Below are 111689 nucleotides of genomic sequence, written 5' to 3' on the forward strand. Positions count from 1 at the left end.
ACGCCCCACGCCCCGCAGCCGGCCGCCCACGCAAGGGGACGTGCCGGTATGTCCGCCCGGAGCACAGCTCCCAACACTCCGGCGCCGCAGCACCCCCACGGCCACCGGACGATAACGAGGACGCACATACCGGCACGGCCCCGCACCCACCAACAGACCGACCCCGCAGCACGCCCCACGCCCCGCAGCCGGCCGCCCACGCAAGGGGACGTGCCGGTATGTCCGCCCGGAGCACAGCTCCCAACACTCCGGCGCCGCAGCACCCAAGCGGCCACCGGACGATAGCGAGGACGGACATACCGGCACGGCACCGACCCCCCAGCCGGACCGGGACCGCAGCACGCCCCCACGACCCGCAGGCGGCAGCGCGACACAAGGGGACGGGCCGGTATGTCCGCCCGGAGCACGGCACCCAACACTCCGGACCCGAAGCACCCAAGCGGCCACCGGACGATAGCGAGGACGGACATACCGGCACGGCCCCGCACCCACCAGCCGGACCGGGACCGCAGCACGCCCCCACGACCCGCAGGCGGCAGCGCGACGCAAGAGGACGCGCCGGTATGTCCGCCCGGAGCACAGCTCCCAGCACTCCGGCGCCGCAGCACCCAAGCGGCCACCGGACGATAGCGAGGACGGACATACCGGCACGGCCCCGCACCCGAGGCGGACCCTCACCGCAGAGCCGCCCCCGCGCCCGCCCCCGCGTCCGCCGTAGCCCAAGAGGGCGGATCTCGGCGTCAGGTAACAGCAAGCGGGCCCCGCCGGGGGACATCACCCCTCATGAGCCGCGCCGCGCCACCCCGCCCCGCGTGGCTCCGCGCTGCCCTCGTCCTCCTCGCCCTCCTCGGCACCGTCCTGGCCCCCGCGTCCCCCACCGAAGCCGCCCCCGCCCCACCCGCGGCCGTCTCCACCGAGCCCACCGGCGAGGCCCACCAGGACACCGCCGACAGCGCACTCCGCGTCACCACCAGACGCCCCGCCCCCGCCGCGCGCCCCCGCAGTCCCCGCAACCCCCACCGAAGCCGCCCCCACCCCCTCCCCACCCGCGCCCGCAACCACCGCCCCGCCCCACGCTCCGTCGTCCTCCGCTGCTGACAGGCCCGCCCACCCGGCGGCCCCCACCACCACCAGCGAACCGAGGACAGGACAGACACCCATGCCCATCGACCCGTACGCGGCCCTGCACGCCCTCCTCCGCGCCGAAGCCGTACGCAACGCGCCCCCCGCCCCCAACCCGCCTCAGGCCCAGGCCCAGACCGACGAAGACGGCCAGCAGGAAGAGCGTCCCGAGCCGAACGACCGCTGACCCCGCCGGCGCAGACGCAGACGCTACGCAGCCGCCGGCCTCAGCGTCTGCGCCGAGCCGTCCCGAACACCGACCGCGAGATCTCCCGCCCGATCTGCGTCCCCAGCGACCGCGCAAGCGACTTGAAGATCCCGCTCCCCACCACCTGGTCCACCACGGAACCAGAACCAGGACCCTTCGCCGCCGGCTTCTCCACCTCAGCGGCAGCCGCCTCCACCTCCACCCGCCGCGCAGCCAACTTCTCGTAAGCCGACTCCCGATCCACCGCCTCCGCATACCGCCCGTACAGCAACGACCCCTTCACCGTCCCCTCCAGCGCCCCCGCCTCCACCGGCCCCATCAACGACTCCGGCGCCCGCAACCGCGTCACCGCCACCGGCGTGGGCGCGCCCTTCTCGCTCAGTACGGTGATCACCGCCTCGCCGGTGCCGATCGCGGTCAGCGTCTCCTCGAGGTCGTACGCCGAGTTGGGGAACGTCCGGACCGTCGCCTTCAGCGCTTTCTGGTCGTCCGGCGTGAAGGCGCGCAACGCGTGCTGGACCCGGTTGCCCAGCTGGGCCAGGACATCGCCGGGTACGTCCTTGGGCGTCTGCGTCACGAAGAAGACGCCGACCCCCTTCGAGCGGATCAGCCGCACGGTCTGGGTGATCGCCTCCAGGAACGCCTTCGACGCCCCGTTGAAGAGCAGATGCGCCTCGTCGAAGAAGAAGACCAGCTTCGGCTTCTCCAGGTCGCCCACCTCGGGCAGGTCGTTGTAGAGATCCGCCAGCAGCCACATCAGGAACGTCGAGAAGAGCTGTGGCTTGTCCTGCACGGCGGGCAGTTCGAGCACCGACACGAGCCCCCGCCCGTCCGGCGCCGCCCGCATGAACTCGCTCGTGTCGAACTCCGGCTCCCCGAAGAAGTCCCCCATGCCCTGCGCCTCGAAGGCGGTAAGGGCCCGCAGGATGACGCCCGCGGTGACCGTGGAGAGACCGCCGATCCCCTTCAGCTCGGACTTTCCCTCGTCCGACGTCAGGAACGTCACCACGGCCCGCAGATCCTTCAGATCGACCAGTTCCAGCCCTTTTTGGTCGGCGTAATGGAAGATCAGGCCGAGCGACTGCTCCTGGGTCTGGTTCAGCTGCAGCACCTTCGAGAGCAGCACCGGGCCGAAGCTCGTGATCGTGGCCCGCACGGGAATCCCGGTCCCGATGCCGCCCAGTGCGTAGAACTCGCTGGGGAAGCCCCGCGCCTCCCACGTCTGCCCGACCTCCCGCGCCCGCTCGGCGACCTTCTCGCCGCTCTCCCCCGGCACCGAGATCCCGGAGACGTCCCCCTTGATGTCCGCGAGGAACACCGGCACGCCCTGCGCGGCCAGCTGCTCGGCGACGAGCTGGAGGGTCTTCGTCTTTCCGGTGCCGGTCGCGCCCGCGACGAGCCCGTGCCGGTTGAGCATGGCCAGCGGAATGCGGATCTGGGCGTCGGGCAGACACCGCCCGTCCCACAGGAGCGCCCCGAGATCCAGCGCGGGCCCGGCGAAGGCGTACCCGGCGACGATCTCCATCGCTCTTTGAGGCAACGCACCGCCCCCGCTGCCGACCTCACCAGAGACGGCCTCCCCGGAACCCGCCCCTCCGCTCGTCACCCCCGCGACCGGCGAAGACTCGTTAGAGGGGTTCGCGCCTTCCGTCGTGGACGGCATCGGCTGGCTCTCGCTCACTTCTGCCCCTGTTCCCGGCTTGAGTGTTCCCGTTTTGCCCCGATTTCCGGCGTCATTTCCCAGAGTCGCACTCCGTCGCCATGGCTGCGCCCGGAGAGCCTTGCCCGGTAGGCTTTCCGTGTGATCTTCAAGCGCATCGGAAACGGCCGGCCGTACCCCGACCACGGCCGGGAAAGCACCCGGCAGTGGGCGGACGTCGCGCCGCGCCCGGTCCGCCTCGATCAGCTCGTGACGACCAAGGGCCAGCTGGACCTAGAGACGCTCCTCGCGGAGGACTCGACGTTCTACGGCGACCTTTTCGCGCACGTGGTGAAGTGGCAGGGCGACCTCTACCTGGAAGACGGGCTGCACCGCGCGGTCCGCGCCGCGCTCCAGCAGCGCCAGGTGCTGCACGCCCGCGTCCTCGAACTGGGCTGACGGCGGCAGAACGCGGCTGCCGGCAGCGGCCCGCCCCGGCAGCGGCCCGCCACGGCACCGGGCGCCCACTCCCTCATTGGCCCTTTCGGGTTGGACTGAGCCCGAGTCAATGATCATTTAGTAGGCATCACGGCGTCGTCGCACTACGCTGCGCCCATGAGCATGCTCACTCCCCCCGGCATGGGCGGCAAGTACCGCATCACGGGGGCCAAATATCCGCGTATGCGCCGAACCCGTGGCCGCCGCAGGATCGTGCTCGCGGTGGTCGCGTCCGTCGTCGCGGTCGGCCTGATCGGCTGGGGAACCCTGCAGCTCATCGACGTCTTCACGGGCGGCAGCAAGGCCACGGCCGCGGGCTCGCGCAGCGACTGCGCGGCCAAGCCGGGGCCCTCCGCAAAACCGCCCGCCCCCAAGGCGCTGCCCAAGCCGGGGCAGATCAAGGTGAACGTCTTCAACGCGACGCCCCGCGGCGGCCTCGCCAAGGACGTCGCGGCCGAGCTCAAGAAGCGCGGCTTCACCGTCGGCAAGGTCGACAACGCCCCGAAGGCGTACGACAAGAAGGTCAAGGGCACCGGGATACTGCTCGGCGCCAAGTCCGCCACGGACACCGCGGTACCGGTGCTCGGCACGCAGCTCGCGGGCGCCGAGAGCCGGACGGACGCCCGCAAGGGCGGCGAGGTGGACCTCATCCTGGGCTCGAAGTTCAAGGATCTGGCAAAGAAAGAGGACGCCGACAAGGCTCTGGCGGTACTCGCCAAACCCAAGCCGGCGCCCTCGACGTCCAGCGGCAAGAAAGACTGCTGAGCGCTGCGCCCGACGATCGCTGAGCGCTACTCCGCGGTGCCGTACATCCGGTCCCCCGCGTCGCCCAGACCCGGCACGATGTAGCCGCTCTCGTTGAGCCGCTCGTCGACCGAGGCCGTCACGACCGTCACCGGCGTGCCCGCGAGCTCGCGCTCCATGACCTCGACGCCCTCGGGCGCGGCCAGGAGCACCACGGCGGTGACGTCGTCCGCGCCGCGCTTGATCAGTTCCTGGATGGCCGCGACGAGCGTGCCGCCGGTGGCCAGCATCGGGTCCAGGACGTACACCTGGCGCCCGGAGAGGTCCTCCGGCATGCGCGTCGCGTACGTCGACGCCTGGAGCGTCTCCTCGTCGCGGATCATCCCGAGGAAGCCCACCTCGGCGGTCGGCAGGAGCCGCACCATGCCGTCCAGCATGCCGAGCCCGGCGCGCAGGATCGGTACGACCAGGGGCCGCGGGTAGGACAGCTTGACGCCCGTGGTCGGGGTGACCGGGGTCTCGATGTCGACCTGCTCGGTGCGCACGTCCCGGGTGGCCTCGTACGCGAGCAGGGTGACCAGCTCGTCGGCGAGGCGCCGGAAGGTAGGGGAGTCGGTGCGCTTGTCGCGCAGCGTGGTGAGTTTGTGCGCCACCAGCGGGTGGTCGACGACGTGGATCCGCATGCCGTCAACAGTAACCGCGCCCGGACCACCCGGGCTCCCCCGCGACGACCGGTGCCTTTCACGCCCCGGACCACCCGGAACCCTGCGCGCTGGCATCAAACCCGCCGTACGGGGGAAAGTGGACGTACGACCTGGGGTGGTGATGCCCATGCCGGACAGAGAGCCGGGCGGCCGAGAGCCGGACCGCGAGACCGAAGCCGAGCGCCGGCGCCGACGCGCCCAGTTCCTCCACGAGCGGGCCGAGGCCATCGAGCTCCGCGACCGCGTGAAGCCGCGCCGCGCCCGGGCGGCACGGATGCGTCAGCAGATGCGTATGCGCACGTTCCGCTGGTAGCGGGCACCTCTCACACAGGCATCGGGAAGGCGTCCGGGAAACGCGACGCGGAACACAGCGGGCGGAAGACCTCTCCTCGGGCCGTGGTTTCTGCCACGATTCCGAGTGGGCGGGGCTTGGAACAGCAACTCCCCCGCTCCCCGAACTCGCCGGGGGGACACCCAAACCGTCAACCGGCACTGTCTATGACCAGTGGGAGAGTCACGGTGTACTTCGCCGCACTGCTCGCGCGCACCGAAGACGGGTGGGAAGCGAGCGACACGGAGCTCGACGATGTGGAGACCCTGTCGGATCTGACCGACCTGGCCCGCGAGGCCACGGCCGGCAGCGCTGAGGACGACACCGTCCTCGTCTTCATCGAACAGGAGGACGCCTGGTTCGGCGTCGTCCGCGTCGACGGGGAGGAGGACCCTCGTATCTACGTCTCGGACGCGGCCGCGGCCGCCCGGAGTTCGTACGGCGAGATCCTGCTCACCGACGAGATGCTCGGCCGTGAGCCGGGCACCGAAGACCCGGGTGTCGACCTGGACGCCCTGGACCTGGACGGCACGGAGGACGGCGAACCCGCCGAGTCCGGGGCCGCCCCCGATTCCGCCGCCGACGACGAACCGGGGGAGACCGCGGGCGACGCGGTGCCCGCGGGGCCGCTGGGCGACTCGGAGCTCCTGACCGATCTCGGCGTGCCCGAGAAGGATCTGCTCGGTCTGGAGCCCGGTGACGCGCTCAGCGACATCGCCGAGATCCTCGGGGCGGCGGAGGTGCTGGAGACCGTCCGCTAGGTTCCCGGTGTGACCGACCGGAACACCCCCATCACCCCACCCGAACCCGACCGAGAAGCCGATCCCGTACGCGACCGCTGGCGGGCCCCCATGCGGCTCGCCCTGGCCCAGGCCGAACTAGCCGTCCAGGGCGGCGATGTGCCCGTCGGCGCCGTCGTGCTGTCCCCGGACGGCACGACGGTCCTCGCGGCGGGCCACAACGAACGCGAGGCGACCGGCGACCCGACCGCGCACGCGGAGGTGCTCGCCGTCCGCCGGGCCGCCGCCGCGCTCGGCGAGTGGCGCCTGGCCGGCTGCACGCTGGTGGTGACCCTGGAGCCCTGCACGATGTGCGCGGGCGCCCTCGTCCAGTCCCGGGTCGACCGGGTCGTCTACGGAGCGCGTGACGAGAAGGCGGGCGCCGCGGGCTCCGTCTGGGACGTCGTACGCGACAGAAGGCTCAACCACCGACCCGAGGTGATCGAGGGCGTCCTCGCGCAGGAGGCCGCGGCCCTGCTCACCCGCTTCTTCCGCGGGCGCTGAGCGGCTGCCGGGGCGCTGCCGGGCGGCTTCGGCCAAACGGATTTCTGACCACGGGGCACTTTGGGCTAGAGTTCCTCTCGGTAGCGTGTCCGAGCGGCCGAAGGAGCTCGCCTCGAAAGCGAGTGTGGGGAAACTCACCGTGGGTTCAAATCCCACCGCTACCGCTCTTGATACGAAGGCCCCGTCCGCGAGGACGGGGCCTTCGTCGTTCCCGGGACCGGCGTACGCACTTCCCGGGACCGGCGGACGCACGAGAGCCCCGGCGCCTTCACGGCACCGGGGCTCTCTCCCGCACAGGCCGGGGGAAGCGGCATCGGGGGGACAAGCCGCTTCCCCCGATGAGGACCGGAACCCTTGGCCGGCGCCGTCGTTCGGGGGAAGCAGACGGCGCGCGACCCCGCAGTGGGGCCAGTCCCGTGCCCTGCGGATTCCTGCCAGATCCGCCGGGGCACACACCAATCCTGCGTCCCGCGCCGCGGGGAACGGCCCGGCAAAGGGCCCCTGCTGCCAGGCCGTTGGTCCTTAAAGGCCCCGTGAGGACGTGCCGGGTTAGACTCACGCCCGTCACAGGGGTCACAGGCGCAGCAGGTAAGGGGAGGCCGGGAGCGTGGCGGTGCAGTGGAAGAAAATCGGGCTCTTCGCGGTCGTCGTCTTCATGCTCTACGTGATCATCACTGACCCCGCCAAGGCCGCGGACTATGTGCAGATAGGCTTCGAGGCGGTTTCGGACGCCGCTCAGAGCATCGGCGACTTCATGACGTGGGTCGCCAACGGAGGCAAGGACTGAGCGGTTCGTTCCGCCGTCCCCCCTCCTCTCCCCGCCCTTCCCAGGAGTGCGCATGATCCGCCATCTGGTCCTCTTCAAGCTCAACGACGGTGTGGAGCGCGACGAGCCGCGCGTCGTCGAGGGCGTCAAGGCCTTCCGCGCGCTCGGCGACCAGATCCCGGAGCTCTCGTTCTGGGAGTGCGACTGGAACATCACCGACCGGCCCATCGCGTACGACTTCGCCATCAACTCGGCGGTCGAGGACACCGATGCGCTGAAGCGGTACATCGAGCACCCCGCGCACCAGGCCGGTGTCGCGCTGTGGCGTGAGTTCGCCACGTGGGTGATCGCGGACTACGAGTTCTGAGCCGAGCGGCTCAGCGGCCCCGCGCGAAGCGGCCCCTCACCGGAACGGTGAGGGGCTTTTCTGCGTCTTTACGGCTCAACTTGCCCCTCAACACGTAGTTATCGGGTGCTTGCACACAGTGCACATGTCTTGTGATGCTATGACCGCTTTTGACGGATGAGTTGACCAGGGTCGGCTGATCTTGACTGAGCTCGACAGGACTTGACTGGGCTTGACCGAGAAGGGGTGGCGTTGACCGTGCCGGCCAGTACTGCGCCCGAAGCACCACCCGTGACCCCGCAAGCGAGCAGCAGCCCCACCACGCAGAGCGCACCGAGCTCACCGAGCACATCGAGCGCGCCGGGCCCACAGGGCGTGCAGCAGGGCGCGCAGGGCGCCCCCATCAGCGAGAGGGCCCCCAGCAGCAGGGGAGCCGACACCCGGGCCCTGACGCAGGTCCTCTTCGGCGAGCTCAAGGAGCTCGAACCGGGCAGCCCCGAGCACGGCCGCGTCCGCGGCGCGCTCATCGAGGCCAATCTGCCGCTGGTGCGGTACGCCGCCGCCCGCTTCCGCAGCCGCAACGAGCCGATGGAGGACGTCGTCCAGGTCGGCACGATCGGTCTGATCAACGCGATCGACCGCTTCGACCCCGAGCGCGGCGTGCAGTTCCCGACCTTCGCGATGCCCACCGTGGTCGGCGAGATCAAGCGGTACTTCCGCGACAACGTACGAACGGTCCATGTGCCGCGCCGTCTTCACGAGCTGTGGGTGCAGGTGACCGGGGCGACCGAGGACCTCACCACGGCGTTCGGGCGCTCGCCCACGACCGCGGAGATCGCCGAGCGCCTCCGGATCACCGAGGAGGAGGTCCTGGCCTGCATCGAGGCCGGACGTTCGTACCACGCAACGTCGTTGGAGGCGGCCCAGGAGGGCGACGGGCTCCCCGGTCTGCTCGACCGGCTCGGCTACGAGGACCCCGCACTCGACGGCGTCGAGCACCGCGACCTCGTCCGCCATCTCCTCGTCCAACTGCCCGAGCGCGAACAACGCATCCTGCTGCTGCGCTACTACAGCAATCTGACGCAATCACAGATCAGCGCCGAATTGGGCGTTTCTCAGATGCATGTGTCAAGACTGCTGGCCAGAAGCTTCGCGCGACTTCGATCCGCAAATCGGATCGAGGCGTAACCGTAACGAGTGGACTGCTCTCACGAGGGTTCCCGACGTTCTCGTGAGCAGAAATGCCCCAGACCCCCTCTTTCCTGCATCGATGTCACCCTTCTTTGTCGACATGTAACTACAGCGTGTTGCCGACATGTGACATTCTGCTGGAACCGCGTTTGCCGCAGCCCCACGTCCGGTATTCAGGTGGAGGCTGCGTTCCTCCGACGGGAGCGTCCGCCGTGACCGTCCGCGACCTCAAGGGGGTGGCATGTCCGCAGACCAGGGCAGCTCGAAGGTGCTCACGCTCACGAAGAGCGAATCAGCGCCCGCCGCGCTTCCGAGCCCGGTGGTTTCCGGGGCTTCCGGAGCCATCGACACCCGCACCCTGTCCCGCTCCCTGTTCCTGCGGCTCGCCGCACTCGACAAGGACAGCCCGGAGCGTGTCTACGTAAGGGACACGCTGATCGAGCTCAACCTCCCTCTCGTCCGGTACGCGGCGGCACGTTTCCGCAGCCGCAACGAACCGATGGAGGACATCGTCCAGGTCGGCACGATCGGCCTGATCAAGGCGATCGACCGATTCGACTGCGAACGGGGCGTGGAATTCCCGACGTTCGCGATGCCGACGGTCGTCGGTGAGATCAAGCGCTTCTTCCGCGACACGAGTTGGTCGGTGCGCGTGCCGCGCCGCCTTCAGGAACTGCGGCTCGCGCTGACGAAGACGAGCGACGAACTGGCCCAGAAGCTGGACCGCTCGCCGACCGTGCCCGAACTCGCCAAGGCGCTCGGGGTGTCCGAGGAGGACGTGGTCGACGGCCTGGCCGTCGGGAACGCGTACACGGCCTCGTCGCTCGACTCGCCCGCCCTGGAGGACGACGGCGGCGAGGGCTCCCTCGCGGACCGTCTGGGGTACGAGGACAGCGCCCTGGAAGGCGTCGAGTACCGCGAGTCGCTCAAGCCGCTGCTCGCCAAGCTGCCGCCGCGCGAGCGCCGCATCATCATGCTGCGCTTCTTCGCGAACATGACGCAGTCGCAGATCGGCGAGGAGGTCGGCATCTCGCAGATGCACGTCTCGCGCCTGCTCACGCGCACGCTCTCGCAGCTGCGGGAAGGGCTCATCGCGGACTGAGGGCACTCCCCCTGTGGCCGAACGAGCCGCAGGGGGACGGAAGTTGCTGACGGGGTTCCTAATTGACGGCCCGTCAGACACACTGACGCGATGCGACGTGGCATGCGGAACGTACTGGGTGCGTCCACGGCTGTCCTATGCCTGGGCGGTCTCCTCGCGGCTTGCGGCGGCGGGGACGGCGACGGCTATGTGGCCACGGGTCCGGCTGCCGCGGGGCCTGAGCGGGCGCCTGGCGCCGGCGTGGCCCCCACCGGCGACGTGGAGCTCGTGCCGCTGGACGAGGCCGAGAAGGCGCCTGGCGGCAAGGGGGGCTCCGAGCGTGAGGGCGGTGGCCCCGGGTCCTCATCGGAGCCCGGACCGGACGCCTCCGGCGGTAAGTCCCCTGACGGCAAGTCCGGTTCGGGGCCCTCGGGCACCCCGGACGGCGGCGAATCCTCCACCGGCTCGACCGACGGCGCCAAGCCCGGTCGTACGGAAGGGAGTTCGGGCAGCAGTCCGGACACGACGCCCTCGAACCCCGGCGGCGGCTCCAGCGCCCCTCCCAGCGGCCCCGCGAAGCTCAGCGTCGGCGAACCGCAGCGGAAGCCCGCGGACGACCGCTGGTGCGAGAAAGTGACCGTCTCCTTCAAGAACACCGGCGGATCGCCGGTGCGGTCGGGCACGGTCACCTTCGGTACGCACATCATCGGTGCCCTCGGCGTGGACTGGGCCACGATCGACTCCACGCGGGAGCTGCCCGCGCCCATCGGCGCGGGGGAGACCGTGAAGAAGACCTGGCCCGTGTGTGTCGAGGCCTGGCGGGTGCCGCTGGGGATGCATGTGGAGACGCGGGACGTCTCCGTCGACTGGAAGTAGTCGACTGGAAGTAGGGGTTCTTCTCCGCCTGCGGCTCCGCCGTGGCCGAGCGCGCAGTTCCCCGCGCCCCTAGAGGGGCGTTCTCCCTGCTTGAACTACTTGAGGGCCAGCCACGCCACTCCCGCCACCACCACGATCGCGAGTACGACGCCGATGATCAGGCCGATGCGCGGGCCCGCGGGCGCCGCCGCCGGCTGCTGTGCTCGGCCCTGCGGGGACTCGTCGACGAAGGCGCGGAACATCTGCGTGCTGCCGGCGGGGTCGGGGGTGTTCTGGGGGCCCTGGGGGTTGTGTGCCATAGCGCAGGACCCTAGCGAACCATCGGGGGTCGGCCCAACCCCCGCTGACCACCGACTTTACGAGCGCGGCGGCAGACCTTTGCCGACTCTTTAGGGCGTTGGTCCAGTTTTAGTTTGCCTGCGGCAACCAACTGTCTCTATCGTTGCCCTAAGCAACAACATAGGAGGTGCCGTGGCCGCGCAGCGTCATTACGAGGAGCTGGCCCGACAGCTCAGCGCCATCGGTGCCGTGAAGCGTGGCCTCGGAAGAGGGCTGCCGCACGACTGCCCGGGCGGGTCCGCCGCCGTACTCATCCTGCTCGACCGGCACGGAGAGATGCGGATGAGCAGACTCGCCGAGCTGCTCGCCGTGGACATGTCGGTGACGAGTCGCCACGTGGCCCATGTCGCCGAGAAGGAGTGGATCCACCGGGATCCCGACCCCGCCGACAAGCGCTCCCGCATCCTGCGCCTCACCCCCGAGGGCAGGACCAAGGTCGATGAGCTGTCCGAGCTGTCCATCAGGACGCTCACCCACTACTTGCATGACTGGTCAGACGACGAGGTCGTCCAGCTCAGCACGCTGCTCGCGCGACTGCGCGACAGCTTCGGGGACTGCCGTGCGGCTTCGGCCCGGCTCCCCTTCGAAGAGACCACCCGTACACCCGCGTAACGAAGAGGAAGCCCATGGCAACAACCACACCATCCGGTGTGCGGGGCAGCCACGCCAAGCACGGAGCGTCGCACGACGAGAACGCCCCGATGACGCACCGCCAGATCATGGAGGCCCTTTCCGGCCTGCTGCTCGGCATGTTCGTCGCGATCCTGTCGTCGACGATCGTCTCCAACGCCCTGCCTGAAATCATCGGCGACCTGGGCGGCGGCCAGTCCGCCTACACCTGGGTCGTCACCGCCTCGCTCCTGGCGATGACGGCGACCACGCCCCTGTGGGGCAAGCTGTCGGACCTCTTCAGCAAGAAGGCCCTGGTCCAGATAGCACTGATCATCTACGTGCTCGGCTCGGTCGTCGCCGGTCTCTCGCAGAACGCCGGGATGCTGATCGCCTGCCGCGTCGTCCAGGGCATCGGCGTGGGCGGTCTCTCCGCCCTCGCGCAGATCGTGATGGCCGCGATGATCGCCCCGCGCGAGCGCGGCCGTTACTCCGGCTACCTCGGTGCCACCTTCGCCGTCGCCACCGTCGGCGGCCCGCTGCTCGGCGGCGTCATCACCGACACCGACTGGCTCGGCTGGCGCTGGTGCTTCTACGTCGGCGTGCCCTTCGCGATCATCGCCCTGATCGTGCTCCAGAAGACCCTGAAGCTCCCCGTCGTGAAGCGGGACGTCAAGGTCGACTGGAGCGGCGCCTTCTTCATCTCGGCGGCCGTCTCCCTGCTCCTGGTCTGGGTGACCTTCGCGGGCGACAAGTACGACTGGATGTCCTGGCAGACCGGCGCGATGGTCGGCGGTTCGATCGTCCTCGGCCTGATCTTCCTGCTCGTCGAGTCCAAGGCGAGCGAGCCGATCATCCCGCTGCGGCTCTTCCGCAACCGCACGATCACCCTCGCCTCCATCGCCTCGCTCTTCGTGGGTGTCGGGATGTTCGCGGGCACCGTGTTCTTCAGCCAGTACTTCCAGCTGGCGCGCGACAAGTCGCCGACGATGTCCGGCGTCATGACGATCCCGATGATCGCCGGTCTGTTCGTCTCCTCGACGGTCTCCGGCCAGGTCATCACCAAGACCGGCAAGTGGAAGGCCTGGCTGGTCTCCGGCGGCGTGCTCCTGACCGCGGGCCTCGGCCTGCTCGGCACGATCCGCTACGACACCGAGTACTGGCACATCGCGATCTTCATGGCCCTCATGGGTCTGGGCATCGGCATGATGATGCAGAACCTCGTGCTCGCCACGCAGAACCAGGTCGCTCCCGAGGACCTCGGCTCCGCGAGCTCGGTCGTCACCTTCTTCCGTTCCCTCGGTGGCGCCATGGGCGTCTCGGCGCTCGGCGCCGTGATGTCGACGCGCATCACCCACTACGTGAAGGACGGTCTGGAGGACCTCGGTCCCAAGGCCGCCGGCATGGGCCACGGCGGCACCGGCGGCGGTGGCATCCCCGACCTGGACGCCCTTCCGGCGCCGTTCCGCACGGTCATGGAGAGCGCCTACGGGCACGGCATCGCCGACGTCTTCCTGATCGCCGCGCCGCTGGCCCTCATCGCGCTCCTGATCACGCTCTTCATCAAGGAGGTCCCGTTGCGTACGTCGGGTGGGCTCGCCCAGGCCGCTGAGGCGTCCCAGGCTCCGGCCGACGCTCCCGCCACCCCGGCGGCGTCCGCCCCGGTCGCCGACGAGCAGCCGGTCCTCGCCGCTGTCGGCGCGCACACCGAAGTGGGTCCCGACGGCACGCAGAAGCTCGCCGCCGTGGCCTCGTCGGCCACCGGTGACGCGCTCCCGCAGACCACCGGCGGCGGCACTCCGGTCCACGGCTTCGTCCGCGGCGCGGAGAGCGCCCCGGTCCCGCGGGCCGCGGTCACGCTGATCTCCCTCGGGGGTCGGCAGCTGGGCCGTGCGGTCGCGCAGGGCGACGGGTCCTACGCGGTCGACGCCCCCGGCGCCGGTTCGTACGTACTGATCGCGTCGGCCGACGGCTTCCAGCCGCAGGCCTCCACGATCGTCGTCTCCGACGAGGCCCTGAACTACGACATCCTGCTGAGCGGCACGAGCGGCCTCAGCGGTGTGGTGCGGGCCTCCGACGGCAAGCTGCCGGTCTCCGGCGCGATGGTCATCGTGACCGACGTGCGCGGCGACGTCCTGGCCACCGGGCTCACCGGTGAGCAGGGCGAGTTCACCTTCGCCGAGCTGGTGCCCGGACAGGTCACCATCGCGGTGAACGCCGCGGGACACCGCCCGATGGCGCTGCCCGTCGAGGTGGGCGCGGTCGGCGTCACCCGGGTCGAGGTCGAGCTCAGGGCCGGTTCGCAGGTGCTGGGCACCGTGCGCGCCAAGGGCGGACCGCTGAACGACGCGCGGGTCACGCTGGTGGACGCGGCGGGCAACGTCGTCGCCACCGCCACCACCGGGTCGGACGGCGCGTACGCCTTCACCGACCTGGACAGCGGCGAGTACACGGTCATCGCGACCGGCTACCCGCCGGTGGCGACGGGCCTGACGGTCTCCGGTGAAGGTGTCGGTGACCACGACATCGAACTCGCCCACCCGGGCGAGTAATTGACCCCGGCCCGTGCGCGCGCTTCGAGCGGATGCGCGCGCACGGGCCGGTTGGGGAAAGGGCCCCCGAGTTGGTGGTGACGCACACGGCAGGGGACGGCCGTGTCACCGCCACCGGGGGCCACACTCTTTTGTGAGCTCGGCAAGGAGAAGGAACGGGATGGGACTCAGCGCTCGGATTCGGACGCGTGACGGGTGGGCGGTGTCGCACGCCGTCGTCACCCTGACGGACATGACCGGTACGCAGGTGCTGCGGGCGGCGGCGGACGCGGAGGGTGCCGTGCGCGACGCCACGGAGCTGCCGCCGGGCCCGTACACCGTGATCGTCACCGCGGTCGGCTACGCGCCCGTGGCCTCGACCGCGCTCGTCACGGCGAGCGGCCGTGCCGAGGTGGGCAACATCGTCCTGGCCCGGCAGGGCGGCACGGAGCTGCCGCCGCCCGGCCCCTGGACCATCGACCCGGCGCACTCGACGGTGGGCGCGGTCGCCCAGCACCTGGGGATCACCAGCGTGCACGGCCGGTTCACGGAGTTCGGGGGCCGCGTGGAGATCGCCGAGGACGTGGAGAAGTCGCGCGTCGAGGCGGTCATCAGCTCGGCGTCCATCGACACGGGCAACGGCATGCGGGACGGCCACCTGAAGTCGCCGGACTTCCTGGACGTGGAGCGGTACCCGGAGCTGACGTACCGGTCCACGGGCCTGACGCCCGCGGGCCCGGACCGCTGGACGGTTCAGGGCGATCTGCAGATGCACGGCGTCGTACGCCCGGTGGAACTGGACCTGAGCTACCTCGGTACGGGGGCGGACCCCTGGGGCGGCACGCGTGCGGCGTTCCGGGCGACGGCGGAGCTGCGCCGCGAGGACTTCGCGATGAACTACAACCAAGTGGTGCAGGCGGGGATCTCGGCGATCGGCACGACGCTGCGGGTGGAACTGGACATCCAGGCGGTCCAGGGGGAAGCGTTGCCGCAGGTCTAGCGGGGCTGGCGGGGCTGGCGGGAGCGGTTCTGCTCCGTGGTGGGGCGGGGCCGCGCCGGTATGTCCGTCCTCGCTGTCGTCCGGTAGCCGCGGGGCTACTTTGCCCCCGGAGCGCCAGGAGCCGTGCTCCGGGCGGACAAACCGGCACGCCCCCTCACGCGCGTCGCCGACTGCGGGGCAATCGGACGGGCGGGCGAGAAAGGCCTGTTCGTCGCGGGGCAAGGCTGCGGGGCAATCGGGCGGGTGGGCGGGAAAGGCCTGTTCGTCCAGGGTCGGATGCAGGGTGAACGGGTGGGTGGGCGGGAGAGGCACGGCCCCCCGCGCCGCCCCCGGCGTATCGTGCGGGGCATGGCTCCGAACATCGCTACCAACACCACCGTGTCCCTCGCGGAGTTGCTGGACTTCGTCCGCCCCCGGCATCGGGCGATCCTGCTCACCGCCCGCGCGGACGGCGCCCCGCAGGGGTCCCCCCTGACCTGCGGGGTCGACGACGCCGGACGGATCGTGGTGTCCACCTACCCCGAGCGGGCCAAGACGCGGAACGCCAAGCGGAACGCGAAGGTCAGCGTCATCGTGCTCAGCGACGAGTGGAACGGTCCCTGGGTCCAGATCGACGGCACGGCCGAGGTCATCGACTCCCCGGAGTCGGTCGAGCCCCTCGTCGAGTACTTCCGGAACATCTCCGGTGAGCACCCCGACTGGGACGAGTACCGCGAGGCGATGGTGAAGCAGGGCAAGTCCATCATCCGGATCACCCCGGAGCGGTGGGGCCCGGTCGCCACCGGGGGTTTCCCCGCAGCGAAGGCCTAGTCGGCGCCCAAGGCCCAGGGGCCCGTCACAGCGTGGCCTCGATGCCCGCCACCAGCAGGTCCAGCGCCACCTTGAAGTCCAGCTCCCACATCTCCTCGACCGTGGACCCGCCCCGCGCCTCCATCATGTCGGCGGAGCTGTGCAGGGTCTCCTCCAGACCGGGATGCGCGCTGACCGCGCCCATCGCCTCCTTGAAGTACTCCCCGGGAGTGAGCCCCGCCGCCGTACAGCGCGCGATGTAGTGGCCCTGGACCGTGCCGAATCCGTACACGAACTGGAAGACCGCGGCGATCGCGCCGGCCTGCTTCTCCGTGGGCAGGCCGGTCTTGCGCACCACTTCCTGCACGGTCAGCGCGAATTTGATCCAGTTCGGGCCGATGTTGAGGAAGTTGCCGACGAGCGGCGACACCCAGGCGTGCCGGACCAGCAACCCCCGGTACTCCTCGGCCAGTTCGCGCAGCGTCTCGCGCCACCGCTCGGGCGTGATCGACTCCGGGTCGGGCAGGGCCATCTCCCCGGCGGCCGCGTCCAGGGCCAGTTCGAGGAGGTCGTCCTTGGTGTCGACGTACCAGTACACGGACATCGCCGTGACGTTCAGGTCCGCCGCCAGGCGCCGCATGGAGAACTTGGCGAGGCCCTCCTCGTCCAGGAGGCGGACCGTGGCCTCGGTGATGCGGTCCCGGTCGAGACCGGAAGGCTGGTCACTCCTGCGGCTGCCCGCGCCGTTCCGGGGGGCCTTGCCCTCCAGCCAGACGCTGGTCCGCGCGGGGCGCTTCGCGCGGTCGGCTGCCTTCGCCATGGCGCACCTTCCTGGTCCTGAGCTGTTGTACCGGTACCGGTACCGGTCCTACGAGTCCTGCGAGGCGGACGGCAGACCGGAATCGGCCAGTCCGTCGCCCACCCGTCGATGCTATGCGGACGCCGTGGCCGCGCCCGCCTTCGCAGAGTCTGCCCTCTCGGCCCGCTTCAGCAACGCGGCCGCCAGCAGGCCACCGAGGAGCACGGCCACCGCGCCCACCAGCTGACTGGTCTGAAGACCCGAGGAGAACGCGTCGGCGATCCTCGTGCGTTCGGCGTCCGACCCCGCCGCGGCAAGCGCCGCGGGCAGCGAGACCGCGGAGACGGTCACGAGCGAGGCGAAGCGTGAGTTCAGGACAGCGCCGAGCACGGCGACGCCCAGACCGTTGCCGAACTCAGCGAGCGTGCCGTTGACGCCCGCGCCCACACCGGCCTTCTCCGGCGGGATCGCGCTCATGATCGCGTTGGCCATGGCGGGCATGGCGAGCGCGATGCCCGCGCCCATCACGATGAGGCCGGTCAGCATCCCCGCGTAGTTGTCGCCGCCGAGCACGGCGATCGCGGCGAGGCCCGCGGAGAGCAGGGTCATGCCGATCGCGATCGTCGCGGGGGTGCTGGTCTTCTTCAGGAGGCGTGCGCCCAGGCCGGTGAGGTTGAGCGCGACGACGGTGACCGCGAGCGGCGCCGTGCGCAGGCCCGCCTCCAACGGCTCGTATCCGAGGACGAATTGGAGGTGCTGGGTCAGCAGGAACAGCGAACCGCCCATGCCGAAGGCGACCAGGATGGCGCCCGCGACGGCGCCGATGAAGCGCTGGTTGCGGAAGAAGTGCATGTCCAGCATGGGGTACGGGATGCGCAGCTCCCAGACGACGAAGACGCCGAGGACGGCCACGCCCACCGCGGCGGCCACCAGGACCTGCGTCGACGTCCAGCCGTGTTCGGGGCCGGAGATGATCGCGTACACGACCGAGGCCATGCCGATGGTGGAGAGCAGCGCGCCGAGCAGGTCGGGGCGGTCGCCCTGCGGGTTCTTGGACTCGGGGACCAGCTTGATCACCGCGGCGAGCGCGACGAGCACCACGGGGATGTTGATCAGGAAGATCGCGCCCCACCAGAAGTGGTTGAGCATGACCCCGCCCATCAGCGGGCCGAGCGCGAAGCCGAGGGAGTTGACGGTCGACCAGAGGCCGATCGCCTTCATCCGCTCGCTGTCGTCGAAGATCTGCACGACCACGGCGAGCGTGGTGGTGATCAGGAGCGCACCGCCGATGCCCATGCCGGCGCGCGCCGCGATGAGCTGCGCGGAGGACTGGGCAAGGCCCGCCACCAGCGAACCGACGCCGAAGAGGGCGAGGCCCGCGGTCAGCATCTTCTTGCGGCCGTAGCGGTCGGACGCGCTGCCCGCGGTGAGCAGGAGGCCGGACTGGACGAGCGAGTAGGCGTTGATCATCCACTGGATGTCGGCCGTGGACGCGTCCAGTTCCTCGGTGAGGGAGGGGATGGCGACGTTCAGGACGGTGTTGTCCAACAGGACGGTGAGCTGGGCGAGGCAGATGACGCCCAGGATCAGCCAGCGCTGGGGGTGCCCTTGGGGGGTGCTGGGGGTCTCGGCGGTCGTCGTTGCCGTCATGCCTCCCTCTCCTTCTGCTTATACGGTGTACGTGTGGTCAGCGACGTACACCGTAAGGCATGTCCCGTACGGCGTACAAGACGGTTTCCCCGCGGACATTTGCCCCGCGGACAGCACGACGGGGCCGACCGCAGGCTGCGGCCGGCCCCGAACCCGAAGACGTACGGGCTGTGAGCTTTTGGGTTACGTCAGCTCTTCGGCCGGGTCAGGTCGTAGAAGGTCGCGCTGCCGACCGTGACCTTCTCGAACGTGTCCTCCACCCAGGACGTGATCTTGGAGGAGGTGCCGCTGTCGCCGCCCATGCCGCCTCCCATGCCACCGCCCGAGATGAAGTAGTGGATCCTTCCGTCCTCGACGTACTGCTTGAACTGGGCGAGGGTCGGGGACGGGTCGCTGCCGTTGAAGCCGCCGATGGCCATCACCGGGTCGCCGGTCGCGAGTTGGTAGCTGGCCGCGTTCTGCGAGCCGATGGCCGCCGCCGACCAGGTGTAGTCCCCGGCATTCGCCGCCAGGAGCTTCTTCGCCTTGGCGCTGACCTGGGCGCCGTCGAGGAGGCCGCCCATGCCGCCGCCTCCGCCCATGCCGCCGCGCTCGGCGGTGCCGCCGCCGGGCATGGCGCCCTGCTGCTTGCCCTGGGAGTTGGTGCCCTGCTTGCCGTTCTGGCCCGGAGGACGGCCCGTGCCGCCGCCGTTCTGGCCGCCGGTCGGGGGCTGCATGGCGTTGCCGCCCTGCTGGCCGTTCTGACCCTGCTGCGCCTGGCCGTTCTGCCCGTTCTGGCCGGGCGGCTGCATCGCGCCGCCCCCGCCACGACCGCCGCCCCCGCCGGGACCGCCACCGCCAGGGCCGCCGCCCATCCCGCCCGCGGAAGCGGGCCCCGCGGTCACGATCGACCCGGTGTGCGCGCTGTTCACGGTGGAGAGGGTGTACGCGACCGGGCCCGCCAGGGACGCCGCGAAGCTCAGCCCCACTGCCGCGACGGCGAGTTGGCGCCCGATCCGGGCCGCGACCAGCAGGCCCACCGCGCCCACGAGGCCGCCGACCAGCACCGCCCAGCGCAGCCACGGCACGTAGTCCGGGGTCCGGCCGAGCAGGGTGTACCCCCACCAGGCCGTGCCCGCGACGCTCACGCCGAGCAGGGCGCCCGCCCACCACTTGGCGCGCTCCTCCCACAGGACCGTGGCGCCCATGCCGATCAGCGCCGCGATGTAGGGGGCGAGGGCGATCGTGTAGTACTGGTGGAAGATCCCCGCCATGAAGCTGAAGACGGCCGCCGTCATCAGGAGCGCACTGCCCCACGCCACGAACGCCGAGCGCACGGTGTCGGTCCTGCGGGCCTTCCAGGTGAGGACGATGCCGCCGACGAGCAGGATCAGCGCGGCCGGGATCAGCCAGGAGATCTGGCCGCCGACCTCGGAGTTGAACATCCGCCCGAGCCCGGTCTCGCCCCACTGGCCACCGCCGCCACCGCCACCGCCACCGCCGCCTCCGACGCTGCCGGTCTCCTCGCCGTTGATGCGGCCGAGGCCGTTGTAGCCGAAGGTCAGCTCCAGGAAGGAGTTGTTCTGCGATCCTCCGATGTACGGGCGCGAGGACGCGGGCCACAGCTCCACGATCGCCACCCACCAGCCGCCGGCCACGATCATCGCGAGCCCGGAGAGGGCGAGCTGGCCGAAGCGCCTGCGCAGCCGCACGGGTGCGCACACCGCGTACAGGACCGCGAGCGGCGGCAGGATCAGGAACGCCTGGAGCGTCTTGGCCAGGAAGGCGACGCCGACCGCGACGCCCGCCCACACCAGCCACTTGGTGCTGCCCTTCTCCAGGGCACGCAGCACGCAGTACACGGTGACGGTCATCAGGAGCGCGAGCACCGCGTCCGGGTTGTTGAACCGGAACATCAGCGCGGCGACCGGCGTGAGCGCGAGCACCGCCCCCGCGATGAGCCCCGCCGCCGGGCTGAAGCGGCGGCGCACGGCGGCGTACAGGACACCGACCGTCGCGACGCCCATGAGCACCTGCGGGGCAAGGACCGCCCAGGAGTTGAGCCCGAAGAGGCGTACGGACAGGGCCATCGGCCAGAGCGCGGCCGGGGGCTTGTCGACGGTGATCGCGTTGCCCGCGTCGAGCGAGCCGAAGAACATCGCCTTCCAGCTCTGGCTGCCCGCCTGGACGGCCGCGGAGTAGAAGGAGTTGGCGTAGCCGGACGCGCTGAGGTTCCAGAAGTAGAGGACCGCGGTCGCGAGCAGCAGGCCCAGGAAGGCGGGGCGCGCCCAGCGCGGGTCGTCGGGACGGCCGCGCCAGAGCCGCGCTGGCAGGGCGCGCGGGCCCCGGTGGGCGCGCTCGCCCGGCGCCGCGTGCAGCGGCGCGGGCGGATGGGAAGTCGTCGTCATCGTGCGTTCCTCGGGTCGTGTGCGTAGGTGAGCTCGTACGAGGACGGGGCGTCGCCGGGCTGCGGCGCCGCGTCGGAGCGGCGGTCCGGGAAGACCCAGGCCCGCAGCAGCAGGAACCGCAGCACCGTCGCCGCGAGGTTGGCGGCTATCAGGACCGCCAGTTCCGTGCCGTGCGACGCGTCGCTCGACGCCGCGTCCAGGGCGGCCAGCGAGCCGCTGGTCAGGGCGAGGCCGATGGCGAAGACCACCAGGCCCTGCGCCTGGTGGCGCATCGCGCGGTCGCGGCCGCGCACCCCGAAGGTGAGGCGGCGGTTGGCGGCCGTGTTGGCGACCGCCGACACCAGGAGGGCGAGCGCGTTGGCCACCTGCGACCCCGAGAACGTACGGAAGCCTGAGTACAGGAGCAGATAGAAGAGCGTGGAGAGCGCGCCGACCACGCAGAAGCCGACCAGCTGGCGGGCCAGACCGCCCGGCACTCCGGTCAGCTGCCGGTCGCGCGGGTCGTCCCCGAAGGGACGCGCGAGGCGGTCCAGCGGGAGCGCGCCGACCGCGAGGGCGCGCCCGACCCGCCACACCCCCTTGAGGTCGTCGGTGGCCGTCTTGACCAGGTGGACCGTGGAGTTCGGGTCGTCGACCCAGTCGACCGGCACCTCGTGGATGCGCAGGCCCGCGCGCTCGGCGAGCACCAGCATCTCGGTGTCGAAGAACCACCCGGTGTCCTCGACCAGCGGAAGCAGCACGCCCGCCACGTCACCCCTGATCGCCTTGAACCCGCACTGGGCGTCGGAGAAGCGGGCGTGCAGGGAGCTGCGCAGGATGAGGTTGTAGCCGCGCGAGATGAATTCACGCTTGGGGCCGCGCACCACCCGCGAGCTGCGCGCGAGCCGGGAGCCGATCGCCAGGTCCGAGTGGCCGGAGATCAGCGGCGCGACCAGCGGGAGCAGCGCGTTGAGGTCGGTGGACAGGTCCACGTCCATGTAGGCGAGGACGGGGGCGTCCGACGCGGACCACACGGCGCGCAGGGCACGCCCACGCCCCTTCTGTTCCAGGCGCGTGTAGCGGACCTCTTCGCTCGACGCCGCGAGCCGCGCCGCCACCTCGGGGGTGCGGTCCGTGGACGCGTTGTCCGCGATCGTGATCCGGAAGGGATAGGGGAAGGTGCGGACGAGGTGGTCGTGCAGGCGCAGCACGCACGGCCCCAGATCCTTCTCCTCGTTGTAGACGGGGATCACGATGTCCAGGACGGGCACATCGCGCCATCCGGCGGGGAGGTGGGCCCGCGCCGGCAGAGGGACCGAGCAAGCGCCGCCCGGAGAAGAGTCGGTTTGCATGACACCGACATTCGCCAAGTGGTCTGTCAGGCCTGTGTGGTGAGCCTGTGGCCCGCCTGTGAGTCCCGTCCGGCGCCGCTGACCTGGGGCGACACCTCGTCCGACACCGCGTCCGACACGGCGTCAGACACCTCGTCCGACACGGCGGGCAGCAGCACCGTGAACACCGTCCGTCCCGGCACGCTGTCCACCGTCACACGACCGCCGTGGGCCGCGACTATGGCCTGTACGAGGGCGAGGCCGAGCCCGGTGGACCCGGCGTTGCGGGAGCGGGACGCGTCACCGCGGGCGAACCGTTCGAAGACGTGGGGGAGGAGGGCGGGGGCGATGCCGGGGCCGTCGTCCTCGACCTCCAGTCGGACGCCGGGTCCGGCCCGCCGCACGCGTGCGGTGACCTTCGTGCCCGGTGGCGTGTGCGTGCGCGCGTTGGCGAGGAGGTTGACGACAACCTGCTGGAGGCGGGCCGCGTCGGCGAGGACGAGCGCGGGCTCGTCCGGCAGCTCCAGGGCCCAGAAGTGCCCGGGGCCCGCGGCCCGCGCGTCGCTCACGGTGTCCACGACCAGCGGTGAGAGATCAGTGCTCTGATACGAGAGCGCCAGTCGGGCACCGGGCCCACCCCCTCCCGCACGCCCGCCGTCACGCCCCTCGTCCAGGCGGGCGAGCAGCAGCAGGTCCTCCACGAGGCCCGTCATCCGTTGAGCCTCGGACTCGATGCGGCCCAGCGCGTGCCGCGTGTCGGGACCCGTCGACTCCCGCCCCCGGCGCGTCAGTTCGGCGTAGCCGCGGATCGAGGCCAGCGGCGTACGCAGCTCGTGGCTGGCGTCCGCGACGAACTGGCGTACCCGCGTCTCGCTCTCCTGGCGCGCGTGCAGCGCGGAGTGCACGTGGTCGAGCATGCGGTTGAGCGCGGCGCCCACCTGCCCGACCTCGGTGTTCGGCTCCGTGTCGGGGACGCGTTCGTACAGCGTCACCTCGCCGCTGTGCAGCGGGAGTTCGGAGACGCGGGTGGCGGTCGCCGCGACCCGGCGCAGCGGGCGCAGCGCGACGCCGACCATGGCCGCACCGGCGAGCGAGGCGGCCACCAGACCCGCGGCGGTGACGCTGACCTCGACGATGACCAACGTCTCCAGGGTGTTCCGCACCTTGGCGGTGGGGATGCCGACGAGGAAGTCGCCGGCCGGCCCGGTCGCGTACTCCACGCGGTATCCGCCGAGGCCGGGGATGTCGACGTCGTGCGGATGCCCGTCGCGCGGCACGGAGGCGAGCGCGGCGGACTGTGCCGCGTCGAGCTGATCGGTCCCGGGCTCGAAGGTTCCGCTGTCCGGCTCGTTGCTGACGAGGGCCTGGCCGACCGAGCCGTCGTCCTCGACGACGGCACCGATGGTGCCGACCTCCTGCGGACCCTTGGAGACGAACCGCAGCGGATCGCCCTGATCCGCGGACGGGGCGCCGGGACCCTCGTCCCCCGGCTTGGGCTGCGGACCCTTCGCCCGCATCGCGACCGTGCCGAGCGAGGTGTCCAGCTGGTCGTACAGGTGCGAGCTCAGCGCGATGGTCGTCACCGTGCCGATCACCGCGCAGACGACGGCGATCAAAGCCACCGCCGAGACGACGAGCCGCGTCCGCAGCGACCGCGGCGACCGCAGCGACCGCAGCGACCGCAGCGACCGCGGCGACCGCGGCGACCGCGGCTGCCGCGGCTGCCGCCCGAGCCTCATGAAGCCGCAGCCGCCTCGGTCGACGGCGCGGGCTTGATCAGATACCCGGCACCGCGCCGCGTGTGGATCATCGGCTCACGGCCGGCGTCTATCTTCCTGCGCAGATACGAGATGTAGAGCTCGACGACGTTGGCCTGGCCCCCGAAGTCGTAGTTCCACACGCGGTCGAGGATCTGCGCCTTGCTGAGCACGCGGCGCGGATTGCGCATCAGATAGCGAAGCAGCTCGAACTCGGTGGCGGTGAGGTGGATGGAGTCCCCGCCCCGCGTCACCTCGTGGCTGTCCTCGTCGAGGGTGAGATCCCCGACGGCGAGCACGGACTCGCTGCGCCGGTCGGATGCCCCGGCCCGGCGGATGAGCCCGCGAAGCCGCGCCACGACCTCCTCCAGGCTGAAGGGTTTGGTGACGTAGTCGTCGCCCCCGGCGGTGAGCCCGGCGATCCGGTCCTCCACGGCGTCCTTGGCCGTGAGGAACAGCACCGGCACGTCGGGCAGCTCGCGCCGCAGCTGGCCGAGCACGGCGAGGCCGTCCATGTCCGGCAGCATCATGTCGAGCACCACGGCGTCGGGCCGGAAGGCACGGGCGGTGCGCACCGCGCCGGCACCGTCGCCCGCGCTGCGGATCTGCCAGCCCTCGTAGCGCAGGGCCATGGAGAGCAGCTCCGTCAGCGACACCTCGTCGTCGACGACGAGCACGCGGACGGGGCTCCCGTCCGCCCTGAGCAGTTCTGTACGCCCCTGGGGCGAGGTCGTAGTCATGGCACACAGCCTGCGCCGCGGCCCTGAGAGTGCTCTTGCCAGAACCTGTGAATTCCCTGAGAAACGCCCTCGCGCTAGGCGCTGCCGCCGCCCGGCAGCCCAAAAAGCCGGGCCGCGTTCCCGTGACAGACCGCGCGCAGCCAGTCGTCCCCCAGACCGAGCCGCTCCAGGGCGTGCAGCTGATGAGCGTACGTGTGCGGGGTGTTGGGGAAGTCCGAGCCCAGCAGAATCCGGTCACCCAGATCGGCGAGCCGCGGCAGCTCGGCGCGCGGGAACGGCGAGAGCTCCTCGCAGAAGTCGGTGAACGCCAGGGTCGTGTCCAGCCTGACCTCGCCGTACCGCTCGGCGAGGTCGAGGAAGTCGACGTACTCCGGCATCCCCATGTGCGCCACCACGAGCCGCAGCCGGGGATGGCGCGCGAGCAGCCGCCCGATCGGCTCGGGCCCGGTGTGCTTGCCCGGCGCGGGCCCCGACCCGCAGTGCACGACGACGGGGACACCGGCCTCGGCGAGCAGCCCCCAGACGGGGACGAGCGCGGGATCGTTCGGGTCGTAACCTCCCACCTGCACATGGGACTTGAAGATCCGCGCACCGGCGTCGACGGCGTCCCGCACATACGCCTCGGCTCCCGGCTCGGGAAAGAAGGTGGCCGTCTGCAGACAGTCTTCGGTCCGGCGGGCGAAATCGACGGCCCACCCATTGAGCCACTGCGCCATGCCGGCCTTGTGCGGATAGATCATCGACGTGAAGGCGAGGACCCCGAACTCACGGAGCAGGGCAAGGCGTTGCTCCTCCTCGTGCCGGTAGACGATGGGCCACCGCACGCCGGTCAGCGGTCCGGCGGCATCGAAGTAGTCCCACACCTTGGCCAGCACGCGCTCGGGCATGAAGTGCGTGTGTACGTCGATGAGGCCGGGCAGCCCGAGCCGCTCCCAGAAGTCGCGGACGGCCTGGGCCTCGCCGTCGTGCTCGGCGGCCCCGCCGTCGTACTCGGCGGCCCCGCCGCCCTCATGCCCGCTCAAAACCGTAGCTCCGCTCCACCTTGGCGACATGGACGACGTACTTCTCGTACCACTCGTCGCGCCCGCGCTTCTGTGCCGTGCGGTGCTCGGCGTCGGCGCGCCACCGCTTGATCGCTTCCTCGTCGCGGAAGTAGCCGACGGTGATGCCGAGACCGCCGGGCGTCCGCGCGGATTCGACGCCGAGGAAGCCGGGCACGGAGGCGACGAGCTCGTCCATGCGGGCGCCGGTCTCGTCGTACCCGGCGTCGGCGCCGGTCTCGCCACCGGAATCGGAGTCGGCACCGGACGCGCCGCCGGATGCGCCACCGGATGCGCCACCGGTATCGGCCAGCACGGAGGTGAACACGACGGTGTAGTAGGGCGGTTCGAAGGGAGGTACAGGTGCGACGGGCTGATCACTCATGGCCTCAGACTCGGCCGCGCCCCACCCGCCTGTCCACCCTCTCCCCGCCTTCATTGCCGTACGGGCAGCCAGACTTGACCATCCGGTCAGCTTCGGCGCCCCAGGGCTCAGAAAAGCCCGCCCTGAACAGCGGGAACCTCCCGCACGGGAACATTCGTATGCTCCGCCCCCCGCGCCCCTTCGAGCCGCCACCCCCGCAGCAGACGGCTGTCGAGCACGACGAGACGCCCACCGTCATCGAGATAGACATCGGGCCCGGCGACGGCGACGAGGCTCCCCAGCACCACTCCCCCGTCGACGAGCTCGGTGACGGCGAGCCCGCCGAGCCCCGCAAGCCGCTCCACCCCGAAGGCCGCCCCGTGATCCACCACACCGCACTCCCCGGGCTCCCCGGGCTCCCCGCGCACCCCCAGGGCCACCCGCTCCAGCGACTCGGGCCACCCCTGCAGCGCGAGGGCGAAACCATGCATCCGCTCCAGCTCACGCCGCCGCTCGTCCACCCCCGGCAAGGTGGCCCGGACGGCCCGCTTCTTCGCGTACGAGATCCGGTCCGGCACCCCGAGGGCGACCCGCAGCAGCTCCTCGGCCCGCCGCGCGGCCATCAGGGGCCCGCGCCCCAGCCAGGCGAAGGCGACGGCCCCCTGCTCCAGCAGCCGCGCGGCTCCCCGCTCCTCCCGGGTGATCCCGACCTTGACCATCCCGACGCCGAACCACGCGAGGTAGACGCGATAGGTGCGGGGATCGTCCGCGATGGTGTCGGCGGCCACGGAATGCGCCCGGTCGAGCCGCGCACACTCGGCACACCGGGCCTGAGTCCCCCGCCCCGGCACGACGGCGCCCACAGGACAGGCATTCCCCCGCGCCCCCACGCACTCCCGCCGCCCCACGGCCCGAAACCCGACCCGCCGCCCCACAACCAGCGAACTGACGTCCCCCCGCTCCCACACGAGCCCGGGCCGCTCACTGTCCGCCCAGCTCAGCCCCGCGATACGCCACTCCATAGCCCCAGTCTCGCGCAGCGTCCCCGGTCCGCCGCCTCCGCTACTGCTCGGCCCGCTCCGTCTGCCGGGGCCGCCCGGTGGCGGCCGCGACCGCTCCGGCCAGCCACAGCAGCACGGCCACGACAGCGGCCGAGGTACTGGACGACGCGTGCAGCGACGACGCCCACGGCTCCGGGGTGTTGTCGCTGTCCACGCCGAGCAGCAGCGTGGGGCCGAACATGCCGAGCGGCAGCAGCCAGGCGAGCCCGCTGCCGAGGAGGCGGGCGCTGATCATGCCGAGGCCGAGATGGCCGACGACGTTGCGGGCCGCGGAGCCGAACACCTCCGCGGTCGCGCCGGTGAGCAGCGGCAGCGCGGTCAGCCCGAGGCCCAGGACGAGCAGCACCCCGAGGTAGCCGCCCCGCAGCCGGCTCATCGGCTGGGCCGCGGTCTGCTCCAGGTCCGCCATCGGCGAGAACAGCGTGGTGGCGAGGACCACCGCATGGGCGAGCGGCACGACCTCGGCCACCGGCACGCTGAAGTCGACCAGGTACCGGAACTCGGGCACCGCTACCCGCTGCCCCGCGAACGCGGTCGCGGCCAGGGCGATGAGCAGCGCGACGCCGCTGGCCCGGGGCAGCCCACGGCACCGTACGAAGGCGACGAGGGCGTTCACCTGAGGGCTCCTTGCCACCTTGAGGCTCCGTGCCGCCTTGAGGTTCCGTGCCGCCTTGAGGTTCCGCGCAAGACTCACCGCGGCGGCTCCGGAACGGGGCGGCAGGCGCGGATCTCACCGGCCGCAGCCTCGATCCACGCGTCCTGCGTGGCGGCCGGGGCTCCGGTGATCCGGGCGAGTACGCGGCCGAACTTCTCGCCGTAGTAGTCGCTGGGTGCTCCGGCGCGGGCGCGGATGACGGCTTCGAAGAGGAAGGTGTCGGGGTAGCCGCCGATCTCCTTCAGCAAGTGGGGCTCGCAGTCGGAGGACTTGGGCTGCGGCAGCGCCGCCGCGAACAGGGCGTCGGTCAGATCCGCCTCGGTCTCCGCGGGCGTCATCAGGGACAGTTCGGCGCTGCGGCCCGCGGGCCGGTCGAGGCCGCTCGCGTAGAAGGCGCGGTTGAGCCCCTTCAGGTCGCCGAGCCGCTCATCGACGGTCTTCACCGCGGCACGGGCCTTGGGGGCTGTGCCGACGATCACATCCGGGGCCGCCATGGCGGCGCCGAGCCGCACTTCACCGCCGTACGGGCAACGCGAAAGGCCCCCGGATGATCTCCGGGGGCCTTCGACACTGTGCACTCGGCAGGATTCGAACCTGCAACCTTCTGATCCGTAGTCAGATGCTCTATCCGTTAAGCTACGAGTGCTTGATTTTTCTGTTTTCCGTCTTCGCTCTCCGGCCTTTCGGCCCGTTCGCGGCGACAGGAAGAACATTACATGACCGCCGCCGCCATGTGAAATCCGTTAGCCACACCGCTTGCGACCTGCGTAAACGTGCCTCCCGGCGGGGAAACGCCGAAGCCCCGGTCCAGGGGACCGGGGCTTCGGGATCTTGCAGCGGAGGCGGAGGGATTTGAACCCTCGATGGGATTTAAGTCCCAAACCGCATTAGCAGTGCGGCGCCATAGACCGGACTAGGCGACGCCTCCAGCTTGCACACCTGCGCGAGCGCGGGGTGCGTGCAGATGATGACACAGCCGAGCGGCGTGTCACCAATCGCGGCTTCCACGGTACTAGTCGGGCGGCCCGCAGAGCAAAGCGTCTTTCCGCGCCCGCAACGTCGCGGCGTCAACGGCGTTAGACGCGTTAGAGCCCGTACGTGTTCGCGTACCCGGTATCCCGCACCCAGTGGAGCCCCGTCATGCTGCGCCGTCTCGTCCTCACCGCCGCCGCGTCCCTCGCCGCGCTGTCCGCCGCTCCCGTCGTCGCCCACGCCGACATGGGCTCCCTGCCCCTGTCGACGCCGCTGACCGAGCCGGCCCCCGACCGGCTCACGGTGGAGGTCACCGACGCCGGGGACGGGTACGACGGGACGTACAAGCTGGAATGTCACCCGTCGGGCGGTACGCACCCCCAGGCCAAGGAGGCGTGCTCGAAGCTCGACGAAGGCACGTGGGGCCGTGACACCTTCTCGCCCACGCCCGCCGACTCGATCTGCACCATGCAGTACGGCGGCCCCGCCACCGCGCACGTCACCGGCACCTGGCACGGCCGGCCCGTCGACGCGACGTACAGCCGCAGCAACGGATGCGAGATCTCCCGGTGGAACAAGCTCGTCCCGGTGCTGCCCGACATCGCGCGCTAGCCCCGGCGATCGGTTCTGGCCACAGCCGTGACCGGTTCCCGGCCACGGCTGAATCCGTCCGCCCGCCACCCCGTCGTGACCAGGCGGTACGGAAGCCTCACATCTTCTGCGTGCGACCTCCCTCTCATCCGGCGTCGCGCGCACAACCTCTCCCCGTAGACTCCCTCCCGTGACACGCCGCGGGCCGCGGGGCAAGATGGCCTGGGCGAGTCGGCAAGCAGCAGTAACCAGGGAGGAAGCGTCGTCGTGAGCAGCAGGCCATCCCGAGGCGCTGCTCGCCTCGCAGCCATACTCGACGCGCTTCCGGACGCGCTGGTCCTCGTGAACGCGAACGGGACCGTCGTGAACGCGAACGCGATCGCGCTCGAGGCGTTCGAGACGCCGGGCACCGCCCTCGTGGGGCGCGGGCTCCTCGATCTGTTGCCGGAGTTCGACTCCCGGCTCATTCCCGGATCGATGCGCAGGCCCGAATCCATCGACGAGCGCGGGCGGACCAAGCCGACGCGGATGACCGCGCGGCGTACGGACGGCAGCGAGTTCCCCGTCGAGGTCACCAGCTCGAACCTCGAGGACATCCGGGACGCCTACGACAATTACGGCTACACCGGCGACGAGTTGCTCATGCTCGTCGTACGCGACCTTTCGGGCGCCGTGGACACCGAGGCCGAACTCGCGCGCTCCCAGCGGCAGACCGAGATGATCCTGCGTGCCGCCGCCGAAGGCGTCGTCGGGACGGACACCGACGGACGGGTCGTCCTCGTCAATCCGGCCGCCGCGCAGATACTCGGCTTCCGGGCCAGCGACCTGGGCGGGCAGGAACTGCACAACCTGGTGCTCCACTCGCGCGCCGACGGCGAGCCCTTCCCGTACGAGGAGTCCCCGCTCGCCGACACCCTGCGCTCCGGGCGCAAGCACCGGGTGCGCGGACAGGTCCTGTGGTCCAAGAGCGGCGACCGGGTCGCGGTCGACCTGACGACGGCGCCGGTGCGGGACGGCGACCAGCTCGTCGGCGCGGTCATGACGTTCACCGACCGGCGGCCCTACGACGCGCTGGCCGAGGAGCACGAGGCCGCGCTCGCCGCGCACGCGCAGGAGATGCAGGCCGCGACCGAGCGGCGCACGGAGGAGCTGCGGGCCGCCACCGAGCGGCACGCCGCCGAACTCGCCGCCGCCGCCGAGCAGCGCGCCGAGGAGATCGCCGCCGAGCAGGAGCGGTACGCGGCGCTCGCCGAGCGCGAGAAGGACCGGTTCGAGGAGCTCGCGGAGAGCGAGAAGACGCGGTACGACGCGCTGGCCGCGCGGCACGAGCAGCTGCTCGCCGTGCTCGGGTCGTCCCTGCGGGGTCCGCTCGACGAGCTGCGGCGCGAGCTGGCGGCTCTCGCCGCCGATGACGCCGGGCAGTTGTGGCCCGAGGCGAATCAGGTCCTTCATCACCTTTCGGCCGGGTACGCGCGCATCACCACCCTCGTCGACAACGTGCTGGGCTTCCAACTGCTCGACTCGGGTGCCGATCAGTTGTCGTGCGTGAAGGTCATGCTCGACGCCGTCGTCGCGAGCGGCGTCGAGGGCGCGGTCGAGCTGATCGGGCCCGGACGCGCGCAGTTCGCGGTGCACGCGCCGCCGATCGAGGTCGAGGTGGACCCGGGGCGGCTCGCCACGGCCCTCGCCCACCTGGTCGCCGACGTGGCGGGCATCGACGCCACGGGCAACGCGCGCGCCGGCGCCGCCCCTTCGGCCGTCACCGCCGGTGGGTACGTGGACTCGACCGTGGTCGTGGCCGCCGCTCAGCGCGGCGAGGTCGTGCGCATCGAGGTGCGGGGGCCGTACGCCGGGGGAGACCCGGTGCACGAGCCGATCGTCCGGGGCATCGTGCGGGCGCACGGCGGCGTGCTGCAGACGCACGAGGTGCCGGGGATGAGCGGCACGGCGTACGTCCTTGAGGTGCCGATCGGTGCGGGGGGCGGGGCGGTCTCCGTTGCCCCTGCGGTGGTTGGCGGTGCCTTGGACTCCTCCGCCGGGGCCTCGGACGGGGCCTCTGGTGGAACATCTGGTGGGTCCTCTGGCGACTCTTCCGTCGGCTCTTCCGTCGTGGTGCCCGCGCAGGCTTCTCCCGCCACGGGTGGCGGGAGGCGACGGGCCCGGCGTGCTGCCGGCCCCTCGGTGGACTCGTTCCTGGAGAGCTCGGTTTCCGGGGACGCGACTTCGGGGGGCACCGGCGCCGACTCCCTGGGCGGGGCTGCGCCCAGTGGGACCGGGCGGCGGCGTGGTCGGCGTGCGGCGGAGGCTGAGGCCGCGCAGGCGGCTGAGGCTGCGGGGGCTGCTGGGGCGCAGGCTGCGGTTGCCGCTGAGGCCGCGGCTTCGGTCGAGGCACCCGTTGCTTCGGCGGCGCCCGCGCCGGCCGAGGCTTCTCAGACTTCTGGTGGTACCGGGCGGCGGCGCGCAAGGCCCAGCGTCGCGGAAGGGTCGGCGGGTGCCGCAGGCTCTGCGGGGTCCGTGGGCTCCGTGGTGACCGCCGCCGAGCATGCCGCCGGGTCGGCGGCTCTGGGGCAGACGGTGCCGCCGCAGGGTGTGCCGGTGCCCGCGGGTGGCGTGGCTCCTGCCGGGCAGCGGGATCGGCGGAGCGATGAGCAGTTGGCGTTGCCGCCCGCTCTGCCTTCGGGTGGTGGCGGGCAGGAGGGTGCTGCCGCCGGGGGTTCCGGGGGCAGTGGCTCCGGGGCCGGGACGGCTATGGCTGTCGCGGGGTCGCCCGGCTCCACCGGTGACGCGGGCGAGGCCTCGCCCCGGCCGACGGGACGACGCCGCCGCGCGCTGGCCGCCGCCAAGGAGCGGGCCGCCGCCGAGGAGGCTCCCAGCGGGCGCGTCTTCGCGCTGCCGCCCGCCTCCGCGGACCAGGACGACACGGGTCAGCACGAAGCGGCCCTGCACCACCCCGCCGACGACCACACCCCGCCGCAGCCCCACCCGGCACAGACGCCGACGGGCCGCCGCCGGTCGCGTCCCGCGGGGGACGCGCAAGGGACCCCGCCCGCCGGTACTCCCTCGCAGCCCACGACGTACGCCGAAGGCACTCCCGCGCGAGGCGTCCACACACCCGGCAGGGGCGTCGCGCTCCCGCCCGAGCGCGGTACGGAGGAGCGGGCCGCGCAGCCGCTGCCCGCCGAGGCCGCGCCCGGCGACCCCAACTCGACGCAGGGGCGCGCGATCAGCGTGCGTACGCTCGGGCAGGGTGTGCCGTTCGGCCAGCAGATCGCCGAGCAGCAGCAGCGCCGCCTCGGGCTCCAGCAGGGCCAGGCTCCGGCTGCGGCACCGCAGAATCCACAGGCACCGCAGAATCCGCAGAATCCTCAGATCCCGCAGGCACCGCAGCCTCCGCTGCCCCCGCAGGCGCCTCCGGCCCAGCAGGCCGCCGGGGCCGCGGGGCCGGTACCGCCGCAGGCGCCTGCGAAGGACCAGGAGCAGGCCAAGGCCGCCGCCCCGGCCCCGGCCGCCCCGCGGCCCACCGCGGGCCCTCTGCCCACCGCGGGCCCGCTGCCCGAGCAGGCGCCGGGGCAGTCGCAGTCCCACACCCTCGGCGGTGGCGGCTCGCTCGGCGGCTCCGTCAGTGGCTCGGGGCGTCGCCGCAGGCTCTCCACTCCCCCCGACCCCGCGGCGGACGACCGCCCCGAGGCCGCGGCCCGCCCGCACCCCCAGGCGCAGGCCCACCCGCAGTCCCGGATCGCGTCCTCCAGCGAGGGCACGGGGCGCTCGTACGCGATCGGCGCACCGGACGAGGACGCCGACGAGGGCCCGGAGCCGCTGGACGGCCCCGGCGGCGCCGTCGAGGTCGCCAACCGTCCCCAGCCGCAGCCCATGGACGACGAACTGCCGCCCGAGCCGCTGGACAACCCGCGCCGCCTCCTCGTCTGGCCCGCGCCCGACGTCACCACCCAGCAGGCGCTGAGCGACCGCGGCTACCGTCCCGTCATCGTGAACTCCCGCGAGGAGGTCGACGCCCAGATCGCCGCCTTCCCCGCGGCCCTGTTCGTGGACCCGCTGACGGGACCGATCACGCGTACGGCGCTGCAGTCGCTGCGCACGGCCGCCGTGGCCGCGGAGGTTCCCGTGCTCGTCACGGCGGGCCTCGGCCAGGCGACGCGCGAGGCGGCGTACGGCGCCGACCCCGCCGTACTCCTGAAAGCCCTCGCACCGCGCGACAGCGAGCAGCACCCGCCGCGCGTCCTGCTCATCGAGGAGCACGAGGAGATCGCGCTCGCCCTGACCGCGACGCTGGAGCGGCGCGGCATGCAGGTCGCGCGGGCCGAGAGCGACGCGGACGCGGTGACGCTCGCGGCGCAGATGCGGCCGAACCTGGTGGTGATGGACCTGATGCAGGTGCGTCGGCGCAGGGCCGGGATCATCGACTGGCTGCGCGCGAACGGCCAGTTGAACCGCACGCCGCTCGTCGTCTACACCGCCGCCGTCGACCAGACGGAGCTGCCGCGGCTCGCGGCGGGGGAGACGGTGCTGTTCCTCGCGGAGCGCTCGACGAGCACCGAGGTGCAGGGCCGCATCGTGGACCTGCTGGCGAAGATCGGTACGAACTAGGCCTCAGGGCGCGGACATACGGCGATGCGCCGCCCCCCTGTGGGGGAGCGGCGCATCGGTATCGCGGGTGAAGCCCTGCGTCAGAGCTTGGTGACGTCCAGCTCGCCTTCGGCGTACTGCTTGCGCAGCACCTTCTTGTCGAACTTGCCGACGCTCGTCTTGGGCACGGCCGGCACGATCGCCCAGCGCTCGGGCAGCTGCCACTTGGCGATGGTGCCCGCGAGGAAGTCGCGCAGGGCCGCGTATTCGAGGCTCGCGCCCTCCTTCAACACGACCGTGGCGAGCGGACGTTCGCCCCACTTGTCGTCGGGTACGGCGACGACCGCCGCCTCCGCGACGTCCGGGTGGGCCATGATCGCGTTCTCCAGCTCGACGCTGGAGATCCACTCGCCGCCCGACTTGATGACGTCCTTCGCACGGTCGGTGAGGGTGAGGAAGCCGTCGGGGGTGATCACGCCGACGTCGCCGGTCTTCAGCCAGCCGTCCGCGCTGAATTTGTCCTCGGGCTTGAGGTCCTCGCCGCCCGCGCCGCCGTAGTAGGCGCCCGCGATCCACGGCCCGCGCACCTCCAGCTCGCCCGCGGCCTCGCCGTCCCAGGGCAGGTGTTCGCCGCCGGGGCCGACCAGGCGGGCCTCGACGCCGGTCGGGAAGCGGCCCTGGGTCAGGCGGTAGCCGAACTCCTCGTCCGTGCCGATGGACTTGGCCGGCGGGCGGGCGACCGTGCCGAGCGGGGAGGTCTCCGTCATGCCCCAGGCGTGGCAGACGCGCATGCCGAGCTTGTCGAACGCCTCCATCAGCGAGGGCGGGCAGGCCGAACCGCCGATGGTGACCTGGCCGAGCGAGCTGACGTCACGCGGCTTCGCGGTGAGCTCGGCGAGCAGGCCCTGCCAGATGGTGGGGACGGCGGCCGCGTGCGTGGGCCGCTCCGTCTCGATCATCTCGGCGAGCGGCGCGGGCTGGAGGAACCGGTCCGGCATCAGCATGTTCACGCCCGCCATCAGCGTCGCGTGCGGCAGGCCCCAGGCGTTGACGTGGAACTGCGGGACGACGACGAGCGTGGTGTCCGCGTCCGTCAGGCCCATCGACTCGCTCATGTTGACCTGCATGGAGTGCAGGTAGATGGAGCGGTGGGAGTAGACGACGCCCTTGGGGTCGCCGGTGGTGCCGGAGGTGTAGCACATGGCGGCGGCCGTGCGCTCGTCCAGCTCGGGCCAGTCGTACGTCGTCGGCTTGGCGGCGATCAGGTCCTCGTACTCGTGCACCTGCGCCTGGATCCCCGCCAGCGGCGAACGGTCGCCGGGGCCCGAGACCACGAGGTGCTCGACGGTCGGCAGCTGCGGCAGCAGGGGCGCGAGCAGCGGGATGAGGGAGCCGTTGACGATGACGACGCGGTCGGCCGCGTGGTTCACGATCCAGGTCAACTGGTCGGCGGGCAGCCGGAGGTTGAGGGTGTGCAGGACGGCGCCCATACAGGGGACCGCGAAGTAGGCCTCGACATGCTCGGCGTTGTTCCACATGAAGGTGGCGACGCGTTCGTCGCCGTCGACCCCGAGGTCCTCGCGCAGCGCGTGCGCCAGCTGGGCGGCGCGTTCGCCGATCTCGCGGAAGCTGCGGCGCTGTGGAGCGGCTTCGCCGGTCCACGTGGTGACCTGCGACGACCCGTGCACGGTCGTCCCGTGCCGGAGGATGCGGGTGACGGTCAGTGGTACGTCCTGCATCGTGCTCAGCACGGCGTCCTCCCGGTGGGCGCGCGGCATTCATCCGGGGCGGCTCCCGAATGACCTACCTGGCAGTAGGGCTCGCCAGATTCTTGCCGCATACCGCACGGTATGTCACTAGGTCGGGAGAAGAAAGGTCCGGCGGAACTGCGACGATCAGCGGACCGGGGTCCGGCGGGCTGCCACGAACCGGCATCCGGCGGGCTGCCGCGAACCGGGGCCGGCGGGCTGCCGCGATCAGCGGACCGGGGTGAGCTCCGGGTCCTCGCGCAGCTTGCCGAGCGCACGCGACACCGCGCTCTTGACGGTGCCGATGGAGACCCCGAGCACCTCGGCCGTCTGCGCCTCGCTGAGATCCTCGTAGTACCGCAGGACGACCATCGCCCGCTGCCGCGCGGGCAGCTTCATGATCGCGCGCCACATCGCGTCCCGGAGCACCTGCTGTTCCGCCGGATCCGCGACCGGCGTCACCTCGGGCTCGGGCAGCTCGTCACACGCGAACTCGTCGACCTTGCGCTTGCGCCACTGCGAGGTCCGGGTGTTCAGCAGGGCCCGGCGCACGTAACCGTCGAGCGCCCGATGGTCCTCGATCCGGTCCCACGCCACGTAGGTTTTGGTGAGGGCGGTCTGCAGCAGATCCTCGGCATCGCTCGGATTCGCGGTCAGCGAGCGCGCGGTGCGCAGCAACACGGGCTGACGTGCCCGTACGTACGACGCGAACGACGGATACGCCGAAGGACTCGCTGTCCGCGTCGCGGCCTTCGATGCGCTGGTGCACATGGGCACCATGGATACGGTCATGGCTCCACGCTAGAAGCGCCCCCTACTTCTGCGGATCGGCCGCAGGTCCCTAAGAGGTGTCCGCCTCAGGTTGTACGCGGGGTGGTAGCCCCACCTCCTGAAGGTGGAGGAGGCGGAGCGTACCCCTGAGGGTTCACCCCTGAGAGGCCGTACTCCGGTCCGGCCCGACGGCCGGGCCCGACGGCCGGGCCCACGGTCCGGCCCGGGTGGTCTCCCGCCCTAGCCGATCCGGGCCACCGGCGCGTGCACGAGGTTCCGGTCGATCTTCAGCGTGTGTCCGCCGTGCCGCTCCTTCACGTTCCCCGCGTACTGGTGGATGCGCCGCTCGGGGTGCCACGCGCCCTTGCTCAGCGCGGGCTCGCGGTACAGGTGGGGCCGCGTGTGCCAGCGCGCGAACCACATCACCCCCGGCAGGTCCCGCACTCCTGCCTTCCGCGCCGCCTCCATGTGCCGTACGCCGGAGCTCGCACTGCTGTAGAACCCCGGTACGTACCCCAGCCTGCGCACCTCGCGGTCCCAGGCCCGCACGAAGGCCAGCGTGCCGTGGGCGCACTCCTTCTGCCGGTAGCTGTACGCCTCCATGTCCAAGTAGAGCGGGCTGAGCCGCCGCATCCCGAGTGCCTTCGCCTTCCGTACCGCGTCACGCCCCTCCCGTGTCCCCTGCCGCACGGGATACCGGCCCATGCGTACGTGCTTCTTGTGCTTCGCGATGACGCAGGGCGACTGCGAACCGACGTACACCGGCAGCACCTTCCACCCCTGCCCCCGCACAGTGCGCATCCAGGCGCGGTTCAGCTGAGGCTGGCGCTTGCACGCCCGGCCGCGGCCCGCGTAATAGACGCCCACCGCTCCGTAGGCGGAGGCCTTCCAGCGGCGCATCGTGTCGGAGGACGGGGCGAGGCAGGTGTCGAAGGCCTTGCCCCGGAAGGTCGAGACCCCGGCGGGCCACCCAGCCGCACGACCCTCAGCTCCAGCTCCGCCCCCGGCTCCGGCCCCAGTTCCAGCTCCAGCTCCAGCCTCGCGGCCCACGGCCTCGGCCCGGCTCACGGCGCTGGTCGGCGGTACGCCCTCGGCCAGGGCGGTGAGGGCGACGGCGAGGACAAATCCCATCATCAGCTTTCTGCAACGCATACGCAGAGTGAAGGGCCCGGAGCCCGCGCCGCGCACGCGCCACGCCCGGAACACGCGCCGCGTTCAGCCGTCCGCCGCCAGAATCAACCCCGACGTGGGGACACCGGTGCCCGCCGTGACCAGAGTGCGCGCGGCGTCCGGTATCTGGTTCACGGACGTGCCGCGCACCTGTCTGACCGCCTCCGCTATGCCGTTCATCCCGTGCAGATACGCCTCCCCGAGCTGCCCTCCGTGCGTGTTCAGCGGCAGCGCCTCCTCGGCCACGAAGTCCGCCGCTTCACCCGGCCCGCAGAAACCGAACTCCTCCAGCTGCATCAGCACGAACGGCGTGAAGTGGTCGTAGAGAATGCCCACGTCCATGTCCCCGGGCGCCAGACCAGAACTCCGCCACAACTGTCTTGCCACCACGCTCATTTCGGGCAGCCCGCTCAGGTCGTCGCGGTAGAAGCTGGTCATCTGCTCCTGCGCCCGGCCCGCGCCCTGGGCCGCCGCCGTGATCACCACCGGCGGATTCGGCAGATCCCGGGCCCGCTCCACGCTCGTCACGACGATGGCCTGCCCACCGTCGGTCTCCTGACAGCAGTCCAGGAGCCGCAGCGGCTCGACGATCCAGCGCGAGGCGGCGTGATCGGCGAGCGTGATCGGCTTACCGTGGAAATAGGCCGCCGGGTTGGTCGCCGCGTACTTCCGGTCGGTGACCGCCACATGGCCGAAGGCGTCGGGGGTCAGGCCGTAGGTGTGCAGATAGCGCTGGGCCGCCATCGCCACCCAGGAGGCCGGGGTCAGCAACCCGAACGGCAGGGCCCAGCCGAGCGCCGCGCCCTCCGCCGACGGCTCCCTGTGCTGCACGCCCGAGCCGAACCGCCGCCCCGAACGCTCGTTGAACGCGCGATAACAGACGACGACTTCGGCCACTCCGGTCGCCACCGCGAGCGCCGCCTGCTGGACGGTCGCGCAGGCCGCGCCTCCGCCGTAGTGGACGCGTGAGAAGAACGAGAGCTCCCCGATCCCGGCCGCCTGCGCGACGGTGATCTCCGGGTTCGTGTCCATGGTGAACGTGACCATGCCGTCGACGTCGGAGGGCCCGAGCCCGGCGTCGTCGAGCGCGAGGCCCACCGCCTCCACGGCGAGTCTGAGCTCACTGCGCCCCGAGTCCTTGGAGAACTCGGTCGCCCCGATCCCGACGACGGCCGCCTTGCCGCCCAGGTGATCGCGCGTATGTACGCTCATGCCGCGCCCCCCGCCGACGCCTCGCGGTGCGCCCTGCCGGAGACCTTGCCGGGCGCCTTGCCGGGAGGCCCGTTGGACGCCCCCACGGACTTCCCGACGGACTCCCCAACGGACGCAGCGCCGGACGCCCCGCCTGGTGGCCCGGCGGAAGCCCCGCCCGGGACCGTGACCCTGACCGTTCCGGTGACGTGCTTGCCGATGCCGTTGGCCCCGACCACCCGCACCGTGGCCGTATCGCCCTCGACCTGCTCCACGGAACCGGTCAACACCATCGTGTCCCCCGGATAGTTCGGCGCCCCCAGCCGGATCGCCACCTTGCGCAGGATCGCCCCGGAGCCGAAGTGGTCCGTGATGTACCGGCCGACCAGGCCGTTCGTGGTCAGGATGTTCATGAAGATGTCGGGGGAGCCCTTCTCCTGGGCGGCCACCGAGTCGTGGTGCACGTCCTGGTAGTCCCGCGACGCGATCGCACCGGAGACGATCAGCGTCCGGGTGACCGGGATGGTGAGCTCCGGCAGCTCGTCCCCGACCCTCACGCGGCCCTCTCCTCCTCCGACATACCGTCCCCCCGTCATCCCATCCCCTCCTGCGCGCTCGCGGCGATCAAGTCGCCCATCTCCTGCAGTACTTCGCTCCCGCTTCCCAGGTAGGCGTCCAGCTGCCGCCCCCACAGGAAGTGCCGGTGCACGGGGTGGTCGAGGTCGGCCCCCATGCCGCCGTGCAGATGCTGGCCCGCGTGCACGACGCGCTTGCCGCCCTCCGACGCCCACCACGCGGCGGTCAGCGCATGGGTGCCGTACGGCAGTCCCGTGTCACGGCGCCAGGCCGCCTCGTACGCCGTGACCCGTATCGCCTCGGTGTCCATATGGGCGTCCGCTGCCCGGAGTTGGACCCCCTGCTTGGCCGCGAGTGGCCGCCCGAACTGCTCCCGCTCGTTCGTGTGGGCCACCGCGCGAGCCAGCGACCCCGCGCACACCCCGGCCTGTAGCCCGGCGAAAGCTGTCCGCGCGCTCGCCAGGACGTCGTCGTACGCCCCCTCCCCTCCGATCCGCTCCCCGGGAGTCCCGGCCAGGACCAGCCGCCCGGCCGCCCAGGGCGCGGTCAGCTCCACGGGCTCCGCCTCCGCGTCGGCCACCCGCACCCTCCACAGGCTGTGCCCACCTCCCGGCGCGGGATCACTCACCGCCACCAAGACCTCCGTGGCATCCCTCAGCCAGGGCACCCAGGGCACCACCCCGGTCAGCGCCCCGGTCGACCCGCCGGCCGGTGCCCCAGTCGTCCCGTCGGCCGGCGCCCCCTCCGCGGAGGCCACCACGCCGCCCCGCGCCGGGAACGCCCCCGTCGCGACCGCCGTACCGTCCCGCAGCCCCGGCAGCAGCCGCCCCCGCTGCTCCGCCGTGCCGTGCGCCGCCACCGCGAGCAGCCCATAGACACAGCTCGCCGCGAACGGCACCTGTGCCGTCCTCCGCCCCTGCTCCTCGACCAGCAGCACGAGCCCGAGCAGCCCGACGTCCTCCACCGCACCCGGCAGCCCCGCCGCGCACAGCGCCTTCCACAGCTCGGCATCCGACCCCGTGCCCGCCGCCGCGAGTCGCTCGGGTGTGGACAGGTCTCCGAAGATCTCTCCGGCAAGGTCCCGCGCGGCGGCCTGTTCTTCCGTGGGTGTGAAGTCCATGTCAGACCTCGCCCCCCGTCATGCCCTCGACGACCCGGAACACCGGGAGCTCCAATTCCTTGTCCACCTGCTGGAATTCGAGCCGCACCGGCTGACCGATCCGCACCTTGTCGCTGGGCAGGCCCACCACATTGCTGACCATGCGCACGCCCTCCGCCAGGTCGATGAGCCCGACCGCGTACGGGGGATCGAAGGCGGGGAAGGGCGGGTGGTGCATGACGACGTACGAGTAGATCGTGCCCTCGCCGCTCGCCTCGACCGTGTCCCATTCGAGCGACCCGCAGGCATTGCAGCCGGGCAGCCAGGGGAAGCGCAGCGCCTGGCAGCCACCGCAGCGCTGGATCAGGAGCTGGTGCCGGGCCACGCCTTCCCAGAACCCGGCGTTGTCCCGATTGATCACGGGGCGGGGCCGCTTGCCCTGGGGTTTCCGCTGCGCTGGCGCGTACTTGAGGATCCGGAAGCGGTGCGTGCCCGCCGGCTCGCCGCCCGCTCTGACGTCCATCCGGGTCGTGACGAAGTGCCCCGTGCCCAGCTTCGTCGTCTTGCGCTCCGACACCGACTCGATGACCGCGTCGAAGGTGATCTCGTCCCCCGGCCGCAGGGCCCGCAGATACTCCTGCTCGCAGTCCGTGGCGACGACCGAGGTGTACCCCGCGCCGTCCAGGAGCGCGAACAGCTCCTCGTGAGCGGGCGAACGCCCTTGGTGCCCGGAGAGCCCACCCATCGTCCAGGCCTGGAGCATGGTCGGCGGCGCGATCGGATCCGTCCCCGCGTAGGCCGAGTTCGCGTCCCCCATGGCCTCGCACCAGTGCCGGATCATCGGCTCGTTCACCGGGTCCTTGCCCACGCCCGACGTGGCGGCCGCCCGCCCCTCGAACGCCTTCAACGTCTCGTACGAAAGATCGGTCACCGCCGTCCCCTCCGCATCCCGAGGCGCATCGTCGCCACGATCTCCCGCTGCACCTCGCTCACCCCGCCCCCGAACGTATTGATCTGTGCCGCCCTGTTCATCCGCTCCAACTCCCCCTCACCACCCGTGCCGAGCGCCAGGGCCCCAGGTGAACCGGCCCGCACCAGACCGGTCTCGCCCGTGACTTCCTGACATATTCGGTACACCTCCACCGCCGATTCGGTTCCCATGAACTTCACGCCACTCGCGTCTCCCGGCGCCAGCGCGCCCGCCCCGACATCCCCCACCAAACGCCAGTTGAGCAGGCGCGTTGCCGCAATCCGTGCCTGCGCTTCGGCCAATCTCGACCGGACCCACGGAGCGTCAATCCGGCGTTCGCCCGTCACCGGATCGGGTGTACGGGCGAAGGCGAGGGCCGCGGCGTAGAAATCCTCGGCCTGCATGCCGATCGCGGCGAGCGCCACCCGCTCGTGGTTGAGCTGGTTGGTGATGAGCCCCCAGCCGCCGTTCTCCTCGCCGACGAGATTCGTGGCGGGCACGCGGATCCCGTCGTAGTACGTCGCCGTCGTCGTCAGACCGCCCACGGTCTCGATGGGCGTCCACGAGAATCCGGGGGCGTCGGTCGGCACGAGGATGATCGAGATGCCCCGGTGCTTGGGGGCCTCTGGGTCGGTGCGGCAGGCCAGCCAGATCCAGTCGGCGTTCTGGGCGTTCGACGTGAAGATCTTCTGCCCGTCGATGACCCACGCGGCCTCCGTCCCCGCGCCTTCGCCTTCCGTCTCCCCCTCGCGCACCGCCCGCGTCCGCAGCGAGGCCAGATCCGTCCCCGCCGACGGCTCGCTGTACCCGATCGCGAACACGAGATCGCCGCTGAGGATGCGCGGCAGGAAGGCGGCCTTCTGCTCCTCGGTGCCGTACTTCATGAGGGTCGGCCCGACGGTGTTCAGGGTGACCATCGATACGGGCGCGCCCGCGCGGTAGGCCTCGTCGAAGAAGACGAACTGCTCGTCGGGACCGCGCCCCTGGCCGCCGTACTCGACCGGCCAGCCGAGGCCGAGCATGCCGTCGGCCCCGATGCGCCGCAGCAGTCGGCGCTGGCCCTCCAGGTCGTTCCCTTCGGGCGGCCCGCCGGGCATCAGATCTCGGAAGTACGCGCGCAGTTCCGCGCGCAGCTGCTGCTGGCGTTCGGTGGGGGCGAGGTGCACGGGGGCGGCCTCTCCTTCGCGTACGGCGTCCGCGTACGGGCGGCGCACCGACGCGCCGCACCGACAATGGTTTCTGACTGTCCGTCAGAAACTGTCGTGGTGTCAAGAGATCACCCGGGATGCGGTCGCCATGAGGTCGCCCCACACCCGAGCGCCGTGGGATCGCCCCGTATCCGAACGCCGTGGGATCGCCCCGTATCCGAACGCCGTGGGATCGCCCCGGCTTCGCGAGAGATCACCCGAGGCGGGAGGGCGTACCCCGAACACGCCTGCGCGGCGGTGCAGATGCACCGCCGCGCAGAACGTCACACACCCCATCGAGCGGGCCCCGGGAGGTGTCCCGGAGGGCCGTCACCTCACCAGAGGTGGGTGAAGTTGACGGCGACGTTCTCGTTCGACTGGTCGATCGCCGTGAACGCCGAGCCGTTCACCTGGGCGGTGTTGTTCTGGTTCGAGGCGCCCGAACCGACTGCCTGCTGCTGCGACGTGGACGAGTTGCCGCTGTTGTTGCCGCCGACGCCGCTGCCGTTGACAGTCGCCACGCCGGCATTCGATCCGTCGTTCGCGAAGGAGCCGTTGTCGGCCGTCGCGACACCCGTGAAGAGTGCGGCAGCCAGGGGCAGGGCCGCGGCTGCAGCGATGACGCGGGCGGTACGGATGCTTGCCATGTGAATTCCTCCGTTACGGGGGTACGCACCGGCGACGTGCCGGGAGTACCTGAAGTGCGGCTTGTTCCGGGGCAGTTGGCCGACCGCCCCTGGTGTTCTGCACGACGTCGCGACTCCAGAGTTGCCCACCGAATCCCCGGCGAACCACCCCGGAAGCCCCAATTCCCCCGCAAGCGTGAGTACAAGTCGATAAACATGCTTGGCTCCCACAAAGCCCCTGCTCAGCACCTAAAACCCCGCCCAAACCCAGGCGCCGCACGCGCTGAAGCGTTCCGCCACTTCCTGAAGATCGACGGGCGCGCCCGCGTTTCGTTCGCGCGCCGTGCCGCCCCCTCTTCCTTTCTTCGAACACCTGTACGAAAATGAAGGCATGGCCACCATCGACCGCCATGCCACAGCACTCGTACTCGCCCACGCCCTGTCAGCCGCCGAGCGCGGCCTCGCCGTCATCCCGCTCTCCCGCACCAAGCTGCCGGCGCTCCGCTCCCCCCACCACGAGCAGCCCGAACCGACCCCCTGCCACGGCGAATGCGGCCGCCCCGGACACGGCGTGTACGACGCGTCGACCGACCCCCGCCGCATCCGCGAGCTCTTCGCCGCCGCTCCCTGGGCCACCGGCTACGGGATCGCGTGCGGGCTGCCCCCGCACCATCTGATCGGCATCGACCTGGACACCAAGTCCGGTACGGACGCTCCGGCGGCCCTGCGGGAACTGGCGCTGCGCCACTTGTTCACGATCCCGGCGACGGTCGTCGTGGCGACCCCGAGCGGTGGCCGCCACATCTGGCTCGCGGGCCCGCCCGACGCCGTCGTCCCCAACTCGGCGGGGCGCCTCGCCCCCGGCATCGACATCCGCGGCGCGGGCGGCTATCTCGTCGGCCCCGGTTCGCGCACCGAGCACGGCGTCTACAGCACCGTGGCCGGCACCGCCCATCTCCCGCCGGCTAGCTGCCCGTCCGCACTGCTGCGCCTGCTGATGCCCCCGCCCCGCGTCTACCGCCCCACGCTCCCGCAGGCTCCCTCGCCGCCCCAACGGGGCCAGGGCCTGGTCCAGTTCGTGCTCGCCGCGCACGAGGGCCAGCGCAACACCCGCCTGTTCTGGGCCGCTTGCCGTGCCTACGAGAACGGCATCGGCGAGTCCCTGACCGAGGACCTCACCGATGCCGCGGTCCAGGTCGGCCTGACGGAGCGCGAGGCACGCTCGACGATCGCTTCGGCGGCGCGCCTGACGGGGTACGCGTAGAGCCCCTGAAGGGACGCGGTAAGGGACGCCCGCAATGGCGGACGCCCCTTACCCAGCCTGCACGCTCCCCGGCGCCCCACAAGCCGCTAACCACAAGCCGCCAACAGCTAACCGCTAACCGCTAACCGAGCATCGAACGCACGGCCGCACGGTCGATGTTCGTCAGGGCGCGGACCAGCTTCGGGGTGAGGAAGACGATGGCGAGGCCGACCAGGGATGCCCCGGCGATCTGCACCGGCGACTCCAGGTAGAACGCGTGCTGCTCGCCACCGGAGGTGTAGTCGAACACCCGGTAGCCGGGCCAGTCGAGGTAGCGCGGGAAGACCCAGGTGTACGCCGGAAGGAGCGCGACCACCCAGCCGGTGACCAGGAAGGTGACGCTGAGAACGAAGGACACCACGCGCGACGGGAACATCACGACCTGGAAGAGCAGCGCCCGCCAGCCCGCACCGTCCGAGAGCCGCGCCCGCATCCCCGCCCACGCACCCGCGTCCCGCGGCGCCTTCACGGCAGCGGGCCCGGCGACGTCGAGCCCCAGCTGCGCCCGCGCCCGCCCCCGCTCGGCGGCGCCGAACCCCCGCGCACCGGCCAGAGCGGCCGCGAGGACCGGCAGTCCGAGCACGGTGACGAACAGGCCCAGGCCGAGCGCGAACATCGTCACGGCGAAGGTGAAGCCGACGATGGCGATGGGCAGCGACGTCACCGTGTAGCCGATCTCCCGGTAGGTGGAACCGGAAAACGGTGCACGCCAGAAGCCCGGGGACCCGGCGGAGCGCACGGGTGAAGGAGCGGTGGGAGCGGTGGGAGCGGCTGCGTACGGCAGGGCGCTGGTACTCATGACGGGCCTCGAATCTTCACGGTGGGGAGGTGGTGGGGACGTGCCGTGCTGACGTCCTCAAGGCTCGCGAATCCCGACGGCCCGCGACATACGGCGACCCGGCCTCTCGGGGGTGTCACTGGCACCACCCCCGGCCAGGGTGGTGAGACACGCCTCCACGCGCTCCCCCACACACACGAAGCCCCACACGCCCCCACACGCCCCACACGCCCCCACACGCGAAAGGGTGCCCCTCAATGAGAGGCACCCTTTCGAACAGCAGACTGCCGACTGTCAGCCGTCGAAGCCGAAGCCGTGGAGGGCGGTCCCGTCCCGGTGCCCGCCGTCCGCCTGGCCGGCGGTGGTGATCCCGTAGGGGCCGCCCATGTTGGTGAAGGTCTGGCCTGCGTAGCGGCCCTCGCTGATGGTGGTGCTCGGGTCGTCGGCGACGGCGGTACCGGCGGCCAGGAACCCGGCGACGGTGGCTACGGCGAGGGCAGATGCGATGCGCTTCAACACGAGTTTCTCCTCTGAGACGAATCCAGTGATCTCCGCGGAGAACGACACCTCACTCGGCCCGCACCTTCTCCTAGGCTCGCCGCGCAGCGGCCACGTGGAGTCCGGGGTTCATCCATGGCTTAGCCCACCTGGGCTCCGATCCCCGCGTGCGTGATCGGCCCAGGGCCGGAGGGAAGGGCGGGACGTCACGAGGGCCGGAACAGAGGAAGAGCCTCCGACCGATTGCGCTGGTCAGAGGCTCTCAACCACTGCGGTGGGTGTGGGATTTGAACCCACGGTGACTCTCGCCACGACGGTTTTCAAGACCGTTCCCTTAGGCCGCTCGGGCAACCCACCCCGCACCGCCGCTCAGGCGGTGCGGGGTCAAGAGTAGCGGGTCAGCTCTCGCCCTTGCGTTCGCCCAGGACCACGTCGACCTTGTGCTCCTTGCCGTCGCGCGTGTAGGTGATCTCGACGGTGTCGCCCGGCTTGTGGGTCCAGATCTGGCCGATCAGGGTCGGGCCGCTGTCGATCACCGTGTCGTCCAGCTTCGTGATGACGTCGCCGGGCTTGAGGCCCGCCTTGTCCGCCGGGCCGTTCGGGGTGACCGCCTCCGTGCCGCTGGCGCCCTCCTGGGAGATCGTGGCGCCGCCCGCCTTCTCCTCCAGGGCGACCGAGGCACCGATCACGGGGTAGACGGCCTGGCCGGTCTTGATGAGCTGCTGTGCGACGTACTTGGCCTGGTTGACCGGGATCGCGAAGCCCAGGCCGATGGAGCCGGACTGGCCGCCTCCGCCGAGGCCGCCGCCGCTCTCCGCGGGCTTGATCGCGGAGTTGATGCCGATGACCGCACCGCCCGCGTCGAGCAGCGGGCCGCCGGAGTTGCCGGGGTTGATGGAGGCGTCGGTCTGCAGGGCGCTCATGTACGAGCTCTTGCTGCTCGCGCCGTCGCTGGAGGTCACCGGGCGGTCCTTGGCGCTGACGATGCCGGTGGTGACCGTGTTCGAGAGGCCGAAGGGCGCGCCGATGGCGATCGTGGAGTCGCCGACGGCCACCTTGTCGGAGTTGGCCAGGGGGAGCGGCTTCAGGTTCGAGGGCGGGCTCTTGAGCTTGAGGACCGCTACGTCGTAGCCCTCGGCGCGGCCGACCACCTCGGCGTCGTACTTCTTGCCGTCCGAGAACGTCGCCGCGACCTTCCCTCCGTCGGCGGCGGAGGCCACGACGTGGTTGTTCGTGAGGATGTGGCCCTGCTTGTCGTAGACGAAGCCGGTGCCCGTGCCGCCCTCGCCGTTGCCGCCCTGGGCCTCGATGGTGACGACGCTTGGCAGCGCCTTGTTCGCGATGTCGGCGACCGTGCCGGGGTCGCGCTTGAGGTCGGCCGGGGTGTCCGACGCGGACACCGTGGTCGAGCCCGTGCTGTTGTCGTTCCGGTCGGCCGCCCAGAAGCCGATGCCGCCGCCGACACCACCGGCGACCAGGGCGGCCACGAGCACCGCGGCGATCAGACCACCGCGTCGGCTCGCGGGCTTGGGCCCCTCGGGGTGCTGCGCCGCGTACGACGCGCCCCACCCGGAGCCCGAGCCGCCACCTTGGGCGTACGAAGGAACGGCGGGCGGCGGCGGAGGCGGCCAGGCGCCGGCACCGGAGGCGTGCGGGGCGGCGTGCTGGGGCGCGCCCGCGGCGGCACCGGCGTGCGCGGGAGCCTGGTGCGCCGTCGGTTCCTGGGCGGACGCCACGGGGGACGGCGCCGCGAGGTCGGGTGCGGAAGGGTGCGTCGGCTCGGCGGAAGCAGCGGGAGTTTCCACCGGCACAGGAGGCGCTGACGGGGCCGGGGGTACCTCGGTGCCCTCGTTCTCGGTGCTCACAGCTCTTCTCCTCGGTCCACGCTGTCGTTCTCGGTCACGGCCTGGCTGTGCCCAACTGTGCATCTGTCTGCAGTCAGCTTTTCCCATGGGCTGTCAGGGCACCATAAGCCGATCCTGTGGATCCGGCTCTGTGTGCCAGGTCCGGCTCGGTGTTCGCCACCCCTTGGGCACACCTGCGGGTACCCCGTGATGGCACCATGACGCGGTGACCCTCGCACGACAGCACCAGATCCAGGTCGTCGCCCACCGCGGAGCCTCCGAAGACGCCCCCGAGCACACGCTGGCCGCGTACAAGAAGGCCGTCGAGGACGGAGCCGACGCCCTCGAATGCGATGTACGCCTCACCGCGGACGGACAGCTCGTCTGTGTCCACGACCGCCGCGTGAACCGTACGTCGAACGGCCGAGGAGCCGTGTCGGCCCTGGAGCTCGCCGACCTGGCCACGCTCGACTTCGGCTCCTGGAAGAACAACCACGGTGAGGCCGACGAAGGCCCCGACTGGGAGGACACCTCCGTCCTCACCCTGGAGCGGCTGCTCGAGCTGGTGGCCGAGAGCAACGCCTCGGGGCGCAACGTCCAGCTGGCCATCGAGACCAAGCACCCCACCCGCTGGGCGGGCCAGGTCGAGGAAAGGCTGCTCCTTCTACTGAAGCGCTTCGGTTTGGATTCCCCACCCGCCGACGGCCCCTCTCCCGTACGCGTCATGAGCTTCTCGGCGCGCTCCCTGCACCGGGTGCGGGCCGCGTCCCCCACTCTTCCGACGGTCTATCTGATGCAGTTCGTCTCGCCGCGACACCGCGACGGCCGCCTTCCCGAGGGCGTTCGGATCGCGGGGCCGGGCATGCGGATCATTCGCAATCACCCCGGCTACGTGGCCAAACTCCAACGCGCGGGCCACCAGGTGCACGTGTGGACCGTGAACGAACCCGAGGACGTCGAGCTCTGCGCCGACCTCGGCGTCGACGCCATCATCACCAATCGCCCCAAGCAGGTGCTGTCCCAGTTGGGCCGCCGCTAACCGCGACCACGTCGGTTACGGGGTGTGCACCGGCGCGTTCGGTCCGTATTCGATCGTTACGAGTGCGTCACCGCACAAGGATTGGCCGGTTTCCGGTCCAGTCCATTGGGGCATTCACACCGTGGCGTGGGGCGAAGGAGGTCTCGGGGGTGGCGTTGGTGGTGGCACGGGAGGTGCCCGCGTCGTCGAGCATGGCCGTACCCCATGGCCCGGCGGGCGTGGGGGAAGCAAGGCACCGGATGCGCGATCAACTGCGCAGGAACGGAGTGCCGGAATCGGTCGTCGACGATGCTGTACTGATCCTTTCGGAATTGCTCAGCAATGCCTGTCGGCACGGCAGGCCGCTGGGCGAAGGAATGGTTGGCGACGGTGATGTCCGGGCCGCCTGGTGCGTGGACGCGGCAGGCCGGCTGACGGTCGAGGTGACGGACGGCGGCGGCCCGACGCGCCCCGTTCCGGCCACGCCCTCGGTCACCGCGCACGGCGGTCGCGGGCTCAACATCATCACGGCGCTCGCCGACGCGTGGGGCGTGCGTGACGACACCCACGGCGAGGTCACGGTCTGGGCAGCGGTCCACGCCGAGCAGCGTCACGAGGACTTCGCTACGCGCGTCGCGGCCCCGTCGGGCGCGGCGATACCCGACCTGGCGTACGCGGACCCCTTCGACGACCTCGACTGACTCAGGCTGGATCCCGACGCCCCATGGGTGAGCGGCTAGGCTCGCGCCCGTACGCCCAAGACGTACGAAGAGCCACGCTGGAAAGCCGCATCCGGGAGACACCCAAGATGGCCAAGAAGCGCCCTCAGACCAAGGGCAAGCAGCCGCAGCTGACGGACGGGCGGGTCCCTGTCGTCGGTGCCCGCGAACCCTGCCCCTGCGGTTCGGGCCGCCGTTACAAGGCCTGTCACGGCCGGGCCGCCGCGCACGCGGTGACCGAGCTGGTGCAGCGCCCCTTCGAGGGCCTGCCCGGCGAGGGCGACTGGGTGGCTCTGCGCGAGCTCGTCCCGGCGGCGACCGTCGAACTGCCCCTGAAGGACGGGCTGCCGGACGGCGTGCCCTCGGTCGCTCTGGCGACCGTCCTGCCGATGGCCTGGCCCGCGCTGCGCCGCGACGACGGCTCGGTCCTGCTCGGCCTCCAGAACGACACGGCGTCCGGCGACATCAGCCGCGACCTCGCCGACACCCTCCAGCGCGCCCTGACCGCCGAGCCCGGCTCCCCGGTCCAGGCACGCCGCGCCCCCGCCGACGGGCCGCGCCTTCAGGACATCCTCGACCCCGACGGCGCATTCGAGCCGATCGTGCACGCGGGCTTCGAATTCTGGGTGCCGGACTCGGAGAACGCGTCCACGGAGGTCTCCGCGTCCCTGGAGCGGGCCAACGCCGCCGCGATCCCGACCGTGAAGCTCTCCGGTGTGGACTCCGCGTACTGGTGCGAGACCCCGGACAAGAACCACCTGCGCTGGGTCATGCCGCACCCCGAGGAGCAGCTCCTGGACGCGCTCGCCCGCCTGCACGCGGCCGGCACGTCGAGTCTGGGCGAGGGCACCCGCCTGGTCGGCTCCTTCCGGGCGCACGGTCTGACGGTCCCGGTGTGGGACCTGCCGACCGGAATGGGCGCCGAGGACATCGAGAAGCCCGCCGCGGAGTTCGCCGAGCGGCTCGCGACTGCGCTCGGCAGCGATGCCCCGCTCACGCCGGACGAGCGCCGGGCGCGCGGCGGTCTCACCAACCGCCAGGTGACGCTGAGCTGACCCACCAGTCAGTCGGAGGGGAGGGGTGACTCCTGTCACAACTCCCCGTCGTCGCAGGTGAATCCCTGTCTGGATATCCGAGATCGAATTTGCCCAGAGCAGATCTCTTGTTACCGTTCAGGTAGCCCGGTTGCTGGTGCATCCCCCGTCGCCAGCAACCGGGCCCTTCCATGTCCGGCCCGCCGTACGGCCTGACCTGCGATCTCAACTGGCCGTCGGCCGCGCGGAGTTGCTCCCGGAGCGCAGGAGCAACGGTCCACCACTCCCGTCGGCGAACTCCACCACCGCCGAATAGGCCTCGGCATTCCCCGCCGTACGCTCCCGCGGCGTCTCGCACGCCCCCGGCTCGTCCGCCGCGCCCACCGCGCAGTGCGTCTGGACGGTGCGTCCGCCCGGACCCATAACGGTCAGTACGGCGCTCAGCTCATCACCGGTCGTGTTGCGGTAGTACGTGCGCCCCCAGGTGTCGCGTCCCTGGGTCAGAACACACGTCTGGGCTTCGATGCCCTTGGGGGAGGTGAGTTCGGGTCCGCACTGGGCGGCGCTGTCGAGGCCGAGCCCCCCGAGGAGCGACGAGTCACCCGAAGACGAAGACGAAGTCGAGCCCGAAGACGAAGACGCGCCCTCCGTAGAGGGCCGTTTCGAAGTCGGCTTCTCCGAAGAGGGCTGTTTCGCGTCGGGATCCGGCGCCGCCCCCGGTGCCGCGTCCGCCGACCGCTCCGACGGCCCGGCTTCGGCGTCACCGTCGCCCACAGGCCCCGCGGACGCGCCGGCGAGCGGCAGGAGAACCGTAATGGCCACGACGCCCATGAGCGCGATCAGGCGGGGGTTCATAGGGCCTGACACTAACGACGTTTGATGGGCGCCCGGCTCGCCGCGCGCCCATTTCCCCTACAACTCGGGGGCGCTCACACCCGTACGAGTGAGCGCGTCCACCACCGCGTCCACCACGGCCTCGACATCGGGCACCCACGGCGCCGCCGAGCCGGGCAGCGGAGCCCGCTCCCAGCGCACCGGTCCCTGGCCCGTCCCGGAGGGCGGAAGGGCGAGGTATCCACCCTCTCCGTGGAAGCGCAGCGAGCCGGGCACGAAGTCCTTGGCGTACAGCAGGTCGCCCAACTGCTCCATGGAGTACGGCGCGACGAGCAGGAAGAGGCGGGCGGGGGTCGCCACGACCGGGCCGAGCCTGATGCCCATCTGGTCGAGCGCGGCCAGGGCGCGCGCGCCCGCGATCGCGGGCAGACTGACGGCGCACGGGGCACTGGCGCCGGTGGCGAGCACGATCGGCGCGTCCGGGCGGTTCGTCCACCACCAGCGCACCATGCGCTCGTCGGTCGTCGCGGTCAGCAGACCGGGGTCCAGGGGATGTGCTCCCGGCACCGTGCAGTCGGGGTCGGGGCAGGCGCAGCGGGTGTCGTCTCGCCGGTCGAGCCCGACGCCGGGCACCACGGGCCACTTCCATGCCGTCGCAAAGGTCAGTGCCGCGCCGATCAGACCGGGAATCTGGTCAGACTTCCTGCCGGTGAGCCTGGACAGGAGCCTGCGTCGCCTTCCGAGGATCTCGCGCATGAGCGCTCGTTCCTTTCCGTTTACACGCCGAGGAACACGGCGGGCCACATCACACCATGTGTGGATCACTTCGCTGTGCGTAGAACTGGCGCATCACACCCCAGCCTGCGGCATGGGGAACCCCTAGGGGGCCGAGCGTTAGCGTGGCGTGGGGTGGCGGTGCCTGGCGTTTGCTGTCCCGCGTACTTATTCGCCGCCTCCCCCACGGGAGGATGGGGCACGGTCGTCGTGAGTTAAGACGCCCGGTTCCGTCACCAGGTTCCGGGCTGATCTCAACTGCCCCTGGTCATCACCGAGTACGTACCCATCACGGCCGCTGTGACGCGCCTCCCATGCCTGAGGGCCTGGGAGTGCCCCTTGTTGAACAATCCCAGTCGATCGCAATAAGCCGTCGCCTCAGGCACTTTTGAGCCAAGTTACCAAGATCGCCTAAACGCCACAGAATTCCCACGGACACCAGGAATCCCAGCGGGACAATGCTGGACATCCCCTCATCAGTGCGTGTAGATGTGGAGAACATTGCTAGCGGCGCAGAATGACATGGGGGTTTGCGATGCTATTGAGCAATACGCACCGGCCGGAAAGCCGTCAGCCATGAACGCTCCGCACCTTCCGAAAGTGGCCGGAATCGATTCAACTGTTCCGCCACCAGCCCACACTGTCGCGCCCACCCCACAGGCCCAAGGCGCACCGACCCTCATGATCCAGGACCGGCTCGCGGGCTGGATCTCCGATCTCACCACCCTGCAGGAGCTCACCGAACGCCTGGCCCGCACGGCCACGCTCGACGAGGCCCTGCACGAACTGCTGCGCGCCGGAGCCGCCCTGGTCGGCGCCCGCCGCGGCCTGCTCGTCCTGGAGCCCGCCGACGGGCTCGGGCCCGACACCACCGTCGGCCTCGGCCTCGCCCGCGCCGACCTGGGGCACATCGAGACGGTGCCCCGCGGCGCCACCGCCTTCGGGCGGCTCCTCGACGCACCGCCCGCGCCGCCCGGCTCGGAGACCGGGATCGTCAACGCGGATCTGCTCGCCGACAGCACCCTCGACCCCCGCCACCGCGAGGTCGCCGTCCGGCTCGGCTACGCGGCGAGCTACGCACTGCCCCTGTCCACCGAGGCGGCGGGCCGGATCGGCGCCGCGGTCTGGCTGTACGACGAGCCCGCGGAGCCCGGCGAGCGCCAGCGGCACCTCGTGGGCCTCTACGCACGCCAGGCCGCCGAGCACCTGGCGCGGCTGCTCGAACTCGACCGCGCCCGCACGACGGAGGCCACACTGCGCGAGGAGCTGCTGCCCTCACGGCTGCCGCGGGTCGCCGGGGTGCAGCTCGCCGCCCGGCACCGCACCTGCGCGCGCGGAGGCGGCGACTGGTTCGACGCGCTGCCGCTGCCCGACGCCGCGCTCGGCCTGGCGGTCGGGTCCGTCACCGGGTCGGGTCCCAGCGCCGTCGCCGCGATGGGGCGCCTGCGGGCCTCCTTGCGGGCGTACGCCGTCATGGAGGGCGAGGACCCCGTCGCCGTCCTGTCCGATCTGGAGCTGCTGCTGCGGCTCACCGAGCCCGCGCGGTCGGCGACGGCCCTCTTCGCCTACTGCGAACCGGCGCTGCGCAAGATCGTCCTGGCCGGGGCCGGGCACAGCCCGCCGCTGGTGATCGGCGAGCGGCGCACCGAGTTCGTGGAGACCTCGCTCTCGGCGCCGCTGGGCATGCTCGCCTGCTGGGAGGCGCCGAGCGTGGAGTTCCAGCCGGAGCCGGGAGAAACGGTGCTTCTCTATACGGACGGGCTTCTGCACCGCACGGGCGACCCGATGGACCGGGCCTTCGCGCGGCTGCACGCGGCGGCGGCGAGCGTGCCGAAGCCGGTGCGCGACGACCCGGACGCACTCGTCGATCACGTGCTGCGGACGGTGCTGCCGGACGGCCTGGACGCCGCCGACAGCGACGAGGACGTGGTGCTTCTTGCGGCCCGCTTCGAGTGACGCCCCGGGGTCCGTTTCGAGTGACCCCCGCAATACGGCATGTAATGGGCCTTCCGGCACTTGGCCCCCTTCCGTACGCCCGTACGATGGAGGGGGCCCAGTGTCGTACATAGGAGGCAGATCGTGTCGGAGGAGCTCAATCCGGAGAACCCGGAGACCCCGGAAGACCTGGAGATCGAGTCCGAGGAAGAGCCGATCAAGCAGCGCAAGAACGGCCTGTACCCGGGCGTCTCCGACGAGCTCGCCGAGAACATGAAGTCCGGCTGGGCCGACACAGAGCTGCACGACCTGCAGCCGATCGCCCAGGCCGCGCACACCGCCGCCCGCCGTGCCGCGCTCTCCGCGCGCTTCCCGGGCGAGCGTCTCGTGATCCCCGCGGGCAATCTCAAGACCCGCTCGAACGACACCGAGTACGCCTTCCGCGCCTCCGTCGAGTACGCGTACCTGACCGGCAACCAGACCGAGGACGGCGTCCTGGTCCTGGAGCCGACGGACTTCGCGGACGGCACGAGCGGCCACGAGGCCACCATCTACCTGCTGCCGCGCTCCAACCGCGAGAACGGCGAGTTCTGGCTGGACGGCCAGGGCGAGCTGTGGGTCGGCCGCAGGCACTCCCTCACCGAGGCCGAGACGCTGTACGGCATCCCGGCGTCCGACGTGCGCGAGCTGCCCGGACAGCTGCGCGAGGCGACCGGCTCCGTCCGCGTCGTCCGTGGCTACGACGCCGGCATCGAGGCCGCGCTGACCGACAAGGTCACCGCCGAGCGCGACGAGGAACTGCGCGTCTTCCTGTCCGAGGCCCGTCTGGTCAAGGACGAGTTCGAGGTCGGCGAGCTCCAGAAGGCGTGCGACTCGACGGCCCGCGGCTTCGAGGACGTCGTACGCGTCTTGGACAAGGCCGAGGCGACCAGCGAGCGCTACATCGAGGGCACGTTCTTCCTGCGCGCCCGCGTCGACGGCAACGACATCGGCTACGGCTCGATCTGCGCCGCGGGCCCGCACGCCACGACGCTGCACTGGGTGCGCAACGACGGCGCCGTGCGCTCCGGGGAGCTGCTGCTGCTCGACGCCGGTGTGGAGACGCACACGTACTACACCGCCGACGTGACGCGGACGCTGCCGATCAACGGCCGCTTCGACGCGCTGCAGCGGAAGATCTACGACGCCGTGTACGAGGCCCAGGAGGCCGGCATCGCGGCGGTGCAGCCCGGCGCCAAGTACCGCGACTTCCACGACGCCGCGCAGCGCGTGCTCGCCGAGAAGCTCGTGGAGTGGGGCCTCGTCGAGGGCCCGGTCGAGCGTGTCCTGGAGCTGGGTCTCCAGCGCCGCTGGACCCTGCACGGCACCGGTCACATGCTCGGCATGGACGTCCACGACTGCGCGGCCGCGCGCCGCGAGACGTACGCCGACGGTGTCCTGGAGCCCGGCATGTGCCTGACCGTCGAGCCCGGTCTGTACTTCCAGGCGGACGACCTGACGGTCCCGGAGGAGTACCGCGGCATCGGCGTGCGGATCGAGGACGACATCCTCGTGACGGCCGACGGCAACAAGAACCTGTCGGCGGCGCTGCCGCGGCGGGCCGATGACGTCGAGGCGTGGATGGCCGAGCTCAAGGGCTGAGCATTTTGCTGAACCGGGCCTCTTCTTTAAGAAGGGGCCCGGTTTCGCGTTTCCAGGGTGCTGCAGGGTGCTGTCCGGGGCCTAGCGCTCATCCTCGCCCGCCACCTTGGCGGTGCTCAGGGCGATGCGGTTCCAGGTGTTGATGGTGAAGATCAGGGCCAGGACGTGGCCCAGCTCCGTCTCCTCGAACTGCGCCGCCGCGCGGGCGTAGACGTCGTCCGGTACGCCGCCCTGGTGGACGAGCGTGACGGCCTCGGTCAGGTCGAGGGCCGCCTGCTCCTTCTCCGTGAAGAAGTTCCTGGCCTCGCGCCAGACGCCGATCATGTGCAGGCGTGCCTCGTCCTCGCCGGCCTTGCGCGCGTCGGTGGTGTGCATGTGGAGGCAGTAGGCGCAGCCGTTGAGCAGCGAGGCGCGGATCTGGATCAGTTCGACAAGCGCCGGGTCGAGTCCCTCGCGAGCGGCGGCGTCCAGTCCGATGACGGCCTTGAAGGCCTTCGGGGCGGCCTTGGCGAAGTTGAGGCGGGGGGCGTGCGTGTGGGGCTGCACGGCGGTGTGGGCGGCGGGCTGCGGGGCGCTCTGGGAGGCGGGCTGAGGGGCGATCTGCGTGGCGTTCTCGTTGTTCGTCATGACCATGAATCTACGGGCCACATAGACCTCAGATAGGGTGCATTTTCATGCCGGAATCATGGGTCAATTTGGCGGAGCGCATCGGGAGCGACCTGCACCTGGAGCTCTCCGGGGCGGGTGGCCGCCGCGCCGTCCTCATCCGCGCGCTGCGCGACGCCGTGCGCGAGGGGCGGCTCGCTCCGGGGACGCGGCTTCCGCCCTATCGCTCGCTGGCCGCCGATCTGGGCATCGCCCGCAACACCGTCGCCGACGCCTACGCCGAGCTGGTCGCCGAGGGCTGGCTGACCGCGCGGCAGGGCTCCGGCACCCGGGTGGCCGACCGGGCGGCGCCTCCCGCGCGCACTCGCGTCCCCAAGCGGGCACCCACCCGGCCCGCGAAACCGGCCCCGCCCGCGTACGACCTGCGCCAGGGCCAGCCCGACGCCGCCTCCTTCCCGCGCACCGCCTGGCTCGCCGCGGCCCGGCGCGCCCTCAACTCGGCGCCGAACGAGGCCTTCGGGCCGGGTGACCCGCAGGGCCGCGTAGAGCTGCGCCGGGCGCTCGCCGGCTACCTGGGGCGCGCCCGCGGAGTGCGCACCGATCCGGAGCGGATCGTGGTGTGCTCCGGGTTCGCACACGCCCTGCGGCTGCTGTTCGGGACCGGGGGAGGCGGGATGCTGCGGGGCCCTTCCCCAAGCTCTCGGCTTCGCTCGAGCAGGGGATACCCCATCGCCGTGGAGTCGTACGGCCTCGGCTTCCACCGCTCGATCCTCGCGACCGCGGGCGTACGGACGGTCCCGCTCGGCCTCGACGAGAAGGGCGCCCGGATCGAGGAGTTGACCGAGGGTCAGCGAGTCCGGGCCGTCCTGCTCACGCCCGCACACCAGTTCCCGACCGGCGGCCCCCTGCACCCGACCCGGCGCGCGGCGGTGATCGACTGGGCGCGTGCCGGCGGCGGCGGCCTCGTCCTGGAGGACGACTACGACGGGGAGTTCCGCTACGACCGGGAGCCCGTGGGCGCGGTACAGGGTTTGGATTCCGAACGCGTCGTCTACATGGGCTCGGTCAGCAAAAGCCTCTCTCCGGGGGTGCGTCTGGGATGGCTTGTTCTGCCCGAACACCTCATCGACGGCGTACTCGCGGCCAAGGGCGAACGGGAGGCGTGGGCCAGTGTCATCGACCAGCTCACGCTCGCCGACCTGATCGAGTCCGGCCACTACGACCGGCACATCCGCCGCATGCGTCAGCGCTACCGCCACCGCCGTGACCAGCTCGTCGAGGCGCTCGCCGCGCACGCCCCGCACATCAGCCCCACCGGAGTCGCCGCGGGCCTGCACGCCGTCCTTGAACTGCCGCCCGGCACCGAACAGTCCACGGCGAAGGCGGCGGCCTGGCAGGGCCTCGCGCTGGAGGGCCTGGCCGATTTCCGCCACCCGGAGGCCACCATGCCCGCGCCCGACGGCCTGGTCGTCGGGTACTCCACGCCGCCGGAACACGCCTACGGAGCGGCGCTCGACGCCCTGTGCAGGGCGCTGCCGCCCGGGTGAGGCACACCGCGGGTGAGGCGGCCGGGCGGCAGGGAAGAGCCCTCAGGCGCCCTCAGGCAGCCCTCAGGCAGCCCTCAGGCCGAGACGAGCGGCGCGTCCTCGCGCCACTTGAGGATCTTGTCGAAGCTGATCACCGCACCGCCCCTGCCTCCCGGCCTCGGGCCGAAGTGCACATGATCGGCGAGCTCCTGGATGAGGTAGAGACCCCGTCCGTGCTCGGCGGTGTCGGACACGGTCTGCGCGACAGGGACGAACCCCGGGCCGGAATCGGCCACTTCGATGCGGCACTTCTCGCCGTCCAGGTACGCCGTCACCCGGTAGGCCCCGGCCGCCCCCTCGGGGGGCACCGCCGCCCCGCCGTGCTCCACCGCGTTGGCACAGGCCTCGCTGAGAGCCACCGACAGGTCGTACGAGACGTCGGGATCCACCCCCGCGGTCTCCATCGTGCCGATCAGCAGCCGACGGGCCAGTGGGACGCTCGCAGCTTCGCGCCGCAAATGGAGAGACCACCACATGCTCATGCTCCAGCCTCCTGGCCGCGGCTCGACATACCGATACGTATTGCCGCAAGCGCCCGTGTATAAGCGCGCACTTGACGTGATGCCGCCCATACGGCGGACGCGCGAACGGCTCGGGACGGTGTAGACACGTCCCCCACAAGGCACTTTCGATGCCCCTAAAGGCACTCATTCGTGGTGGATGGGCATCGATCGGCACCGATCACCATCCATGGGAGCTTGCGGACCTGCCGTATGCGGCGGGTAAGGCCAGTGCGATGATGTTCCGGCCATGACTGCCCCCCACCAGCGCGAAGCGCGCGCCGGAGTCGACCTCCGGCTGCTGAGAGCCTCGGTGTTCGCCGTGCTCTGCGTCGTGCTGTCCGCCGGGGGCCATGTGCTCGCTTCCTGCGCCGCCGTCCCGCTGTGGACGCTCGGCGTCGGGTTCCTCGCCGTCCTGGCCGTCGCGGCACCGCTCGCCGGGCGTGAGCGCTCGCTGCCGGGCATCGCCGCCGCACTGGCTGCCGGGCAGGTGGGGCTGCACGCGCTCTTCGGGGTCGGCCAGCACGGCGGCGCCGCGGGGGCCACCGCCGACACCTCCCTGGTGGAGCAGGCCGCGCGCCTGGTGTGCGGGGCTGGCGCGGCCAATCTCAGCCCCGCCCAGGCCCACCGGATCCTGACGACGGCGGGCGTGCAGCCGGGCGGCGGGGCCACCGGCCACGTCATGCATCACAACGCCCCGGCCACGGCGGCGGACTCCGCGATGGACTCGATGTCGCTGCTCCCGTCGCTTCCGATGCTGCTGGGGCACGTACTCGCCGCCGTCGCCGCCGGATGGCTGCTGCGCCGCGGCGACATCGCGCTGCTCCGCCTCGTACGGCTCTCGGCACATGGGGCGTATGGAGTCGCCGAGGGGGCGCTCGTGCGTTCCCTGCGCGGGGCTGTCGCTCTTGTGTGCGCCCTGCGCGCCGGGCTTCCCGGAGCGCCCGACGCGGATTCCCGCGCACCCCGTACAGCGTTCTTCGGACCGCCGAAGAAGCCGCACACCACCGCGCTCCAGCACACGGTGATCAGGCGAGGCCCGCCGGCCGCCGCCGCACTCGCACTCGCTGCCTGACGCGACGCACTCCTACCGCAGCACTACGGAGAGGTGCCTCACGCCCGGCGGCGTCCACGCGCGCGTGCCCGCTCGGTTCGTCGCCGCGCGCACTCTCCCTGATCACCACTGCTGGCCTGATCAGCACTGTTGATCACCACCGCTGAAAGTGGAGTGTTCTGCCATGTCTGTTCTGTCCGCGCTGTCCGCCGTGAAGGCCTCCCGCGTCTCCGTCGTCGGTGGCGTCGCCGCCTCCGCCGTCCTGCTGCTCTCCGTCCCCGCCTTCGCACACGTCAGCGTCACGGCCGAGGGCGAGGCCGCCAAGGGCGGCTACGCCACGGTCAACTTCAAGGTGCCGAACGAGATGGACGACGCCTCGACCAACAAGCTCGAGGTGTCCTTCCCCGAGGACCACCCGCTCGCCTCCGTCATGACGCAGCCCGTCCCCGGGTGGACCGCGAAGGTCACCAAGAAGAAGCTCGACAAGCCGCTGGAGATGCACGGCGAGAAGATCGACGAGGCCGTCTCCAAGGTCACCTGGACCGCCGACGGCAAGGGCGTCCAGCCGGGCACCTTCCAGAAGTTCCCGCTCTCCCTCGGCGCGCTGCCCGAGGACGCCGACGAACTCGTCTTCAAGGCCGTCCAGACGTACGACAACAAGGAAGTCGTCCGCTGGATCGAGCCGCAGCAGAAGGGCCAGGAGGAGCCGGAGCACCCGGCGCCCGCCCTCGCGCTGACCGCACCGTCCAAGGACGGGCACGGCGCCGCCGCCTCGCACGACGACACCAAGGAAGACGCGAAGTCGGACGACAAGAGCGAGTCCGCCTCCTCCGACAGCAGCGACTCCACCGCCCGCGTCCTCGGCGTCGTCGGCATCGTCGTCGGTGCCGCCGGCGTGGCCTTCGGGGTCCTCGCCGGTCGTCGGCGCACCAACAGCTGAGCCACCCTTCGGGCCGCGCCGGGGGCGTTTCGCCTGCCCCCGGTGCGCTCGGGCCCCCCTCACATCTGGGACATTTTCGTATGCGCAAGAAGAAGCTGCTCGCCGCCGCCATGCTGGCCGCGGCCACCCTCACCCTGTCCGCCTGCGGCGGCGGTGACGACAGCAAGAAGCCCGTCGCGGACGTCTCCGTGGAGTCCAACGGCGACAAGGCCGCGACCATCCTCGACAAGCCCTTCGAGAAGCCGGACCTCGTCCTCACCGACACGCACGGCAAGAAGTACGACCTGCGCAAGCAGACCAAGGGCAAGCCGACGCTCATCTACTTCGGCTACACCAACTGCCCGGACGTCTGCCCCCTGACGATGAGCAACATCGCCGTCGCCAAGAAGCAGCTGCCCAAGGCCGAACAGGACGACCTCCAGGTCGTCTTCGTGACCACCGACCCCAAGCGCGACACCCCCGCCACCCTCGGCAAGTGGCTCAAGGGACAGGACACCGACTTCATCGGTCTGACCGGTGACTTCGACACCATCCAGGGCAGCGCCCGCACCCTCGGCATCAGCATCGAGCCCTCCAAGAAGGAGAAGGGCAAGGTCGTCTCGATGCACGGCACACAGGTCATCGCGTTCTCGCCGAAGACCGACGCCGGGTACGTGCTGTACGGCGAGGACACCACCGTGGACGACTACACCAAGGACCTCCCCAAGATCGTCAATGGAGCGACCCCGTGAACCGCCGCACTCTCCTCTCCGGGGCCGTGGCGCTGACGGCGGGGCTCGCCCTCGCGGGCTGCTCGGACTCGTCCGGCGACAAGGACGGCGCCAAGGCGTCGGACAAGCCGGAGCTCAAGGTCTCGGGCGCCTTCATGCCCGAGCCCGCCATGGACACCATGGCCTCCGGGTTCTTCACCGTCACGAACAAGGGCGGCGCCGACAAGCTCACCTCGGTGACCAGCTCCGTCGCCCGGAGCGTGACGCTGCACAGCACCAAGGACAACGCGATGAAGGAGCAGAAGTCGTTCGACGTACCCGCGAACGGCGAGCTCGACTTCGCGCGGGGCGGCAACCACCTCATGTTCGAAGAGCTCAAGCAGAAGCCGAAGCAGGGCGACAAGGTCTCGGTGACGCTGCACTTCGAGAAGTCGGACCCGATCGAGATCGAGGTTCCGGTGAAGGCCGCCACGTACAACCCCAAGCCCGGCAAGCACGCGTCGCACTGAGGGACTGATCGCTGATGCAGACCATCGCTCCCCGCTGTGGAGCTCGCTCCGGGGCCACCGCCCGCTTCGGGGTAACCCCCGGTGCCGGACGGCTCCTGCTCGTCGTCGCCGTCTTCCTCGGCGCCCTGCTGGCCACGGCGGCCCCCGCTTCCGCCCATGCCGCGCTGACGGGCAGCGACCCCAAGCAGGGGGCGGTGGTCGACACGGCGCCCGCCCGGGTGTCGCTGACCTTCTCCGAGAAGGTCGCCATGTCCGACGGCTCCGTACGGGTGCTCGACCCGGCCGGCAAGCGCGTCGACACCGGCAAGACCAGTGACCTCGGGTCCAACACGTACGGCGTGAAGCTGCACAAGGGGCTGCCCGACGGCACGTTCACCGTGGCCTACCAGGTCGTCTCCGCCGACAGCCACCCCATCTCCGGGGCCTACACCTTCTCCGTGGGCGCGCCGTCCGACACCAAGGTCGCGCTGCCGGACCAGGAAGTGGGCGGCGGATTCGTCGGCGGGCTCTACGGCTTCGCGCGCTACCTCTCGTACGCCGGATTCATCCTCGTCGTCGGCGGGGCGGCCTTCGTCCTCGGCTGCTGGCCGGGCGGCGCGGGCGTGCGGCCCGTGCAGCGCCTCGTGGTTTCCGGCTGGCTCACGCTGACCGCGTCCACCCTGGTCATGCTGCTGTTCCGGGCGCCCTACACGGGGTCGGGGAAGATCGCCGACGCCTTCGACATGGCCAAGCTCGGCGACGTGCTCCAGACGAAGACGGGAGCCGCGCTGGTCTCACGGCTGCTGCTGCTCGCCGCCGCCGCGCTCTTCATCGCCGTCCTCTTCGGTGCGTACGAAAAGCGAACCGACCCCAAGGAGCGCAAGGACCTCACCTTCGGGCTCGCGATCGGCGGAGGCGTCGTCGCCGTCGGACTCGCCGCGACCTGGGCCATGGCCGAGCACGCGTCGACGGGCATCCAGGCCGGGCTCGCGATGCCCGTGGACGTCGTGCACCTGATCGCCGTCGCCGCCTGGCTCGGCGGGCTCGCGGCGCTCGTCGTCGCCCTCTACTTCGCGCCGTCGGTGGAGGCCGGGGCGGTGCGGCGCTTCTCGCGCGTGGCGTTCTGCAGCGTCATCGCCCTGGCGGCGACCGGGCTCTACCAGTCGTGGCGGCAGGTCGGCTCGTGGTCGGCGCTCACCGGTACGTGGTACGGACAGCTGCTCCTCATCAAGGTCGGCCTGGTGGTCGTCCTCGTCGGCATCGCCTGGATCTCGCGACGCTGGACGGCGCGGATCGCGGACCAGGCCGGCGACATGGCGCCGGAGGCGGCGGCCGCGGCCGTCGTCGAGAACCGCGCGGAGAAGCGTGCCGGGGCCAAGCGCGTGGAGAAGAAGCCGGTGACGGTGCCCGCGGGGGCCGCCGGAGCGGACTCCAAGCGCTCGGCCCAACTCGCCCGCCAGCAGGCCGCCATGAGCACCGCCCGCGAGAAGCGGATCCGCGACGCGGACCCCAACCGGTCCGGCCTGCGCCGCTCCGTGCTCGCCGAGGCGGGTGTCGCCGTGGTCCTGCTCGCCATCACCACGGTCCTCACCTCCACCGAGCCGGGGCGCACGGAGGAAGAAGCGGCCGCTTCGCAGACGGCCGCCGCCGCGCAGCGGTCCGGACCGCTCACCCTCAAGATCCCCTTCGACACGGGCTCCGACGACGGCAAGGGCACCGTGCAGCTCGACCTGGACCCGGGCCGCACCGGCAGCAACGAAATGCACATCTTCGTGAAGCGGCCGAACGGCAGTGCCTTCGACATCCCCGAGGTGAAGGTCTCCTTCACCCTGAAGTCGAAGGACCTCGGCCCGCTGCCCGTCGCCCCCGACCACATCGCCACCGGACACTGGAGCTCCAGCGGGGTCCAGATTCCGATGGCGGGCGAGTGGAAGGTCGCGGTGACCGTGCGCACGTCCGACATCGACCAAGTGACCGTGAACAAGAACGTGCAGATCGGCTGAACGGAACCACCATGGCGGACAACGGGATTTCGAGGCGGCGGCTGCTCGGCACCGCCGGTGCCACCGGTCTCGCGCTCGGCGCGGCGGGTGGTGCGGCCGGGTACGCCGCGGCGCCGTCGGACACTCCCGAGAAGGCGGCCTCGCTGGCTTCCCTTGGCGCGGACACGGTCATGTTTCACGGGAAACATCAGCCGGGCATCACCACGCCCGTCCAGTCCCGCGGCCATCTGGTGGCCTTCGACCTCGCCGCGGGCGCGGGCCGCAAGGAAGCGGCGGCCCTGCTGCGCCGCTGGTCGGCGACGGCCGAGCGGCTGATGGCGGGCAAGGCCGCACAGGGCGAGGACACGGACGTCGCGCGGGACGCGGGTCCCTCGTCCCTGACCGTCACCTTCGGCTTCGGGCACAGCTTCTTCGGGCGCACCGGCCTGGAGAAGCAGCGCCCGTCGGCGCTCGACCCGCTGCCGGACTTCTCCTCCGACCGCCTCGACAAGGCGCGCAGCGACGGCGACCTGTGGGTGCAGATCGGCGCCAACGACCCGCTCGTCGCCTTCCACGCGCTGCGTGCGCTCCAGAAGGAGGCGGGTGACGCGGCGCGCGTGCGGTGGCAGATGAACGGCTTCAACCGCTCGCCCGGCGCGACCTCGCAGCCCATGACGACCCGCAATCTGATGGGCCAGATCGACGGCACGAACAATCCGAAGCCGTCGGAGGACGACTTCGACCGGCGGATCTATGTGCCCGCCACGGGTGACCCGTCCTGGATGGCGGGCGGCTCCTATGCCGTCGTACGCCGTATCCGGATGCTCCTCGACGACTGGGAGAAGCTCGGGCTCAAGGACCAGGAGGCGGTCATCGGGCGCCACAAGGCGGACGGCTCGCCCCTGACCGGCGGCACGGAGACCACCGAGCCGAAGCTGGAGAAGGCGGGCGCGGACGGCAAGTACGTCATCGCCCTCAACGCCCACGCCCGCATCACCCGGCCGGACCAGAACGGCGGCTCCGCGATGCTGCGCCGCCCGTTCTCGTACCACGACGGCTTCGACAAGGGCGGCGAGCCGGACGCGGGGCTGCTCTTCGTGTGCTGGCAGGCGGACCCGCTGCGCGGCTTCGTGCCGGTGCAGCGCAAGCTCGACCGGGGGGACGCGCTGTCGGAGTTCATCCGGCACGAGGCGAGCGGCCTCTTCGCGGTGCCGGGCGGGGCGGCGAAGGGCGAGTACGTGGGGCAGCGGTTGCTGGAGGGGTAGAGCTGGGCCCGGTCTCGTATGTACGTACGTGGGGCGGGCGCCGCTTCGTGAGACGCGTGAGCCATGCCACGGACAGGCCATTAGGGTGACGGTATGTCGGCGATGCGCTACACCTATCTCGGCCCCGAGGGCACCTTCACCGAAGCCGCCCTCCGCACGCTCCCGGAAGCGGCCACCAGGGAGCTCGTCCCGATGGTGTCCGTGCCGGCCGCGCTGGACGCGGTCCGTAGCGGTGACGCGGCTGCCGCGCTGGTGCCGATCGAGAACTCCGTCGAGGGCGGCGTCACGACCACCGTCGACGAGCTCGCCAAGGGCGAGCCGTTGATGATCTACCGCGAGGTCGTCCTGCCGATCGCCTTCGCGCTGCTGGTGCGGCCCGGCACGCAGCTCAAGGACATCAAGACGGTGACCGGCCACCCCGTGGCCCAGCCGCAGGTCCGCAACTGGCTCGCCGCGAACCTCCCGGACGCCCTGTGGGAGTCGGCGGCCTCGAACGCGGACGGCGCGCGCCTCGTCCAGGAGGGCCGCTTCGACGCGGCCTTCGCCGGCGAGTTCGCGGCGGCGACGTACGGCCTTCAGCCGCTGGTCAGCGAGATCCACGACGCGGCGACGGCCGAGACCCGCTTCGTCCTGGTCGGCCGCCCGGCCCGGCCCGCCGCGCCGACCGGCGCGGACAAGACCTCGGTGGTCATCTGGCTCGGCGACGACCACCCCGGCGCCCTGCTCGAACTGCTCCAGGAGTTCGCCGTACGCGGGGTCAACCTGATGCGGATCGAATCGCGGCCCACCGGCCAGCGCATCGGCAACTACTGCTTCTCCGTGGACGCCGAGGGCCACATCACGGACCGCCGCGTGGGCGAGGCGCTGATGGGCCTCAAGCGGATCTGCCCGCAGGTGCGCTTCCTCGGTTCGTACCCGCGTGCGGGAGTGGCGCCCGCGGACGTCCGGCCGCTGCGCCCGGGGACGACCGATGGCGAGTTCCTTGCGGCGTCGGACTGGCTGACCCAGTGCCAGGACGGCCGGTTCTGAGCGGTCTTACCTGCTGATTTACGTTGTCCACAAAGTTATCCACAGGCGCGCTTCTCGACCTGGGGACAAGTCGACAACGAAGCACGACATGGTCGACAAATCGGCCTACAACCCACAAGTCCGTCCACAGTCCCGCACGTCACCCCTCGTCCACCCTTTTCCATTGATCAACTCTTTGGGGCGAACCATTTCCACTCGAAAGTGGGTGTGAGGGTGGTTTGGGACGGGAATCCTTCGCCGTGCATGCGGCTTTCGGAACGATCTCTTCCGGCATCCACAGATCTTTCGCACAGCCTGTGGATAACTTTTCCGGAGGGGATATTCCTGTGGACAACCCGGGTCCCAAGTCCCGCTCCCCACAAGGGGATCGGGTCAAGGCGGCGCGTCCCCTCTGCCCCATTTCGGGGAATGGCACCCTTTTCATTGACCCGGAAGCCGAAGATCCGGCGAAGGGTGCGACAGCTGCGCGAGGGGCGCACGACGACTGCCCGGTGGCTCATTTCCGTCGCGCCGCTTTCGGGAATTCCCATTCCGGCAAATCGGTCATAACGCTACAGAGTGGAATATCGAGTCGAGAGCCGGAACCGCTCGACGGTAGCCTGGTGGGGTGATTGACCTTCGCCTGCTCCGTGAGGACCCCGACCGTGTTCGCGCCTCCCAGCGCGCCCGTGGAGAGGACGTCGCGCTCGTCGACGCCCTGCTCTCCGCCGACGAGCGGCGCAGGTCGTCCGGGCTCCGCTTCGACGAGCTCCGTTCCGAGCAGAAGGCGCTCGGCAAGCTCATCCCCAAGGCCTCGGGTGACGAGAAGGCCGAACTCCTGAAGAAGGCCGGCGAGCTGTCCGCCGCCGTCAAGGCGGCCAACGCCGCACAGGACGAGGCCGACGAGGAGACCAAGCGCCTCCTCGGCCAGCTGGGCAACCTCGTCCACCCCGACGTCCCGGTCGGCGGCGAGGAGGACTTCGTCGTCCTCGACACCATCGGCACCCCGCGCGACTTCGCGGCCGAGGGCTTCGAGCCCAAGGACCACCTGGAGCTCGGCGAGATGCTCGGCGCCATCGACGTCGAGCGCGGCGCGAAGGTCTCCGGATCGCGCTTCTACTACCTCACGGGTGTCGGCGCGCTGCTCGAACTGGCCCTGGTGAACGCGGCGATCGCGCAGGCGACGGAAGCCGGGTTCATCCCGATGCTGACGCCCGCCCTGGTCCGCCCGCGCGCCATGGAGGGCACGGGCTTCCTCGGCCAGGCCGCCGAGAACGTCTACCACCTGGAGAAGGACGACTACTACCTGGTCGGCACCTCCGAGGTCGCGCTCGCCGGTTACCACATGGACGAGATCATCGACGCCGACAAGCTGCCCCTGCGGTACGCGGGCTTCTCGCCCTGCTTCCGCCGCGAGGCCGGCACGTACGGCAAGGACACCCGCGGCATCTTCCGCGTGCACCAGTTCGACAAGGTCGAGATGTTCTCGTACGTCGACCCGGCGGACGCGGAGAACGAGCACCAGCGGCTCCTGGAGTGGGAGAAGCAGTGGCTCACCGGCCTCGGCCTGCCGTTCCAGGTGATCGACGTCGCCACCGGTGACCTGGGCTCCTCGGCCTCGCGGAAGTTCGACTGCGAGGCGTGGATCCCGACGCAGGGCAAGTACCGCGAGCTGACCTCCGCGTCGAACTGCGACACCTTCCAGTCCCGCCGTCTGTCGATCCGCATGCGCGAAGAGAACGACGGCAAGAAGGTGACGCAGCCGCTCGCGACGCTGAACGGCACGCTCTGCGCCGTCCCGCGCACGATCGTCGCGCTCCTGGAGAACCACCAGCAGGCCGACGGCTCCGTGTGGGTGCCCGAGGTGCTGCGTCCGTATCTGGGGGGACGAGAGATCCTGGAGCCCATCGCCAAGTGAGCCACCCTGCTCCTGCCACCCCGTCCTTCCCGTACAAACTCGTCGCGACCGACCTCGACGGAACGCTCCTGCGCTCCGACGACACGGTCTCGGCGCGTACGCGCGACGCGCTCACCGCGGCCACCGCGGCGGGCGCCGCGCACATCATCGTCACCGGCCGTGCCGTGCCGTGGACCCGGCACATCCTCGACGACCTGGGCTACGACGGCCTCGCGGTGTGCGGGCAGGGCGCGCAGGTCTACCACGCGGGCGAGCACCGGCTGCTCACGTCGGTCACGCTCGACCGGCAGCTGGCGGGCATCGCCCTGGCCAAGATAGAGGCGGAGATCGGCCCGCTGGCGCTGGCCGCGAGCCGTGACGGCCTCGACGGCGAGGTGATCGTGGGCCCTGGGTACGTGGTGCAGGACGGCCCGCTGCCCGCCGTCCCGTTCACGGACGTCGCCGAGCTGTGGTCGGCTCCGCTGAACAAGGTGTACGTCCAGCACCCGGGCCTGAGCGACGACGAGCTGGCCGCGGTGGCGCGTCAGGTGGCCGGTGGACTGGTCGGCGTGACGATGGCCGGCGAGGGCATCGTCGAACTGCTGCCCCTCGGCCTCTCCAAGGCGACGGGTCTGTCGCTGGCGGCGCGCCGCCTGGGCGCGAAGGCCGCGGACACGATCGCCTTCGGGGACATGCCCAACGACATCCCGATGTTCGGCTGGGCGGCACATGGTGTGGCGATGGCCAACGCCCACGAGGAACTCAAGACGGTGGCGGACGAGGTGACGGCGTCGAACGAGGACGACGGCATCGCGGCGGTCCTTGAGAGGCTCCTCGGCTGACCCTGGGGGCTTCACGCCCCGCACGCACTGAGCCGGCCACCGCGTTTCGGTGGCCGGCTCAGTGCGATGTCGGGTGGGCGGCCCGCGCAGTGAAGTGCGCGCTCGAAGCGGCCGCCCCGGGCATCTCCCCCGTGGGCGGGGCTCGACGGAGCAAGTGACTACTCCGGAGCCTGCCGCGGGATGCCCTGCCGGGAACTCGACGGACTGGTGAAGGACACGTCGGCTCCTCTCCCCGTAGGCGGGCGCCAGGGTCGTGGCGCGGTGACACAACTACTGTGCCCGCGCCCCGAGTTGCCCGCCACTCAATTAATCACTCCTCCCCGGCCAGCGTCAGCGAGCGCAGCTTCTGCCCGGCGTACCAGGTGGCGAGGACCGTGACGCCGACCAGCAGCACCGTGGCGACCGGGAGTCCGACGTCCGAGGTGACCAGGTCGCCGCCCGCGGTCTTCTGGGCGACGGCGAGCGACCACTGCTGGACGCTGAGCGTGCGCGCCCCGGAGACCAGCGACCCGAAGAGCGCCTCCCACACGAGGGCGTAGACCAGTCCGAAGACGACCGCGTGCCGGGTGATGGTGCCCAGAAGCAGGAACATCGCGGCGTACGCGATCGAGGCGACCAGGGCGGCGATGGTGTAGGCCACCGCGATCTGCTGGCCGTTGCCGTTCAGGATCATGCCCGCGATGAACGTCGGGACCGCGGAGAAGGCCATGGTCACGGCGATGGCGACGGTGAGCTTCGTAATGATGATCGTGGGGCGCTTGACCGGCTTGGAGAGGAGATAGACGACGGAGCCGTCGTCGATCTCCGGGCCGATGGCTCCGGTGCCCGCGATGACGCCGATGATCGGCACCATCGTGGCGAGCGCGAAGCCGCCCAGGAGGTCGGATGCGACCTGGTCGTCGGCGCCGCTGAATCCGCGGACGGCTGCGGCGATGACGATGAGCAGGACGGGCAGGGCGAAGAGGATCAGCGCCCTGCGGCGGCCGAGCAGGGCCCGGTAGGTGAGCCGGGCGACAGTGGGGTCGTACACGATGGCTCCCTTCAGGCCGCGACGAGATAGGAGAAGACCGACTCGAGGGACTCGTCCGAGGGCGAGACCGTGAGGAGCCGGATGTCGTGATCGCGGGCGATGCGTGGCAACAGGGCGGTGAAGCGCCCGAAGTCGATGGCTTGGATGCGCAGGGCGCCTTCCTTGAGGTCGACTTCGATTCCTGCCGTCGACGGGTCTGCGATCAGGGCTGCGGCCAGGGCGCGGTCGTCGCTGGAACGCACCAGGTAGCGGTGCGGGCGGTCGGTCATCAGGCGGCGGATCTTGCGGAAGTCGCCGCTCGCCGCGTGCCGGCCGGCCACGATCACCTCGATGTGCGAGGCCAGTTGCTCGACCTCTTCGAGGATGTGCGAGGAGAACAGGACCGTGCGGCCCTCGTCCCCCATGCGCCGCAACAGGTCCATCAGCTGCATGCGCTGGCGGGGGTCCATGCCGTTGAACGGCTCGTCGAGCAGGAGCACGGACGGTTCGTGGACGAGGGCGGAGGCCATCTTCACGCGCTGGCGCATGCCCTTGCTGTACGTCGAGATCTTGCGGTCCTGTGCGTACTCCATCTCGACCGTGGCGAGGGCCTTGTGCGCGGCCCGCTCGTCCAGGCCGTGCAACTCGGCGTTGGCGACGACGAATTCGCGTCCGGTGAGGAAGTCGTACATCGCCTCGCGCTCGGGGACGATGCCGATGTCCTTGTAGATCTGTTCGTTGCGCCAGATCGGCTTGGCGTCGAGGGTGACGCTGCCGGTGGAGGGGGCGAGGAAGCCGCCCATCATGTTGATGAGGGTGGACTTCCCCGCGCCGTTCGGACCGAGGAGGCCGGTGACGCCGGGGCCGACGTTCATCGTGATGTCGTTGACCGCCACCACGTTGCCGAACCAGCGGCTGGTGTGGTCGATGTTGATGGTGCTCACAGCCCGACCTTTCGGTAGCGGCGCAGCAGTGCGCCGTAGCAGCCCGCGATGAGGGCGAGGACGACGATCACGTAGACCACGCCCGTGCCGGACGAGGGGCCTTCCCCTCCGGGGAAGGCGGAGGTCGCGCCGAGGAACGCGGTCTGTACGCCGTCGATGAGCGTGATCGGCGAGAAGAGGCCGAGCCAGGCGATGGCGTCGGTGCTGCCCTGTTCGTAGGCGATGGCCTGGACCGTGGACACCGCTCCGTAGCTGATGGTCAGTACGGCGATGACGGCGGCGATCCCGAAGCCGCGGCGGGGGGTGATCGCCGAGACGACGAGGGCGATGCCGGAGAAGAGGAGCGAGAGCAGCGCCACGGAGACGAGCCCCTGGCCGAAGCCCTTCGTCTGGTCCACGAAGTCGAGCTTGGCGAGCAGCGCCCCTACGTAGAGGACGAGCAGCGGTGCGGCCGTGAGGACGAAGAGGGCCGAGGCCATCGCCGCGAACTTGGCGCGTACGTAGTCGCTGTGCTCGATGGGGCGGGAGAAGTAGAGGGGGACGGTCTTGAAGCGGAGGTCGCGGGAGACCGTCTGGGGGGCCTGGGCGGCCAGATAGAGACTGATCACTGCCTGCAGCACGATCGCGTAGCGGGTGTAGTCGAGGGGGAGGTCGTTCGCCTTGGTGGTCACGGCGACCGCCACCATGATCGCGGCGGGGACGCACATCACCGCGAAGAGGATCATGGGCAGGACCTTGGACTTGGCCGAGCGGCCCAGCCCGTACGCCCCGCGCAGGCTCTGCGAGAAGAGCGAGCGGCGGGCATAGGCGCGGCCCAGGCGCGGGCCGTCGTAGTTGCGATAGCCGATGTTGTGGATCTGGGTCTGTTCGCCGGCGCGTGCCGGGGTCTGCTCAACCGCCATGGCGGACCGCCTCCTTCCGCGCTTCCTGGTCGGACTGTTGAGACCCTTCGGACGGCTCGGACTGCCCGGACTGCCCGGTGGTCTGCTCGGCCTGCTCGGACTGGAAGACCTCTGCGATGTGGTGCCTGCGCTGTTCCATCCGGACCAGGCCGAGGCCGAGGTCCGCGACGAGGTCGCGCACCAGGTCGTACGTCTCGTCGCCGTCCGCTTCGAGGAGCACGGTGTGACCGGCACCGGGCAGGCCGCTTCCCTCGTGGGTGGCGACCCCGCGTCCCTGCAGGGCCTCGCGGAACACCTTGGTGCCGTCGGGGTGCTCGTCGGTGTCCGTCACCTCGACGGCCAGCGTCGTGGTGGTCTGGGTGAAGTCGGTGGTGGAGCTGGACCGCAGGAGCTTGCCGCCGTCGATGACGACGACGTGGTCACACGTGCGCTCCAGCTCGCCGAGCAGGTGCGAGGTGACCAGGACGGAGATGCCGAAGTCCGTGTGGACGCGGCGGATGAGGCCCAGCATCTCGTCACGGCCCACGGGATCGAGGCCGTTGGTCGGCTCGTCCAGGAAGACCAGGTCGGGGTCGTGGACGAGGGCCTGCGCGAGCTTCACGCGCTGCTTCATCCCCGTCGAATAGCCGCCGATGGGGCGATAGCGCTCCTCGTACAGACCGACATGCCGCAGGGTGTCCGCGGTGCGCTCGCGGGCCGCCGTGGGCGGCAATCCCGACATGCGCGCCATGTGGACGACGAATTCGGTGGCCGACACGTCGGGCGGCAGACAGTCGTGCTCGGGCATGTACCCGACGCGTTCACGGATCTGGCCGCCACTGGTGGCGACGTCGAGGCCGAGCACGGCGGCGGTGCCCTCCGTGGCGGGGGACAGACCCAGCAGGATCTTGATCAGTGTGGACTTGCCGGCTCCATTGGCTCCGACGAGTCCGGTTACACCGGGCCCGATATCCATGGAGAGCCGGTCAAGCGCGGTCACCCTCGGGAACCGCTTGCTCAGGCTTTCGGTCGCGATCACAGTCACATTTCGAAGGTAGTGGCGCAGGCCACATCAGGCGTCAGACCAGGGTGCTGTCCTCGCCTCACTCTCGGGTATTACGGGCCCGTAGGGGTCGTCCTGAGGTCGCCCCCTGGGGGATACCCCGCAGTTTCCACCCGAGTCGGGCCCGGCTGGTACGCAGCTATTGACGTAGCCGCTGAGCATTGTCACATTCATCAGTGTCAAGTTACGGACGCGTACTGCGATGGACCGGACACGGACGGACGGTGGCATGACCTCAGCAGTGGCAGGTGAACTCTCCGCGGAACTGCGGGGGTTCAGGGAAGTGCAGACCCTCGCGTATGAATGCGCGGAGGCGGTCGCGGCGCAGCTCAAGCCGGGTGTGACCGAGCGCGACGCGGCGCGGATGCAGCGTGAGTGGCTGCGGGAGCGAGGCGTGCGGGACTGGTTCCACCTGCCGTTCGCCTGGTTCGGGGACCGCACGGCGTTCGTGAACTTCCGGATACCGCTGCAGTTCTTCCCCACCAACCGCCGGCTCGAGCCGGGGATGCCCTTCATCCTCGACATGGCCCCGGTCTACAAGGGATACACGGCGGACATCGGCTACTCGGGCTGCCTCGGCCTCAATCCCGTGCACGACAAGCTGCTCGCCGATCTGGAGGCGCACCGCGAGCTGCTCCTGCGCGAGGTGCGCGAGCGTCGCCCGCTGCGCGAGATCTATGAGGACGTGGACCGGCTCATGGTCCGCCAGGGCTATGCCAACCGCCACCGCGCGTACCCCTTCGGCGTCATCGCGCACAAGATCGACCGCGTCAAGGAGCGCCGCCGGTCGCCGCATGTCTTCGGCTTCGGCACCCAGTCCCTGAAGGGGCTGGCGAGCGACGCGCTCCATGGCCACCGGGACGGCTGGTCGCCGCTGTGGTCGCCGTACAAATTCTCCGACCACCCGCCCCAGCCGGGGCTCTGGGCGGTCGAACCGCACCTCGGATTCCGGGGTACGGGCGCGAAGTTCGAGGAGATCCTGGTCGTCACCGACTCCAAGGACCCCGAGCAGAGCGCGTTCTGGCTGGATGACGATCTGCCGCATGTGCGGCGCTGGGCTGAGGAGAGGGCCGCCGCATGAGCACGGAAGGAATCACCAAGGGGATCAAGGGCGCCCGCGAGCGCTGGGTGCGCACGGGCGGAGTGGAGCTGTGCGTCGCCGAGCTGGGCGACCCGACGCAGCCCACGGTGCTGCTCGTGCACGGCTATCCGGACTCCAAGGAGGTGTGGGCGGACGTCGCCGAGCGTCTCGCCGACCGCTTCCATGTCGTGCTCTACGACGTGCGCGGCCATGGCAGGTCGACGGCTCCGCAGCCGCTGCGCGGCGGCTTCACGCTGGAGAAGCTGACCGATGACTTCGTGGCCGTCGCCGATGCGGTGAGCCCGGACAAGCCGGTGCATCTGGTGGGCCACGACTGGGGTTCGGTACAGGCCTGGGAGTTCGTCACGGTCAAGCGCACCGAGGGGCGCATCGCGTCCTTCACCTCGATGTCGGGGCCCTCGCTCGACCACTTCGGGCACTGGATCAAGAAGCGGATGACCCGGCCCACACCGCGCAAGGTCGGCCAGCTCCTGGGCCAGGGCGCCAAGTCCTGGTACGTGTACATGCTGCACACGCCGGTGCTCCCCGAGCTCGCCTGGCGCGGACCGCTCGGCAAGCGGTGGCCGAAGATCCTCGAACGCATGGAGAAGGTCCCCGCGGGCGACTATCCGACGTCGTCGCTGCCCTCGGACGCCGCGCACGGAGCATGGCTCTACCGCGACAACGTCCGCGCGCGGCTGCGCAGGCCCCGCGCCGACGCCTACGCGCACGCCCCCGTGCAGCTCATCACGCCGTCCGGCGACATCTTCCTGTCGGAGAAGCTCTACGACGAACTGGAGCTGTGGGCGCCGGAGCTGGTGCGCCGCAGCATCCCGGCCAAGCACTGGGTGCCCCGCACCCGGCCCGACCAGCTGTCGGCCTGGATCACGGACTTCGTCACCAGCAACGAGGACGGGGTGCCCGCCAACGACAGTGTGGCCACCGGCAAGCACGCCGATCGCTTCGGCGGCCAGCTGGTCCTGGTCACGGGCGCGGGCAGCGGCATCGGCCGTGCCACCGCCTTCGCGTTCGCCGAGGCGGGCGCGCGCGTGGTGGCCGTCGACCGGGACGCGGAGAGCGCGGCACGCACGGCGGAGATGTCCCGTCTGATCGGCGCCCCCGAGGCCTGGGGCGAGACGGTCGACGTCACCGACGAGCAGGCCATGGAGAAGCTCGCCGAGAAGGTCGCCAGGGAGTACGGCATCGTCGACGTCCTGGTGAACAACGCGGGGATCGGCCTCTCCGGCTCGTTCCTCGCCACGAGCACCGAGGACTGGAAGAAGGTCCTGGACGTCAATCTGTGGGGCGTGATCCACGGCTGCCGGCTCTTCGGCAAGCAGATGGCCGAGCGCGGCCAGGGCGGCCACATCGTCAACACCGCTTCCGCGGCGGCCTATCAGCCCTCCAAGGCGCTGCCCGCCTACAGCACCTCCAAGGCAGCGGTCCTGATGCTCAGCGAGTGCCTGCGCGCGGAGCTGGCGGGTCAGGGCATCGGGGTCTCCGCGATATGCCCGGGCCTGGTGAACACGAACATCACGTCGACCGCGCGCTTCGCCGGCGTCGACGCCGAGGAGGAGAAGCGCCGCCAGAAGAAGGCCTCGCGCCTGTACGGCCTGCGCAACTACCCGCCGGAGAAGGTCGCCGACGCGATCCTGCGCGCGGTCGTCAAGAACCAGGCCGTGGTCCCGGTCACCCCGGAGGCCCGTGGCGCCCACCTCATGTCCCGCTTCACGCCCAAGGCCCTGCGTGCGATCGCCCGATTGGAGCCGCCGCTGTGAGCACGGAGAAGAGCACCGGCACGAACACCGAGGAGCACTACACGATCGTTCCGCGCCGGGTCTCGTTCGACTGGGAACGGACGCCGCTGCACTGGATACCGGACGAGCCCACCGCCACCCACGTCATCAACGTGCTGCATCTGCTTCTCCCGGCGGGGGAGCGGTGGTTCGTGAAGGTCTTCAAGGAAGGCCTGCCCCTGATCACCGACCCGGCGCTGCTCAAGGACGTCAAGGGGTTCATGGGCCAGGAGGCCACGCACAGCGTGCAGCACGCGCACGTGCTCGACCACCTGGCGGCGCAGCGGCTCGACACCGCGGCCTTCACCAAGTACGTCGACTTCCTCTTCGAGAAACTCCTCGGCGAGAGCCCGCCGTTGGGGGCTCCGATACCGACGCAGGAGTGGCTGCGCTTCCGTCTCGCGGTCGTCGCGGCGATCGAGCAGTTCACGGCGGTCCTGGGGAACTGGGTGCTGCACGCCGAGGGCCTGGACCAGGCGGACGCCGACGCGGTCATGCTCGACCTGCTGCGCTGGCACGGCGCGGAGGAGGTCGAGCACCGCTCGGTCGCCTTCGACATGTACCAGCACTGCGGCGGCGACGGCCTGCCCCGCTACGCCCGCCGCATCGCCGGCATGGCGGTCACCGCGCCCGTGATGCTGTACCTGTGGGTCTGGGGCACCGGCTATCTCATGCGCAGGGACCCCCAGCTCGCGGGGCGCATCCGCTACTCCCTCACCGAGCACAACAAGGCGGTCAGAAAAGGCCTGCTGCCCTCCTGGCAAGAGCTCGGTGCGGCCATACCCCGCTACCTGCGGCGGTCGTACCATCCCTCGCAGGAAGGCTCGCTGCGCAAGGCCGTCGAATATCTGGCGGAGTCACCCGCGGCACGGGCCGCGGCCGCTGCGGTCGGCCGAGCGGCCATCGCCTAGCACGAGGTTCTACGGAGGCGGGGAGCGTGGACGAGCAGTCGGGCGCGGGGCAGAGGCCGGTGGATCAGCACGGCACCGAGCACAGGCCGGTGGAACACCACAGCACCGAGCACAGGCCGGTGGAGTACCGCATCGAGGACCTGGCGCACCACAGCGGCGCCACGGTCCGCACGATCCGCGCCTACCAGGACCGCGGCCTGCTCCCCCGGCCCGAGCGGCGCGGCCGGGCCAATGTGTACGGCGACGCGCATCTGGCCCGGTTGAGTCAGATAGCCGATCTGCTCGACAGGGGCTACACCCTGGCCTCCATCAAGGAGCTGCTCGAAGCCTGGGACGCGGGCCGGGGGCTCGGCGGCGTCCTGGGGCTGGCCGCCGAGGTCGACGGCCCGTGGACGGACGAGAAGGCCGACCGGATGACCCGGGCGGAGCTGGACGCGGCGTTCGGCGGCGATCCGGACGAGGCGGCGGTGGCCGACGCGATCGCGCTCGGCGTGCTGGAACCGATGCCGGGTCGGGACGACGAATTCCTCGTGCCCAGCCCTCAAGAGCTGGCGGTCGCAGTGGAGTTGCATGCCGCCGGTGTTCCGTTGTCCGCAATCTCCGGTCATCTCCGGGAGTTGAGGGGGCAGGTCGAGCACATCGCCTCTCGTTTCCTGGAGTTCACGACCGAGCACGTCTTCGCGCGCTTTCTCGGCCATCACCCGCCGAGCGAGACGGAAGCGGCGGAGGCAGCCGCTCTCGTGCGGCGCCTGAGGCCGCTCGCCCAGCAGTCCGTCGACGCCGAACTGGCCCGTGCCATGCGTCTGTTCGCCACCCGCCATCTCCAGCACCACCTTGCGTCGGGACAGCCCGCTCAACGTACGAACGAGGCTCTTCCGGTGGCACTGCCGGCGTCGACAATGCAGGCCGTGGAGGGGCTCGTTGGTCGGGAGAACGCTGCCGCGTTCATCGCCGCGGCCACTGAACGCGAAGTGCAGGCCAGGACATTGGACTCACTTGCCGCAAGTCACAGCAATAGTGGATCTGTTGACCAAAAGCCCTAAATGAGCTGGGTGTTGTCCACAGAATCGCCAATTCCCCTGTGGATAACTGGACTTGGCTGTGGATCAAACCTGTGGACGAAAAGTCGTGGATGAAAAGTCGGTGGACGAAAATCGAGTGCGGGAAGAACGGCTCGGAGCGAGGCTGAATGGATGAATAGAGAACCCCCCTCCGGCGCTCCCTCTGCCGCTCGCCCCGACGACGAAGCGCCCTCCGCCGAAGCGGCCGCCGAGCGACGCACCGTAAAGGTGTCGAAATACCTCTCCAGGCACCTGCGCCACGAGCCCGCGAGAATCGGTATCGCGCTCGACGAGAGCGGCTGGGTGGAGATCGACGCCCTCATCGCCGCCGCGGCGGCGCACGGATTCCGCTTCACACGTGCCGAGCTGGAGCACGTGGTGGCCGTGAACGACAAAAAGCGCTTCGCCGTGGAAGGCGGCCGGATCCGCGCCAGTCAGGGCCACTCCGTCGCCGTCGACCTCGATCTGCCCCCGGCGGCCCCGCCCGCGTACCTCTTCCACGGCACGGTGGGCAGCAATGTGCCCGCGATCCGCGCCGAAGGCCTGCGGCCCATGAACCGCCATGCCGTGCACCTCTCGCCCGACCGCGAGACCGCCACCCGCGTCGGCGCCCGCCGCGGGCGGCCCGTCGTGCTCTCCGTGGACGCGGGCGCGATGCACCGCGACGGACACGTGTTCCAGGTCAGCGCCAACGGCGTCTGGCTCACCGCCGCCGTGCCCCCGGGCTACATCCGTTTCCCGGACAAGCACTGACCGCTGCGGAAGAGCACCTCCCCAGGGCCGTCCTCACTCCGGCTGACCAGCGGATTCCGGTGAAAGCCCGAGCCGCCCGCGGGGCATACGCTCTGATACATGAGTTTGCGTCTGAGTACCGTGATCCTGCCTGTCCGTCGTTGGCACGAGGGCGGCAAGGAGCGTTGGCAGCGGGCCGAGGAGCTGGGATTCCACACCGCGTACACCTATGACCACCTCTCCTGGCGGACCTTCCGCGACGGGCCCTGGTTCGGCGCGGTGCCGACCCTGACCGCCGCCGCGGCCGCCACCGACCGGCTGCGCCTGGGCACCCTGGTCACCTCGCCGAACTTCCGGCACCCGGTGACCCTCGCCAAGGACCTGATCACGCTGGACGACGTGTCCGACGGCCGCATCACCCTCGGCATCGGCGCCGGCGGCAACGGCTTCGACGCCACCGCACTGCTCAAGGCGGGCGAGGAGCCCTGGACCCCGCGCGAGCGGGCCGACCACTTCGGCGAGTTCCTGCCCCTGCTCGACCGTCTTCTCACCGAAGACGTCGTTTCGTACGAGGGCGAGTACTACTCCGCATCCGAGGTGCGCAACATCCCCGGCTGCGTCCAGCGCCCCCGGCTGCCCTTCGCGGTGGCCGCCACCGGGCCGCGCGGCCTGAAGCTCGCCGCCCGCCACGGGCAGGCGTGGGTGACCACGGGCGACCCGAAACTCTTCGAGAACGGCACTCCGGAGCAGTCACTTCAAGCCATCCGCGGCCAGGCCGAGAAGCTGGCCACGGCCTGCGACGCGATCGGCCGTGACGTCGGCGAGCTCGACAAGATCCTGCTCACCGGCTTCACCCCGGACCGCCCCCTGGACTCCTTCGACGCCTTCGTGGACTTCGCCGGCAACCACGCTGAGCTGGGCTTCAACGAGATCGTTCTGCACTGGCCGCTGCCGGGCACGGATTTCGCGGCCGACGAGAAGGTCTTCGAGCGGATCGCCACGGAGGCCCTGGTCCAGCTGGGAGACCACACAACAGGGGCGTAAAGGCACTCAGATGTGCGCCCCAGCGCACGCCCGTGCACGCATATGCGGGACAATCGATGGCGTGACCTCAGCTACCCCACGGCCCAAGACCCCGGCCGCATCCGTCCCCCACCGGCCCAAGGCCCGGCTGATCGCCACGGACCTGGACGGCACCCTGCTGCGTGACGACAAGTCCGTGTCCGACCGCACCGTCGCCGCACTCGCCGCCGCCGAACGGGCCGGGATCGAGGTCTTCTTCGTCACCGGCCGCCCGGCCCGCTGGATGGACGTCGTCAGCTCGCACGTCCACGGCCACGGCCTCGCCATCTGCGGCAACGGCGCCGCCGTCGTCGACCTGCACGACGGCTCCGGCGGCCACCGCTTCGTGAAGGTGCGGGAGCTGCGGCGCGAGGACGCGCTCGACGTCGTGCGCCTCCTGCGCGCGGCGGCCCCCGGCACGTCCTTCGCGGTCGAGCGGACCGGCGGGCTGCACCACGAGCCGACGTACCCGCCCCTGCACCTGGAGCCCGGCGAGAGCGTCGCCCCCGCGGAGAAGCTCCTCGCCGAGGACTCCGACAACGCCACCCAGCCCATCCTGAAGGTCCTCGCCTTCCACCCCGAGCTCGCGCCCGACGCGTTCCTCGTCATGGCCCGCGCGGCCGTGCGCGGGCAGGTCGAGATCACCCGTTCGAGCCCGAGCGCTCTGCTGGAGATCAGCGGCCCGGGCGTCTCCAAGGCCAGCACCCTGGAGCTGTGCTGCGCCGAGCGCGGCATCACGCCCGCGGAGGTCGTGGCCTTCGGGGACATGCCGAACGACATCGAGATGCTCACCTGGGCGGGCACGTCGTACGCGATGGGCAACGCGCACCCGGACGTGCTCGCCGCCGCTTCGGGGCGCACGGTCGCCAACAACGAGGACGGCGTCGCGGTCGTCATCGAGCGCATCCTGAGCGAGCAGCAGGAGCGGTAGCCCTCTCGCGGGAACACCCCCTCTCGGGAGCACCTCTCGCGGGAACACCCCCTCTCGGGAGCACCTCTCTCGGGAGCACCGCTCCCGGGAGTGCCCCTCGTGGGAGCGGCCCCTCTCCCAAGAGCGGGTCAGAGCCGCACACCCCGCTCGTCCAGCCACTCGGCGGGGTCCACCCCGGACCCCAGATGCGGCGTGAGCCGTACCTCGAAGTGCAGGTGCGGCCCCGTCGAGTTGCCGGTCGTGCCCGCCTGCCCGAGCCACTGCCCGGTGCGCACCCGGTCCCCCTGGTCGACGGTGACGGCGGCCAGATGCGCGTACTGCGTGTAGTAGCCGCCCTTGTGCGACACCAGGACCTCGATGCCGAAGCCTCCCCCGCACGACACGGACACCACGCGGCCCTCGCCGACCGACCGCACCGGCGCCCCGATGCCGACGGCGAAGTCCTGCCCGGTGTGCCGGTGCGACCAGCGCGCACCGGCACTGTCGAAGCCCGCCGACAGCTCGTACGTCTCCACGGGCGTCACCCACGCGCGCATGGAGTCCGTCTCCGGCTGGTCCAGGCGTACGGCGCCCCTGCACTGCCCGGCGGCGACCGACCGGTCGGCCTCGCCCTGAAGCGTCCACTGCGCCGACTCCAGCTTGCTCTCGATCCCGCGCTTCAGCTTCGCGAGGCCCGCCTTGCGCCGGTCCAGGGTGCGTTTGGCGCGGTCCGCCGTGCGCTTGGCATCCGCGAGCCTGGCGGCGGCCCGCTGGGTCTTGGTGACGGCGTTCGTGACGGCGAGATCCGCCTGCCATGCCAGCCGCTGACCGCGCATCAGCTCTTCGGGGCTGTCGGCGAGCAGGAGTTGGGCGGTCTGGGGCAGGCCACCGCCGCTGCGGTACTGGGCGCTGGCCATCCGGCCGAGGTCCCCGTGCAGCACGTCGACCGCGTGACGCTCCTTGGTGAGGAGTCGGTCCAGTTTCCGGACCTTCGCGCGTTGCGCTTCGGCGGCGTGCCGACCCGCTTCGTAGCGCACGGTCGCCGCGGACGCCTCCTCGTAGAGGCGTGCCACTTCGGCGCTCGTACCCGGCCCATTTCCGGACCCGTCGCCCGGCTCCTCGGAGGCATCGGCGGGCGTGGGGCACAGGAGCGCGCACAGCAGTACCGACACGGTGAAGAGCGGGTGGTGGATACCGCGGTGGCTCAAGCGCATGTCAGGGATCGTTGCCCCGCCGCCGTCGCCGGGTCCTGCCCGACTCGTACACCCGGGGCACCCGGTGCCCCGAACAGCCCACTGCCGTACGGCCGAACAGGGCTCTCCGGAGAGGCCTGTTCGACAGCGGCCGCCCCGAACAGGGCCCCGGGGAGGCCGGTTCAACAACAGCCGCTCCGTGGAGACCACTTCAGAGCCGCCCGTAGAGACCACTTCCGAGCCGCCCCGTAGAGACCGCTTCAGTACGGCGCCTGCCACACCACCGTCGTACCGCCGCCGTCCTCCCCGATGCCGGGCCCGTACCAACTGTCCCCACCCAGCGACTCCGCTCGCCTCTTGAGGTTCTTCAGGCCGCTGCGCCGACCGCCCCGCGCGATGCCGACCCCGTCGTCCGACACCGTCAGGCGTACGCCCTGCTGCCCGTCGGGAAGGGTCACCGTCCCGTCGACGACGACGTCGATGCGGTCGGCGCCCGCGTGCCGGAACGCGTTGGACAGCGCCTCGCGCAGCGCCGCGATGAGGTTCTTGCCGGTGAGCTCGCCGACCACCGTGTCGACGGCGCCCACGAAGTGGTGCGTGGGCTTGAAGCCGAGCGGCACCGCGGCCATGTTGATCTCGCGAAGGACCCGCGTACGCAGCCCGGACGGCGCCTCGGCCGGGCCCTGCTGCAAGGCGAAGATCGCCGTACGGATCTCCTGGATCGTCACGTCCAGCTCGTCGACGGCCTTGCCCACGCCCGTCTGCACCTCGGGCACGACGGACCTGCGCTGGGCGCTCTCCAGCATCATCCCGGTGGCGAACAGCCGCTGGATGACGAGGTCGTGCAGGTCCCGCGCGATCCGGTCGCGGTCCTCGTACACCGCGAGCCGTTCCCGGTCGCGCTGCGCCTCGGCCATCATCAGGGCGAGCGCGGCCTGCGAGGCGAACTGGGTGGCGAGGGTCCGCTCGGTCTCGCTGAACGGCCGTGCGCCACGCGCGCGTGGCGTGACGAGCGTCCCCATGACGCGTCCGTCGCTCTGCAGCGGCAGCATCATGACGGGCCCGTAGTCGCGGGCGAGGTCGGTCATGACGCGCGGGTCCGTGGCCGCGTCGTCGAGGAACACGGAGTCACCGGCGAGCAGGTCGGTGATGATGCGGCTCTCCGGGGGGACGACCACGCCGAGCATCCCGGAGGGTTCGTCGGAGGAGACGGCGACGATCTCCATGCCGCCCTCGTCGTCGGGCAGGAGCACGATCCCGGCGGCCGAGTCGGCGAGATGGCGGGCCTGTTCGGCGACGACGGCGAGCGCCTCCTCCGCGTCGCTCCCCGAGAGCAGCGCGGTGGTGACCGCCACGGAGCCGTCGATCCAGCGCTCGCGCTGCATGGCGGCTTCGTAGAGGCGCGCGTTGCCGATGGCGATGCCCGCCTCCGTCGCGAGCACGCGGACCATGTGCACGTCGTACTCGTTGAAGTCGCCGCCGCCCCGCTTCTCGGTCAGATAGAGGTTGCCGAAGATCTCGCCCTGGACGCGGATGGGGACGCCGAGGAAGGTCCGCATCGGCGGGTGGTGGGCCGGGAAGCCGCACGAGCGCGGGTCGGCCGACAGGTCGGCGAGGCGCAGGGTCTCCGGCTGGTGGATGAGGGCGCCGAGCAGCCCCTTGTGTCCGTCGGGCAGGCGCCCGATCCGCGCGGCGGTCTCCCCGTCGATGCCGAAGTAGACGAAGTCGGAGAGCCCCTTGCCGTCCTCGGAGACGACGCCGATCGCCGCGTAGTGGGCGTCCGCGAGCTCGGCCGCCGTCTCGCAGATGCGGTCGAGCGTGGTGTGCAGTTCGAGCCCGGCGCCCACGGAACGCATCGCTTCCAGGAGCTGCGGCACGCGGGCGGTCAGCTCGGGGGAGAGCCCCTGGAGGCTGCGGGTCGCCTGCTTCGCCGCCTCGATCGCGTCCGGTGTGCCGTCGGGTTGCGGAGAGGCGGCGGAGGCCGAGGGGGCTGACATGCTTTGAGAGTAGTTAGTCCTATTTGGCGAGGAAAGTCGGGGCCCGCTCCCCACCGGGCGCGGACCCCGCGGTCCTACCCGGCGGCCGTCACGAGCAGGTCCGCCGCCTGCTCCCGTTCCAGCATGCGCCGCAGCGGCCCGTCCACCGCCACGAGCTCCGCGTACGCACCGCGCTGCACCACCTGGCCCGCGTCCAGGACGATCACCTCGTCCACCGCGTCGAGCCCGGCGAGGCGGTGCGTGATGAGCAGCGTCGTACGCCCCTCGGTGGCGGCGAGGAGATCGTCGGTGAGGGCGTCGGCGGTCGGCAGGTCGAGGTGTTCGGCCGGCTCGTCCAGGACGAGGACGGGGAAGTCGGCGAGCAGCGCGCGGGCCAGGGCGATGCGCTGGCGCTGGCCTCCGGAGAGCCGGGCCCCGTGCTCGCCGACCAGGGTGTCGAGTCCTTCGGGGAGCGAGTCGGTCCACTCCTGGAGCCGGGCCCGCGTAAGGGCGCCGCGCAGTTCCTCGTCACTGGCGTCCTTGCGCGCGATCAGCAGGTTCTCGCGTACGGAGCTGTCGAAGATGTGCGCGTCCTGCGCGCACAGCCCGACGAGCTCTCGCACGGTGTCGCCGTCCAGCGTGGCCGCGTCCGTGCCGCCCAGGCTGTACGTCCCTTCGCTCGTCCCCAGGAAGCGCAGCAGCACCTGGGCGAGCGTCGTCTTGCCGGAACCCGATGCCCCCACCACCGCGATGCGCCGTCCGCGCTCCAGCGTCAGGTCGACACCGGCGAGGGCGTCCCGGTCCTGTCCCTCGTACCGGGCGTACAGCCCCTCGACGCGGAGCGGGAAGGGCGTCTGCGGGCGCTGTGCGGGGGCGGCGGGCTCGGGGACGGGTTCGGGGGCGTCGAGCACCTCGTAGACGCGCTCGGCGCTCTTCCTGACGCGCTGGCGGTACTGCACGGCGAGCGGCAGACCCAGGACCGCCTCGAAGGCGGCGAGCGGGGTCAGGACGACGACGGCGAGCGCGACACCGCTGAGCCGGCCGTCGTGCAGCGCCTGTACGCCGACGACCGCGGCGGCGGCCACGGTGAGACCGGAGGCGAGCGCCCCGAGCCCGTCGCCGAGCGCGGTGGCCTTGGCGGTGCGCGAGGCGATCCGGGTCAGCTCGGCGTCGGCCTCCTTCACCTTGGCCGTACGCCGGGTCAGCGCGCCGGCGACCGTCAACTCGGCGGTACCGGTGAGCAGATCGGCGACCCGGGTGGCGAGCACCCCGCGCGCGGGGGCGAGCTTCCGTTCCGCACGGCGGGCGACGGCTCCGGAGAGCAGCGGTACGCCCACTCCGGCGAGGAGCAGTCCGACGGCGAGGACAGCGCCCGCTTCGGGCAGCAGCCAGGCGGTGAAGCCGACGGCTCCGGCGCCCACCGCGGCGGCGGCCGACGCGGGCAGGAGCCAGCGCAGCCAGTAGTCCTGGAGGGCGTCCACGTCGGCGACCAGGCGGGAGAGGAGGTCGCCGCGGCGGGTCTTCCTGAGCCCGGCAGGGGCGAGGCGCTCCAGGCGCCGGTAGACGGCCACACGCGTGTCGGCGAGCATGCGCAGCACGGCGTCGTGCGAGACGAGGCGCTCCGCGTAACGGAAGACGGCGCGGCCCATCCCGAAGGCACGGGTCGCCGTCACGGCGATCATCAGGTACATCACCGGCGGCTGCTCCGACGCCCGGCTGATCAGCCACCCCGAGGTGGCCATCAGCCCCACGGAGCTGCCGATGGCGAGGGTTCCGAGCAGCAGGGCGAGTGCGAGCTTGCCCTTCCGCGCCTGTGCGGCATCCCGCACCCGGGCCAGGACGTCGCCCTTCGGCCGCGGACTCGCCCACGCGTCCACCGGGTCGTCCGGCGCCTCCGGGTGCCCCAAGGACGTGTCGCCGCCCTGCGGCGCGCCCACCGCCGCCCCCGAAAGGGCCGCCGCGTCCAACCCGCGCGGGGCTCCGCCAGCAGGGGCGTGGAGCCGTACGACCCGGTCGGCGACCCCGAGCAACGCCGGCCGGTGCACGACCAGCAGCACGGTCCGCCCCACAGCCAGCCGCCGGACCGCCTCGACGACCCCCGCCTCGGTCTCCCCGTCCAGAGCCGCGGTCGGCTCGTCCAGGAGCACCACAGGCCGGTCGGCCAGAAACGCCCGGGCGAGCGCGAGCCGCTGCCGCTGTCCGGCGGAGAGCCCCGCCCCGTCCTCCCCGAGCAGCGTCTCCACACCGCCCGGCAGGGCGGAGACGAACTCCCAGGCCCCCGCCGCGCTCAACGCGTCCCGCACCGAAGCGTCGTCCGCGTCCGGCCGCGCGAGGCGTACGTTCTCCGCGACGGACCCCGCGTACAGGTGCGGCCGCTGCGGCACCCAGGCGATCCGCTCCCGCCACTGCTCCGGCGCGACCTCGGCCAGGTCGACGCCCCCGACGCACACCCGTCCCTCGGCCGGCTCGACGAACCCGAGGATCACGTCCAGGAGCGTCGACTTGCCCACCCCGCTGGGCCCGACCAGAGCCACCGTCTCGCCGGACTCCACCGCGAACGAAACCCCGGAGACCGCGTCCGAGTCCCGCCCCGGGTAGCGGACCGTCACGCCCTCCACGCTCAGCGTCCCCGAGGGCGCCGGCGCCTGCCCGGCGGCCCGCACCGGAGCCTCCAGGACCTTGAAGATCTCCTCGGCGGCGGAGAGCCCCTCCGCCGCCGCGTGGTACTGAGCCCCGACCTGGCGCAGCGGCAGATAGGCCTCGGGCGCGAGGATCAGGATCACCAGACCCGCGTACAGATCCAGGTCGCCGTGGACGAGCCGCATCCCGATGGTCACCGCGACCAGTGCCACGGACAGCGTCGCGAGGAGTTCGAGCGCGAACGACGACAGGAAGGCGATGCGCAGCGTCCGCATCGTCGCCTGCCGGTACTCGCCCGTGATCCGCCGGATCGACTCGGCCTGCGCCTTCGCGCGGCCGAACACCTTCAGGGTCGGCAGCCCCGCCACCACGTCCAGGAAGTGCCCCGACAGGCGGGACAGGAGTCGCCACTGACGGTCCATCCGGTTCTGGGTCGCCATGCCGATCAAGATCATGAAGATCGGGATCAGCGGCAGTGTCACGACGATGATCGCCGCCGACACCCAGTCCTCGGTGACGATCCGCGCGAGCACCGCCACCGGCACCACCACCGCGAGCCCCAGCTGCGGCAGGTAGCGCGAGAAGTAGTCGTCGAGCGCGTCCACGCCCCGCGTCGCCAGCGAGACCAGCGAACCCGTCCGCTGGCCGCTCAGCCAGCCGGGACCCAACTGCCCTGCCCGGTCGAGCAGCCGCCCCCGCAGCTCCGACTTCACCGCCGCGCTCGCCCGGTGTGCGGCGAGCTCGGTCAGCCAGGCGACAAGGGCACGGCCCGCCGCGACCACCGCGAGCAGGACGAGCGGCGTCCCCAAGTCACCGGGGGCGAACCCCTTCTGGAAGGCCCCGACCACGATCTCGGCGATGAGCATCGCCTGAGCGACGACAAGCCCTGCCCCGGCGACGCCGAGGATCACCACGGCGGCCAGGAAGAACCGAGTGGCACGGGCGTACCGAAGCAGGCGCGGGTCGATCGGTTTCACGTGAAACACACCCTCCGAAGGGACCAGAGATCAGAGACCAGCGAGCGATCACTCAGGCACGGACACCTCAGTGCGCGGAATCCGCGATGTGCTGCGTCCCGATCCGCTTGCGGAACACCCAGTAGGTCCACGACTGGTAGAGCAGCACGATGGGTGTCGCGATGCCGGCACACCACGTCATGATCTTCAGGGTGTACGGGCTCGAAGAGGCGTTGGTGACCGTGAGACTCCACTCCTCGTTCAGCGACGACGGCATGACGTTCGGGAAGAGCGTCAGGAACAGCATCGCGACGGCCGCCACGATGGTGATGCCCGAGAGCGCGAACGACCAGCCCTCGCGCCCCACCTTGATCGCCCCGATGGCGCCGACGAGCGCGACCACGGCCACGATCATCGCGACCAGGCTCTTGGCGTCGCCGTTGTCCGCCTGGGTCCAGATCAGGAAGCCGAGCGAGAGCACGGCCGTGACAAGACCGAGCCCGAACGCCGTCTTCCGCGCCCGCACCCGGATGTCGCCCACCGTCTTGAGTGAGGCGAACACCGCGCCATGGAACGTGAACAGCGTAAGGGTGACCAGCCCACCGAGGATCGAGTATGGGTTGAGCAGGTCCCAGAAGTTGCCCACGAACTCCTTGTGGGCGTCGATCTTCACGCCGCGCGTGATGTTGGCGAAGGCCACGCCCCACATCACGGCCGGGATCAGCGAGGTCCAGAAGATGGCCTGCTCCCAGTTGCGCTGCCACTTCTCCTCGGGCCGCTTCGCCCGGTACTCGAAGGCGACACCGCGCACGATCAGGCAGAGCAGGATGATCAGCAACGGCAGATAGAAGCCGGAGAAGAGCGTCGCGTACCACTCGGGGAAGGCGGCGAAGGTCGCGCCGCCCGCCGTCAGGAGCCACACCTCGTTGCCGTCCCAGACGGGGCCGATGGTGTTGATCAGGACCCGCTTCTCGACCCGGTCACGGGCGAGCAGCTTGGTCAGGATGCCGATCCCGAAGTCGAAGCCCTCCAGGAAGAAGTAGCCGATCCACAGGACTGCGATCAGCACGAACCAGACGTCGTGAAGTTCCATGTCGATCAACTCCCTCAGTACGAGAAGGCCATGGGCCGGTCGGCATCGGCGTCGGTGTCGCTGTCCGAGCCCGAACCCGCGCCAGGACCGCCGATCTTGGTGGGCGGGTTGAGATCGGCCTCGGTGAGCTCGGGCGGGCCCTGCTTGATGTACTTGAGCAGCAGCTTCACCTCGATCACGGCGAGGATCGCGTAGATAGCGGTGAACACGACCAGTGAGGTGATCACCTCACCCTGCGAAACCCCCGGCGAGACCGCGTCCCTGGTCTTCAGGACGCCGTAGACCACCCAGGGCTGACGCCCGGTCTCGGTGAAGATCCAGCCCCAGGCGGTGCCGATGAGGGGGAAGATCAGCGTCCACTGCGAGAGCCGCCACCACCAGTTGCCGAGCTTCGGCGTCAGCTCCTTGTTCTTGGTGAACATGAGCTTGGGTACGTCGTCCTCGCCCGTGCGGTGCTCCGGCGCGAGCCAGAACTTCTTCCGCGTGAGCCAGAGTCCGGCGGTGCACAGGGCCATCGAGACCCCGCCGAAGCCGATCATCCAGCGGTAGGACCAGTAGGCGGTGGGGATGTTGGGCCGGTAGTCGCCGGGCCCGAACTTCTCCTGCGCCTCCTTGTTGAGGTCGTTGATGCCGGGGATCTCGGCGCTGAAGTTGTTCTTGGCGAGGAAGGACAGTATTCCGGGGATCTCGATGGCCACGTCGTTGTGCCCCTTGGACACGTCGCCGTACGCGAAGAGCGAGAACGGCGCCGGCTTCTCCGACTCCCACAAGGCCTCGGCGGCCGACATCTTCATCGGCTGCTGCTCATACATGACCTTGCCGAGAGTGTCGGCGCTGACCACGGTGAGCAGGGTGCCGACGAACGCGGTCACCAGGCCGAGCCGCATCGACATCCGCATGGTGCGGATGTGCTGCTTCTTGCGCAGGTGGAAGATCGCGATGCCGGTCATGAAGGCGCCGCCGACCAGGACGGCCGCCGAGATGACGTGGAAGAAGTTGACCAGCGTCGTCTCCTGGAAGAGCACCTTCGAGAAGTCGGTGAGCTCCGCGCGCTTGGTGCCATCCCGCTCCACGATCTTGTAGCCGACCGGGTGCTGCATGAAGGCGTTGGCGGCGATGATGAAGTACGCCGACAGGACGGTTCCCACGGAGACGATCCAGATCGTCGCGCAGTGCAGCTTCTTCGGGAGCTTGTCCCAGCCGAAGATCCACAGGCCGATGAAGGTCGACTCGAAGAAGAACGCGATGAGCGCCTCGAAGGCGAGTGGCGCCCCGAAGACGTCACCGACGAAGCGCGAGTAGTCGGACCAGTTCATGCCGAACTGGAACTCCTGGACGATGCCGGTGACGACACCCATCGCGATGTTGATCAGGAACAGCTTTCCCCAGAACTTGGTCGCCCTGAGGTAGTGCTCCTTGCCCGTGCGCACCCAAGCCGTCTCCAGGATCGCCGTGAGGGCGGCCAGCGAGATCGTCAGTGGGACGAACAGGAAGTGGTAGACGGTGGTGATGCCGAACTGCCATCGCGCCAAGGTCTCGGGCGCCAGAGCCAGATCCACGTCGACTTCTCCTTACGGCCGTGATCACATCGGCAGTTTGCCCCTTTAATCCCACTTACCTCGGGAGCAACCGGGACACGCTTGTGAACGCGTTCACATTCACAAGCATTATGTCGTACCGGTTCTGAGCCCGAACAGGGGGTCCCCCCTTACTGACGGGAACCTCACACAGCCGTCACACGGGACACGGCGAAGCACGCGGACACGGCGAAGGGGCCGAGGACAGCGTCCCCGGCCCCTCGTCACACCGCCTGCCTACAGCTCCTTGCGGAACGCCTCGGCCGCCTGGAGGAAGATGTCGTTGGCCTCGGTCTCGCCGATCGTGGCCCGCATCCCCTCGCCCGCGAACGGCCGTACGACCACGCCGGCCCTCTCGCACGCCGCAGCGAAGTCACTCGTGTGCTCCCCCAGCCGCAGCCACACGAAGTTCGCCTGCGTCTCGGGCACCGTCCAGCCCTGCCCGCGCAGCGTCTCGACCACCCGCGTGCGCTCGGCGACCAGCGAGCCGACCCGGCCCATCAGCTCGTCCTCGGCCCGCAGCGAGGCCACCGCCGCGTCCTGCGCGAGCTGGCTCACCCCGAAGGGCACCGCCGTCTTGCGCAGCGCGGCCGCCACCGGCTCATGGGCGATCGCGAAGCCGACGCGCAGACCTGCCAGGCCGTACGCCTTGGAGAACGTACGCAGCACCGCGACGTTCGGACGGTCGCGGTAGAGATCGACGCCGTCCGGCACCTCGGCGTCCCGGATGAACTCGCGGTAGGCCTCGTCCAGCACCACCAGGACATCGCTCGGCACCCGGTCGAGGAACCGCTCGAGCTCGGCCCTGCGCACGACGGTGCCGGTCGGGTTGTTCGGGTTGCAGACGAAGATCAGCCGCGTCCGGTCGGTGATGGCGTCGGCCATCGCGTCCAGGTCGTGCACGTCCCCCGGCGTCAGCGGCACCTTCACCGACGTGGCACCGCTCACCTGCGTGATGATCGGGTACGCCTCGAAGGACCGCCAGGCGTAGATGACCTCGTCACCCGGGCCCGACGTGGCCTGGAGCAGCTGCTGCGCGACGCCGACGGAGCCGGTGCCGGTCGCCACGTGGGACGCCGGCACCCCGAAGCGGTCGGCGATTTCGCTCATCAGGCCGGTGCACGCCATGTCCGGGTAGCGGTTGAACGTGCCCGCGGCGGCGAGCACGCTCTCCATGACGCCCGGCAGCGGCGGGTAGGGGTTCTCGTTCGAGGACAGTTTGTAGGCCACCGGTCCGGCGGCAGCGGCAGGCTTCCCCGGCTTGTAGGTGGGGATACCCTCCAGCTCGGCACGCAGCCTCGGGCTCGTCTCGCTCACCGCAGTCCTCCTCTTGAACACCTGAACACCCTGACTTCAATACTCCTCACCTTATGAGGATTCAGCTCTGCTGCGAATGGGTCAGGGAGATCCGCTCCGACAGGCGCGCGCAGAGGGGGGGAGCGCTCCCTCCTCCTGCACGCGCCGGTGGCTCACTCCGTGGCGCGCATCACCCGTGAAGGTGAGTTGAGACCTCTTCGAGACATCGCTCATTTGGCAGGCCAGTGCGCGGCGACAAAGGACCGTCCACCCTGGAACCGGCCAACTCCCTTGCAATCCAAGGTTGTTGACCCGTTTTGGCCATGCAGAAACGTGCCTGTCAACGAGTGAATATGCGTCCGCACTACCCACCCCCATGAGCCCTACTATCGGCTCGCCATGACAGCAGCAGGGAACCACCAGGTGAGCCGAGCGGAGACCGCCCGCCGGGGCAACCGGCAGAGTCGAGCGGGCATCAGAGACGTCGCCGCCGCCGCCGGTGTCTCCATCACGACTGTCTCCGACGCTCTTAACGGCAAAGGGCGGCTCCCGGACGCCACCCGACGCCATGTCCGCGAGGTCGCAGAACGGCTGGGCTATCGCCCCTCCGCCGCGGCCCGAACGCTCCGTACCGGCAAGTCGGGCCTGATCGGCCTGACCGTGACGACCTACGGGGATGAACCTTTCACCTTCACCGAATTCGCGTACTTCGCGGAGATGGCCAGAGCCGCCACCTCGGCCGCGCTGGCCCGCGGCTACGCCCTTGTCATCCTGCCCGCCACCTCCCGGCGCAGCCCGGTCGACGTGTGGTCGAACGTCGCGCTCGACGGCACCGTCGTCGTCGATCCGTCCGACCACGACCCCGTCGTCAGCGAACTCGTGCGCCAGGGCCTGCCCGTGGTGTCCGACGGCCGCCCGGCCGGGTCTCTGCCGGTCACCGCCTGGGTCGACAACGACCACGAGGCGGCCGTCCTGGAGATCCTCGACCACCTCGCGGCGGCCGGAGCCCGCCGGATCGGGCTGCTCACCGGGACCACCACGGACACGTACACCCATCTGTCCACGACCGCCTATCTGCGCTGGTGCGAACGCGTCGGCCAGGACCCCGTCTACGAGTCCTACCCCGCCCACGACCCCTGCGCGGGCGCCGTCGCGGCCGACCGGCTGCTCGCCCGACCGGACCGGCCCGACGCCGTCTACGGCCTCTTCGACCCCAACGGCACCGATCTCCTCGCGGCCGCCCGCCGGTACGGACTGCGCGTCCCGGACGACCTGCTGCTCGTGTGCTGCAGCGAGTCCACCGTCTACGCCACCACCGAACCGCCCATCACCACGCTCTCGCTCAAACCGCGGCGCATCGGCACGGCCGTCGTCCAGCTCCTGATCGACGCCATCGAAGGCCTGGATTCGGGCCGGCCCGTCGAGCAGGTGATACCGACGGAGCTGATCGTGCGCACCTCGTCCGAGCGACGTCCACCGCGTACGACGGTCAGCCCACCCCGCTCGCCCGGACCCGGTTGAGCGGGCCGCCGGGCGGGGAGAACCCCCGTCAACCAGTCCTGCCCGGCACGGCCCGGTCGTGACCTGTGGGGAAACCCCTACCCAATTCGGGAGAAAACCTCGGTGAACTGGGGTTCCGCACTGATTCACCACCCCTGGTGCACCACACAGCGCGAGCCGCATTCCTATGATGGGCGGACGACACCGCGGGCCGCTGCGACCAGGCAGTCCGATCTCGGTGCAGATGCGGCGCAATGGTGGTGGAGGGGTCGATGACTCAGGGGGCCGGTCAGGGACCCGATGTGCGGACGGCGACGTTGCGCGACTTCCGCGTTCCGGCGTACGTCCATGAGACCGGTCCGGTCGACGGGGGTTCGGCGGGCGTGGCGGCTCCGGGCGTCTCGGGGGACATCCCCGGGGCGCCGGACGACGGCTACACCCCCACCCAGCGCGACCTGCCCGTCATCAATCGCGGCGACACCGTGCAAGTGGAGGTGCAGGTCATGCCCGAGCCTCCGCAGGCGACCGACGAGCACGGCCCGCTGTTCGTGGTGGGCGACGTGCACGGCTATCTGGACGAGCTGCTCGGGGCCCTCCACGAGCAGGGACTCATCGACGGCGACGGCGACTGGGCCGCGGGCAACGCGCGCCTGTGGTTCCTCGGCGACTTCACCGACCGCGGCCCGGACGGCATCGGCGTCATCGACCTCGTGATGCGCCTGTCCGCGCAGGCGGCGGCCGCCGGCGGCTACTGCAAGGCCCTGATGGGCAACCACGAGCTGCTCCTGCTCGGCGCGAAGCGGTTCGGGGACACCCCGGTCAACTCGGGCGCCGGCACGGCCACCTTCCAGGCGGCCTGGCTCCTGAACGGCGGCCAGAAGACCGACATGGAACGCCTGGAAGACCACCACTTGCAGTGGATGGCCCGCCTCGACGCGATCGAGTCGGAGGACGGGCATCTCCTGATGCACTCCGACACGACCGCCTACCTGGATTACGGCGACTCGATCGAAGCCGTGAACGACACGGTCCGCGAGACCCTCACGCGCAACGACGCGGACGAGTGCTGGGATCTCTTCCGGAAGTTCACCAAGCGCTTCGCCTTCCGGGACGAGTCGGGCCCCGATGCCGTACGTGAACTCCTCGACATGTACGGCGGCCACCGCATCGTGCATGGCCACAGCCCCATCCCGTATCTGCTCGGCGATGTCGGCTCCGAGGATGACTCGGACGGCGGCGGACCCGTCATCGAGGGCCCCCACATCTACGCAGGCGGACTGGCCATCGCCATGGACGGCGGCGTGACCATGGCCGGAAAACTGCTGGTCTGCCAACTGCCCCTGGATAACTGAGCGTTCACGGGGCAGGTGCACCCCTACACGATCACGCTGGCCAAGGGGCCTTTTTCTGGAAACCCCCTGTCACCGCGTGCCGTCACGGCTCTACCATCGGCTTATCCGTAGCAGGCTCCCCTCCGTTTCTGCCCGACGGCTCGTAGCCATGCGAGCCCCAAGCCCTACGGAGCATCGGGGGATGCACATGAACAGCGCTCCACACCTGCTCAATGAGGACCGCCCCGAATACGAGCGGATCCTCGATGAGGCGCTGCGCACCGCACCGAACCGTCCTGATCTCGCCGCAGTGGGCGAGCGGCTCAATCCCGAGCAACTGCGCACCATGGCGCTGAACGCCACGGCGCTGATCACTGCCGCCGCCGCGACCGAGTACACGCACTATGTGAAGGTCCGCGAGGAACTGCGCGAAAGCGGATCTGCCGCACCATCGATCCGGGAGCGGAGCCCAGAGGGCCCGGCGGAAGCCGGCTCCGGCGGCCTCGGTCTCGCCACCACGATGGGGGAGGTCACCACCCAGGCATCGGGGGCGGGGGCCGTCGCCGTCGTCGCGGTGCTCGCACCTGTTCTCGCCGGGGCGGCCGCCGCGATCTTCCTGCTCGTCGGCTACATCCTGAAGATGCTCAACCCCGAGCCCGCCTTCGCGGAAACCCTGCTCACCGCGGGGTGGCTGTTCGGCGCGCTCACCGCAGGCGGCATCCTGATCGCTGCGATCGGCCTGCTCCTGACCGCCCTGCGCAACGGCTCCACCTCGCTGCAGGCCGGTTCGTACGGCGAACACAACGAGGAGGTGGTCCGCGCCAGGGAAGCCTGGGGCGAGGCACTCCTGGAGCGCGGTCTCCTGCCGTTCCTGCGGGAGGCGCTCGCGGATCCGGGGGCGGCGCACGCGGCTCGTACGCCGGCGGCGGACCCGAGCAGCCGCATGCCCCACCTCGGCTACAACAGGCCCGGATTCAGCAGCCCGGACGGCGGCCCCGCGGCGGGACCGCGCCCGAGCTTCTCGAGCCCGGACTTCTCAAGCCCGGACTTCGGCGGGCCCGACCACAAGCCGGAGTAGTACGCGCGGTTTCGGGCGGACGGACGGTCACGGCCGTCCGCCCGAAGCACCACGCGCTGGCGCTGATCAGTCGGCGAGCCGCTGGTCAGTGGGCGAGCCGCTGCTCAGTCGGCGATCGGGAGATACACGCGGTTTCCGGCTGCCGCGAACTCCTTGGACTTCTGCTCCATGCCCGCCTCGATCTCGTTCTGCGTGCCGCCGTGCTCACGGCGGATGTCGTGCGAGATCTTCATGGAACAGAACTTCGGCCCGCACATCGAGCAGAAGTGCGCCGTCTTCGCGGGCTCCGCCGGCAGGGTCTCGTCGTGGAACTCCCGCGCCGTGACCGGGTCGAGGGCCAGGTTGAACTGGTCCTCCCAGCGGAACTCGAAGCGCGCGTCCGAGAGCGCGTCGTCCCAGTCCTGCGCGCCCGGGTGCCCCTTGGCGAGGTCCGCCGCGTGCGCCGCGATCTTGTACGTGATGACGCCGGTCTTCACGTCGTCGCGGTTGGGCAGGCCCAGGTGCTCCTTGGGCGTGACGTAGCAGAGCATCGCCGTGCCCCACCAGCCGATCATCGCGGCACCGATGCCGGAGGTGATGTGGTCGTACGCGGGCGCGATGTCCGTGGTCAGCGGGCCGAGCGTGTAGAACGGCGCCTCCTCGCAGATCTCCTGCTGAAGGTCGATGTTCTCCTTGATCTTGTGCATCGGGACATGTCCCGGGCCCTCGATCATGGTCTGTACGTTGTGACGCTTGGCGATCGTGTTGAGTTCCCCGAGGGTGCGCAACTCGGCGAACTGCGCCTCGTCGTTGGCGTCCGCGATCGAACCGGGCCGCAGCCCGTCGCCGAGCGAGTACGTCACGTCGTACGCAGCGAGGATGTCGCAGAGCTCCTCGAAGTTCTCGTAGAGGAAGCTCTCCTTGTGGTGCGCGAGACACCAGGCAGCCATGATCGAACCGCCGCGCGAGACGATGCCGGTCTTGCGGTTGGCGGTCAGCGGGACGTACGGAAGGCGCACACCCGCGTGCACCGTCATGTAGTCCACGCCCTGTTCGGCCTGCTCGATGACCGTGTCCTTGTAGATCTCCCAGGTCAGCGCCTCGGCCTGGCCGTCGACCTTCTCCAGGGCCTGGTAGAGCGGCACGGTGCCGATGGGGACGGGGGAGTTGCGCAGGACCCACTCGCGGGTCGTGTGGATGTTGCGCCCGGTGGACAGGTCCATGACCGTGTCGGCGCCCCACTTGGTCGCCCAGGTCATCTTGTCCACCTCCTCCTCGATGGAGGAGGTGACCGCGGAGTTGCCGATGTTGGCGTTCACCTTCACCAGGAACCTCTTGCCGATGATCATCGGCTCGATCTCCGGGTGGTTGACGTTGGCGGGAATGACGGCGCGACCGGCGGCGACCTCCGCGCGCACGACCTCGGGATCGAGGTTCTCGCGGATCCCGATGAACTCCATCTCGGGCGTGATCTCGCCGCGACGGGCGTACGCCAGCTGCGTCACCGCCTGGCCCTCTCGGCCGCGACGCGGCTGACGCGGACGGCCGGGGAAGACCGCGTCGAGGTTCTTCAGGCCGCCGCGCGGCGAGGTGTGCTTGATGCCGTCGTCCTCGGGACGGGGCGGGCGGCCCACGTACTCCTCGGTGTCGCCGCGAGCGATGATCCAGTTCTCGCGCAGCGGCGCGAGGCCCCTGCGGACGTCGGTGTCGATGGACTCGTCGGTGTACGGCCCCGAGGTGTCGTACAGGGTCACGGCCTTGCCGTTGGTGAGGTGCACCTGTCGGACCGGCACCCGCAGGTCGGGGCGTGAGCCCTCGACGTACGCCTTGTGCCAGCCGATGGACTTCCCGGCCTCGTCGCTCTGGTTCTGCGTCGAGGCAGGCGTGCGTGCGTCCGCTGTGGTCATGAGACCTACTCCCTACGCCGGCATTACCCGGTAACAGGTTCGGCGGTCGACGCAGCGAATCCCGCACGGCTCGGGCACATTTGTGCCGCTTCGTACGGAGGTCAGCGCCCTCTCAGCCCGGTGCTCCGAGCTCCCGCGATTGCAAAGGTGTCTCCACGCTAGCGTCCTATCGGGCGCGCTGAACAGAGGGCCCCCGCCGTTCTTGCGATGATCGGGCAGTGACCACCACACAGCCGCCGTCCCAGCCGCCCGTCCCGAACGTGCCTCCGGACCCGCACGGGCACTCCCACAGCCACGGTCCCGCCGCGCCCGTCTCCAAGCATCTGCGCAAGGTCATCGCCGCCGTGCTGATTCCCTTCGCCACCGCGGTGCTCGTGGGGCTCGCGGTGTTCTGGCCAGGTGGCGCTCCGTCCCACGAGCGCACCGGAGTCGGCTTCGACCGGCAGACCCAGTCGGCCGATGTGACCAAGGTGCAGAAGCTCTCCTGCAAGGACGTGAACGCCTCGCAGACCCCGCCCAACGGCGACACCTCCACCGCCGAGGGGCAGTCCGCGCAGTCCCGCGCGGAAGGCATCTGCAAGAAGGCGACGATCGAGGTGACCAGCGGCAAGGACACGGGCCGCACCTTCACCGAGATCGTCCAGCCGGACTCACCGCGGCAGTTGCGCGAGGGCCAGGAGGTGGTGGTCGCCTATGAGCCATCGGCCCCCGAGGAGCTCCAGTACTCGGTCACCGACGTGAACCGGAAGTTCCCCATGGCCCTGCTCGCCGGGATCTTCGCGCTCGCCGTCGTCGTGGTGGGCCGGCTGCGTGGCGTCATGGCCCTGGTCGCCCTGGCGTTGAGCTTCCTGGTCCTGACGTTCTTCATCCTGCCCGCGATCCTGCAGGGCTCGAACCCGCTGGTCGTGGCGGTGATCGGGGCCAGCGCCATCATGCTGATCGCGCTCTATCTGTGCCACGGGCTCACGGCGCGCACATCGGTCGCGGTCCTGGGCACGCTGATCTCGCTGCTCCTCATCGGGCTGCTCGGCTCGCTCTTCATCGGCTGGGCCTCACTCACCGGCAACACGGACGACAACACCGGCCTGATCCACGGCCTGTACCCGGACATCGACATGAGCGGTCTGCTGCTCGCCGGCGTCATCATCGGCTCGCTCGGCGTGCTCGACGACGTGACGGTGACGCAGACGTCCGCGGTCTGGGAACTGCACCAGGCCAACCCCACGATGGGCTGGCGCGGTCTGTACGGCGCGGCCATCCGCATCGGCCGCGACCACATCGCCTCGGTCGTCAACACCCTGGTCCTGGCCTACGCGGGCGCCGCGCTGCCCCTGCTGCTGCTCTTCTCGATCGCCCAGAGCAGCGTGGGCACGGTGGCCAACAGCGAGCTGGTCGCCGAGGAGATCGTGCGCACCCTGGTCGGCTCGATCGGCCTGGTCGCCTCCGTGCCGGTGACGACCGCGCTCGCGGCCCTGGTGGTCTCGGCCGACCGCTCGACCCCCGCGGGCCGTACGGGAAGCACGGCGCACCCGGCAGGCACGTCGCACCCGGGGATCGCGGGCCACCCGGGCGGCGCCGGTGCCACTCCGGCCGCCAAGCAGACCCGAGGCGGAAAAGGCCGACGCCGCAAGGCCTGAGCGGCCGATGCCACGAAATGCACCAATCTGCCGTACGGCTGCGCCTCTTGGATCGCGGGGGTCAGCCCGCGCTCTGCTCCTCGGCGAGGATCCGGTCCAGCGCTTCGTCCAGGTGCGTCTCGAGATCGGCGAGCGCCCGCTCCTGCCCCAGCGGAACCAGCTTGTCCGTCCGGTCGAGGAAGGCGAGCAGCGGCGGAATCCCCACCCGGAACAGCGCCTGGTCCGGCCCGACCTGAAGCCTGATGAGCACCTCGTCGAGCAGTTCGGGATCGGTGGGCGCGATGTGCACATCCCCGTCGCCGCACGCCCCGCCCACCCCGTCGACCAGCAACTCACGTCCGAAGGCCCAGGTCACAGGGGCGTCGCCGGGGAGGTGGAAGGTCAGCCGGACGGCGTAGGGATCACCGCTCTCATAACCCAGCTCCACCGGGATGCGAAACGACAGCTCCTCGGAAACGAGGAAGCTCATCATGACCTCTGCCTGGACCGACTCGCGCATCGCCCGCCTACCCCGTCGCTAAAGCTCGACTGGCCAGGAACCAACTCCCTGACACTCATGGCATCTTGCTTAACGTACACATCAGATCACAAGGAGTGAGTTTTCAGATGCTGATAGAGAAGGCAAGTGTCCCCAGTAGCCTTCCGATCTCATTCTGCAACCTCGCGGCCGCAGGCAGTAGTCGATCTGCTTGATAGGACGGAACGGAAATCGCCATCGTCGCCGCCGTGTTACCCGCAGTGATCGGAATCGCGGCACAGACCGTTCCCAACGCGTACTCCTGCCGCTCCACCACGGGCCGCATCCGGCCCATCCCCTCCAGACGGCGCAGGAAGGCCCGGTCGTCGTGGACCGAGTACGGAGTGATCGACTGCACCGGGTAGCGGGAGAGGTGGTCCTGGCGCTGCTCGTCGTCGAGTTGGCCGAGCAGACACTGCCCGATCGCATGGGCGTGTCCCGTCTCGCGGAAGTCGGCCCACTCCTCCACCGCCGGATTGCCCGGCGTGTCCGCGACCGCCACGACCTCGATCTCGCCCTCGCGGTAGACGGCGAAGTACACCGGCACCCCGATGGCGTCGCGCCAGTGCTCCAGGGCTTCGCCGATCATGCCGCGACGATTCTGCTGTGCCCCGCTCGCGCTCAGCCGCTCGGCCGCCTCGCCGAGCACGAACACTCCCTTGTCCCGGCGCAGATAGCCCTCGTGGGTCAGCGTGCGCAGCAGGTGATACGCCGTGGGCAGCGCGAGCCCGGCCTCCCGGGCCAACTGCTTGGCGGGGGCGCCCTCCTGATGCGCGGAGGCGGCTTCCAGCAACCGCATCGCCCGCTGCACCGAGCCAATGAGAGTCGGCGCGGCGGCAGTTGATGCCGTGACGGTCGGCGGTGCGCCGTACGAGGCGTTGTTCGCCGGGGAGCCCTTGGCCGAGGAGCCACGGGAGGCGGAGCCACTGGACGGGGAGCCAGCGGGCGGGGAGCCGGCGGACGGAGGGTCGTTGGACGAGGTGTCGGCGGGTGTGGCGTCAACCGAGGCCAAGGTTCACTCCCGAAACGCGTGGGGGTTCCGCCCGTGCCCGGGATACACGGGTGGGAGCGCAGGGCGCCCGCGCGCGGGGATCGACACCCCGCGTCGGTTTTCGGACTCTAACCGGTGGCCGCCGGCCTAAGCCCCCACAGCGGGAAACTTCCCCCACCCGAGCGAACTGTTGCGAAAAATCACCAATCGCTGCGCGAAGAGGTCGACCCGGATATGAACTTCCGTACGACGTAGATCAGTCCACCCACCAGCGCCACGAAAAGCAGTGCCTTGAACAACAGGCCGACCACGAATCCCACGACGCTCGCTATCAGACCGCCGAACACGACCAGGGCGATGACCGGCACCGCGATCCACTTCACCCACCACGGCAATCCCGAGAAGATCTCCTGCGCTGCCATCGTCCTTACCTCTCTCCGCATCTGTCCTACTTCTTGCATTCGATGCTAGGGCGGCGGAGGGCCCGACGGGGGCCTCGCATCCCTTGCCCTCCCCTGATCCGCCCCCTAGGGAACCCCGAGGTCGCAGCCCTGAGAAGTCAGCCCTGCGGCGTAGAGGATCCGCTCCCGCGGGAGCGGATCGGCCCTCCACCGCAGCAGATCACCCCTCCGGCGGTGAGAAGACGACGAGTACCCGCAGGTCCTCGCTGATGTGATGGAACTTGTGGGCGACCCCCGCCGGCACGTACACGACACTGCCGCGCGCGACTTGGGTGGTCTCCATGCCGACCGTGATCGACGCCCGCCCGCTGACGATCATGTACACCTCGTCCTGCTGGTGAGGCTGCTGCGGGTCGGACTCCCCGGCGTCGAGCGCGTACAGCCCGACCGACATGTTCCGCTCGCGCAGAAACTGCAGATACGCGCCGTCGTTCGCCGCGCGCTCCGTCTCCAGTTCATCCAGCCGGAATGCCTTCATCGTCCTCGTACGCCCCTTGCCCCAGGTCGCGAGCCGACCGCTCTGGCCGTCCGTCTGCAACGATCAGACACATGAAGAATTTCGTAGTCAAGACGATCGCCAACGCGGCGGCCCTGGCCGTCGCCGTGTGGCTCCTCGACAAGATCACCCTGACCGGCGACAGCACGGGCAAGAAGACCCTCACGCTGATCGTCGTCGCACTGCTCTTCGGCCTGGTGAACTTCCTGGTCAAGCCGATCGTGAAGGTGCTCACCTTCCCCCTGTTCATCCTGACGCTCGGCCTGATCACCCTCGTCGTCAACGCCCTGATGCTGCTGCTGACCTCGTGGCTGGCCGACAAGTTCGACCTGAGCTTCCACGTCGATGGCTTCTGGACCGCCGTCCTGGGCGGCCTGATCATCTCGATCGTCTCCTGGGCGATGAACGTCGTCCTGCCCGACGACAAGGACTGAGCCCGCCCCATGGCCTTCTCCGTGTGCTTCGTCTGCACCGGCAACATCTGCCGGTCCCCCATGGCCGAATCCGTCTTCCGCGCGCGGCTGGACGAGGCCGGGCTCGGCGACCTGGTCCAGGTGGACAGTGCGGGCACCGACGGCTGGCACGAGGGGGACGGCGCCGATCCGCGCACCGTCTCCGCCCTGACGGCGGTCGGCTACGAGAGCGATCACGTGGCGCGCCGCTTCCAGGTCTCCTGGTTCCCCCGGCTCGACCTGGTGATCGCCCTGGACGCCGGCCATCAGCGGACCCTGCGCCGCCTCGCGCCCACGCCGGCCGACGCGGACAAGGTGCGGCTGCTGCGCTCGTACGACCCCGAGGCCGCCGCCCGGGGCGACCTGGACGTCCCCGATCCGTACTACGGGGAAGAGGACGGGTTCGACGCGTGCCTGAGAATGGTGGAGGCGGCGAGCGACGGTCTGCTCGACGCCGTACGCGAAGCAAGGGAAGGGCGGGCGGCATGACGGACTCCGCAGCGATAGCCGCAGGTACCGGCGCGGGCACAGCCGCGGGAGCGGTCCCGGGAAGAGGCGCCGGGATGGGCGACGGCACGAGAGCGGTGCGGGCCGGTCTCCCCGAGCCCGTGAAGCACGAGCCGACCCTCCCGGGCCCGGTGTTCGCCGCGCACTTCCACCTGCCGGGCGATCCCACGGGGCCGTACACCTACGGGCGGGACGACAACCCGACCTGGACGCTCCTGGAGCAGGCCATCGGCGAGCTCGAGGCGCCGGGTGAGGGCGGTGCCGTCGACGCGGATGTCGAGACCCTGGTCTTCGCCTCCGGGATGGCCGCCATCTCCGCGGTGCTCTTCTCGCAGCTGCGCGCCGGCGACGCGGTGGTCCTGCCGGACGACGGCTATCAGGCGCTGCCCCTGGTCAGGGAGCAGCTCACCGCGTACGGCATCGAGGTGCGCACCGCCCCGACCGGCGGCGACGCCCAGCTCGACGCCCTGGACGGCGCGAAGCTGCTGTGGATCGAGACGCCGTCGAACCCGGGCCTGGACGTGTGCGACGTGCGGCGCCTCGCCGAGGCGGCACACGCGCGTGGCGCCCTGGTGGCGGTCGACAACACCCTGGCCACACCGCTCGGCCAGCGCCCCCTCGAACTCGGCGCGGACTTCTCGGTGGCCAGCGGCACCAAGATGCTCACCGGCCACGGCGACATCCTCCTCGGGTACGTCGCCTGCCGCGACGCCGAGCTGACCGCTGCCGTGCGGCGCTGGCGCAAGATCGTCGGCGCCATCCCGGGGCCGATGGAGGCCTGGCTGGCGCATCGTTCGCTCGCCACGCTGCAGCTGCGCGCCGATCGCCAGAACGCCAACGCCCTGGCCCTTGCCCAGGCACTGCGCGGACGCGACGAGGTGACCGGGCTTCGCTACCCGGGGCTGCCCGAGGACCCCTCGTACAAGATCGCCTCGCAGCAGATGCGGCGCTTCGGGTGCGTGGTCTCCTTCACCCTGCCCTCACGCGCGCGCGGCGACCGTTTTCTCGACGCGCTGCGTCTGGTGGACGACGCGACGAGCTTCGGCGGCGTGCGTTCCACCGCGGAGCGGCGTGGCCGCTGGGGCGGGGACGCCGTCGCGGAGGGCTTCATCCGCCTCTCCGCCGGGTCCGAGGACCCGGATGACCTGGTCGCGGACGTGCTGCGGGCGCTGGACGAGTCGGCGGGCTGACAGTCCCGCGTGCGTACGGACCGCTTGCGGCTAGTACCGGGCTACGCACAACGAACGGTCCGAGCCTCCCCCCTCGTGGCTCGGACCGTTCCGGTTCTGCGCGCGAAGAACCGCGCGAACAAGGCTAGTTGACTCTGTGTCAGTGTCCAATCACAGTAGCGACAGAGACCTATCGACATATTTATAGTTGGGCGCGGCCTGAATGCCGCGCCGGGGAGGGCGTCACCGTGGATCTGGCCCTGCTGCGCACGTTTGTGACCGTGCATCGGGCCGGTTCCTTCACGCGGGCGGCCGCACTGCTCGGGCTTTCACAGCCCGCCGTGACGTCGCAGATACGCACCCTGGAGCGGCAGCTGGGCCGCCCGCTGTTCCTGCGCCAGGCGCGCGGCGTGACCCCCACGACCATCGGGGACGAGCTCGCCCACAAGGCCGCGCCCCATCTCGACGCCCTGGTGGAGATCGCCGAGACGGGCCTCGAAGAGGACTCCTCGGTACGCACCCTCCATCTCGCGGGGCCTCCGGAGTTCACCGCGGCCCGCGCGTTACCCGCCCTCACCGCGCTGACCGGCCAGGACGGACAGGGCTTCGCGCTGCGTGCCTCGTTCGGCACCGCGGAGGAGGTCCTCGAAGGGCTCTCCGCAGGGCACCACGACCTGGCCATCACCACGGCCCGGCCACGCGGCGCCCTGCTCACCGCGGCGCCGCTCTGCGACGAGGAGCACGTCCTGGTCGCGGGCCCGCACCTGGCCGCCCGCATCGGCCCCGGCAAGCTGCGCCGCAGGGGCGCGTCCGCCCTGGAAAACTTGCCGGTGGTGGAGGTGCACGAGTCGCTGCCGCTGGTCGCCCGATACTGGGCCGCCGTCTTCGACACCCGTCCGGCCGCATCGGGCACCGTCATTGTGCCGGACCTGCGGGCGGTGCTCGCCTGCGTCGTCGCCGGGGCGGGGCTCGCCGTGCTGCCGCGCTATCTCTGTGCGCCCGCTCTGAAGAATGGCGAGGTCGTGGCCCTGCTGGACCCGGCGGTGCCCCCGTTGCGCACGTATTTCCTCGCCGTACGCACCGGCACACTCGCGATGCCGCACATAGCGCGGGCGCACGAGTGGCTGCTGCGTGCTGCCGTCGACTGGGCTTGAGCAGGACTCCGACTGGTTCACGATGTTTCACGTGGAACAGTCCGGGCCACATTCCTCCCATGACCGTTCGACCTGTGGTCAAGCGCACCGCCCGCGCCATCCTGCTCGATGGCGACGACCTGATCCTGATCAAGCGGACCAAGCCCGGTGTCGATCCCTACTGGCTCACCCCCGGTGGCGGCGTGGAACCGGAGGACGCGACCGTCGTCGACGCGCTCCATCGTGAGGTGCACGAGGAGCTCGGCGCCAAGATCTCCGACGTGGTTCCCTGCTTCGTGGACACCGTCGAGCACATCGGCGAGGACGGTGGCGCGACCGGCGTCAAAGTGCAGCACTTCTTCGTTTGCCGCCTGGAGTCCATGGATCTCTCGCTGCGGCACGGCCCCGAGGTGGAGGAGCCGTGCGGCGAGTACGAGATCGTCCATGTGCCCTTCACCCGCGTCGGGATCGCCTCGGTCCACCTCGTACCGCTCTCGCTGCGGCACTATCTGGACGGCAACATCGAGGGCGTACGCGCGATGCACGCCCCTGACCTGGGCTGAGCCGGGCTTTCTTGCTCCTGGGCGCTGAGCCTCAGTCGGCCACCGCCACCAGTTCCTCCACGGAGTCGTGGCGGATCCGGCCGGCCGGGATGCCGATGTCCCGCAGCGCGTCCACACCGCTGCGGATCATGCCGGGCGGGCCCGACAGGTAGGCGTCGTACTCGTTCCAGGGGCCGTACTCGCGCACGGCGTCCGGGAATTGGGCGTGATCGTCGACGACCGGGCGGACCGAGAGCCACGGGTGGGTCTGCTGGAGGCGCAGCATCGTGTCGATGTCGTACAGGTCGTGGTCGGTGCGGGCGCCGTAGAAAACCTCGACCGGGCGCCGTTCGCCGTGCTCGGCGACGTCCTCGACGAGCGCCTTGATGGGGGCGATGCCGGTGCCGCCCCCCAGACAGAGCAAGCCGCTGTCGGTGGTGTGGTCGACGGTCATCGAGCCGGCGGGGGCGCCCAGCCGCAGGACGTCACCGGGCCGTGCGTGGTGCACCAGGGCGTTGGAGACCCAGCCCGCGGGGACGGCCTTCACGTGGAACGAGAGCAGCCCGTCGGAGCGCGGCGCCGACGCGAACGAGTAGTGCCGCCAGATCCGCGGCCACCAGGGCGTCTCCAGGCTCGTGTACTGGCCCGCCAGGAAGGGGTAGGGCTGGTCGGGGCGGACGGTCACGACAGCGATGTCAGGCGTCCTGAGATCGTGCGAGACCACCTCGGCCAACCACCAGGCGGGTGCGCGCAGTTCATCGGCGGCGGCCGCGTCGATCATGATCTGGGAGATCGTCGTGTACGTACGGACCCAGGCGGCCTCGGTCTCCTCGTCCCAGACCGCGCTCGCGTACCGGCTGAGCGAGCCGATCAGACACTCGCCGACGGCCGGGTAGTGCTCGGGCCGGGTGCCGTACTTGCGGTGTCCGCGGCCGAGGTTCTTCAGATACGCGGTGAGCACGTCGGTGTGGTCGATGTGCTCGGCCGCGGTCAGCAGCGCCTTGAGCAGCCGGTCGCGCTGGGTGTCCATCGCGGCGGGGAACAAGGGGCGCAGGTCGGGGTGCCGGGTGAAGAGCAGCGCGTAGAAGTACGAGGTCACCTTGTCGGCGACGGGGCCTATCTCAGCCATCGTGCGCTGGACGCGGATCGCGTCGGGGGAGCCCTGGGGAGAGGGCTGTCTTGGTTCGGGTACGCGCTCGGTCCGCGGCTCGGGGTGAGCCGCCGAGGCCTGGGGGGCGTTCTGGGCCACGTTCTGCGCCACGTTCGCAGCGGGCGCCGGTCCTGCCGCTTCCGGGGCTTCAGTGGCTTCCCGGGCGGCGGGTATTCGGTCCTCGGGGGCGCGATCGGGTTCCGGCGTGGGCCGGGCCTCGGGCGTGGGCCGGGCCTCGGGAGCAGACGGCTCAGGAGCAGCTGTCGCAGGAGCAGCCGTCTCAGGAGCATCTGCGGACGCAGCCGCGCCGGGCCTGCCCACCGGGCGTATGGCGGACACCCGGCGGCCCTCGGCCGCCTCGGGCTCACCGCCCTCGGGTCGTGTCGGCTCGCCGCCCTCCGACGGCTTCGGCGCCTTGCGTGGGGTGAACCAGCCGCCTCCACCGCCGCTGTCGCCGGAAGTGCCGTTGCCCGCCGACGTGGTGGTCGGAGCGTCCATGCTGTGCCTCGCCTCGAACATCTCTCAGTCGGTCCATGCACTTCCCTGTGGGAAGCCGCTTACTTTCCCCGCTCTGCCTCGTCAGCCAATGTGGCCACATTGAACCTCGAATTACCGGACCCTACGGACAAGTAGGCACCAAATGTGACATTGCCCGCAGTCATCTCACCGCAGCGTCCCATCCCTCACCGTCACGCCGGTCGCATAACGGAAAGTTCAGGTCTTCGATCTCTTCGCCCCGTTAGGCTGCGTTGACCTCCGCCCGTGCCCCCCTGGGGTGCACTGAGATGCACCCGGCTCGAACCGGACTCGACCATACCGGCAGCCGTCCGGCGCACAAGTCCCGCCGCCCTTCACCGGGAATTCAGCGAGCCTGCGCCCCACCAATTGCCCCAATTACCGGATGCCACACACCAATTCATACGCCTTACGCAGATCACGCCCGACATAAGAGTGGGTGGCAAGCCCGGCCAGCCGCTGATCCGCATTGACAGCGACCGAAACAGGCACCGCGCCGAACAGCTCCAGGTCAGAGAGCGAGTCGCCATAAGCGACGCAATCGGACCGCCCCACCCCCAACTCTTCACAGAGCCGGTTCGCGATCTTCACCTTGGCCGCGGCGTTGAGAATGCCCGCCGGATTCACCGGCTCGGTGAACGGCACGGAGGGGAAAACCGATCCGTACGCGGCATGCGCGCCCCAGCCGAGCAGTCGCTCGACGAAGAAGGACGGCGACAGGGAGATCACCGCGCAGTAGTCGCCGCTCTCCCGGATCTCGGCCCAGGTCTCCCGAATTCCCATCAGCCACGGCGCCCCCTCGAAAGCCGCTGTGACCTGCGCGTCCGTGAGTTCCGCCCACAGGGCGCGCACACGGACGGCGTACTGGGGCGAGTCGATCCGCCGCGCCACGAAGTCCCGTTCCAGCTCGGCGATCTCCGCTCCGAGGCCGAGCTGGCGCGAGATCTCCACGGGCGCCGCCGTGCCGTGCAGCAGCGTTCCGTCCAGGTCGAAGAGGTGAAGGCGTGCCATGTACGCCGAGGCTAGTACCCGCGGTTACTCCCGCTGTCAGACGCCTTCGGCCACCGCTCCCGGCACCGTGTTTCACGTGAAACTAAGCCGCCCCGCTCGCCGGGCCACCCTCGTCGTCCATGTCACCGCCGCCGCAGGCTGGCTCGGGCTCACGCTCGGCCTGCTCGCGCTCGCCTTCGCGGCCATCACCACGGGGTCCGCCCCGACCACCGAAGCCGCAGCCCGCTCCATGAAGCTCTTCGCGGACTGGCTGGTGCTCCCGCTCGCGCTGCTCACCCTGCTGAGCGGTCTGCTGCTGTCCCTCGGGACTCCTTGGGGTCTCGCCAGGCACCGCTGGGTCTACACGAAGTTCTGGCTGACCCTGGCGACCACCGCCGCATCGGCCTTCGCGCTGCGTCCGGGCATCAACGACACGGTCGCCACCGTGTCCGCGGGCTCCCCGCTGGCGGACCCGACCGACCTGATCGCCGGTCCCGTCGTCTCCCTGAGCGCGTATCTCTTCATGATGGTCATCTCGGTGCTCAAGCCGTGGGGGCTGACGCGCCGTGGCCAGAAGCAGCGTGACCAAAACCGACGTGCTTCTGCCCACAAACCGGTGGACGCCAAGGACGTGCGTCAGACAGCCTGAGCCGAGTGTCGACACCTACGATCTCCGCACTGCCCATCCGCCGGCTGACCCTCCGTGATCTCACCGCCTGCGCCGACCTGTCGCAGGATCGCGGCTGGCCACGCGAGGAACACAAATGGGAATTGTTGCTCTCCGCCGGCACGGGATACGGCATCGACGACCCCGACGGTGACGGCCTCGTCGCCGCCTGCGTGGTGACCGAGTACGGACCACAGGAGCGCCCCGGCCTCGGAGCGGTCGGCATGGTCCTCGTCGCCGAGCGACACGCCCGCAAGGGCATCGGCCGCCGCCTGATGCGGTATGTCATCGAAGGTGCGGGCACCACCCCGCTCACCTTGCACGCGACGCCGAACGGCCGCCCTCTCTACGAACAGCTCGGATTCAAGACCACGGGTCGCGCCGAGATGGTCCGCGGCCGGTTCACCCCCGGCGGCACGCTGCCGGATGTCACCACCCGCCCGGCGACCGCGGACGACCTGCAAGCGCTCGTCCGGCTCGACACAGAGGTCTTCGGCCTCGACCGCACGCACGTGCTCACCCGGCTCCCCGCCTTCGTCGACCAGCTGCGGGTCGCGGAGGCTAACGGCACGATCACCGGCTATGCGGGCGCCTGGCCGAACATGGAGACCCATGTCATCGGCCCCCTGATCGCCCGGGACACGGAGACGGCGAAGGCCCTGATCGCCTCGCTCGCCGCGGGCTCGGACAGGCCGCTGCGCACCGACATCGACGTACGCCATGAAGAGCTGCTCGCCTGGGTGAAGGAGCGCGGCCTCGCGCCCATCGCCTTCAATGCCGTGATGACGTACGGCGTTCCCGAGCTGCCCGGCGACTGGACCCGCCGTTTCGCGCCGCTGACGGTCGCGGCCGGCTGACCGCACACAGAGGCCCGCCCCAGAGACCGGATGGTTGCCGGTACTCGAGGGCGGGCCTTCGTCATGTCCTCGCGCGGTGTCGTGCTCGCCGCACTCCCGGCGTCGTACTACGCGAGGGTCTTCACGGCCGTCGTGGCGAACCCGTGGTCCTGCTCGGGCGCTCCGCCGCCGACGCCGATGGCCCCGATCAGACGGCCGTCACGGTGGACCGGGACGCCACCGGCGATGAAGAGCAGCGGCCGGTCGAGGGCGGTGGGCAGGGTGTGGAAGGGCCCGTCGGGCTTGACCAGGTCGACGAGGTCGGCGGTCGGGGCGTTGAGCTGAAGCGCCGTGTACGCCTTACGGGTGCTGGTCTCGCCGGAGATCAGCACGGCCCGGTCGTCGCGCAGGAAGGCGAGCAGCTGACCGCCCGCGTCGAGGACGGTGACGCTGACCGTGACATCGGCTGCCTCGGCCGCGCGGCGGGCCGCGGTGATGAGTGCCTCGGCGTCCTGCGTGGTCAGCGGGGCGACGGCGGTGGTGGTGCTCATGAGGTTTCTCCTTGTGCGGTGGTGCTTGTACTGAGGGGGTTCGGGAGGGGTCGGTCAGTGGTGGACGGGCGTCGCCTGCTCTACGGGGGACACGGGGGACACGCCCGCCACGACCAGGCTGGGAGCGGCGGCTGCCGAGCGGCGCTCGAGCGTGGCCGAGACAACGGCCAGGACGAGTGCGGAGCCCGCGAGTACGGCGCCCACCCAGTTCGGGGCGGTATAGCCGAGGCCCGCGGAGATCACGAGGCCGCCGAGCCAGGCCGAGAGCGCGTTGCCGAGGTTGAAGGCGCCGATGTTCATGGCCGAGGCGAGCGTGGGTGCGCCGGAGGCCTGGTCGAGGACCCGCTTCTGCAGCGGCGGCACGGTGGCGAAGCCCAGGGCGCCGATCAGCGTGATGGTCACGGCTGCCGCGATCTTGTTGTGGGCGGTGAGGGTGAAGAGGGCGAGCACGACGGCCAGCGCGCTGAGCGAGATGTAGAGCAGCGGCATCAGGGCGCGGTCGGCGAACTTTCCGCCGATCAGGTTGCCCGCGACCATGCCGAGCCCGAAGAGGACGAGAAGCCAGGTCACGGACGAGTCCGCGTAGCCGGCGACGTCCGTCATCATCGGCGCGAGGTAGGTGACGGCCGCGAAGACACCGCCGAAGCCGAGGATCGTCATCGCCATGGCGAGCAGCACCTGCACGTTGCGGAACGCGGCCAGCTCGTGGCGCAGGCGTACGCCTTCGGGCTTGGGCAGGTCCGGCACGAGCTTGGCGATACCGGCCAGGCCGATGACGCCGAGGCCCGCGACGACGGCGAAGGTGACGCGCCAGCCGACTGTCTGTCCGACGAGCGTGCCGAGCGGCACGCCCACCACGTTGGCCACGGTCAGGCCCGTGAACATCATGGCGATGGCCCCGGCCTTCTTCTCCGGTGCGACCAGTTCGGCCGCGACGACCGAGCCGATGCCGAAGAAGGCACCGTGGGCGAGCGAGGCCACGACACGGCCGGCCAGCATGACGCCGAAGACCGGGGCCACGGCGGAGAGCAGGTTCCCCACGATGAACAGGCCCATGAGGAGCATCAGCATCCGCTTGCGCGAGATGCGGGTGCCCAGGACCGTCATCAGGGGAGCGCCCAGTACGACGCCGAGTGCGTAGCCGGTCACGAGCAGACCGGCCGTGGGGATGGAGACGCCGAAGTCACCCGCGACCTCAGGGAGCAGTCCCATGATCACGAACTCTGTGGTCCCGATTCCGAAGGCCCCGATCGCGAGGGCCAGTAGCGCGAGAGGCATGGTTCTACCTTCCAGACGGTTGCAGGTGCGCTTAGCTTGCGTCCACAATAGTTGCACACGCGGGTTACTGGCAATCGCCGGATATTGCAGCGGTGGACTATCCTGGTACTCAGCCGCTCCGGGACGGAGGAACAAGAGCCATGACAGCGACGGACCCCGCACTGACCGCCCTTGCGCAGGGCTGGTGCGCTCTCTCCCTGCTCCACGGGAAGATCGAGACCCACATCGAGCGCGCCCTGCAGGCCAAGCACGGCCTGAGCGTGCGCGAGTACTCCCTGCTCGATGTCCTCAGCCGCCAGCACGACGGGGAGGGCGGCCATCTGCAGATGAAGCAGGTCGCCGACGCCGTCGTGCTCAGCCAGAGCGCCACCACGCGCCTGGTCACCCGGCTCGAGGACCGCGGGCTGCTCTCCCGCTACCTGTGCCCCACCGACCGCCGCGGCATCTACACGGACGTCAGCGAGTCGGGCACCGCGCTCCTCGCCGAGGCCCGCCCCACCAACGACACCGCACTGCGTGAGGCGCTCGACGAGGCGGCGCTGGACCCGGAGCTCGCACCGCTGGTCAGGGCCGTCGAAGCGGTGCGCGTACCGGCGTAGCGCACCTGGGAGCGCAGCGGCCGGCCCGCCACGGCGGGCGGCTGCATAGGCTGCGTCTCATGGGAGATCTTGAGATACGCCCGGCGGTCGCCGACGACATCCCCGCCATCGTGGAGATGCTCGCCGACGACCCCCTGGGCAGCACGCGCGAGTCGCCGGACGACCTCACCCCGTACCTCACCGCGTACGAACGCCTTGCCGCAGACCCGAATCAGCACCTGGTCGTCGCCGTGCGCGAGGGACGCGTCGTCGGCACCCTCCAGCTCACGATCGTGCCGGGCCTGTCCCGGAAGGGAGCGACTCGGTCGATCATCGAGGGCGTACGCGTCCACGCCGACGCGCGCGGCAGCGGCCTGGGCACCCGGTTCATCGAGTGGGCGGTCGATGAATCCCGGCGTCAGGACTGCCAGTTGGTGCAGCTGACCTCCGATGGCACCCGCACCGATGCCCGCCGCTTCTACGAGCGGCTCGGGTTCACGGCATCGCATGTGGGTTTCAAGCTTCAGCTCTGAAGCCGCCGTTGACATGACGTGCCGGTGATTGTCTGACATGACGTGCCGGTGGTTCATCTGACATGACAGGCCGGTGGGGGGGGGGGGGGGGGGGGGCGGGGGCCCCCCCCCCCCCCCCGGCGGCCCCCCCCCCCGGGGGGGGCGCCGG

At 70.6% G+C, this 111689-nt stretch carries 102 protein-coding genes, 4 tRNA genes, 1 pseudogene and 1 riboswitch; of the genes and pseudogenes, 55 read left to right on the top strand and 52 right to left on the bottom strand.

Translation table 11 applies throughout. The features are described 5' to 3' along the window. Positions 1-783: 783 nt before the first annotated feature. A complete protein-coding gene (locus ACIGXX_RS13200; RefSeq protein WP_399975339.1) occupies positions 784-1098 on the top strand; it encodes a hypothetical protein in 315 nt (104 codons plus the stop codon). Between the two features lie 61 nt (positions 1099-1159). After that, the gene (locus ACIGXX_RS13205) at positions 1160-1309 is read left to right on the top strand and encodes a hypothetical protein (protein WP_351167446.1); all 150 of its coding nucleotides are present in this window, start codon (positions 1160-1162) and stop codon (positions 1307-1309) included. Positions 1310-1349: 40 nt separating this feature from the next. Here ACIGXX_RS13205 and ACIGXX_RS13210 read toward each other — a convergent pair whose 3' ends face one another. After that, a complete protein-coding gene (locus ACIGXX_RS13210; protein ID WP_399975343.1) occupies positions 1350-2855 on the bottom strand; it encodes a helicase HerA-like domain-containing protein in 1506 nt (501 codons plus the stop codon). Positions 2856-3131: 276 nt separating this feature from the next. On the opposite strand from ACIGXX_RS13210, the gene ACIGXX_RS13215 reads away from it, so the two are divergent. Both ACIGXX_RS13215 and ACIGXX_RS13220 read left to right on the top strand, forming a co-directional pair. Next, positions 3132-3428, top strand: coding sequence for a type II toxin-antitoxin system VapB family antitoxin (locus ACIGXX_RS13215; RefSeq protein ID WP_003955420.1), 297 nt, complete (start codon positions 3132-3134; stop codon positions 3426-3428). 156 nt (positions 3429-3584) lie between these two features. Beyond that, positions 3585-4232, top strand: coding sequence for a LytR C-terminal domain-containing protein (locus ACIGXX_RS13220; protein ID WP_361469611.1), 648 nt, complete (start codon positions 3585-3587; stop codon positions 4230-4232). A gap of 26 nt (positions 4233-4258) precedes the next feature. Here ACIGXX_RS13220 and upp read toward each other — a convergent pair whose 3' ends face one another. Beyond that, positions 4259-4894 carry a uracil phosphoribosyltransferase gene (gene upp, locus ACIGXX_RS13225; RefSeq protein ID WP_351167440.1) on the bottom strand — a complete coding sequence of 212 codons (636 nt, stop codon included), beginning with the start codon at positions 4892-4894 and terminating at the stop codon, positions 4259-4261. A gap of 148 nt (positions 4895-5042) precedes the next feature. Here upp and ACIGXX_RS13230 point away from each other — a divergent pair, with 148 nt between their 5' ends. The 9 genes from ACIGXX_RS13230 to ACIGXX_RS13270 all read left to right on the top strand — a co-directional run bounded on the left by ACIGXX_RS13230 (position 5043) and on the right by ACIGXX_RS13270 (position 10789). Beyond that, the gene (locus tag ACIGXX_RS13230) at positions 5043-5228 is read left to right on the top strand and encodes a hypothetical protein (protein WP_160505980.1); all 186 of its coding nucleotides are present in this window, start codon (positions 5043-5045) and stop codon (positions 5226-5228) included. 206 nt (positions 5229-5434) lie between these two features. After that, the gene (locus ACIGXX_RS13235) at positions 5435-6007 is read left to right on the top strand and encodes a hypothetical protein (protein ID WP_351167583.1); all 573 of its coding nucleotides are present in this window, start codon (positions 5435-5437) and stop codon (positions 6005-6007) included. 90 nt (positions 6008-6097) lie between these two features. Beyond that, positions 6098-6529, top strand: coding sequence for a tRNA adenosine(34) deaminase TadA (tadA, locus tag ACIGXX_RS13240; RefSeq protein WP_361469839.1), 432 nt, complete (start codon positions 6098-6100; stop codon positions 6527-6529). 79 nt (positions 6530-6608) lie between these two features. Further along, a tRNA-Ser gene (locus tag ACIGXX_RS13245) sits at positions 6609-6693 on the top strand. A 443-nt stretch (positions 6694-7136) separates the two neighbouring features. Then, positions 7137-7316, top strand: coding sequence for a hypothetical protein (locus ACIGXX_RS13250; protein ID WP_351167438.1), 180 nt, complete (start codon positions 7137-7139; stop codon positions 7314-7316). Between the two features lie 52 nt (positions 7317-7368). Next, on the top strand, positions 7369-7662 hold the full coding sequence (locus ACIGXX_RS13255; RefSeq protein ID WP_351167436.1) for a Dabb family protein: 294 nt from the start codon (positions 7369-7371) through the stop codon (positions 7660-7662). A 237-nt stretch (positions 7663-7899) separates the two neighbouring features. Further along, positions 7900-8829, top strand: coding sequence for an RNA polymerase sigma factor SigF (locus ACIGXX_RS13260; protein ID WP_351167434.1), 930 nt, complete (start codon positions 7900-7902; stop codon positions 8827-8829). Between the two features lie 244 nt (positions 8830-9073). Continuing rightward, positions 9074-9934, top strand: coding sequence for an RNA polymerase sigma factor SigF (locus tag ACIGXX_RS13265; RefSeq protein WP_351167432.1), 861 nt, complete (start codon positions 9074-9076; stop codon positions 9932-9934). A gap of 90 nt (positions 9935-10024) precedes the next feature. Further along, complete coding sequence (locus ACIGXX_RS13270; RefSeq protein ID WP_399975351.1) at positions 10025-10789, top strand: hypothetical protein; 765 nt, start codon at positions 10025-10027, stop codon at positions 10787-10789. 95 nt (positions 10790-10884) lie between these two features. On the opposite strand, the gene ACIGXX_RS13275 is transcribed toward ACIGXX_RS13270, so the two are convergent. Then, on the bottom strand, positions 10885-11088 hold the full coding sequence (locus ACIGXX_RS13275; protein WP_249589006.1) for a hypothetical protein: 204 nt from the start codon (positions 11086-11088) through the stop codon (positions 10885-10887). 172 nt (positions 11089-11260) lie between these two features. Here ACIGXX_RS13275 and ACIGXX_RS13280 point away from each other — a divergent pair, with 172 nt between their 5' ends. The 4 genes from ACIGXX_RS13280 to ACIGXX_RS13295 all read left to right on the top strand — a co-directional run bounded on the left by ACIGXX_RS13280 (position 11261) and on the right by ACIGXX_RS13295 (position 16078). Continuing rightward, on the top strand, positions 11261-11740 hold the full coding sequence (locus ACIGXX_RS13280; protein ID WP_351167428.1) for a MarR family transcriptional regulator: 480 nt from the start codon (positions 11261-11263) through the stop codon (positions 11738-11740). Between the two features lie 14 nt (positions 11741-11754). After that, positions 11755-14289: an MFS transporter gene (locus tag ACIGXX_RS13285; protein ID WP_399975355.1), complete on the top strand. Its 2535-nt coding sequence runs from the start codon at positions 11755-11757 to the stop codon at positions 14287-14289. A 160-nt stretch (positions 14290-14449) separates the two neighbouring features. Further along, positions 14450-15268: a YceI family protein gene (locus tag ACIGXX_RS13290; protein WP_351167423.1), complete on the top strand. Its 819-nt coding sequence runs from the start codon at positions 14450-14452 to the stop codon at positions 15266-15268. Between the two features lie 348 nt (positions 15269-15616). Further along, positions 15617-16078 (top strand): PPOX class F420-dependent oxidoreductase, encoded by a 462-nt coding sequence (locus ACIGXX_RS13295; protein WP_351167421.1) that lies wholly within the window; start codon positions 15617-15619, stop codon positions 16076-16078. Positions 16079-16103: 25 nt separating this feature from the next. On the opposite strand, the gene ACIGXX_RS13300 is transcribed toward ACIGXX_RS13295, so the two are convergent. The 13 genes from ACIGXX_RS13300 to ACIGXX_RS13360 all read right to left on the bottom strand — a co-directional run bounded on the left by ACIGXX_RS13300 (position 16104) and on the right by ACIGXX_RS13360 (position 28748). Then, entirely contained in the window at positions 16104-16877 is a 774-nt protein-coding gene (locus tag ACIGXX_RS13300) for a TetR/AcrR family transcriptional regulator (protein WP_399975359.1), read from the bottom strand. Between the two features lie 111 nt (positions 16878-16988). Further along, complete coding sequence (locus ACIGXX_RS13305; protein WP_351167417.1) at positions 16989-18506, bottom strand: MFS transporter; 1518 nt, start codon at positions 18504-18506, stop codon at positions 16989-16991. A gap of 188 nt (positions 18507-18694) precedes the next feature. Continuing rightward, positions 18695-20893 (bottom strand): ArnT family glycosyltransferase, encoded by a 2199-nt coding sequence (locus ACIGXX_RS13310; protein ID WP_399975362.1) that lies wholly within the window; start codon positions 20891-20893, stop codon positions 18695-18697. Further along, the gene (locus ACIGXX_RS13315; protein ID WP_399975365.1) at positions 20890-22224 is read right to left on the bottom strand and encodes a glycosyltransferase; all 1335 of its coding nucleotides are present in this window, start codon (positions 22222-22224) and stop codon (positions 20890-20892) included. The genes ACIGXX_RS13310 and ACIGXX_RS13315 overlap by 4 nt, the downstream gene beginning before the upstream one ends. A gap of 26 nt (positions 22225-22250) precedes the next feature. Then, complete coding sequence (locus ACIGXX_RS13320; protein ID WP_399975368.1) at positions 22251-23942, bottom strand: sensor histidine kinase; 1692 nt, start codon at positions 23940-23942, stop codon at positions 22251-22253. After that, entirely contained in the window at positions 23939-24700 is a 762-nt protein-coding gene (locus ACIGXX_RS13325) for a response regulator transcription factor (protein ID WP_399975371.1), read from the bottom strand. The genes ACIGXX_RS13320 and ACIGXX_RS13325 overlap by 4 nt, the downstream gene beginning before the upstream one ends. Positions 24701-24774: 74 nt before the next feature. After that, entirely contained in the window at positions 24775-25722 is a 948-nt protein-coding gene (locus ACIGXX_RS13330; RefSeq protein ID WP_399975374.1) for an amidohydrolase family protein, read from the bottom strand. Beyond that, positions 25709-26125 (bottom strand): antibiotic biosynthesis monooxygenase, encoded by a 417-nt coding sequence (locus tag ACIGXX_RS13335; protein WP_351167406.1) that lies wholly within the window; start codon positions 26123-26125, stop codon positions 25709-25711. The genes ACIGXX_RS13330 and ACIGXX_RS13335 overlap by 14 nt, the downstream gene beginning before the upstream one ends. Before the next feature lie 107 nt (positions 26126-26232). After that, on the bottom strand, positions 26233-27126 hold the full coding sequence (locus tag ACIGXX_RS13340) for a DUF2797 domain-containing protein (protein ID WP_351167404.1): 894 nt from the start codon (positions 27124-27126) through the stop codon (positions 26233-26235). 40 nt (positions 27127-27166) lie between these two features. Next, positions 27167-27781, bottom strand: a complete 615-nt coding sequence (locus tag ACIGXX_RS13345; protein ID WP_399975378.1) for a hypothetical protein — start codon at positions 27779-27781, stop codon at positions 27167-27169. A gap of 74 nt (positions 27782-27855) precedes the next feature. Further along, positions 27856-28332: a hypothetical protein gene (locus tag ACIGXX_RS13350; protein WP_399975381.1), complete on the bottom strand. Its 477-nt coding sequence runs from the start codon at positions 28330-28332 to the stop codon at positions 27856-27858. A 61-nt stretch (positions 28333-28393) separates the two neighbouring features. Next, a tRNA-Arg gene (locus ACIGXX_RS13355) sits at positions 28394-28466 on the bottom strand. A gap of 191 nt (positions 28467-28657) precedes the next feature. Next, positions 28658-28748 (bottom strand) — tRNA-Ser (locus tag ACIGXX_RS13360). A gap of 212 nt (positions 28749-28960) precedes the next feature. Here ACIGXX_RS13360 and ACIGXX_RS13365 point away from each other — a divergent pair. Together ACIGXX_RS13365 and ACIGXX_RS13370 are read left to right on the top strand one after the other, a co-directional pair. Beyond that, on the top strand, positions 28961-29404 hold the full coding sequence (locus tag ACIGXX_RS13365) for an SSI family serine proteinase inhibitor (protein ID WP_351167398.1): 444 nt from the start codon (positions 28961-28963) through the stop codon (positions 29402-29404). A gap of 246 nt (positions 29405-29650) precedes the next feature. Then, the gene (locus ACIGXX_RS13370) at positions 29651-33988 is read left to right on the top strand and encodes a PAS domain-containing protein (protein ID WP_399975385.1); all 4338 of its coding nucleotides are present in this window, start codon (positions 29651-29653) and stop codon (positions 33986-33988) included. Between the two features lie 80 nt (positions 33989-34068). On the opposite strand, the gene ACIGXX_RS13375 is transcribed toward ACIGXX_RS13370, so the two are convergent. The 9 genes and pseudogenes from ACIGXX_RS13375 to ACIGXX_RS13415 all read right to left on the bottom strand — a co-directional run bounded on the left by ACIGXX_RS13375 (position 34069) and on the right by ACIGXX_RS13415 (position 43326). Then, positions 34069-35718, bottom strand: coding sequence for a long-chain fatty acid--CoA ligase (locus tag ACIGXX_RS13375; protein ID WP_366462437.1), 1650 nt, complete (start codon positions 35716-35718; stop codon positions 34069-34071). 225 nt (positions 35719-35943) lie between these two features. Beyond that, on the bottom strand, positions 35944-36507 hold the full coding sequence (locus tag ACIGXX_RS13380) for a SigE family RNA polymerase sigma factor (protein WP_249588982.1): 564 nt from the start codon (positions 36505-36507) through the stop codon (positions 35944-35946). Positions 36508-36726: 219 nt separating this feature from the next. Next, positions 36727-37638, bottom strand: a complete 912-nt coding sequence (locus ACIGXX_RS13385) for a DUF1906 domain-containing protein (protein WP_399975390.1) — start codon at positions 37636-37638, stop codon at positions 36727-36729. A 63-nt stretch (positions 37639-37701) separates the two neighbouring features. Next, positions 37702-38868, bottom strand: a complete 1167-nt coding sequence (locus tag ACIGXX_RS13390; RefSeq protein ID WP_361470423.1) for a lipid-transfer protein — start codon at positions 38866-38868, stop codon at positions 37702-37704. 149 nt (positions 38869-39017) lie between these two features. Beyond that, positions 39018-39404: pseudogene (locus tag ACIGXX_RS13395) on the bottom strand (MaoC family dehydratase); the annotation flags it as partial. 35 nt (positions 39405-39439) lie between these two features. Next, positions 39440-40543 carry an acyl-CoA dehydrogenase family protein gene (locus tag ACIGXX_RS13400; RefSeq protein ID WP_399975393.1) on the bottom strand — a complete coding sequence of 368 codons (1104 nt, stop codon included), beginning with the start codon at positions 40541-40543 and terminating at the stop codon, positions 39440-39442. A 1-nt stretch (position 40544) separates the two neighbouring features. Next, a complete protein-coding gene (locus tag ACIGXX_RS13405; protein WP_351167388.1) occupies positions 40545-41453 on the bottom strand; it encodes an OB-fold domain-containing protein in 909 nt (302 codons plus the stop codon). Continuing rightward, positions 41450-42658: an acyl-CoA dehydrogenase family protein gene (locus ACIGXX_RS13410; RefSeq protein ID WP_399975397.1), complete on the bottom strand. Its 1209-nt coding sequence runs from the start codon at positions 42656-42658 to the stop codon at positions 41450-41452. The genes ACIGXX_RS13405 and ACIGXX_RS13410 overlap by 4 nt, the downstream gene beginning before the upstream one ends. 356 nt (positions 42659-43014) lie before the next feature. Then, on the bottom strand, positions 43015-43326 hold the full coding sequence (locus ACIGXX_RS13415; protein ID WP_351167384.1) for a hypothetical protein: 312 nt from the start codon (positions 43324-43326) through the stop codon (positions 43015-43017). A 370-nt stretch (positions 43327-43696) separates the two neighbouring features. On the opposite strand from ACIGXX_RS13415, the gene ACIGXX_RS13420 reads away from it, so the two are divergent. Next, complete coding sequence (locus tag ACIGXX_RS13420; RefSeq protein WP_399975401.1) at positions 43697-44569, top strand: bifunctional DNA primase/polymerase; 873 nt, start codon at positions 43697-43699, stop codon at positions 44567-44569. Positions 44570-44690: 121 nt separating this feature from the next. Here ACIGXX_RS13420 and ACIGXX_RS13425 read toward each other — a convergent pair whose 3' ends face one another. The 4 genes from ACIGXX_RS13425 to ACIGXX_RS13440 all read right to left on the bottom strand — a co-directional run bounded on the left by ACIGXX_RS13425 (position 44691) and on the right by ACIGXX_RS13440 (position 47749). After that, positions 44691-45407: a sensor domain-containing protein gene (locus ACIGXX_RS13425; protein WP_351167380.1), complete on the bottom strand. Its 717-nt coding sequence runs from the start codon at positions 45405-45407 to the stop codon at positions 44691-44693. Between the two features lie 273 nt (positions 45408-45680). After that, positions 45681-45905: a hypothetical protein gene (locus tag ACIGXX_RS13430; protein ID WP_351167378.1), complete on the bottom strand. Its 225-nt coding sequence runs from the start codon at positions 45903-45905 to the stop codon at positions 45681-45683. 251 nt (positions 45906-46156) lie between these two features. Further along, a tRNA-Ser gene (locus ACIGXX_RS13435) sits at positions 46157-46241 on the bottom strand. A 41-nt stretch (positions 46242-46282) separates the two neighbouring features. Beyond that, positions 46283-47749 carry a S1C family serine protease gene (locus ACIGXX_RS13440; RefSeq protein WP_399975404.1) on the bottom strand — a complete coding sequence of 489 codons (1467 nt, stop codon included), beginning with the start codon at positions 47747-47749 and terminating at the stop codon, positions 46283-46285. Between the two features lie 205 nt (positions 47750-47954). On the opposite strand from ACIGXX_RS13440, the gene ACIGXX_RS13445 reads away from it, so the two are divergent. The 3 genes from ACIGXX_RS13445 (at position 47955) to ACIGXX_RS13455 (ending at position 50520) form a co-directional block, all read left to right on the top strand. After that, positions 47955-48767 (top strand): glycerophosphodiester phosphodiesterase, encoded by an 813-nt coding sequence (locus tag ACIGXX_RS13445; RefSeq protein ID WP_351167334.1) that lies wholly within the window; start codon positions 47955-47957, stop codon positions 48765-48767. A 62-nt stretch (positions 48768-48829) separates the two neighbouring features. Further along, on the top strand, positions 48830-49447 hold the full coding sequence (locus ACIGXX_RS13450) for an ATP-binding protein (protein ID WP_351167332.1): 618 nt from the start codon (positions 48830-48832) through the stop codon (positions 49445-49447). Positions 49448-49554: 107 nt separating this feature from the next. Then, positions 49555-50520 carry a DUF5926 family protein gene (locus ACIGXX_RS13455; protein ID WP_399975409.1) on the top strand — a complete coding sequence of 322 codons (966 nt, stop codon included), beginning with the start codon at positions 49555-49557 and terminating at the stop codon, positions 50518-50520. Positions 50521-50724: 204 nt separating this feature from the next. On the opposite strand, the gene ACIGXX_RS13460 is transcribed toward ACIGXX_RS13455, so the two are convergent. After that, a complete protein-coding gene (locus tag ACIGXX_RS13460) occupies positions 50725-51354 on the bottom strand; it encodes a hypothetical protein (protein ID WP_399975412.1) in 630 nt (209 codons plus the stop codon). 57 nt (positions 51355-51411) lie between these two features. Beyond that, positions 51412-52089, bottom strand: a complete 678-nt coding sequence (locus tag ACIGXX_RS13465) for a bifunctional DNA primase/polymerase (protein WP_361470438.1) — start codon at positions 52087-52089, stop codon at positions 51412-51414. A gap of 540 nt (positions 52090-52629) precedes the next feature. Here ACIGXX_RS13465 and ACIGXX_RS13470 point away from each other — a divergent pair. Beyond that, a complete protein-coding gene (locus tag ACIGXX_RS13470) occupies positions 52630-54063 on the top strand; it encodes a PP2C family protein-serine/threonine phosphatase (protein ID WP_351167324.1) in 1434 nt (477 codons plus the stop codon). A gap of 123 nt (positions 54064-54186) precedes the next feature. Further along, positions 54187-55683, top strand: a complete 1497-nt coding sequence (locus ACIGXX_RS13475) for an aminopeptidase P family protein (protein ID WP_399975417.1) — start codon at positions 54187-54189, stop codon at positions 55681-55683. Positions 55684-55764: 81 nt separating this feature from the next. On the opposite strand, the gene ACIGXX_RS13480 is transcribed toward ACIGXX_RS13475, so the two are convergent. Then, positions 55765-56310: a carboxymuconolactone decarboxylase family protein gene (locus tag ACIGXX_RS13480; protein WP_399975420.1), complete on the bottom strand. Its 546-nt coding sequence runs from the start codon at positions 56308-56310 to the stop codon at positions 55765-55767. Positions 56311-56357: 47 nt separating this feature from the next. Here ACIGXX_RS13480 and ACIGXX_RS13485 point away from each other — a divergent pair, with 47 nt between their 5' ends. Beyond that, positions 56358-57836, top strand: coding sequence for a PLP-dependent aminotransferase family protein (locus ACIGXX_RS13485; RefSeq protein ID WP_399975423.1), 1479 nt, complete (start codon positions 56358-56360; stop codon positions 57834-57836). 74 nt (positions 57837-57910) lie between these two features. Here the strand turns inward: ACIGXX_RS13485 and ACIGXX_RS13490 are convergent, their stop codons facing one another. Beyond that, positions 57911-58357, bottom strand: a complete 447-nt coding sequence (locus ACIGXX_RS13490) for an ATP-binding protein (protein ID WP_351167316.1) — start codon at positions 58355-58357, stop codon at positions 57911-57913. 268 nt (positions 58358-58625) lie between these two features. Here ACIGXX_RS13490 and ACIGXX_RS13495 point away from each other — a divergent pair, with 268 nt between their 5' ends. The 9 genes from ACIGXX_RS13495 (at position 58626) to ACIGXX_RS13535 (ending at position 68561) form a co-directional block, all read left to right on the top strand. Next, positions 58626-59450 (top strand): hypothetical protein, encoded by an 825-nt coding sequence (locus ACIGXX_RS13495; protein ID WP_351167314.1) that lies wholly within the window; start codon positions 58626-58628, stop codon positions 59448-59450. A gap of 190 nt (positions 59451-59640) precedes the next feature. Next, positions 59641-60369, top strand: a complete 729-nt coding sequence (locus ACIGXX_RS13500; RefSeq protein WP_383816238.1) for a YcnI family protein — start codon at positions 59641-59643, stop codon at positions 60367-60369. Positions 60370-60449: 80 nt separating this feature from the next. Continuing rightward, positions 60450-61100 carry an SCO family protein gene (locus tag ACIGXX_RS13505; RefSeq protein WP_399975428.1) on the top strand — a complete coding sequence of 217 codons (651 nt, stop codon included), beginning with the start codon at positions 60450-60452 and terminating at the stop codon, positions 61098-61100. Continuing rightward, positions 61097-61588, top strand: coding sequence for a copper chaperone PCu(A)C (locus tag ACIGXX_RS13510; RefSeq protein WP_351167310.1), 492 nt, complete (start codon positions 61097-61099; stop codon positions 61586-61588). The genes ACIGXX_RS13505 and ACIGXX_RS13510 overlap by 4 nt, the downstream gene beginning before the upstream one ends. 14 nt (positions 61589-61602) lie before the next feature. After that, positions 61603-63570 (top strand): copper resistance CopC/CopD family protein, encoded by a 1968-nt coding sequence (locus ACIGXX_RS13515; RefSeq protein ID WP_399975431.1) that lies wholly within the window; start codon positions 61603-61605, stop codon positions 63568-63570. 11 nt (positions 63571-63581) lie between these two features. Next, positions 63582-64814 carry an iron uptake transporter deferrochelatase/peroxidase subunit gene (gene efeB, locus ACIGXX_RS13520; RefSeq protein ID WP_399975434.1) on the top strand — a complete coding sequence of 411 codons (1233 nt, stop codon included), beginning with the start codon at positions 63582-63584 and terminating at the stop codon, positions 64812-64814. Between the two features lie 93 nt (positions 64815-64907). Then, complete coding sequence (gene pheA / locus ACIGXX_RS13525) at positions 64908-65843, top strand: prephenate dehydratase (RefSeq protein ID WP_351167304.1); 936 nt, start codon at positions 64908-64910, stop codon at positions 65841-65843. A 607-nt stretch (positions 65844-66450) separates the two neighbouring features. Further along, entirely contained in the window at positions 66451-67740 is a 1290-nt protein-coding gene (gene serS / locus ACIGXX_RS13530) for a serine--tRNA ligase (protein WP_351167302.1), read from the top strand. Continuing rightward, positions 67737-68561, top strand: coding sequence for an HAD family hydrolase (locus tag ACIGXX_RS13535; protein ID WP_361470453.1), 825 nt, complete (start codon positions 67737-67739; stop codon positions 68559-68561). Before serS ends, ACIGXX_RS13535 begins: the two co-directional genes overlap by 4 nt. A 310-nt stretch (positions 68562-68871) precedes the next feature. On the opposite strand, the gene ACIGXX_RS13540 is transcribed toward ACIGXX_RS13535, so the two are convergent. The 4 genes from ACIGXX_RS13540 to ACIGXX_RS13555 are packed head-to-tail and all read right to left on the bottom strand — an operon-like array spanning position 68872 to position 72434. Then, positions 68872-69591 (bottom strand): ABC transporter permease, encoded by a 720-nt coding sequence (locus ACIGXX_RS13540; protein ID WP_351167298.1) that lies wholly within the window; start codon positions 69589-69591, stop codon positions 68872-68874. An 11-nt stretch (positions 69592-69602) separates the two neighbouring features. Beyond that, positions 69603-70514, bottom strand: a complete 912-nt coding sequence (locus ACIGXX_RS13545) for an ABC transporter ATP-binding protein (RefSeq protein ID WP_249588953.1) — start codon at positions 70512-70514, stop codon at positions 69603-69605. After that, on the bottom strand, positions 70511-71416 hold the full coding sequence (locus tag ACIGXX_RS13550; RefSeq protein ID WP_361470455.1) for an ABC transporter permease: 906 nt from the start codon (positions 71414-71416) through the stop codon (positions 70511-70513). The genes ACIGXX_RS13545 and ACIGXX_RS13550 overlap by 4 nt, the downstream gene beginning before the upstream one ends. Then, entirely contained in the window at positions 71406-72434 is a 1029-nt protein-coding gene (locus tag ACIGXX_RS13555; protein ID WP_351167575.1) for an ABC transporter ATP-binding protein, read from the bottom strand. Before ACIGXX_RS13555 ends, ACIGXX_RS13550 begins: the two co-directional genes overlap by 11 nt. A gap of 253 nt (positions 72435-72687) precedes the next feature. On the opposite strand from ACIGXX_RS13555, the gene ACIGXX_RS13560 reads away from it, so the two are divergent. The 7 genes from ACIGXX_RS13560 to ACIGXX_RS13590 all read left to right on the top strand — a co-directional run bounded on the left by ACIGXX_RS13560 (position 72688) and on the right by ACIGXX_RS13590 (position 80032). Beyond that, entirely contained in the window at positions 72688-73539 is an 852-nt protein-coding gene (locus ACIGXX_RS13560) for a M24 family metallopeptidase (protein ID WP_351167294.1), read from the top strand. Further along, positions 73536-75317, top strand: a complete 1782-nt coding sequence (locus ACIGXX_RS13565; RefSeq protein ID WP_351167292.1) for an SDR family oxidoreductase — start codon at positions 73536-73538, stop codon at positions 75315-75317. The genes ACIGXX_RS13560 and ACIGXX_RS13565 overlap by 4 nt, the downstream gene beginning before the upstream one ends. After that, entirely contained in the window at positions 75314-76246 is a 933-nt protein-coding gene (locus ACIGXX_RS13570; protein WP_351167290.1) for a metal-dependent hydrolase, read from the top strand. The genes ACIGXX_RS13565 and ACIGXX_RS13570 overlap by 4 nt, the downstream gene beginning before the upstream one ends. 119 nt (positions 76247-76365) lie before the next feature. Then, on the top strand, positions 76366-77289 hold the full coding sequence (locus tag ACIGXX_RS13575; protein WP_399975989.1) for a MerR family transcriptional regulator: 924 nt from the start codon (positions 76366-76368) through the stop codon (positions 77287-77289). Positions 77290-77439: 150 nt separating this feature from the next. Then, a complete protein-coding gene (locus tag ACIGXX_RS13580) occupies positions 77440-78060 on the top strand; it encodes an RNA 2'-phosphotransferase (RefSeq protein WP_366462446.1) in 621 nt (206 codons plus the stop codon). A 99-nt stretch (positions 78061-78159) separates the two neighbouring features. Continuing rightward, positions 78160-79083, top strand: a complete 924-nt coding sequence (locus ACIGXX_RS13585; protein WP_361470464.1) for an LLM class flavin-dependent oxidoreductase — start codon at positions 78160-78162, stop codon at positions 79081-79083. A gap of 61 nt (positions 79084-79144) precedes the next feature. Beyond that, positions 79145-80032, top strand: a complete 888-nt coding sequence (locus tag ACIGXX_RS13590) for a Cof-type HAD-IIB family hydrolase (RefSeq protein ID WP_351167284.1) — start codon at positions 79145-79147, stop codon at positions 80030-80032. 128 nt (positions 80033-80160) lie between these two features. Here ACIGXX_RS13590 and ACIGXX_RS13595 read toward each other — a convergent pair whose 3' ends face one another. The 6 genes from ACIGXX_RS13595 to hisC form a co-directional block, all read right to left on the bottom strand. Next, positions 80161-81225 carry a M23 family metallopeptidase gene (locus ACIGXX_RS13595; protein ID WP_366462450.1) on the bottom strand — a complete coding sequence of 355 codons (1065 nt, stop codon included), beginning with the start codon at positions 81223-81225 and terminating at the stop codon, positions 80161-80163. Positions 81226-81464: 239 nt separating this feature from the next. After that, positions 81465-83201 carry a GAF domain-containing protein gene (locus tag ACIGXX_RS13600; protein WP_351167280.1) on the bottom strand — a complete coding sequence of 579 codons (1737 nt, stop codon included), beginning with the start codon at positions 83199-83201 and terminating at the stop codon, positions 81465-81467. A gap of 74 nt (positions 83202-83275) precedes the next feature. Beyond that, positions 83276-86797: a thiol reductant ABC exporter subunit CydD gene (gene cydD, locus ACIGXX_RS13605; protein WP_399975446.1), complete on the bottom strand. Its 3522-nt coding sequence runs from the start codon at positions 86795-86797 to the stop codon at positions 83276-83278. Positions 86798-86864: 67 nt separating this feature from the next. After that, entirely contained in the window at positions 86865-87869 is a 1005-nt protein-coding gene (gene cydB, locus ACIGXX_RS13610) for a cytochrome d ubiquinol oxidase subunit II (protein ID WP_351167276.1), read from the bottom strand. Between the two features lie 14 nt (positions 87870-87883). Beyond that, positions 87884-89428, bottom strand: a complete 1545-nt coding sequence (locus ACIGXX_RS13615; RefSeq protein ID WP_351167274.1) for a cytochrome ubiquinol oxidase subunit I — start codon at positions 89426-89428, stop codon at positions 87884-87886. 255 nt (positions 89429-89683) lie between these two features. Continuing rightward, a complete protein-coding gene (gene hisC / locus ACIGXX_RS13620; protein WP_383815467.1) occupies positions 89684-90763 on the bottom strand; it encodes a histidinol-phosphate transaminase in 1080 nt (359 codons plus the stop codon). A 378-nt stretch (positions 90764-91141) separates the two neighbouring features. Between hisC and ACIGXX_RS13625 the strand changes: the two genes are divergently transcribed. The 3 genes from ACIGXX_RS13625 (at position 91142) to ACIGXX_RS13635 (ending at position 94651) form a co-directional block, all read left to right on the top strand. Then, positions 91142-92263, top strand: coding sequence for a LacI family DNA-binding transcriptional regulator (locus ACIGXX_RS13625; RefSeq protein ID WP_190082941.1), 1122 nt, complete (start codon positions 91142-91144; stop codon positions 92261-92263). A gap of 251 nt (positions 92264-92514) precedes the next feature. After that, on the top strand, positions 92515-93594 hold the full coding sequence (locus tag ACIGXX_RS13630; RefSeq protein WP_351167269.1) for a metallophosphoesterase: 1080 nt from the start codon (positions 92515-92517) through the stop codon (positions 93592-93594). A gap of 181 nt (positions 93595-93775) precedes the next feature. Continuing rightward, positions 93776-94651 carry a hypothetical protein gene (locus ACIGXX_RS13635; RefSeq protein WP_351167267.1) on the top strand — a complete coding sequence of 292 codons (876 nt, stop codon included), beginning with the start codon at positions 93776-93778 and terminating at the stop codon, positions 94649-94651. 104 nt (positions 94652-94755) lie between these two features. Here the strand turns inward: ACIGXX_RS13635 and thiC are convergent, their stop codons facing one another. Continuing rightward, positions 94756-96537, bottom strand: a complete 1782-nt coding sequence (gene thiC, locus ACIGXX_RS13640; RefSeq protein WP_351167265.1) for a phosphomethylpyrimidine synthase ThiC — start codon at positions 96535-96537, stop codon at positions 94756-94758. Then, positions 96530-96684: riboswitch (TPP riboswitch) on the bottom strand. It overlaps the preceding gene by 8 nt. Positions 96685-96755: 71 nt before the next feature. On the opposite strand from thiC, the gene ACIGXX_RS13645 reads away from it, so the two are divergent. Next, positions 96756-98174, top strand: coding sequence for a YibE/F family protein (locus tag ACIGXX_RS13645; protein WP_361470477.1), 1419 nt, complete (start codon positions 96756-96758; stop codon positions 98172-98174). A 61-nt stretch (positions 98175-98235) separates the two neighbouring features. Here the strand turns inward: ACIGXX_RS13645 and ACIGXX_RS13650 are convergent, their stop codons facing one another. From ACIGXX_RS13650 to ACIGXX_RS13665, 4 genes are all read right to left on the bottom strand, one after another. Further along, positions 98236-98673: an SsgA family sporulation/cell division regulator gene (locus tag ACIGXX_RS13650; protein ID WP_351167261.1), complete on the bottom strand. Its 438-nt coding sequence runs from the start codon at positions 98671-98673 to the stop codon at positions 98236-98238. A gap of 103 nt (positions 98674-98776) precedes the next feature. Further along, the gene (locus ACIGXX_RS13655; protein WP_399975455.1) at positions 98777-99502 is read right to left on the bottom strand and encodes an IclR family transcriptional regulator; all 726 of its coding nucleotides are present in this window, start codon (positions 99500-99502) and stop codon (positions 98777-98779) included. Positions 99503-99882: 380 nt separating this feature from the next. Then, positions 99883-100104, bottom strand: a complete 222-nt coding sequence (locus ACIGXX_RS13660) for a DUF5326 family protein (RefSeq protein ID WP_351167259.1) — start codon at positions 100102-100104, stop codon at positions 99883-99885. A 199-nt stretch (positions 100105-100303) separates the two neighbouring features. Continuing rightward, entirely contained in the window at positions 100304-100621 is a 318-nt protein-coding gene (locus ACIGXX_RS13665) for a cupin domain-containing protein (protein ID WP_160506069.1), read from the bottom strand. A gap of 71 nt (positions 100622-100692) precedes the next feature. Between ACIGXX_RS13665 and ACIGXX_RS13670 the strand changes: the two genes are divergently transcribed. From ACIGXX_RS13670 to ACIGXX_RS13690, 5 genes are all read left to right on the top strand, one after another. Further along, a complete protein-coding gene (locus ACIGXX_RS13670) occupies positions 100693-101073 on the top strand; it encodes a phage holin family protein (RefSeq protein ID WP_249588931.1) in 381 nt (126 codons plus the stop codon). 9 nt (positions 101074-101082) lie between these two features. Further along, positions 101083-101580 (top strand): low molecular weight protein-tyrosine-phosphatase, encoded by a 498-nt coding sequence (locus ACIGXX_RS13675; RefSeq protein WP_399975459.1) that lies wholly within the window; start codon positions 101083-101085, stop codon positions 101578-101580. Then, a complete protein-coding gene (locus ACIGXX_RS13680) occupies positions 101577-102788 on the top strand; it encodes a cystathionine gamma-lyase (protein WP_399975462.1) in 1212 nt (403 codons plus the stop codon). Before ACIGXX_RS13675 ends, ACIGXX_RS13680 begins: the two co-directional genes overlap by 4 nt. A 227-nt stretch (positions 102789-103015) precedes the next feature. Next, entirely contained in the window at positions 103016-103921 is a 906-nt protein-coding gene (locus ACIGXX_RS13685; RefSeq protein ID WP_361470483.1) for a LysR family transcriptional regulator, read from the top strand. 59 nt (positions 103922-103980) lie between these two features. Further along, positions 103981-104463, top strand: coding sequence for an NUDIX hydrolase (locus ACIGXX_RS13690; protein ID WP_351167250.1), 483 nt, complete (start codon positions 103981-103983; stop codon positions 104461-104463). Positions 104464-104494: 31 nt separating this feature from the next. Here the strand turns inward: ACIGXX_RS13690 and ACIGXX_RS13695 are convergent, their stop codons facing one another. Together ACIGXX_RS13695 and ACIGXX_RS13700 are read right to left on the bottom strand one after the other, a co-directional pair. Continuing rightward, complete coding sequence (locus ACIGXX_RS13695; RefSeq protein WP_399975465.1) at positions 104495-106090, bottom strand: globin domain-containing protein; 1596 nt, start codon at positions 106088-106090, stop codon at positions 104495-104497. Between the two features lie 396 nt (positions 106091-106486). Next, the gene (locus ACIGXX_RS13700; protein WP_361470488.1) at positions 106487-107119 is read right to left on the bottom strand and encodes an HAD-IB family phosphatase; all 633 of its coding nucleotides are present in this window, start codon (positions 107117-107119) and stop codon (positions 106487-106489) included. A 76-nt stretch (positions 107120-107195) separates the two neighbouring features. Between ACIGXX_RS13700 and ACIGXX_RS13705 the strand changes: the two genes are divergently transcribed. After that, positions 107196-107747 carry a DUF2269 domain-containing protein gene (locus tag ACIGXX_RS13705; protein WP_383815485.1) on the top strand — a complete coding sequence of 184 codons (552 nt, stop codon included), beginning with the start codon at positions 107196-107198 and terminating at the stop codon, positions 107745-107747. Positions 107748-107752: 5 nt separating this feature from the next. Next, positions 107753-108622: a GNAT family N-acetyltransferase gene (locus tag ACIGXX_RS13710; protein WP_399975468.1), complete on the top strand. Its 870-nt coding sequence runs from the start codon at positions 107753-107755 to the stop codon at positions 108620-108622. Between the two features lie 107 nt (positions 108623-108729). Here ACIGXX_RS13710 and ACIGXX_RS13715 read toward each other — a convergent pair whose 3' ends face one another. Both ACIGXX_RS13715 and ACIGXX_RS13720 read right to left on the bottom strand, forming a co-directional pair. Further along, the gene (locus ACIGXX_RS13715; protein ID WP_399975471.1) at positions 108730-109152 is read right to left on the bottom strand and encodes a heme-binding protein; all 423 of its coding nucleotides are present in this window, start codon (positions 109150-109152) and stop codon (positions 108730-108732) included. Between the two features lie 54 nt (positions 109153-109206). Further along, a complete protein-coding gene (locus tag ACIGXX_RS13720; protein WP_351167238.1) occupies positions 109207-110430 on the bottom strand; it encodes an MFS transporter in 1224 nt (407 codons plus the stop codon). A 140-nt stretch (positions 110431-110570) separates the two neighbouring features. Here ACIGXX_RS13720 and ACIGXX_RS13725 point away from each other — a divergent pair, with 140 nt between their 5' ends. Together ACIGXX_RS13725 and ACIGXX_RS13730 are read left to right on the top strand one after the other, a co-directional pair. Continuing rightward, on the top strand, positions 110571-111029 hold the full coding sequence (locus ACIGXX_RS13725; protein WP_351167236.1) for a MarR family transcriptional regulator: 459 nt from the start codon (positions 110571-110573) through the stop codon (positions 111027-111029). Between the two features lie 59 nt (positions 111030-111088). Next, complete coding sequence (locus ACIGXX_RS13730; protein ID WP_399975476.1) at positions 111089-111541, top strand: GNAT family N-acetyltransferase; 453 nt, start codon at positions 111089-111091, stop codon at positions 111539-111541. The last annotated feature ends 148 nt before the right edge of the window (positions 111542-111689 follow it).

The sequence above is a fragment of the Streptomyces sp. NPDC055243 genome (assembly GCF_044544025.1).
GTDB lineage: Bacteria > Actinomycetota > Actinomycetes > Streptomycetales > Streptomycetaceae > Streptomyces.

Excerpts from the sequence above, each read along its gene's own strand:
- ACIGXX_RS13385 (WP_399975390.1), bottom strand. The coding sequence starts at position 37,638 with ATGCGTTGCAGAAAGCTGATGATGGGATTTGTCCTCGCCGTCGCCCTC.
- ACIGXX_RS13380 (WP_249588982.1), bottom strand. The coding sequence starts at position 36,507 with ATGACCGTATCCATGGTGCCCATGTGCACCAGCGCATCGAAGGCCGCG.
- ACIGXX_RS13230 (WP_160505980.1), top strand. The coding sequence starts at position 5,043 with ATGCCGGACAGAGAGCCGGGCGGCCGAGAGCCGGACCGCGAGACCGAA.
- tadA (WP_361469839.1), top strand. The coding sequence starts at position 6,098 with ATGCGGCTCGCCCTGGCCCAGGCCGAACTAGCCGTCCAGGGCGGCGAT.
- ACIGXX_RS13650 (WP_351167261.1), bottom strand. The coding sequence starts at position 98,673 with ATGCGCGAGTCGGTCCAGGCAGAGGTCATGATGAGCTTCCTCGTTTCC.
- ACIGXX_RS13495 (WP_351167314.1), top strand. The coding sequence starts at position 58,626 with ATGACTGCCCCCCACCAGCGCGAAGCGCGCGCCGGAGTCGACCTCCGG.
- upp (WP_351167440.1), bottom strand. The coding sequence starts at position 4,894 with ATGCGGATCCACGTCGTCGACCACCCGCTGGTGGCGCACAAACTCACC.
- ACIGXX_RS13725 (WP_351167236.1), top strand. The coding sequence starts at position 110,571 with ATGACAGCGACGGACCCCGCACTGACCGCCCTTGCGCAGGGCTGGTGC.
- ACIGXX_RS13695 (WP_399975465.1), bottom strand. The coding sequence starts at position 106,090 with ATGGACGCTCCGACCACCACGTCGGCGGGCAACGGCACTTCCGGCGAC.
- ACIGXX_RS13425 (WP_351167380.1), bottom strand. The coding sequence starts at position 45,407 with ATGAGTACCAGCGCCCTGCCGTACGCAGCCGCTCCCACCGCTCCCACC.
- ACIGXX_RS13200 (WP_399975339.1), top strand. The coding sequence starts at position 784 with ATGAGCCGCGCCGCGCCACCCCGCCCCGCGTGGCTCCGCGCTGCCCTC.
- ACIGXX_RS13470 (WP_351167324.1), top strand. The coding sequence starts at position 52,630 with ATGGGGGTTTGCGATGCTATTGAGCAATACGCACCGGCCGGAAAGCCG.
- ACIGXX_RS13515 (WP_399975431.1), top strand. The coding sequence starts at position 61,603 with ATGCAGACCATCGCTCCCCGCTGTGGAGCTCGCTCCGGGGCCACCGCC.
- ACIGXX_RS13465 (WP_361470438.1), bottom strand. The coding sequence starts at position 52,089 with ATGCGCGAGATCCTCGGAAGGCGACGCAGGCTCCTGTCCAGGCTCACC.
- ACIGXX_RS13690 (WP_351167250.1), top strand. The coding sequence starts at position 103,981 with ATGACCGTTCGACCTGTGGTCAAGCGCACCGCCCGCGCCATCCTGCTC.
- ACIGXX_RS13420 (WP_399975401.1), top strand. The coding sequence starts at position 43,697 with ATGGCCACCATCGACCGCCATGCCACAGCACTCGTACTCGCCCACGCC.
- ACIGXX_RS13255 (WP_351167436.1), top strand. The coding sequence starts at position 7,369 with ATGATCCGCCATCTGGTCCTCTTCAAGCTCAACGACGGTGTGGAGCGC.
- ACIGXX_RS13595 (WP_366462450.1), bottom strand. The coding sequence starts at position 81,225 with ATGCGCTTGAGCCACCGCGGTATCCACCACCCGCTCTTCACCGTGTCG.
- ACIGXX_RS13505 (WP_399975428.1), top strand. The coding sequence starts at position 60,450 with ATGCGCAAGAAGAAGCTGCTCGCCGCCGCCATGCTGGCCGCGGCCACC.
- ACIGXX_RS13285 (WP_399975355.1), top strand. The coding sequence starts at position 11,755 with ATGGCAACAACCACACCATCCGGTGTGCGGGGCAGCCACGCCAAGCAC.
- thiC (WP_351167265.1), bottom strand. The coding sequence starts at position 96,537 with ATGACCACAGCGGACGCACGCACGCCTGCCTCGACGCAGAACCAGAGC.
- ACIGXX_RS13480 (WP_399975420.1), bottom strand. The coding sequence starts at position 56,310 with ATGACGAACAACGAGAACGCCACGCAGATCGCCCCTCAGCCCGCCTCC.
- ACIGXX_RS13660 (WP_351167259.1), bottom strand. The coding sequence starts at position 100,104 with ATGGCAGCGCAGGAGATCTTCTCGGGATTGCCGTGGTGGGTGAAGTGG.
- ACIGXX_RS13300 (WP_399975359.1), bottom strand. The coding sequence starts at position 16,877 with ATGGCGAAGGCAGCCGACCGCGCGAAGCGCCCCGCGCGGACCAGCGTC.
- ACIGXX_RS13670 (WP_249588931.1), top strand. The coding sequence starts at position 100,693 with ATGAAGAATTTCGTAGTCAAGACGATCGCCAACGCGGCGGCCCTGGCC.
- ACIGXX_RS13675 (WP_399975459.1), top strand. The coding sequence starts at position 101,083 with ATGGCCTTCTCCGTGTGCTTCGTCTGCACCGGCAACATCTGCCGGTCC.
- pheA (WP_351167304.1), top strand. The coding sequence starts at position 64,908 with ATGTCGGCGATGCGCTACACCTATCTCGGCCCCGAGGGCACCTTCACC.
- ACIGXX_RS13340 (WP_351167404.1), bottom strand. The coding sequence starts at position 27,126 with ATGGAGTGGCGTATCGCGGGGCTGAGCTGGGCGGACAGTGAGCGGCCC.
- ACIGXX_RS13320 (WP_399975368.1), bottom strand. The coding sequence starts at position 23,942 with ATGAGGCTCGGGCGGCAGCCGCGGCAGCCGCGGTCGCCGCGGTCGCCG.
- ACIGXX_RS13365 (WP_351167398.1), top strand. The coding sequence starts at position 28,961 with ATGCTGCGCCGTCTCGTCCTCACCGCCGCCGCGTCCCTCGCCGCGCTG.
- ACIGXX_RS13305 (WP_351167417.1), bottom strand. The coding sequence starts at position 18,506 with ATGACGGCAACGACGACCGCCGAGACCCCCAGCACCCCCCAAGGGCAC.
- ACIGXX_RS13325 (WP_399975371.1), bottom strand. The coding sequence starts at position 24,700 with ATGACTACGACCTCGCCCCAGGGGCGTACAGAACTGCTCAGGGCGGAC.
- ACIGXX_RS13275 (WP_249589006.1), bottom strand. The coding sequence starts at position 11,088 with ATGGCACACAACCCCCAGGGCCCCCAGAACACCCCCGACCCCGCCGGC.
- ACIGXX_RS13715 (WP_399975471.1), bottom strand. The coding sequence starts at position 109,152 with ATGAGCACCACCACCGCCGTCGCCCCGCTGACCACGCAGGACGCCGAG.
- ACIGXX_RS13720 (WP_351167238.1), bottom strand. The coding sequence starts at position 110,430 with ATGCCTCTCGCGCTACTGGCCCTCGCGATCGGGGCCTTCGGAATCGGG.
- ACIGXX_RS13295 (WP_351167421.1), top strand. The coding sequence starts at position 15,617 with ATGGCTCCGAACATCGCTACCAACACCACCGTGTCCCTCGCGGAGTTG.
- ACIGXX_RS13400 (WP_399975393.1), bottom strand. The coding sequence starts at position 40,543 with ATGGACTTCACACCCACGGAAGAACAGGCCGCCGCGCGGGACCTTGCC.
- ACIGXX_RS13600 (WP_351167280.1), bottom strand. The coding sequence starts at position 83,201 with ATGTCAGCCCCCTCGGCCTCCGCCGCCTCTCCGCAACCCGACGGCACA.
- ACIGXX_RS13315 (WP_399975365.1), bottom strand. The coding sequence starts at position 22,224 with ATGCAAACCGACTCTTCTCCGGGCGGCGCTTGCTCGGTCCCTCTGCCG.
- ACIGXX_RS13390 (WP_361470423.1), bottom strand. The coding sequence starts at position 38,868 with ATGAGCGTACATACGCGCGATCACCTGGGCGGCAAGGCGGCCGTCGTC.
- ACIGXX_RS13210 (WP_399975343.1), bottom strand. The coding sequence starts at position 2,855 with ATGGAGATCGTCGCCGGGTACGCCTTCGCCGGGCCCGCGCTGGATCTC.
- ACIGXX_RS13565 (WP_351167292.1), top strand. The coding sequence starts at position 73,536 with ATGAGCACGGAAGGAATCACCAAGGGGATCAAGGGCGCCCGCGAGCGC.
- ACIGXX_RS13630 (WP_351167269.1), top strand. The coding sequence starts at position 92,515 with ATGACTCAGGGGGCCGGTCAGGGACCCGATGTGCGGACGGCGACGTTG.
- ACIGXX_RS13700 (WP_361470488.1), bottom strand. The coding sequence starts at position 107,119 with ATGGCACGCCTTCACCTCTTCGACCTGGACGGAACGCTGCTGCACGGC.
- ACIGXX_RS13635 (WP_351167267.1), top strand. The coding sequence starts at position 93,776 with ATGCACATGAACAGCGCTCCACACCTGCTCAATGAGGACCGCCCCGAA.
- ACIGXX_RS13270 (WP_399975351.1), top strand. The coding sequence starts at position 10,025 with ATGCGACGTGGCATGCGGAACGTACTGGGTGCGTCCACGGCTGTCCTA.
- ACIGXX_RS13560 (WP_351167294.1), top strand. The coding sequence starts at position 72,688 with ATGACCTCAGCAGTGGCAGGTGAACTCTCCGCGGAACTGCGGGGGTTC.
- ACIGXX_RS13335 (WP_351167406.1), bottom strand. The coding sequence starts at position 26,125 with ATGAGTGATCAGCCCGTCGCACCTGTACCTCCCTTCGAACCGCCCTAC.
- ACIGXX_RS13460 (WP_399975412.1), bottom strand. The coding sequence starts at position 51,354 with ATGAACCCCCGCCTGATCGCGCTCATGGGCGTCGTGGCCATTACGGTT.
- ACIGXX_RS13730 (WP_399975476.1), top strand. The coding sequence starts at position 111,089 with ATGGGAGATCTTGAGATACGCCCGGCGGTCGCCGACGACATCCCCGCC.
- ACIGXX_RS13485 (WP_399975423.1), top strand. The coding sequence starts at position 56,358 with ATGCCGGAATCATGGGTCAATTTGGCGGAGCGCATCGGGAGCGACCTG.
- ACIGXX_RS13415 (WP_351167384.1), bottom strand. The coding sequence starts at position 43,326 with ATGGCAAGCATCCGTACCGCCCGCGTCATCGCTGCAGCCGCGGCCCTG.
- ACIGXX_RS13265 (WP_351167432.1), top strand. The coding sequence starts at position 9,074 with ATGTCCGCAGACCAGGGCAGCTCGAAGGTGCTCACGCTCACGAAGAGC.
- cydB (WP_351167276.1), bottom strand. The coding sequence starts at position 87,869 with ATGGAACTTCACGACGTCTGGTTCGTGCTGATCGCAGTCCTGTGGATC.
- ACIGXX_RS13680 (WP_399975462.1), top strand. The coding sequence starts at position 101,577 with ATGACGGACTCCGCAGCGATAGCCGCAGGTACCGGCGCGGGCACAGCC.
- ACIGXX_RS13290 (WP_351167423.1), top strand. The coding sequence starts at position 14,450 with ATGGGACTCAGCGCTCGGATTCGGACGCGTGACGGGTGGGCGGTGTCG.
- ACIGXX_RS13625 (WP_190082941.1), top strand. The coding sequence starts at position 91,142 with ATGACAGCAGCAGGGAACCACCAGGTGAGCCGAGCGGAGACCGCCCGC.
- ACIGXX_RS13310 (WP_399975362.1), bottom strand. The coding sequence starts at position 20,893 with ATGACGACGACTTCCCATCCGCCCGCGCCGCTGCACGCGGCGCCGGGC.
- ACIGXX_RS13490 (WP_351167316.1), bottom strand. The coding sequence starts at position 58,357 with ATGAGCATGTGGTGGTCTCTCCATTTGCGGCGCGAAGCTGCGAGCGTC.
- ACIGXX_RS13585 (WP_361470464.1), top strand. The coding sequence starts at position 78,160 with ATGAGTTTGCGTCTGAGTACCGTGATCCTGCCTGTCCGTCGTTGGCAC.
- ACIGXX_RS13580 (WP_366462446.1), top strand. The coding sequence starts at position 77,440 with ATGAATAGAGAACCCCCCTCCGGCGCTCCCTCTGCCGCTCGCCCCGAC.
- ACIGXX_RS13455 (WP_399975409.1), top strand. The coding sequence starts at position 49,555 with ATGGCCAAGAAGCGCCCTCAGACCAAGGGCAAGCAGCCGCAGCTGACG.
- ACIGXX_RS13665 (WP_160506069.1), bottom strand. The coding sequence starts at position 100,621 with ATGAAGGCATTCCGGCTGGATGAACTGGAGACGGAGCGCGCGGCGAAC.
- ACIGXX_RS13550 (WP_361470455.1), bottom strand. The coding sequence starts at position 71,416 with ATGGCGGTTGAGCAGACCCCGGCACGCGCCGGCGAACAGACCCAGATC.
- ACIGXX_RS13220 (WP_361469611.1), top strand. The coding sequence starts at position 3,585 with ATGAGCATGCTCACTCCCCCCGGCATGGGCGGCAAGTACCGCATCACG.
- ACIGXX_RS13205 (WP_351167446.1), top strand. The coding sequence starts at position 1,160 with ATGCCCATCGACCCGTACGCGGCCCTGCACGCCCTCCTCCGCGCCGAA.
- efeB (WP_399975434.1), top strand. The coding sequence starts at position 63,582 with ATGGCGGACAACGGGATTTCGAGGCGGCGGCTGCTCGGCACCGCCGGT.